The following is an 85,227-nucleotide window of genomic DNA, read 5'->3' on the forward strand; positions in this document are numbered from 1 at the left end:
GAAGAGGGCAAGTATCAGGTGCATGGTTCGCCGGTGCGCGGCTCCGCCGACCGGGTCACCATGACCAACAACAACCAGAACATCACCCTGGAAGGGGCCCAGTACACCACCTGCCCGCCGGGCCAGGAAGTGTGGACCCTCAAAGCGGGCAGCATAGACATAGATCAGACAGAGGTGTTCGGGGAAGCCTGGAACGCCAGCCTCTGGCTCTATGACTATCCGGTCTTCTACTTCCCCTATATCAACTTCCCCATCAAGGATGAGCGCAAGACGGGTCTGCTTTACCCGGGTTATACCCAGAGTTCCCGCAACGGCATGGACATCACCCAGCCGTTTTACTGGAACATAGCCCCCAACTACGACGCCACCATCACCTCCCGCTTCATGGACAAACGGGGCCTGATGGAGCAGGTGCAGTTCCGCTACATGCCGGATCCGGCCCACGTCGGCAGCCTCTATTTCGAGAATCTGGCGGACGACAAGCAGTATGACCCGACCGATCCCAGCTTCACCGGCCTGGATGACGGTCATCGCTACCTGCTCAACGCCCGCCACACCTCAATGTTTGCCGACAACGCCATGCGGGTCTCGGTCGACTACACCAAGGTGCGGGATCGGGATTACAACTACTACAACGACTTCTCCCCCAAGGTGGGCACCCAGGTCGAGAACCAGTTGCAGCAGTCCCTGATGGCCGGCTACTTCCAGCCCAACTGGAACATCAATACCGAGGTGCGGACCTACCAGATCCTGCTGGCCAGTGCCCAGCAGCCCCACGAGCTGATGCCACGCATCAACCACAACTACTACCAGCAAGGCAACTGGTACGATCTGGCCTGGAACACCGAGATCACCAAGTTCGGTTACAACAATGCACAGGCCATAGAGCAGAACCAGGGCAGCGCCTACACGGGTACCCGGGTCTACACGGCCCCGACCCTGACCATGCCGCTGATCGACGAGGCGGGCTACTACCTCGACAGCCAGTACAAGCTGATGTACACCCGTTACGATCAGGAAGTGCCGGACAACATGAGCTCCACCTTCGTCAATCGCTTCACCCCTGCGGGTGCAAGCGGCGTCACCCTGGACGAAGGCATCATCACCCGGACCCTGCCCTCCTTCCGCCTCAAGGGCGGCATGACCTTCGAGCGCAACCAGAACTGGTTTGGTGACGATGCCAACCAGACCCTGGAGCCCGAGTTCCAGTACCTCTATGTGCCCTACAAGGATCAGGACAACATAGGCGTCTATGACTCCACCAATATGCGTCAGGACTACTACAGCCTGTTCAGCGATCGCCGTTATGCAGGTCTGGACCGCATCAGCGACTCAAATCGCGTCTCGCTCGGTGTCACCACCCGGGTCTATGATGCGGCTGGCGATGAACGAATTCGGCTGGCCGTTGCCCAAGCTTTCGATTTTGTTGCGCCCAGGGTCAAGCTCTACCCCAGCGAATCCTTGGTAACCAACACCCGCTCCCCGCTGTCGTTTGAGGGAGACGCCAAGATCAATGAACAGTGGTTTGCCCATGCCGGTGCGCAATATGATATGGATCAGAGCGAGATCAGCTCGGCCAACAGCGCCATCGAGTATCGCCGCGAGAAGCTGATCAGCCAGCTGAACTACCGCTTCGTACGCGATGCCAACTACGACCTGTCCAACACCAACCAGGTCGCTGACCTCAACCAGGTCGGCATGCTGTTGACCACGCCGCTCAATGATCAGTGGCACCTCTACGGTGGCTACTATCAGGACCTCGATCAGGGAGTGAAGGTGGATCGCAAGGTGGGTCTGAAATATGACTCCTGTTGCTGGAGCATCAACTTCAACCTGGAGTGGGTCAACACCCCGGATAACGTGACCATGCGTCCGACCTCGGAGCGCAGCCTGGGCATTCAGTTTGAAATGAAAGGATTGGGTAGCGTGGGTACCGGCTCCAAGGGCACCTCCCTGGATACCGAAGCACTGCCTTACATTCGTCCGTTTAACCTGCGAGACCAGTAACCGGTCTGGCAAACGCCTTGAGAGATGGATATGAAGAAGACGTTGATTTCCCTGCTGACTGCAGGCCTGTTCGGAGCCATGAGTCAGGGTGCCTTCGCCGCCCCCGAGCTGATGGACAAGGTGCTTGCCGTGGTCAACAAGGACGTGGTGCTGGCCAGCCAGCAGGAAGCCCTGGTACAGAAAGTCAAAAGCTCGGCCCAGGAGAGCGGTCAGTCCCTGCCTGACGATGCCACCCTGCGCAAGCAGGCGCTGGATCGCCTGATCCAGGAGAGCCTGCAGCTGCAACTGGCGGATCGTCAGGGCCTCAAGATCAGCGACACCCAGCTGGAGCAGGCCATCCAGAGCATAGCCGCCGACAACAAGATGACGGTGGAGCAGCTGCGTGCCCAGCTGGCCCGCGAAGGGCTGACCTATGCCCAGTACCGGGAAGAGGTGCGCCGCGAGATATTGATGAACGAGGTGCGCCGCAACCAGGTGCGCCGCCGCATCAACATCTCGGAGCAGGAGGTCAAGCAGGTGGTGGACATACTCGCCAAGCAGGGCCAGCAGCAACAGCAGTACCATGTCGGTCATATCCAGATTGCCCTGCCGGACAACCCGAGCGCCGAGCAGCTCAACGCCGCCAAGAGCAAGATTGAACGCATCCTGGCCTCCCTCAAGCAGGGGGCCGACTTCCGCAAGCTGGCCATTGCCGAGAGCAACGGTCCCAAGGCCCTGGAAGGGGGCGACTGGGGCTGGATGAGCCCGCAAGAGATGCCGACCCTGATGGCCGAAGCGGTACAGGGCGCCAAGAAGGGTGACATAGTGGGTCCGCTGCGCTCGGGCGCCGGTCTGCACATCATCAAGGTGTTCGATGCCAAGGGCCAACAGCAGGTCGTACAGACCGAAGTGCGCGCCCGCCACATCCTGATCAAGCCCTCCATCATCCTGAGTGAAGAGAAGGCCAAGGGCATGCTGGACGGCATACTGCACGACATCAAGAGCGGCAAGGCCAGCTTCGCCAGTCTGGCGGAGAAGTATTCCGAAGATCCGGGCTCTGCGGTGCAGGGCGGCGAGCTGGGCTGGTCTGATCCCAACGTCTATGTGCCGGAATTCCGCGACATGGTCAACCGCCTCAAGCCGGGTGAGCTGAGCGCCCCCTTCCGCACGACCCACGGCTGGCACATTGTCCAACTGGAAGAGCGTCGCAGCCAGGATGCCACCAACAAGGCCCAGGAACAGCGCGCCTATCAGCTGATCTTCAACCGTCGCTTCACCGAAGAGTCCCAGGCCTGGCTGGACGAGCTGCGTGACGAGGCCTACATCCAGATCGAAGGCGCCGGCAGCTGATGAGCTGTCGTCGTCTCGCCGTCACGCCGGGTGAACCGGCCGGGATAGGCCCGGATCTGGTGCTGCAGATAGCCCAGCAGGATTGGCCCCACCAGCTGGTGGTGATCGCCGATCCCGCCCTGATGCTCGAACGGGCCGCCCTGCTGGGACTGCCCATCGAGCTGGAACCCTATGACGCCAAGGCCCCTGCCCAACCGCAGCGGGCGGGCACCCTGACCCTCTGTCCGGTCACCCTGGGCGCCCCCGTGGTGCCGGGTGAACTCGATGAAGGCAATGGCGCCTATGTGCTGGCGACCCTGCAGCGCGCCTGCGACGGCAACCTCAGCGGCGAGTTCGCCGCCGTGGTGACCGGCCCGGTGCACAAGGGGATCATCAACCAGGCGGGTGTCTCGTTCAGCGGTCACACCGAGTTCTTCGCCCAGCAGTCGGGCACCGCCGATGTGGTGATGCTGCTGGCGACGGAAGGCTTGCGGGTGGCGCTGGCGACCACTCACATCCCGCTGGCCTACGTGGCGATGGCGATCACCGAAGATCGTCTCGGCAAGGTGATCCGCATCCTGGATGCGGATCTCAAAACCAAGTTTGGCATCGCCAAGCCCCGAATTTACGTCTGCGGCCTCAATCCCCATGCCGGGGAAGGGGGCCATCTCGGCCGTGAAGAGATTGACGTGATCGAACCCGCCCTGGCCGGCTTGCGCCAGGAGGGGATAGATCTGGTCGGCCCGCTGCCGGCCGATACCCTGTTCCAGGACAAATACCTCAAGGATGCGGATGCGGTACTCGCCATGTACCACGACCAGGGACTGCCCGTGCTCAAATACAAGGGCTTCGGCAGCTCGGTCAATATCACCCTTGGACTTCCTTTCATCCGCACTTCGGTGGATCACGGCACTGCGCTGGATCTCGCAGGCAAGGGCCTGGCGGATCCGGGCAGTCTGATCACCGCGATTAACCACGCCATCAAGATGGTAGAGAAAAAAAGATATGAGCAGTAAGGTGCAGAGCAACAAGGTGCACATGGGCCACACGGCCCGTAAGCGTTTCGGTCAGAACTTCTTGCACGACCGCTATGTGATCGATCAGATAGTGGCCGCCATCAATCCGCAACCGGGTCAGAACCTGGTGGAGATAGGTCCCGGTCTGGCCGCGCTGACCGAACCGGTCGCCTCCCAGATGGACAAGATGACGGTGGTCGAGCTTGACCGGGATCTGGCCGCGCGCCTGCGTGAGCATCCGACCCTCAAGGACAAGCTGACCGTGATCGAGGCCGACGCCATGCGCTTCGACTTCGGCACCCTGATGGGGGAAGGCAAGGGGCCGCTGCGCATCTTCGGCAACCTGCCCTATAACATCTCCACCCCGCTCATCTTCCACTTGTGTGATTTCGCCGACCGGGTCGAAGACATGCACTTCATGCTGCAAAAGGAAGTGGTCCTGCGGATGTCCGCCGGTCCGGGCAGCAAGGCCTATGGCCGCCTGAGCGTCATGGTGCAGTACTACTGCCAGGTGATCCCGGTACTGGAAGTGGGCCCCGGCGCCTTCAAACCGGCACCGAAAGTGGATTCTGCCGTGGTCCGTCTGGTGCCGCACAAGAACCCGACAATCGTCGCCAAAGACATCCGCTGCCTGAGCCGCGTCTGTACCGAAGGCTTTGGCCAGCGCCGCAAGACCATCCGCAACAGCTTCGCCAACTTCATCACGGACGCCCAGCTGACCGAGCTTGGCATCGATGGCAACCTGCGCCCGGAGAATCTCTCCCTCGAGCAGTTCGTCATGATCGCCAACTGGCTGGCGGATCAGCAACAGGCCTGATCCCGTGGCACACCCGCACATAGTGATCCGCCCATACCCCAGTTATGTGGCGGATACCCAAGACCCTTACCAGTTCCACTATCTGATCGAGATTGAGAATCTGGGGCCTGGCCCGGCGCAGCTGCTGCACCGGCGCTGGCTCATCACGGATGCCAATGGCAAGATGCTGGAAGTCGAGGGCCCCGGCGTCGTCGGGGAGCAGCCCCTGATTGCGGAAGGGGAGACCTTTCGCTATCAGAGCGGCGTGCCACTCGCCACCCCGCTGGGGGTGATGGAAGGGAGCTACACCCTGCAAGATGCGTCGGGACAGCAGTTCGAGGCGCCCATAGCGCCTTTTACGCTGGCCGTCCCCCACATTATTAACTGAGGTTTCATGGCGAACTGTTTTGTTGGCGATATCCAGGGCTGTTATGACGACTTGCGCCGTCTGCTGGATCTGGCCGAGTTCGATCCCGGCAACGATGTGCTCTGGCTCTGTGGTGACCTGGTCGCCCGCGGCCCGGACTCCCTCAACACACTGCGCTTCGTCAAGTCACTGGGAAGCCGCGCCGTCACAGTGCTCGGCAACCACGACCTGCACCTGCTGGCGGTGGCCGATGGTGTCGCGCCGCTCAAGAAGAAAGACAAGCTGCAAGCCCTGATGGAGGCCCCGGATCGGGACGAACTGCTGGAGTGGCTGCGTCATCGCCCCCTGCTGGCGGAGCACCCTGACCTGCCCATCATGATGGTGCATGCCGGCATCTCACCCGCATGGGACGCACGCACGGCGCGCAACTGCGCCCGCGAAGTGGAGAGTCTGCTGCGCGGCGATCAGTACAGCTGGCTGCTGCACAACATGTATGGCGATCTGCCCGATGGCTGGAGTGAGGATCTGGCCGGTATCGAGCGTTACCGCTACATCATCAACACCTTCACCCGCATGCGCTTCTGCTATTTCGACGGCCGGCTCGAGTTCAAGTGCAAGAAGGGCCCCACGGAGTCCACACCCGGCCTGCGCCCCTGGTTCGAGCAGCGTGAACACCACGTGGATGACCCCATACTGGTGTTCGGCCACTGGGCGGCCCTGATGGGCAACACCGGCAAGCAGGATATCAAGGCGCTGGATACCGGCTGCGTCTGGGGCAACAGTCTCACCCTGTGGCGTTATGAAGACGATGCCCTGATAGCGACACCCTGCCCCACTCACGCTAAATAAGCTTGCTCAGTGAATACTTGTAGTAATAAGCCCGACGCGATGTCGGGCTTTCTACTTCAGATATAAAGAGCTATTCATCCCCCACCAATTTAAACGTATTTAAAACATATAAGTCACGATATATAAATTAATATATGACGTATGTCTGTTGAAAATCACACAATTAACAACATTGTTTTTCTTGTTTAAAAATTAAATATAAATTCAACGTTCTGCCCCAGAGCACACCACTAATCAGCCCACTTAAAAAGCCAAATAAAAGATTGAAAGATAATGACCCCCTCAATTCTGGATCTACATTAAGAAAAGCATTCAACGTGTACTTTGTAATAAAAGCAATCATCACAAATATAATAACCCATGAAGTACCAGGCCAGATAATCAGATCACTTCCCTCTTTACTTTTTAACTGTGGACCACGACTCAAGATACACCAACCACATCCACAACCGAGCACTAACCCCACCACCATGGCTACTAACCCCCAGAACGAGAAGGCCAGGTCATAGCTCACACTGATTCCTCCCCATAAGAGAAAAAACAATGGCATAACGAACAAATGTTGAATCTCCATCTCTCTATCATTTAATGCACTGATCCCATTTACTATCAAGACGGCAAATAAGATCCAGACCCATATCGGAGTGCCAATAATGATGTTTACAAAAAACATGTCCCCTCCTTTGTAACCAATGGAGAAATCTAACTGTACTTGTCATAAACTATTTAATTAACTATTCATAAAATAAATTTAAAACCACGTTTAACTCGCAGTGGAAGATATTACAACTTGCGTCCCAGCCGTTTCTCTATCTGACGCCGTTCCCACTCGGGCCCGAACAACTTGAAGGGCTGGAACAGATTGATGGCATGGGAGATCAACCCCAATCCCCAGCCCAGCGCCGGCCACCAGGCCCAGATATAATCCGGATTGCTGAGGTAGTTGATGACAAACAGCCCGCAAATTACCAGCACATAGCTGGCGATGTGGTAGTAGAAGCCCTTGAGCCCCTCCACATAACGCATGGCCGCACGCTCCTCTGCCGACACCTGTACCGCATCCTGACCCATGGTTTCATTCCCTCTCATCTCGCGCTCCTGTTGTTGCGTCCCGTCTAACTGAGCCACATCAAGTTCAAAGACGGAGGCCAGGGCCTTGAGAGACTCCAGTCCGGGCTGCTGACCCTGTTCGATCCGCTGTATGGTGCGAACACTCAGGCCAGTCAGGGTCGCCAATTGATCCTGGGACCAACCCCGCTGTAATCTCAACTTCCTGACGATCATCATGAGCTCCTTGTGGTGATTGACAGGGCCAGCATAGGGCCTGAGTGGAGGGCGGTGACACGACAGATGCCCGACATCAACCTGACTATCCTTTAAAATCAATACGTTGAAAACATTTTATGAGCACTGTTGTCAATCGGCGGGCCAAGCACCTGGCTCGACCCGCCACAGTGACAAGCCCTGTCTGCCAGCTTACAGGCTATTCATCAGCTCGGCCGCAATCTCGAACGAGCGCAGACGGGCCTGATGATCGACGATGGGGCCATTGAACATCAGCTCATCGGCCCGGGTCTCGGCCAGCAGCGCCTTGAGGCCGTAACGTACCCGCTCCGGATCGCCGACCAGGGAGCGGGCCAGGGTCTGCTCCATCGCCATCAGTTCGCGGGGTGACCACTCTTCCCCCAGCTCGACCACGGGCGCGGGCAGCTTGCCCGCGTCACCGCGGTAGAGGCGCAGGAACTGCTGCTGCACAGTGGTGAACTGGAAGCGTGCCTCCCGCTCGCTGTCGGCAGCGATCATGTTGATGCAGACCACGGCATAAGGCTTGGGCCAGCGCGCCGAAGGGCGGTACTGGGTACGGTAGATCTCCAGCGCCTGCAACAACAGGGCGGGGGCGAAGTGGGAGGCAAAGCCGAATGGCAGCCCCATGGCCGCCGCCAGCTGGGCGCTGTAGAGGCTGGAGCCCAGCAACCAGATGGGCAGGTGCAGTCCCTGACCCGGCACCGCCTGTACCGCTCCCGCCTCGTCCCCAAAGTAGCTCATCAGTTCGCGCACATCCGCCGGGAACTCGTCCACCTCGCCGCTGCGCTGGCGCCGCAGCGCCTGCATGGTGCGCTGATCTGTGCCGGGTGCCCGGCCCAGCCCCAGATCGATGCGATCAGGGTAGAGTGAGGCCAGGGTGCCGAATTGCTCGGCGATCACCAGCGGCGAATGGTTCGGCAGCATGATGCCGCCGGCACCGATCCGCAGTGTGTTGGTGGCACCCGCCAGGTGGCCGATCAGCACAGAGGTGGCGGCGCTGGCGATGCCCGGCATGTTGTGGTGTTCGGCCAGCCAATAACGCAGGTAGCCCCAGCGCTCGGCATGTTGCGCCAACTCGCGCGAACGACGGAACGACTCGGCCGGCTGGGATCCTTCAGGGACGGGCACCAGATCGAGCACGGAATAGGGGATGGCAGACATGGGTCACTCCATTGATTCACAGACCAGTAACAAGGAGGGCAATGTAGCACGAGATACCTGAATGAATCACGCATCGGGCCGGCGAATTGCCCCCGCTCAATCTCTGGCGGGCCGACAACCGAAAGCGTCACACAGGCCGCACGCCTGATTTATCCTGCCCTGGCATCAGGTGGGATGGCGCTATGCCAGCCCTGACGGGGCGTCAACTGACAAGTTGCACAGTTACCCTCTCCGGCCGCAGGCGCTAGCATGCTGTGGCTCGTCGTCTGGTTGTGAGCTACACCCACCCTCTTCTTGCAGGAGAATACAGGCATGAATGCAATCACAGACACCAAGACCGGCCTCTTCCTCGCCTCTTTCGAGATTGGCAAAGCCATGCCGGGAGCACAACTGCTGCACCTGAACCTGGCCGTCTATACCCCGGGGGAGACGGTGAACGGCGTCGCTCACCTGACCCAGGCAACCAATCCACCGCTGGACATGGCCTCCGAACTGAAGGGCCAGTACACCTATATGTGTGTCATGCCCAAGCTGTGCCATATCCTGGTAACCGCCCAGGGTTATCCCATCATCAAGTGGCCGCAGGGTGGCGGGATCGGCCCAGTGATCCAGCCCAACTTCGAGCTGCGCATGGTGCTCAGCGAAGACTGGAAGTCAGGCACAGCCAACTACAAGTACCAGGACAGCCACCAGGTGTGGCACGAGGTGAAAGACGCCCCCGTCAACCTGGTCCCCGCCGCCGTACTGGCGTGATCCCCAAGACGGCCCCGCCAGGGGCCGTCACATCCGACGCCATATCCTGATACCGCTCAATCATTTATTGTGTTTTCTGTCATCCTGTTGGCACACTGGTAGTTGATCGTCTCTGCAATCGCCCGTGTGACAAGGATGCGTCCATGACAAGTGCCAGGCCAGGTCGTAAACCCTTCTATGTGCATATCGCCACCCTCTTCATCCTGCTGTTTACCCTGCTGGGCAGCGCCCTCATAGCGCTGCAATTCCAGCAAGGGGCACGCCAGGGGCTGGAGCATGAGCGACAGAACTTTCTGCAATACCGAGAACAGTTGTCCCTCGCGCTCCAGCTGAACGAGCGACCGGCCCGCATGTCGCTGAGCCTCTTGCGCAGCGGCCAGCTGGCGGCAATGACCAGCCTGGATGCTCGCCTGGGCTACCTGCCGCAACTGGCGGAGGTGCTGGCCAACAGCCCCAGCTATGGGGCCGTCTACGCCGGCTATGAGGATGGCGACTTCTTCCTGGTGCGCAAGCTGACCGGACGGGCCAGAGCCCAGCTGGACAAGGTGCCTGCCGCCAGCACCCTGCTGGTGCAGAGCCTGCATCAGGGCAAGGGGGAGTTTCTCTACTTCGATCAGCGGCTGACCCTGCTCGAGCGCCGGGCCATGCCCCTGTACCAGTTTGATCCCCGCAGCCGCGACTGGTACAAGCAGGCACGCTGGCGCACGGGGATCGCCACGACCAGCCCCTATCTCTTCTTTACCACCAAGGAGCCGGGCATGACGCTGGCGGTGGAGAGCGATGACAGACGGGCGGTGATCGGGCTGGATACCAGCGTAGAAGGGCTGTCGGCCCTGATCGGCAAGCTGCGCTTGCCAGCGCAGAGCCAGGTGATCCTGTTCGACGAATACGCCACCCTGCTGGCCGCCGATCCCAGGCATCTGCCCAGCTTCGAGCAGCTGAGCCAGCTGCCCACGCTGTCGGCGCTGTCCCATCCCGTGCTGACCCGGCTGCAACAGCAGATCAGCCGCCAACCCGCCCTGCTGAGCAGTCCGGTGGAGCTGAACCTGACCGCCGCCGATGACAGCGACTGGCTGGTCAACCTCTCCCCCCTCGGCGAGGGTTCCCCCTTCCATATCGCCCTGCTGGTGTCGGCCGATCTGCTCTATCAGCAGGCCCGCGACGAGGCACTGGTCAATCTCGGCTGGGCGCTGGCGGGCTTGCTGTTGCTGCTGCCGGTGATCTGGCTGGTCTCCCGCCGTACCGCCACCCCACTGCTGGCCCTGACCCAGGAGGCGGAGCGGATCCAGCACTTCGACTTCGGCGAGAGCCGGGTGCCTGAGTCGGCGATCCGCGAGATCGACGATCTGGCCCGTACCATGTCCGGCATGCGGCTGACCCTGGGCAACTTCATGAACATGGGCCGGGCGCTGGCGGCCGAACACCGCTTCGACTCCCTGCTCAGCCGCATACTGCAGGAGACCATAGCCGCGGTGCAGGCCCAAGGGGGCTGCCTCTACCTGGCGCAGGAGCAGAGCATGGTGGCGGTCCAGGCGAGTTGGCGACAGCAAGCCCTGCCCGCCGGGCAAGTCCCCTGGCAGGAGGCGCTGCTCGGCAAGCTGGCCCAGACAGAGCGGCTCACCCTGGCCGTCGACGAGCGCGGCTGGCAGCAGCATCTGGCGAGCTGGGGCCCCTTCCCCGGCCCCTGCCAGCTGGTGGCCGAGCCCCTGCGCAACCATAGACAGGAGCTGATCGGCTGCCTGCTGCTGATCCTGCCCGACTGCTCCGCCCGCGAGCTGGCCTCGCGCATCAGCCTGATCGAGGCGCTGGCGGGCACCTCGGCCTCCGCCATCGAGAACCAGCGCCTGCTGGAGGAGCAGAAACAGCTGCTGGAGTCCTTCATCGAGCTGATGGCCGGCGCGATCGATGCCAAGAGCCCCTACACAGGGGGTCACTGCCAGCGCGTGCCCGAACTGACCCGGATGCTGACCGAGGCGGCCTGTGCCCAGCAACAGGGCCCGTTCGCCGACTTTCGGCTCAATGAGGAGGAGTGGGAGGCCATCCATATCGCGAGCTGGCTGCACGACTGCGGCAAGGTCACCACGCCGGAGTTCGTGGTCGACAAGGCCACCAAGCTGGAGACCCTCTACGACCGGATCCACGAGATCCGCACCCGCTTCGAGGTGCTCAAGCGCGACGGTTACATAGAGGCGCTGGCGGCCCGCCTGCCGGCGTCCGAACGGGAAGCGGCCAGAGCGGAGGTGGCGCCGCTCTGGAGCACCCTGGACCAGGAGTTTGCCTTCGTCGCCGAGTGCAACCTGGGGGGTGAGTGGATGGCGCCGGAGAAGCTGACACGGCTGGATGCCATCGCCAGCCGCACCTGGCTGCGCACCCTGGATGACAGACTCGGCATCAGCCGGGAGGAACTCAAGCTGCGCCAGAGCGAGCCCGCCGCGCCACTGCCCTGCGTCGAGCCGCTGCTGGCCGACAAGGCGGCCCACCTCATTCCCCGCCCCGTTCACGACCGCCTGGATGAGCACAACCCCTGGGGTTTCAAGGTCAAGGTGCCCACCCATCTCTACAACCGGGGGGAGCGCTACAACCTGGCCATAGGCCGCGGCACCCTCACCGAGGAGGAGCGCTACAAGATCAACGAACACATCATCCAGACCATCCGCATGCTGGAGCGGCTCCCCTTCCCGCGCCACCTGCGCAGCGTGCCCGAGATCGCCGGCGGTCACCATGAGCGCATGGACGGCAAGGGTTATCCCCGTCAGTTGCTGGGGCAGCAGATGAGCATTCCGGCCCGCATCATGGCCATCGCCGACATCTTCGAGGCGCTGACCGCCAGCGATCGCCCCTACAAATCGGGCAAGACGGTGGCCCAGTCGCTGGCCATCATGCAGAGCATGGTGCGCGAGCAGCACATAGACCCGGCGCTGTTTGCCCTGTTTGTCGGCAGCGGCATCTGGCGCGACTATGCCGAGCGTTTCCTGGCGCCGGAGCAGCTGGACCAGGTGGATAGCGATGCCCTGCTGGCCGCACTGACGTAGGACGGGATCATATTTTCTTACATTTGTGCGCTGGTCTGAGCGCACCGGCTTGGTTATAACTGTGCCCCTATAGCGAAGGGGGAGCAAAAGACTCCCCCTCACTCTTTGTCACACCACACTGTTCAGGTTATCCATGTCAAAACATATCATCATGCTGGGCGCACTGGCGCTGTCCGGCTGCTCCCTGTTGTCGCCGCCCCCGCCCACAGTCACCCCGGTGCACCTGGCCGATGCCAGCCAGCACGGCTTCTATATCGAGTGCAGCAGCATGGCGGCCTGTTTCAATCAGGCCAACCAGACCTGCCCCCAGGGTTACAAGGAGACGGATCGCCGTCAACAGACGCTCTACTCCACCCAGTACACGACGGGCAGCTATGACGAGGAGAAGAAGCTCTACAAAGCGGGCAAGCCTTATCGCGTGGCCAGTACAGTCCATTCGCTGACCATTCAGTGCCCCACGGACTTGAGCATCACGCCGCGCTAGCAAGCAGCCGGCAACGAAAAAGGGCCCGCGGGCCCTTTTTTATCGCGCAAGAACCGCCTCAGCGCGTCGCCTCGGCATGCTGGCGGGCCAGCTCATCGCTCATTGCCTCCCGCATCTTGAACTTCTGCAGCTTGCCGGTCACCGTCATGGGGTACTCCTCCACGAAGCGGATATGCCTGGGTACCTTGAAGTAGGCGATGCGGGCCGACAGGAAGTGCTTGAGCTCCTCCTCGCTGACCTCCTGCTTGGGCCTGAGCTTGACCCAGGCGCACACCTCCTCGCCATAGCGCTCGCTGTCGACCCCGAACACGGCAGCATCCTGCACCGCTGGATGATCGTAGAGCCGCTCCTCTATCTCGCGCGGATAGATGTTCTCGCCACCACGGATGATCAGTTCCTTGCTGCGCCCGACGATCTGCACATAGCCCTCTTCGTCCATGATGCCTATGTCCCCCGAGTGCAGCCAACCCTCCTCGTCTATGGTCTCCGCCGTCTTGGCAGGATCCTGCCAGTAACCCTGCATCACCCCCTTGCTGCGACAGCAGATCTCCCCCCGCTCGCCGATGACCACCGTCTCGCCGCTCGGATCAACCAGCTTGATCTCGGTGTAATCGAGGGCACGGCCGACCGTGGTGACCCGCTTGTCCAGCGGCGCATCGATGGCGGTCATGTGGTTGATGGGACTGCACTCTGTCTGGCCGTAGGCTATGGTCACCTCGGTCATGTGCATCAGGGTCTGCACCTTGCGCATCAAGGGCTCGGGGCAGATGGCCCCGGCCATGATGCCGGTGCGCAGGGAGGAGAGATCAAACTCAGCAAAGCCGGGCAGCTCCAGCTCGGCGATGAACATGGTCGGCACGCCGTGCAGGGCGGTGCAACGCTCCTCGCTCACCATCTGCAGGGCCGCCACAGGGTCGAACGCCTCCGATGGAAACAGGGCGCAGGCCCCCACGCTGATGCAGACCAGGTTGCCGAGCACCATGCCGAAACAGTGATAGAGCGGCACAGGTATGCAGAGCCTGTCCTGCTCGCTGAACGCCATGCCCCGCGCCACCTGACGGCCGTTGTTGAGTATGTTGCCATGGCTCAAGGTCGCGCCCTTGGGGTTGCCCGTGGTGCCCGAGGTGAACTGGATGTTGATTGCATCATCAGATTTGAGGGTAGCCGCCACCCGGGCAAGCCGGGCCGGATCCTGCTCGTCCCCCAGCGCCAGCACGGCACCGAAGTTGAGCATGCCGGCGCTGGCCTCCTCCCCGAGCCGGATCACCATCGCCAGGCTCGGCAAGCGGGCACTGACCAGCTGCCCGGACGGCGAACTGGCCAGTTCCGGGGCCAGCTCATTGAGCATGGCGAGGTAGTCGCTGCCCTTGAAGGCACTGGCGCAGATGAGGGCACGGCAGCCCACGTTGTTGATGGCAAACTCCAGCTCGTAGCTGCGGTAGGCGGGATTGATGCAGACCATGATGGCGCCGATGCGGGCGGTGGCGAACTGCACCAGACACCACTCTATGTTGTTTGGTGACCAGATGCCGACCCTGTCCCCCGGCTGGATGCCGAGCGCCAGCAAGCCCAGCGCCAGCCTGTCTATCTGGGTCAGGTATTCGCGGTAGTTCCAGCGGATCTGCTGGTGGCGCACCACAACGGCGGGCCGTTCGGGAAAGCGTTCGGCTATCTCTTGCAGGTATTCGCCTATGGTCTGATGAAGCAGGGGCTGATCGCAGGGACCGGCCCTGTAGCTGAGCAGTGAGGTCATGGGGTGACTCCTGGCCACGTTCAATTTGAATTGCCTACTGCTCGGCTGGCACGCTTTTTCCAGCTTGTTACATTAATGTAAAACCCCACTATTAAAAAGACTCACTTTGGTCTAATGCCGACCACAAAAAACGGCCAACCCAGGTTGACCGTTTTGCATCCAGCACAACTGCCCTAGAACAACAGATGCGCCACACCGGCGATGACCGGCAGCGTGACCAGGGTGCGCAGCAGGAAGATGACAAACAGCTCCCACAGCTTGACCGGGATCTTGCTGCCCAGCAGCAGGGCACCCACTTCCGACATGTAGATGAGCTGGGTGACCGACATGGCGGCGATCACGAAGCGGGTGATGTCGCTCTCTATGGTAGAGGCCAGCACGGCCGGGATGAACATGTCGGCGAAGCCCACCATGATGGTCTTGGAGGCGGCTTCCGCATCCGGCAGTTGCAGCAGCTCCAGCAAGGGCACAAAGGGCGCCCCCAACCAGTTGAAGATGGAGGTGTGCTCGGCCAGCATCAGGGCACAAGTCCCTATGGCCATCACCACAGGCAACACGCCGAATACCATGTCGAGTGCGTTCTTCACACCTTCTCGCGCCACCGCGCCCATGTCCGTCATGCTTTCGGCCTTGGTCAGCGCCCGCTCATAGCCGTAGCTCAGCACGCTGTGCTCATGAGGCACTGACTCCTGCTGGCGGCACAGGGGGGTGCCATCGGCATAGACGTCCTTCTTCCAGGAGAGCGGCGGCAGGCGCGGCACCACTATGGCAGCCACCACGCCGGCCAGGCAGACGGTCAGGTAGAAGGGCACGAACATGTGTTCCAGCCGGACCTGGGAGATCACCACCAGACAGAAAGTAATGGAAACCGCCGAGAAGGTGGTGCCTATGACGGCAGCCTCACGCTGGGTGTAGAACTTGCCTTCGTACTGCTTGCTGGTCAGCAGAATGCCGACGCTGCCATCCCCCAGCCAGGAAGCGAAGCAATCCACGGCGGAACGGCCCGGCAGGCGGAACACGGGGCGCATGATGCGGGTCATCATGGTGCCGACGAACTCCAGCAGACCGAAGTCCAGCAGCAAGGGCAACAGCAGACCGGCGAAAATGAACACCGAGAACAGCACAGGCAGCAGATCGTGCAGCACCAGACCACCGGTGGCACCGGAGCGCAGCGCCTCGGGCCCGATTTCGAAGAAGGTCAACAGCACGAACACGCCGCCCAGCACCCGCACGCAGGCCCAGAAGGGGGAGACGTTGAACAGGCTGTTGAGGAAGGGGCGCCTGACCAGGATGGCCGGCTTGAACAACCAGGCTACCAGCGTCATCAGCATGGTGGTGGTGATGATGGCACTGACCATGGCCACCAGATAATCGGCGAACACCGTCTGTACCAGCTTCGCCAGCACGGCGACGGGTATGGTGACGTTTCCGTCATAGATGACGGGGGTCATGAACAGCAGGATCCCGATGAGTGACGGGACCAGGAACATCAGCACATTGCGGCGGGTATTGAGCGCAGGTGCTTGCAGAGTCTTTTCCAGCATGGTTTACAGCCTTAATGTTACTTTTCCTTAGCCAGGCAAACCTGCATATTCATGCTCTCACCCGGCAAAACGGGCGCAAGAATACCCCAATAAAATGCACAAACAAGCTTTTAACGGATAATTCCAAGCATAAATATTTTCACAGGCAAACCTTCCATAAGAATGACCTCAAACAGATATGCATATCAATTCATTGCAGATGGTTAGCATATTGTTTCAATTAGGTTGCATTCAGGTGCGCAGTATAATCAGTTGCGGTTGGCAGGCAATAAGTGACATAAGAAATATATCTATATAGTGATCGGGCCAGCCGGATGGGCCCCATAAAAAAACCGGAGTCTGTTGCCAGACTCCGGTTTTTCTCATCGATGGGCCAGGATGCCACACCGATCAGGCAGGACAGGGTGATCAGTCACGAACATAGATGACTTCAACGCCATCATCTTCGTCATCATCCCAGTCGTCGTCATCGTCGAGGGTCGCATCGAAGGCCAGGGAAGCCGCTGCGGCCTCAGCTTCGGCCTGGGCCAGCTGGTTCTTGTGGTAATCGTCCCACTTGAACTCCACCTTCTCGATGGCGTCCTTGGCATCTTCGACCAGCGTGCGTGGCATGGTATCCAGCAGATCCAGGATGTCGTAGCACACCTTCTTGGTGCCTTCCTTGCTGATGGCCGTGATCTGGTAGACAGGGCCTTCGTATGCCAGCGCAGCCTTGACGCGCTCCATTACCTCGACCGCTTCCTCTTCCAGGATCAGATCCATCTTGTTGAACACCAGCCAGCGCGGCTTGCCCGCCAGCTCGGGGCTGTATTTTTCCAGCTCCTTGACGATAGTCACGGCATTCACGGCGGGATCCGAGCCATCTACCGGGCAGATATCCACCAGGTGAAGCAGCACGCGGCAACGCTCCAGGTGCTTGAGGAAGCGGATCCCCAGACCTGCGCCTTCGGCGGCACCCTCGATCAGACCCGGAATGTCGGCGATCACGAAGGAGCGGGAGTTCTCGCCACGCACCACACCCAGATTGGGTACCAGGGTGGTGAAGGGGTAGTCAGCCACTTTCGGACGGGCTGCAGACACTGCGCGGATAAAGGTGGACTTGCCCGCGTTGGGCAGACCCAGCATGCCGACGTCGGCCAGCAGCAGCAGTTCCAGCTTCAGGGTACGTACTTCACCCGGCGTACCGCTGCTCTTCTGGCGCGGCGCCCGGTTGACGGAGCTCTTGAAGCGGGTGTTGCCCAGACCGTGGAAACCACCCTTGGCAACCATCAACTTTTGACCATGAGTGGTCAGGTCGCCCAGTCGCTCACCGGTATCTTCATCACTGGCGCGGGTTCCGACAGGAACGCGCAGTACCTTGTCTTTGCCACGATGACCGGTACAGTTGGCACTGCGGCCGTTCTCACCGCGCTCGGCCGCATGGAAGCGTTCGAAACGGTAATCGATCAGGGTGTTCAGGTTTTCATCGGCAATCAGATAGACATCGCCGCCATCGCCACCGTCTCCGCCATCCGGACCACCGTTGGGAATATACAACTCCCGGCGAAAACTGACACAACCGTTACCACCGTCACCGGCATCGACTCGAATCTGGACTTCATCAACAAACTTCATAGGTAACCGTCACCTTAATTCGAAAAACCGATACGCAATTATAGTGGTACAGGCCCCTGCGGGCGATACGCATCTTAGCGATGAATGCCTCGCGCAACACCAGGCACATCTGCGTTCCGTTTTTTCGTAAACTGCGTCAGAAAAACAAAAGCCCCGCCTGTTGGCGGGGCTTCGGATCCTTGCGGTCCGTAATTACTCAGCAACTATGCTAACGTACTTACGATTCAGCGGACCTTTAACTTCGAACAGGATCTTGCCAGTCGCTTTCGCGTACAGGGTGTGATCGGTGCCCAGACCAACGTTGGTGCCAGCGTGGAACTTGGTACCACGTTGACGAACGATGATGCTGCCTGCCAGAACTGTTTCGCCGCCGAAACGCTTAACGCCAAGGCGTTTAGCTTCAGAATCGCGACCGTTGCGGGATGAACCGCCAGCTTTTTTGTGTGCCATCTATCGGACTCCTCTAATTAAGCGCTGATGCCAGTGATTTTGACTTCAGTGAACCACTGACGGTGGCCCGCTTGCTTACGATGGTGCTTACGACGACGGAACTTGACGATAGTCACTTTCTCGCCACGGCCGTGAGCCACAACTTCAGCTACAACCTTGCCACCTTCAACGAAAGGAGCACCTACTTTAAAAGTGTCGCCTGCAGCAACCATCAGAACTTCGTTGAAGTCGATGGTAGCGCCAGTCTCAACGTTCAGCTTTTCCAGACGAACGATTTGACCTTCGGCCACACGGTGTTGTTTTCCGCCGCTTTGGAATACCGCGTACATTTGATTAACTCCGTAAAGGCGTGTCTTTTGCTCAAGGCCAGACACGCGCAAAAACCTATAACAATGGGCCGGCATTCTACGCAAATCGATTTGCTCAGGCAAGGCCAATTTAGCAAAAAGTTTATTTTGTGCGCATATCTGCCGCCGTGAATAAACGCTTAACTGTAACCCATTGTGAAATCGTGTAGAATCCCCGCCATTACTAAAACCGCAGTTATTGCTGCCGTCACGTTACGAGACTTATGGACCAACAGACTATCCGTGCGCTCTGTGCCGCCGACATGACGGCGGTGAATGAACTGATCCTGGCGAGACTCCAGTCCGATGTCAGCCTGATCAACCAGCTGGGTTTCTATATTGTCAGTGCAGGCGGGAAACGGATGCGCCCCATGCTGACGGTGATGGCCGCCCGCGCACTGGGATACGAAGGTCAGGATCATCTCAAGCTCGCCGCCATCATAGAATTCATTCACACCTCTACTCTGCTGCACGACGACGTGGTCGACGAATCCGACCTGCGCCGCGGCCGGGAGACGGCCAACGCCCTGTTTGGCAATGCTGCCAGCGTGCTGGTGGGTGACTACCTCTACAGCCGCTCCTTCCAGATGATGAGCGAACTCTCCAACCTCAAGGTGATGGAGATACTGTCGGATGCCACCAACACCATAGCCGAGGGCGAAGTGTTGCAGCTGATGAACTGCAACGATCCGGACACCACGGAACAGAGCTACATGACGGTCATCTACTGCAAGACCGCCAAGCTGTTCGAGGCCGCCACCCGCCTCGCTGCCGTGCTGACCCATCAGCCCGAGCCCGTCGAGCAGGCCATGACCGACTACGGCAAGTATCTGGGTACCGCCTTCCAGATCATCGACGACGTGATGGACTACTGCTCCCAGAGCGATGAGATGGGCAAGAACGTCGGCGACGATCTGGCCGAAGGCAAGCCAACCCTACCGCTGCTGCGAGCCATGGAAGTGGGCTCGCCCGAGGAGCGTCAGCTGGTGCGCGATGCCATCGAGCATCGCAACGGCATGGAGCATCTCGACCGGATTCTGGCCATTCTGGATCGCACAGGTGCGCTGGAGTACTCCCGCATGCGGGCCCGGCAAGAGGCTGACAAGGCCATCGCAGCGCTCGCCGTCCTGCCGGACTCCCAGCACAAGCAAGCGCTGGAAACCCTGGCCCAGATGGCGGTACAGCGCAGCGCCTGAGTCAACGACTCCTGCTGGATGAAAAAAGAGGCCTCAGAGCCTCTTTTTTATTGCCTGCACTTTGCTGATAGCCGATGGCTCAATGGCTCAATGGCTCAATGGCTCAGCATCCAGAGGATCACTGCGCCCGCCACCACCAGCGAACCACCGATGCGGCGCAACTGCTCGGGTGGCTGGTCGCTCATCAGCCGCAGCATCTGCTGCCAGGCCCTCGGCATCAACAGGGGGCCAAGCCCTTCAAACAGCAATAGCAGCCCCAATCCCATCAAGATGGATGTCAGCATTCCCGCTCCTTGCACAAAAAAGCCGCCCGTATCGGCGGGGTCTGGCGCCATAAAGCAAAAGGGCCTGAATCATCAGGCCCTTTGGTCTTATTGCTTGTCTCTTACTGCTTGGTGCCGTGAGGAGACTTGAGGTAGCGGAAGAACTCGCTGTCTGGTTTGAGCACCATCAGGTCGTTGCCACCGGCAAAACTCTTGCGATAGGCCTCCATGCTACGCACGAAGCTGAAAAACTCGGGGTCTTTCTTGTAGCTGTCGGCATAGATCTTGGCGGCTTCGGCATCCCCTTCACCACGCAGCTGACGCGCATTACTCTCGGCATCGGCGATCATGACGGTCACCTTGCGGTCGATGTCAGCGCGCAGGATTTCGGCCTGCTCGCGGCCCTGGGAGCGATGCTCACGGGCTACTGCAGTCCGCTCGGCACGCATCCGCTGATAGATGGAGCTGGAGACTTCCACCGGCAGGTTGATCTGCTTGATCCGCACATCGACCACCTTGATGCCGAGCTCGGAGGAGCGCGCCATCTTCATCAGGGCATCTTCCATCACGGTACTGCGCTCACCAGAGACTATGTCCTTGATGGTGCGGTTACCGATCTCGGAACGTAGACCGTTGTTGATCTTGCGCTTGAGCAGGTCTTCGGCCTGGATCTTGTTGCCACCACCGGTTGCCAGGTAGTACTTGGAGAAGTCCTCGATCTTCCACTTCACGTAGGAGTCGATGATGAGGTCTTTCTTCTCCGAGGTGACGAAGCGATCCGCCTGGCCTTCCAGGGTCTGGATGCGGGCATCCATCTTGCGAACCTGATCGATGAGCGGCACCTTGAAGTGCAAACCAGGCTCATAGAGCCGCGGCTCGCCGGATTCAACCCGCTTCACCTTGCCAAACTGCACCACTATGCCCTTCTGGCCTTCATCAATGATGAAGATGGAAGAGAAGCAGACCATGGCGGCCACAGCGATGACACCAATAGCTATTTTTTTCATCTATTAGTTTCTCCCTGAGCTGAAACGGTCACCGCTGCGCAGCGGGGTCGGTGTGGAGTTGGCCCCTTCGTTGGACGGCGTGGTTGATTCAACTACCGGCGTGTCAGCCGGACGAGCCGGTTGTACCGCATTCGCCTTGCCAGACAATTTGTCGAGCGGCAGATAGATCATGCTGTTGTTACCCGCCGGCATGTCCACCAGCACCTTGTTGGCCTGTTGATAAAGCTCTTCCATGGTTTCCAGGTAGATACGCTCGCGAGTCAACTCGGGCGCGGCCTGATACTGGGGCAGCAACTCGTTGAAGCGAGCCACTTCACCCTTGGCCTTCAGCACTATCTGGGACTTGTAACCTTCGGCTTCCTGTTCCAGACGCTTGACCGAACCGCGGGCCTTTGGCTCCACTTCACGGGCATAGGCTTCCGCTTCACGAATGAAGCGCTGCTCATCTTCCTGGGCGGAGATGGCGTCATCGAAGGCGTCTTTCACCTCTTCCGGCGGACGCGCCGGCAGGAAGTTGACGTCGACGATCTGCAGACCCATGTGATATGGCTCCACGATACTGTCGATCACCTGCCAGGTTTCCTGACGGACCTTTTCCCGACCCGTGGTCAGCACATCGTCCATCCGGGTGTGACCCACCACATAGCGCAGGGCGCTGTCAGTGGCCTGACCCAGACTCTCGTCAGCATTGGTGACGCTGAACAGGTACTGCTCGGGATCGACCACGCGATACTGCACGTCCATCTCGACCCGCACCACGTTCTCGTCCTGGGTCAACATGAAGCCGGAGGCCGGCAGAGAGCGTACAGACTCGACGTCCACCGGGATCACCCGGTCGATGAAGGTCGGTTTCCAGCGCAGGCCCGGATCCACGTTATGGGAATACTCCCCAAAACGCAGCACCACGCCCCGCTCGGCTTCGCGAATGGTATAGAAGCCGCTGACGACCCACACCACCACGGCCACGACCAGAGCGATAGAGAGACCAAAACGGCCCATCTCGCCACCTGACTTGCCACCACCCAGCAAACCACCAAAACGGCGGCTTACCTTGCGCAACATCTCGTCCAGATCAGGGGGTCCCTGATTCTTGCCGTTGTTCCCCCAAGGGTCACGGTCTTTGCCGTTGTTTCCAGGCTCATTCCAAGCCATCAGCATCTCCATTAATACAAGCGGATGGATATCAACTCTATCGGGCCATCAATCGTTGATGAAGCCTGTAAGCATTCATCTTCATCGACGAATCAATGCCTGATAAAGCGTTGTAAATTCTCGCCTTCCTGTTTCACGAGGCGGTTCCAGTCGGCAAGCTGCAAGCGTACCTCCAGGACAAAATCCCCCTCCTCGCTGAAACCTTCCTGTTCAATGCCCTTCAGACGATAGAGCGCACTGCGCAATCTGGCGGCCGAAGGGGGCAACTGCAGGGTGTGATGCACCATGGAGCCGGCCAGCAACTCGGTCAGGGCCGTAAACAGGTATTCACAGCCTTCACCCGTCTGGGCAGACAACCAGAGCCGCACCGGGCGCCCCTCATCATCCCGCTCCAGACCCGCCGGACGATCGGCCAGCTTGTCGATCTTGTTGCAGATCATCAGCTGGGGCCGGTCGTCGGCCTCAATCTCGGCCAATACCTGCTGCACCGAATCGATATTTTCCTGCATCTGCTCATCGGCGCAGTCCACCAGGTGCAGCAGCAAGTCAGCTTCACGGGTCTCCTGCAGCGTCGCCTTGAAGGCCGCGACCAGATCATGGGGCAAGTGTCGAATAAATCCAACTGTATCCGCCAAGATCACATCACCCACATCCCGGATCACCAATTTACGCAGGGTGGGATCCAGTGTTGCGAACAATTGGTCGGCAGCATACACGCTGGCAGCTGTAAGTTGGTTGAACAAAGTGGACTTTCCGGCGTTGGTGTAACCCACCAGTGAAACGGTCGGCACCTCATTGCGGTTGCGGGCCCGACGGCCCTGCTCCCGCTGTTTGGCCACTTTGTCGAGCCGACGCAAAATCGCCTTGATGCGTTCACGCAACAGGCGGCGGTCGGTTTCCAGCTGGGTTTCGCCCGGGCCGCGCAGACCAATCCCGCCCTTCTGACGCTCAAGGTGGGTCCAGCCTCGCACCAGGCGAGTAGAAAGATGGCGTAACTGGGCCAGTTCGACCTGCAACTTGCCTTCGTGGGTACGGGCGCGCTGGGCGAAGATATCCAGGATCAGGCCGGTTCTGTCCACGACCCGACACTGGAACAGGCGTTCCAGGTTGCGCTCCTGGGCAGGGGTCAGGGCATGGTTGAAGATCACCACGTCTGCGCCCAGCATCTGCACCTGGGACGCGATCTCTTCAGCCTTGCCGCTGCCGACAAAAAATTTGGCGCTGGGTGCACTGCGGTTGGTGGTGACCACCCCCAACGCATTGACCCCGGCCGAGCTCACCAACATCTTGAGCTCTTCCAGATCCTCCCGCTCACCCTCATCGCTGAAGTTGACATGTACCAGAACGGCCTGTTCGCCGGCTTCATAACGGTCAAACAAGCGCTTGCTCCTTGACAGGAATCATGATGAATCTGGGTTGGCGAGTCGTCTCGCCTCGGGATATCACGCCTCGGCTTCACCCTGTTCTTCGCCAGCTGCGCCAGGGACGTGCTGGTGATGGTTGACGGCACGGGCCGGCACCACGGTGGAAATGGCGTGCTTGTAGACCATCTGGCTCACGGTGTTCTTCAGCAAAATGACAAACTGGTCAAACGATTCGATCTGACCCTGCAGTTTGATGCCGTTCACCAAATAGATAGAAACAGGAATCCGCTCACGGCGCAGCGCATTCAAAAACGGGTCTTGGAGAGATTGCCCCTTAGCCATCTTCTTTTCCTTATAGTTTGTTGTTTTTAAACACCGGATATCAATATAACAACCTGATTATACAGGAGTGTCAAGCCACTCCGGCACGGGCAACGACCCTTGCCAGATTGCCAGACTCACCAGATTCCAACCAGGTGACTTCAGGCCAACCGCGCAACCAGGTCATTTGACGCTTGGCCAACTGGCGGGTGGCAACAATTCCGCGATAGCGCATCTCATCATACTCCACTTCCCCTGCCAGGTAGTCCCACATTTGGCGGTAGCCAACGCAGCGAATAGCGGGCAGGTCGGGGGTGAGATCGCCCCGCTCATAGAGCGCCCTGACCTCTTGTTCGAACCCGATTTGCAACATCTTGTCAAAGCGCTGTTCGATGCGCTGGTGCAACAGGGCGCGATCGCTCGGGGCGATGGCAAATTGATGCACGCAATAGGGTAATCCTTCCCCCTGTACCTGGGTCAGCTCGGTGAGCGTCTTGCCACTGATGCGATAGACCTCGAGTGCCCGACTCAGACGCTGCGGGTCATTGGGATGGATGCGCGCCCCGGCAACCGGGTCTATGCGCACCAGCTCCTCGTGCAGCGCCTGCCAGCCGAGGCGAGCCGCCTCTTCCTCAATCCCGGCACGAATGACAGGGTCGGCGGATGGCAGCGGCGAGAGTCCCTCCAGCAGCGCCTTGAAATAGAGCATTGTGCCCCCCACCAGCAGCGGAATGCGGCCACGGGCGACTATGTCGTCCATCTCCCGCAAGGCATCGCGGCAAAAATCCGCCGCCGAATAGCTCAAGGCAGGATCGAGCATGTCGATCAGCTTGTGGGGTGCCATGGCCAGCTCGTCGGCCGTCGGCTTGGCGGTGCCTATGTCCATGCCGCGATAGATGAGCGCAGAATCCACGCTGATGATGTCGCAGGGCAGGGCCTGACACAGATTGATGGCGAGATCCGTCTTGCCGGAGGCCGTCGGCCCCATCAGAAAAATTGCAGTCGGCAAGTCAGCCACGTGAAAAACTCCCCTTGCATGGTCGCCACCGGAGCGGGCGCACCTGCAAAAACTTATCTATTGGTCGAAGAGGCGGTCATCCAGCCCCTCAGTTGCCATCGGCAAACTCGGCCAGCACGCTCGCCAACGACACGGGGCGCACCATGCGCGTGTCTGCCAGTTGGTCACTGAAATCGGTCACAAGTTCCGTCAGCAAACGACTGGCAGTTGAAAAATCATATACTTTTTCGCGGCTTATCCCCTGCTCCACCAGCCATTGGCATAATACTTCAGCCAGCTGGCTCGCATCACTGTCAGATCCGCTCTCGATAATTTGCAATAATTCGGGTAATAACCGCACCAGATCTGTCTGACGCAGCAAGGCTGGCACCCGAGTCAGGATCATGGTGTCGCGCCCCCCGTTTTTCAACTCCAGCCCCATGCGTTTGAGCAAACGTTCCTGCTCTTCAACCAGCGCTATCAGGTTCTTTGGCAACTTGAAGGAAACCGGCAGCAGCAGCGGTTGCGCCGCCAATCCCTGCCCCCAGGCCTCCAGCAGCCAGTTGCGCAGCAGCAGGCGCTCGGCCCGCACCAGCGAGAGCAGTGCCAGCTGGCCGTCTCGCGCCAGCAGCAGATAGGCCTGCTCCACCAGGGTGAGCGCCCGCCAGACGCCTGGCGCGCCCTGAACGGCTGCGTTGGCGGTCACCGCCGAGGTGACGGGTACGACAGACGCGGGACCCGCACCGGGCAAGGTGGTGAGCAGCGCGCCCATGCCACGCATCGCCTCCCGGCTGGGGGGCTCGGGCGGCTGATAATTGCCGGCGCGAGCCGCGCCCCCTTCTCGCACTTCCTGGGCCGGCGCCCGATAGTTGTGCTCGGCGCCGTACCACTCGGGACGGGGCGCCTGGCCCGGGTATTCAATCTGCCCGCTGACCGGCAGCTCGACCAGGGTCTCGGCCAGCGGCTCGCCCTGCTCGGCTCTGGCGGCCGCCTCCCGGTGCAGTGCGGTGAACAGCGCCTGAAAGATGAAGTCGTGGATGAGGCGCGCCTGATGGAAGCGCACCTCGTGCTTGGCCGGATGGACGTTCACATCCACCTGATGGGGATCCAGCTCGATATAGAGCACATAGGCGGCGAAGCGGTCGGCGGGCAGCAGCTCGTCATAGGCCTGGCGGATGGCGTGATTGATGAGCTTGTCGCGCATCATGCGGCCGTTCACATAGGTGTATTGCAGATCGTTCTGCGGTCTTGCCCCCTGCGGGGTCGCCAGCCAGCCCCACAGCCGCACATCGCTATGCTCGCTTTCCACCGCCAGCGCGTGGTGCATGAAGGGGGTGCCACAGACGGCGGCCAGGCGACGCTCCTGCTCGGGCACCGTATTGGCGGCCTTGTACTGGCGCATCACCTTGCCGTTGTGGCGCAGGATCAGGGTGACATCGAAACGGGAGAGCGCGATGCGGCGCACCAGCTCGTCGATATGGGCAAACTCGGTCTTTTCGCTGCGCATGAACTTGCGCCGCGCGGGGGTATTGAAGAAGAGATCCACCACCTCCACAGTGGTGCCCACCGGGTGGGCCGCCGGCTTGACGGTGACCTGCATCTCGCGCCCTTCCGCCTGGGCTTGCCAGGCCTCGGACTGATCCTGGGTGCGGGAGGTGAAGGTGAGACGGGAGACAGAGCTGATGGAGGCGAGCGCCTCGCCGCGAAACCCCAGGCTGCAGATCCCTTCCAGATCATCCAGGGTCGCCACCTTGGAGGTGGCGTGGCGCGACAACGCCAGCACCAGCTCGTCTTTGGCGACGCCGCAGCCGTTGTCACGGATGCGGATCAGCTTGGCGCCGCCCTTGTCGATGTCGATCTCGACCCGGTCGGCCCCCGCGTCCAGGCTGTTTTCCACCAGCTCCTTCACGACGGAGGAGGGCCGCTCCACCACTTCGCCTGCGGCAATCTGGTTGGCCAGAATGGGCGGTAAAATACGGATCGGCATGGCTTGCTCCTGACCTTTGGTCTTGCGGGATCCAGACACAGTCACCACTGAGCAGGGCCGCTCCCCCCCTCTCCTGCGGCAATCTGGTTGGCCAGGAAAGGCGATAAAACAGGGAGCGGCATGGCTGCCCACTGTCTCTATTCTTGGGGGATATAGAGCACCTGCCCTATCTGGATATCCCGTGATTTGAGTTTGTTGATCTCCACCAGGCGCGCCTGGCTCACCCCAAACTTCTCGGCGAGGCGAGAGAGGCTCTGGCCGCGGGTGACCACATGGCGGATCATCCTGGCCTTGTCGTTGCTCTGCACGCTGCTGACAGGCACGCTCGGCTCCTTGGCGGCCACCACATAGGGCTTGATCACACCGGCGCCGGACGAGCTGCTGACGCTGCTGACCGGGGCGCCGCCATCGCTGCTGCGGTTTGGCTCGGTGGCCGGCATCCGGTTGGTCACCACGGGCTGCGACTGCACCTGCGCCGGTTTGCTCACGGCGGCAGGCTTGCTCACCACCACGGGTCTGCTGACCGCGGCTGGCTTGCTGGCCTGCCCCTTGCCGGTCAACATGGCGCCCTTGGTCGGGTGGGCACGGTAGTAGTTGCGGATGCCTTCGAAGATGGCGCGAGCCAGCTGATCCTGATAGGCAGGGGTCGCTAGCAGCTTCTCTTCGGCGTGGTTGGAGATGAAGCCCGTCTCCACCAACACAGAGGGGATGTCCGGCGCTTTCAGCACCGCCAGACTGGCGTGCTCCGGCGCCTTCTTGTGCAACCTGGCCACCTTGCCCATGGAGCGCAGGATCTGGCGACTGACGTCGTAGCCCTCGGCGCGGGACTTGTCCATGGAGAGATCGAGGAAGGTCTGCGCCAGATAGGGGTTGGGATCGGATTCGGCCAATACCTTGCCCACCCCGCCCAGCAGTTCGCCCTGTTTCTCCTGCTTCTCCAGCCAGCTGCCCATCTCGCGATTGGCACGGTTGGTCGACAACACCCAGACAGAGGCACCGCGCGGGGTGGAATTGTGGAAGCTGTCCGCGTGCACCGACACCAGCAGGTCGGCCTTGGCCTTGCGGGCTATCTCGGAGCGCTTGTTCAGATCGACGAAGTAGTCGCCACGACGGGTCAGCACGGCGCGCATGCCGGGTTCCCTGTCGATGAGTGCCGCCAGCTTCTGGGAGACAGCCAGGGTGACCCGCTTCTCATAGGTACGGCGCGGACCTATGGAGCCCGGATCTTCCCCGCCATGGCCCGGGTCTATGGCGATCACCACCCCCCGGCCCTTGCCGCCCACAGGCGCAGCCTGCACGGCGGCGGAGGCTTTCTCTTCATAGGGCAGGTCGATCACCAGCCGGTGACCATAGGGGCCAGCCGGCGCCAGCGGGAAGACCACCGGCTTGATGGTGGAGCTCAAGTCCAGCACCAGTCGCAGGCCGCCCTTCTCCAGCGGAGAACTCTCGCGGATCTTGCGCACCAGCTCGCTGTTGTTCTCGATGCGGGCCAGATTGGTGACGTTGTTCGCCCCTTTGAGGTCGATCACCAGCCGATCCGGGCCTGTCAGGGTGAAGTAGTTGTAATTGGGGGCGCTGCTCATGTCGAGCACCACCCGGGTGTTATCCGGCGATGGCCACACCCGCACACTCTTGAGCTGATTCGCCCAGGAGGGTAAGGCCATCAGAGAGAGGGCAATAACAAGGATCAAGCGCACGTAGATGACAACCGTTCCAGAATGGCTTCGCCAATCGCAGTGCGAGCCTCTATCAGAGCCTCACGCTGCTCGTTTACATAAGTCAGGGTAATGTCCAGATCGGGCGCCGGCAGCCAGCCGTCACCCTTTTCTGGCCACTCCACCAGGCAGAGGGTATTGGCGGCAAAATAGTCCCGAATGCCCATGAACTCCAGCTCTTCCGGATCGGCCAGGCGGTAGAGATCGAAGTGGTAAACCTGCCACTCGGCCAGTTCATAGGGCTCGACCAGGGTGTAGGTCGGGCTCTTGACCTTGCCCTGATGGCCCAGCCCCTGCACCCAGCCACGGGTCAGGGTGGTTTTTCCGGCCCCGAGGGAGCCGTGCAAGAACACCGTGGTCGCCTGCTGGCAGGCGTGTGCCAAACGGCCACCCAGTGCCACTGTTGCTGCCTCGTCCGGCAGCGTCATCATCAACTGTTTTGCCATGTTCTTCTTTAACTTGTTATGGTGTCGGGATTAACCAGTCGACGGATAAAAGGCAGCAGGTCCGATGCCAGCATGCCCCGCTCTCCGTCTGCGGCGGCCAGATCGGCCGCTTCCCCGTGGATCACTGCGCCCAGCCGGGTTGCCTCGACGGCAGACCAGCCCTGGGCCAAAAGGGCGGCGATTATACCAGATAACAGATCGCCCATGCCGCCACTGGCCATGCCGGGATTGCCCTCGTCACAGAGCGCTATCCCCTTGCCGTCACAGATGAGCGTTCCCGCCCCCTTGAGCAGCACGACACCGCCAAAAACTTGCTGCAAGCGCCGCACGGCGGCAAAACGATCTGCTGCAATCTCGGCAATGGAGCAGCCCAGCAGGCGGGCCGCCTCACCCGGGTGAGGCGTAAGCACCCAATTATCCTGATGACGGGGACATAGCGCCAGCCAATTCAATCCATCGGCGTCCAATACCAGCCGTGTCCCCTCATTGACCAAGGACTCAAAATGGCGGCGACCCCATTCGTCCTGACCGAGTCCCGGCCCCACCAGCCGCACCGAGGCCCAGTGCTCATCCGCATCGGCCTGCGTATTCATCAACTCGGCTTGATAAAGGCTGACGGAACCATGACTCGGGTGCTGACATACCCGCACCAGACCGGCTCCTGCCCGCAGGCAGGCAAGACCCGCCAGCACTATGGCGCCCTGCATGCCCACATTGCCCCCCACCAGCAGCACCTTGCCGTGGGAACCCTTGTGGGCCGAGCGCTGGCGCGGTGTCAGCCACGGCTTGATGCCGGGGTAATCGATCCGTTCGGCAGCCGCTTGCAGGCCAGCCTCCGGCGTGACGCCGAGGGGATCGCAATCGAGCCGGCCGACACCATCCACCCCCTCGCCAGTGAGCATGCCCTGCTTGATGCCGATGAAGGTGAGGGTGCGGCTGGCACGGACCAGGGCCCCCATGGCACGACCCGTGTCGGCATCGAGGCCGGAGGGCAGATCCACCGCCAACACCGGCGCTCCCAAGCTATTGATTGTTGCGACGATCTTTGTCAGAAGCGGCGAGAGGGGGGTATGGACACCTGTGCCGAGCAGTGCATCTATCACCAGATCCGGCGGCGGCAGTGAATCAAGCTCGCTCGCGCCGGCCATCAGCACAGTCCCGCCCTGCGCCAGCCACTCATCGGCGGCCCGTCTGGCATCCCCCTTCAGCCCGGCGGGCTCCCTCGCGGCGATCACCTGGGGCTCGAGACCGATCTGCCTGGCGAGGCGGGCCAGCACATAGCCGTCACCGCCGTTGTTGCCGGGACCGACGAAGATCCACCAGTTGCGGCTCTGCGGCCAATGGTGGGTGGCATAGGTGCGCAGCGCCGCACCGGCCCGTTCCATCAGGGCGTAGAGCTCCTGCCCTTCGCGCTCGGCCCAGCGCTGCTCCAGCGCGCGGATCTGTTCAGTCCGCCACAGTGATTGTGGTAAACTGCGCACCTCTTTCCCGCTGATAGCATCCCCGATGACCTGTACCATGATGGCTCCTGACTTTCATCCATTGGCCCTGGCTGACACGCGCCGGGCACCCGATGCGACATGACCACTGCTGATTTTCACTGCCGGTTGACCCAGGACATCCCGCCTTTGGGACCGGATGCAGCATGAGCACGCCTGAGTTTCACCGCAGGTTGACTCAGGACATCCAGCCCTTGGGGCCGGATGCAGCATGAGCACGCCTGATTTGCAGCAGTTGGCCCACGATATCAAGCTATGGGCGAGCGAGCTAGGATTTGACCAGATCGGCATCACGGACACGGATCTCAGCCTCGAAGAGCCCAGGTTGCAGGCCTGGCTGGATGCCGGCCATCACGGCAGCATGGACTACATGGCCCGCCACGGCATGATGCGCGCACGTCCCCACGAGCTGCTGCCCGGCACCCAGCGGGTGCTGTCGGTGCGGATGAACTACCTCCCCTTCGAGGCCGGTTTCGCCGCCACCCTGCGCGACCCGACCCTCGGCTACATCAGCCGCTATGCCCTCGGTCGCGACTACCACAAGGTGCTGCGCAACCGCCTCAAACAGTTGGGCGATCGCATAGAACAACGCTGCCGGGAACTCTGTCAGGCCACGGGAGAGTGGCGCCCCTTCGTCGACTCGGCCCCCATACTGGAGCGGCCGCTGGCCGCCAAGGCGGGGCTGGGCTGGATCGGCAAGCATTCGCTGCTGCTCAACGAGTCGGCGGGTTCCTTCTTCTTTCTGGGAGAGCTGCTGATCAGCCTGCCACTGCCGCTGGATGCCCCGGTGGAAAAAGAGCAGTGCGGCAAGTGCGTGGCCTGCATCAATATCTGCCCGACCGGCGCCATAGTCGCGCCCTATGTGGTGGATGGGCGCCGCTGCATCTCCTACCTCACCATAGAGAACGACGGCCCCATTCCGGAAGAGTTCAGGCCGCTGATGGGCAATCGCATCTATGGTTGTGACGACTGCCAGCTCATCTGCCCCTGGAATCGCTATGCGGATGTGAGCCCCGAGCCCGACTTCAGCCCGCGCCCCAACCTGCACCGCCCGCCGCTGCTCGAATTGTGGCGCTGGAGCGAGAGCGAGTTTCTCAAGCACACTGAGGGGAGCCCGATCCGGCGTATCGGCTATCAGCGCTGGCGCCGCAACCTGGCGGTGGCACTCGGCAACGGCCCGGCCACCCCGGACGTCATAGCCGCATTGCAGCTGGCACAGGACGAGGCAGAGCCCATGGTGGCCGAACACATAGCGTGGGCGCTGGCGACCCTGGCCCGGCGCCAGCAGGATGACAGCAAAAAAAACCGCTTGTTGATCCGTTGCATCGAAAAAGGTCTGCCGGATCACGCATAAGCGATCTGCCCCTTGCTGGATACACGTCATTTTTTCATGCTCTGCCGACGGTTAACCGTCGGCACTATAAAAGGAACAATCTGATGCAGATGTTGGGAGTGGATATCGGTGGCTCAGGGATCAAGGGATGCCTGGTCGATACCGAAACGGGCGAGCTGATTGGCGAGCGCCATCGTCTGGTGACGCCGCAACCGGCCACCCCGGCCGCCGTTGCACATACCCTCAAGGCACTGGTGGAACATTTCCAATGGAAGGGCCCGGTGGGCTGCGGCTTTCCCGCCACCATCCACAACGGCATCGCCAAGAGCGCGGCCAACATCGACAAGAGCTGGATTGAGACCGATGCCGCCCACCTGTTTGCCGATGTGACCGGCCTGCCCTGCCACGTGATCAACGATGCCGATGCGGCTGGCCTGGCCGAGATGCGCTTCGGGACCGGCAAGGATCGCAGCAAGGGTGTCATCATCCTCATCACGGTCGGCACCGGCATAGGCACAGCCGTGTTCGTCAATGGCCAGCTGCTGCCCAACACCGAGCTGGGTCATCTGATGCTGGAAGGCATGGTTGCCGAGCACTACTGCTCGGATGCGGTACGCAAGCGCGAGGATCTCTCCTGGAGCCGCTGGGGAAAACGCTTCAACAAATACCTGGCTCGCCTCGAGTTTCTGTTCTCTCCCGACCTCTTCATTCTGGGGGGCGGCAGCTCCTCCAAGCTCGACAAGTTCATCGACAAGATTGAGACCCGGGCCCCCCTGGTGGCGGCCGCCAACCTCAATCAGGCCGGCATCATAGGCGCCGCCCTCCATGCCGCCGAGCTCAGCCGGGAACAGGCCCCCCGCTGAGCCGGACGCCTGGCAGAGAATGAGAGAGGCCCGGCAGATGCCGGGCCTCTCTCATTGCCCCCCTGTGCTAGATATCGTCGAGTCTATGCACCCCGTGCACCAGCCGGGTCAGGCGGGTCTGCTCCAGCGATGACAGCGCACTCAGCAGGGCGGCCGTCTCTTCCGTCGGGCATTCGCGGGCCAGGTGGCCCAGCTCGCCGATGAGTTTCTCCTCCTGACGGTACACCTGCTGCACTATGTCCTGAGTCTGGGCCGTGGCAGGCAGTGACAGCCGCTGGATGTCAGGCAGCAGATCCTCGCTGAACCCGCGCTCAAGCCAGGTCTCCCTGATCCCGCCCCCCAGCTGACCCAGGTAGTCGTGCAGATGGGCCTTGGCCGCTTCCTCCCGCTCTTGCAGATAGGCCAGCAGCATGCGGCTGCGCTCGCCATCCACCTCGGCCATCAGCCGCCCGTAACAGAGCCCGAGCTGGTGATGAACCAGTTCCAGATACAGCAGCAAGTCCTTGATCTGTTGAAATCGCATTGCTCTGCCCTCCCGCATACCATGCCCTTTAAGTATAAAAAACAGGCAATTGCAATCCAAGTCCAAGCGTGGTGCTTGTTGCGCTGCATCAAGACGCAGGCCAAGAAAGCAGCGATCAGAACAAAGTGGAATGATTTGTGCCGATCCGGTCGCGATAGCAGCATGACCAGGCAAACTCGACTCGCGACTAATAAAGAAGGAGATAAGACCACATTTACCATGTGATATTCGGCGATATGGCTACACTGCCAAATACAATATTGATGTGAGCCAGATCACCGTCCGCGTTAGTCGGCAAACGGGAATCCTTAGCACTTTTTTAGACGTCTAGAAGTATAAACACGCGTTGACACAGCCATCCAGACATCTTAGCATCATCCTCCATGATGACAGAGCAACCCAGTGGAACCTCTGCCCAATTCACCCGCCTGTAGCGCCCTGTGCTTTAAGGCTGTTAGCACGGAAGAATCCATGATTAAGTTGAACGGTCTCAACAAAGTCTACGGTAAAGGCAGTGATGCCGTGCACGCCCTGCGTGACGTGAGCCTGCATGTGCCACAAGGCAAGATTTTCGGGGTGATCGGCGCCTCGGGGGCCGGCAAGAGTACCCTCATTCGTTGTGTCAACCTGCTGGAGCGCCCGACAGAGGGCCAGGTCATCGTCGATGGCCAGGATCTGGTCGCCCTGCCGGAGCGGGAGCTGACCCAGGCCCGCCGCCAGATCGGCATGATTTTTCAGCACTTCAACCTGCTCTCCTCCCGTACCGTGTTCGCCAATATAGCGTTCCCGCTGGAGCTGGCAGGCTGGAGCAAGGCCCAGATCCAGGCCCGGGTCGACGAATTGCTGGCCCTGGTCGGGCTGGAAGCGCGCGCCCACGCCTATCCGTCCGAGCTGTCAGGCGGTCAGAAGCAGCGCGTCGCCATCGCCCGCGCCCTGGCGCCGGCCCCCAAGGTACTGCTGTGTGACGAGGCCACTTCGGCCCTGGATCCGCAGACTACCCGTTCGATCCTGAGCCTGCTCAAGGAGATCAACGTCAAACTGGGGCTCACCATCTTGCTCATCACCCACGAGATGGACGTGGTGAAGGGAATTTGTGATGACGTCGCCATCATCAGCGACGGCAGCCTGATCGAGCAGGGCGAGGTCGCCTGGTTCTTCAGCAACGCCAAGACCCAGCTGGCACGGGACTTCATCCACTCCACCATACATCTGGAGGTGCCGCAGGAGTATCAGGACAGGATGAGTACCGAGCGGGTGGCCAACAGCTATCCGCTGGTGAAGCTCGGCTTTACCGGCAGCACGGTCGATACGCCCCTGATTTCCGAGGCGAGCCGCCGCTTCAACATCGACATCAGCATTCTGAGCGCCGATATCGAGTACGCCGGGGGCGTCAAGTTCGGCTTCCTGCTGGCGGAGCTGTTCGGGGATGAGGCCCAGTGCGAGGCGACCCAGCAGTTCCTGATAGACAATCATATTCAGCTGGAGGTCATGGGTTATGTCCGCAGCAATGACTGATCTGCTCATCACTGCCCTCAAGGGCTGCCAGACGCAGTCCCTGATCACAATCGCATTCAGCTGGAGGTAATGGATCATGTCCGAAGCAATGATTAATCTGCTGGTCACAGCGCTCGGCGATACCCTGCTGATGGTGTTTGCCTCCGCCCTGTTTGGCTGCCTGCTCGGCCTGCCGCTGGGAGTGGCACTGCACGTGACCAAGGCGGGCCAGATCCTGGCCAACCCGGCCCTGAACAAGTTGCTCGGCATCCTGGTCAACATTGGCCGCTCAGTGCCCTTCATCATTCTGCTGGTCGCCATCATTCCGCTGACCCGGCTGATCGTCGGCACCAGCATAGGCACCATAGCCGCCATAGTGCCGCTGACCATAGGTGCCGTGCCCTTCATCGCCCGTCTGGTGGAAGGAGCCCTGATGGAGGTGCCGGACGGCTTGCTGGAAGCGGCCAAGGCCATGGGTGCCAAACCCCTGCAAATCATTACCAAGGTGCTGCTGCCCGAGGCCCTGCCCGGCATAGTCAACAGCGTCACCATTACCCTGGTCACGCTGGTGAACTACTCCGCCATGGCCGGTGCCATCGGAGGCGGTGGTCTGGGTGATGTGGGTATTCGCTACGGCTACCAGCGCTTTGATCCCACCGTCATGCTGGCAACCGTCGTCATTCTGGTTTTACTGGTTCAACTCATCCAGAGCGCAGGTGAGCGCCTGGTCAACACATGTGATCATCGTTAATCGTCGATTTCTGACAGGAGGTTTTTATGAAATTTGGCATTAAATCCGTTGCGGCTGCCCTGCTGGCTGGCCTGGTTCTGGCCGGTTGTGGTCAGAAAGAAGAGAACAAGACCCTGAAAGTCGGCGCCATCGCCGGGGCGGAATCCCAGCTGGTGGAAGCCGCGGCCAAGGTCGCCAAGGACAAGTACGGTCTGACCGTCGAAGTCGTTACCTTCTCCGACTTCGCTACCCCGAACGTGGCCCTGAACGATGGCAGCATCGATCTGAACGCCTTCCAGCACAAACCGTATCTGGATAGCCAGGTCAAGGATCGCGGCTTCGATCTGGTGCCGGTCGGCAACACCTTCGTCTACCCCATCGCCGGCTACTCCAAGAAGATCAAGGCCCTGGCCGATCTGAAAGAGGGTGCGCAGATCGCCGTGCCGAACGATCCGACCAACTTGGGCCGTTCCCTGATCCTGTTGCAAAAGCAGGGCCTGCTGACCCTGAAAGAGGGTACCGGCCTGGAAGCGACCGTGCTCGACATCGCCAGCAACCCGAAGAAGCTGAAGATTGTTGAACTGGAAGCGGCCCAGTTGCCCCGTTCCCTGGAAGACGTGGATCTGGCCATCATCAACACAGTCTACGCCTCCCAGATCGACCTGCTGCCAAGCCGTGACGGTCTGTTCGTGGAAGACAAGGACTCCCCCTATGTCAACCTGATCGTCTCCCGTGGCAACAACAAGGATGACGCCAAGGTGAAGGAGTTCGTCCAGGCCTTCCAGAGCGACGAAGTCTACAAAACTGCTGACGAACTGTTCAAAGGTGGCATAGTCAAAGGTTGGTAATCACTCACTCTGCAAAAAAGGCCACGCCAAGCGTGGCCTTTTTTATTGCCGCGGTTATCATAACCGGGAGCACGGCAACACGAACGTAACAGAACATGAAAAAATGGTATCTGGCCTACTGCAAGCCAAAGGAAGAGGCCCGCGCCCGCGCCCATCTCGAAGCCCAGGGGATTGAATCCTATTACCCCATGGTCGAAATCGAGAAGCTGCGGCGGGGCAAGCGTGTCCCGGTGCGGGAACCCATGTTTCCCAACTATCTGTTCATCTATGTGGATCTGGAAGAGGTCACCCCCGTCACCCTGAAGTCGACCCGTGGCATCAGCCGCATCATCCACTTCGGCAAGGAGTGGACCTCCATCAGCAGCCAGCTGGTCTATCAGTTGATGAGCCGCGACGACAGCGACGAGGCGAGAGCCAGCTACGCCAACCTGCCGACCCAGGGCGACAAGGTGTTGATCGAATCTGGCCCTTTGGCCGGATTCGAGGCCATCTATCTGGAACCGGATGGGGAGAAACGTGCCATCCTGCTGGTCAGTCTGCTCAATCAGGAGACCTCCAGCAGCTTCGACAACCAGTCTTTCCGCCGGCTGGACTAAGCTGGCGAGCAAGACCTCACGCCTGCTGGTCAGCCTGCTGAACCAGGAGACATCCAGCAATTTCGACAATCAGGCCTTCCGCCACCTGGATTGAAAAAACGGGGCAGGCCCATCGGCCTGCCCCGTTTTTTTGCCGTCTTGCTCCGCCTCAGGCATCCAGCTCGAAGCGACTGATGACGGACGTCAACCGCCCCGTATCCTGCGCCAGTCTGGCCACTATCTCCTCCCCCTGCCGGCTGCGCTGACTCGACTGACGGCTGAGCCCGGCGATCTCCTCCACAGTGCCCGCCACCTCCTGGGCAACCCGGGACTGCTGCTCGGTGGCGGTGGCGATCGCCCCCAGCTGACCGGACAGATCCTGCACCAGCTGCAGCATGGCACTGAGGGTCTCCGTCACAGACGCAACCGCATCTCGGCCCTGTTCCACCAGCTGGGTCCCGCTGCCGACCGTGCTCACCGTCTGGCGAGTCTGTTGCTGAATGCTGGCGATGGTCTGGCTGATCTCGGCCGTCGACTGGCTGGTACGGCTGGCGAGCAGACGCACCTCATCGGCCACCACGGCAAAACCGCGCCCCTGCTCCCCCGCTCGCGCCGCCTCGATGGCGGCGTTGAGCGCCAGCAGATTGGTCTGCTCGGCTATGGTGGCGATCACCTCGGTGACGCGTCCCACCTGCTCGCTCTGGGTGCTGAGCAGCCCCATGGCCTGATTGGCCTGGGCAATCATGGTCGCTATCTCCTGCATGGTAGCGGTCATGCGGCCGAGGGCATTGCCCCCTTGCCGTGTCTGCACCTCGGCCTGCTGGGCGGCCCGGGCCGCGTCGGCTATGTTGCCCGCCACATCCCGGGTACTGACCGACATCTGTTCGATCGCCGCCGCCACCGTATCGACCCGCTGATTCTGGCTCGCCAGATCGGTGACTATGGCCCGGGTGGTGTCACCGACCTCGAAGCACGCCCCCTCCACCTGCCCCACGGCCCCCTGGATCTCGCCGACCAGCTGGCGCAGTTGCAGGGACATCTGGTTGATGGAGCCCGTCAGCCCGCCCAGTTCATCCTGGCTCTGCACCGGCAGAGGACGGGACGGCAGACGGCCGTTGGCCACCAGATCGGCCCGCACCACCAGGCTGGCTATGTCCCGGGTCAAGCGGCGGCTGAACAGCAGGGCCACCAGGGTGCCCAGCACTATGACGGTCAGGGTGGCCAGCAGCAGGGTACGGTTGATGGTTTGTCCAGCGCTGGCCATCTTGTGGCCCATGCTGTCCACCTCGGCGCGGGTCTGGGTGACCTGGGCCGCCAGCTGGCCGGCCAGCTGGGTCAGTGCAGGCTCGATATCGGTCGCCATCAGATGGTTGGCCTGATCCCAGTCCGGCGCCTGACGCTTGCTGATCACCTGACCCACCAGCTCGGCGAAGGGGGCGGACATCTCTTCAAACAGCGACCAGAGGCCCTTCTCGGCCTCGGTAAAGTTGGCCTGCTGCTGTTTCACCTCGGCGACGCGCTGCTGGTGGAACTGGTAGTAGTCCTGATATTTGGTGCGATATTCGGGATCACCCGAGATGAGGAAGTCGCGCAGGGCGGAGAGCGCATTGGAGAGGCCGTTGTAGGCATCCCCCACCTGCTTGAGCAGCAGCCGGCGATCCCCCGGCAGCTGATCCTGCGGGGTGGCCACCTCTTCATTGGCAAAGGATTGCAGCTGATCGAGGGCCGATTCCGCCAGCGGGCCCGCCTCCAGCAGCATGAGCGTATGGGCGGGCAGGTTTTCCTCGGTATGGGCGATGGCCCACACCTTCTCCTGATTGCCCTTGAACGCCTTGAGAGACTGGGCGAGGGCCGGTGTGAACGGCTGCCGTTCGATGGCCTGCCAGGCCCCTTCCCACTCCTGCTTGAGGCGGGCGGCCTGGGCCGGATCCTTGCCGAGGATGAGGTAACCGCGCAAGGAGGAGACGGTCGCCACCAGCGCCTTCTGGCTTGCCTCATCCCGCTGCAGGGCGGGCAACGCCTGCTCCAGCAGATTGGTTTCGGCCTGCCCGATCCGGCCGAGCTGGTGATAGACCAGAGCCGAGGAGAGGAACACCAACAGGTTGATAAAACAGAAACTGAGCAATAACTTGCTTGAAATTTTCATGAACGTCCTTGTTCAACTGCGGGCATGCTGCCCGGCACTCAGTCCCCGATCAGACCCGGTAACCGTTCGCGCCAGGTGTCATGCCATCCCATCAATTCATCGCGCGGCATGGGTCGGGCGGAGAAGAAGCCCTGACACACGTCGCACCCCAATCTGGCCAGCAGTCGCCAGGTCAGTTCATCCTCCACCCCTTCGGCGACCGACTTGAGCCCCAGTTTGCGGGCCAGTTCGATACTTGACTCTATTATGGCCAAACGTGAGGGGTCCTCATAGCAGCGATCGACGAAGGACCTGTCCAGCTTGAGCTCGGTGAAGGGCAGCAGGGCCAGCTGCTGCATGGAGGAGTAGCCGGTCCCGAAGTCGTCGATGGAGAGCCCGAAACCGTGCATGCGCAGCCGGGTCAGCACCTCCAGCGACTTGCCCAGATCCTTCACGAACGAGCTCTCCGTCACCTCCAGGGTGATGAGCTCGGGGTTGATGCTCCAGCGCTGGCACTGGTTGATCAGGGTGTTGCAGAGATCCCCCTCGATGAGGGAGGTGGTGGAGAGGTTCATCGACAGGTTGAGGGAGAGCCCGGTCTGCTCCCACAGGTGGCCATCGCGCAGGGACTTGCTGATGATCACCTCGGTCAGCTGGTCGATGAGACCGTTGTGCTCCGCCAGCGGGATGAATCGAGCCGGCGAGATGAGGCCGTAGTCCGGGTGCTGCCAGCGGGCAAGCGCCTCCATGCCGACCCACAGGCCCGAGCCAAAACTCACCTTGGGCTGATACCAGGGCAGCAGCTGATCCTGCTCCAGCGCCTGACTCAGCTCATCCAGAGTCAGGCTGTGGCCGTCCTCCTCCTGAGCCCGCTCCTGTTGCGGCCGCCAGGCACCGATCAGCTGGCTGATATGCTGCTGGCTGGAGGGCTTCTCGATGCGCCCCAGCACCTGCAGACCATAGGCGGCACTCATCCGCAGCACGGCTTCGACCACGTCATCTTCCAGCGCGCTGGAGAGGATGATGCCGCCACGAAAGCCGCCGAGGGAGAGGCGGCGCAGCAACGCCATGCCGTCCATGCCGGGCATGCGCAGATCGCAAAACAGGATGTCGACCTGATGACGCTGACACATGGCCAGCGCCTCCAGCCCGTCCTGAGCCTCCAGCAGGGAGGGATAACCGAGCCCACGGATCTGGTGCATCAGTGCCTTGCGCTGGAACGCGTGGTCTTCCACCACCATGATCACCAACTCATGCTGTGTCTTGTTCATCGAGCCATAGTCCAATTTCGCGTGTAATAGAGTTCATCAGCGTCTGTACTGTCTGACTCAACTCGGTGAGTTCTTCCAGCTGCTTCAGACGGGCCGCCGCTTCGAGTCGAGCCGCTTCCTCTGCCAATGCCAACTGCCCCACCATGCGGGCAGCGCCCTTGATGCGGTGCGCCGTCTCCACCAGGGCATGGGTATCCTGGCGGGCCACCGCCTGCATCATGTCATCGCCATCCTGGCGGTTGGAATCCAGGTACTCCCGCGCCATGCTGCGGGCCACCTCCTCATCCCCGAACAGCGAGATCCAGCACTCCCCCTCCTCTCTGGCCGGTTCGGGCGGTTGTGGCGCCGCCTCGTCCACCGGCACGACCACCGGCAGCCAGCGAGCCAGCATCTGGCGCAGGGTATCCAGGGTGTAGGGCTTGAACAGCATGTCGTTCATGCCGGCCTGCTGCATCTGCAGGCCGGCCCCTTCCGACGTATCGGCCGTGACCCCTATGATGGGAGCCTGCTCCCCCTGCGCCCGCAGGGTCCGGGTCAAGCTGTAGCCATCCATCACCGGCATGTGACAGTCGGTCAGCAGCAGGGAAAAGTCCTGCCCCTGCCAGGTGCGCAGCGCCTTCTCGCCATCGTCCACCACCTCGGCATCCACCCCGAGAATGGCAAGCTGGCGCGCCAGCAGGGCGCGATTGATGGGATGATCGTCGGCCACCAGCACGCGTCCCTGCAACTGAGCGGCATGGGCCTGCACCGGATGGATCGCTTTTTCCCCCAGCAACTGGTGGCAAGTCTCCAGCAACAGATCGGGGTAAAGCGGAGATTGACCCAGGCGCCACCAGGCATCCGAACCCATGCGGCCACGCAGCGCTTCCAGCGGGGAGAGCACTATGCCCTTGAGGGCGGATTGCTGCAAACGCGTCGACCACTCGCTGCCCAGCGCCTGTTCGAGCCAGCCCTCTTCCGCTAATAACAAACCACTCACCGGCTGCTGCCACTGCTGCGGGTCCAGACGATTCAAGCTGGCCCCCAGCCGTTGCATGGCTGACTGCAGGGCCGCATCCTCGCCAAACAGCCACCAATGCTGGCCTGCCAGCGGCGGCGCATCCCATTGGCACTCCGTCAGCGGGAAACCGAACGTCAGCCGGGTTCCCTGACCCGGTTTGCTCTCAAGAGCCAGGCTGCCCCCCATTTTCTGGGCCAGCTGATGACAGATGGCCAGCCCCAGCCCGGTGCCACCGAAGCGTCGGGTTATGTCGGACTCCACCTGCTCGAACGGGGTAAACAGGCGATCCTGCTTCTCTTCGGCAATGCCGATGCCGGTATCGCTGACGGCGATGAACAGTTGCTCGGCGCGATAGCTGACCTGGATGCGGATCTCGCCCCGCTCGGTGAACTTGACCGCATTGTTGAGCAGATTGGAGAGCACCTGCCCCACTCGCACGACGTCGATGCGGGCCTGATCCGGCACCTCGGGCGCCCACTCCAGCGTCACCTTCAGCCCCTTGCCATGGGCCAGGGTGGCATGACCGCGGATCTCGTCGCAGATCACGGAGGCGAGGCGACCATCCTGATAATGCAGCTGCAGCTGGCCCGCCTCTATCTTGGAGAAGTCGAGCACGTCGTTGACCAGATAGAGCAGGTTGTTGGTGGAGGTGATGACGTTGCGCAGCATGTAGCGCTGATCTTCGTTCAGCTCGCTCATCTGCAGCAATTCCAACATGCCGTGCATGCCGGAGATGGGGGTTCTGAGCTCGTGGCTCATGGTGGCGAGGAAGCGGCTGCGCACCTGCATCGCCTGTTCCGCATAGGCGCGCGCCTCTCGCAGCTCGTTCTCCTGACGCTTGAGTGCCGTGATGTCCTGGATCACCCCGTTGAGGATCAGATCCCCCTCTTCCTGCGGCACGAAACTGCCGCGTACCTGCAAATAGCGATCCCCTTCGGGGCGCACGACCCTGACCTCCAGATCGAGCGGCGCCAGCGTCTCGGCATGATTGGCCACCTTGCTGACAAAGTCCTGCAGCGCCTCTTCGGTAAAGCCGAACACCTCGCCCCCCGACTCGGCCGACATAATATCTTGCTGACTGGCGCCCAGGATCTCGCTCGCCCCCTGGGAGGCATACAAGAAGCGGCCCTTGCCAGGCCCCTGCCACAGGTATTGATAGACTATGCCCGGCATGCTGTCGGTGATCTGGGTGAGCCGGGTCTCCGCTTTGCGGGCCCGCTCCTCGGCCTCCTTGATGCGGGTCACGTCGGTGAGCACGGTCAGTACGCCCAGCATGTCACCGTTCGGAGAACGATAGGGGCGCTTGGCATAGATGACGTGGAACATGGCACCATCCTGGCGGCGGCTGTACCCCGCCCCTTCCAGCTGCTCACCGCGCTGCCACACAGCCAGCTCCTCCCTGAGCACCCGCTCCCGCTCCTGGGGCGGCATGCCGTCGAGATCGTCGCAATCATCGCCGACCTTGGCCCCGATGAAGGCATCCCGATAGGCCTGATTGCAGAGGGTGATACGCTGCTCGCGATCCCGCAGCGCCACCATGTTGGGCAGGGAGTTGAGCAGGGTCTGCACGAAGGTCAGCTGCTCGTTCAACTTGTGCTCGGCCAGCTGGCGCTGGACTATCTGGCGGCGCAGCGTGCGGTTCCAGCCGATGAACAGCAAGACGCTGAGCAGGAAGGCGCCGATCCCGAAGGAGGACCAGAGCAGTACGGTCGCCGGATTGATGCCGGTCTGTATGCTCAAGGAGAGCCATTTGTGCTCCAGTTTGGCCAGTTCCTCCGGCCGGATGGAGATCAGCACCTTGGTCAGGATCTGCTGCAGCATGGGATCTTGCTGGTGCACCGCCATGGCGACAGGCACCCGCAGCTCGTTGCCGGAGAAGACCACCTGATAGCGATTGTTGAACCCCTTCTGCAGCGCCAGCTCCAGGGTCGTCATGCTCATCAGCACATAGTCGACCTCATGCTGATCGAGCAGGGGCAACAGCCTGGTGTCGCTGCTGACCGTCACCGGATAGGCCCCCACCTCCTGAAGTATCAGCTCCTCGACCGAACCACCGACTATGCCCACCTTGTGGCCCTTGAGTGCGTTGAGGTTTTCCAGCTCCTTGCCCCCCTGCCTGGCGGCGATCACCCTGTGAATGAAGGCGTAATCCGGGGTAAACAGTGTGTACTGGCGCCGCTCGGCTGTGGGGGTAATGGCCGGAATGAGATCCAGCTTGCGCGCCTTGAACAGCGCTTGAGTCTCGGCCCAGCTGCTGGTCGGCACCAGGGTGAATTTGAGGCCGGAGCGCATGCTGAGCAGCTTGAGCAGATCGGCGAGGAATCCCTTGAGCTGACCATTGCCGTCGATCTCGCTCACCGCCGGCCAGTCGGGGGCGACGCCGAATCTCAGGGTCGGGTGCTGCGCCAGCCACTCCAGCTCGCTCTGGTTGAACACTATCTGACGGGGGCCGTTGGCCAGTTCGTAGTCGACTATGCCGCCAGTCTCCAGAATGCGGCGTCGTTCATCGAGAGGGATATCGTTGAGAGCCAGCTCCAGCAGGCCCAGCAGACCCTGATTGTTGGGGCCTACCGCCATGGCCAGCGAGGTATCGGTCACCCACTCCGGGGTGATCACCTTGAGCCCGGCCTGCTGTTGCAGGCGCTGCAAGCGAACCAGGGCGGGCAGATCCGCCAGATAGGCATCCGCCAGACCTTTCTTCACCATGAAGACAGCCTCGTCGCTGCTGTCGGCCTCCACCAGGTGCGCCATGCCAAGCTGCTCCAGTTCCTCACAGGAGCTGAAACCGTGTTCACACACCCAGCGCAGTTGACGGGCCGCCGGCAGGCTCAGCTGATCATCCCCCTTCGCCAGCAGGATGCCACGGGGCAGCCCCATGAGATCCGAGGTAAAACGCATCTGTTGCTGCCGGGAGTGGCTGGGGGTCACGCCGATCAGCATGTCGACCTCGCCATCGAGCAGGGCCTGCTGGGCTCCGGCATAGTAGGGATAGGTCTTGTAGCGCAGGGTCAGCCCCAGCCGGCTTGCGACCAGGGAGGCAAAATCGTCGAGCGGGCCGCTGAAACCACCCCGGCTATTGGCATAGACATAGGGGGGCCAGGCTACCGAGGGCATGCCGACCACCAGGTCGCTGCGCGAGGCGAGCCACAGCCGCTCGGACAGCCCCAGTCGATCCTTGTCCAGGCCGGTTTCTGCCACGGCAGCAAGGCTCCAGCAGGCAAGCCAGCACAACAGGAAGGCGCGATAGCAAAGACGCAACATGGACAACTCCTGAACAGATCGGAGAGCGATGATAGAGATTTTGGCAAAATGTGCGAATGAAAATTCGTAACCAAACTCAACCGGATACGAAAAATGGCAGGCCTGAGCCTGCCATTTTCCTGCAAGAAGGGGGCCAAGCCCCACATCATCAGGTTATTCGATTCCCAAGCCGGAAGCCGGTTTGATATTCCTGCTCACGGACGTGGGCGATCTGCACATTTTGCCCTTCCAGACCTATGTCTTTCAGCAAGGCAGGCGAGAGGTGCAGGTAACTGGTGCGGCGTTCCAGCCGGGTGATCCGTTTTTGAACCAAGGATTCGACGGTGCGCAGCAGGGTCAGTTCGATAGACATAATATTCTCCAGTTGAACGTGCGGTTCTCCCGGAGAGGGGGCATCACCCTGCGGGACAACCGCGGGTGATGAAAAAGCAGGTGTTACCTGTTTCCTCCACGCGGCAGAAAAAGAGCACGAGTCTTCGCGCTGCTGATGCAGCGGTCGAACGCAACGTTTAGCATTGAATGTTGCATATCCGTCTCCTTACCGAGTGAAAGTTGAACAAGTTGCCACAGTCTAAAAAAAGACCGAATTTTATACAAGAACCTCACCCCCCATATGGGGAGTGAGCCATCTATCAATATCCAGACGAGACACAGGTCTCTCGCCCGTCAGCCGCACACATCCGCTCCCGGACGGCACGCACAGGATTTGCCTGGCGCGAGTCAGATCCCGGACAAGAGGCGGAACTCTTCCAGCGCATAGGTATCCGTCATGCCGCTCACATAGTCGAGCAGCAGCCGCACCCGGTAGTACCACTCCTGTTCGGCACCCTTGTCAAAACGGGGATCCCGGTTGGCCACCGCCAGCCGGTATGCCTTGAGATGACGGGCCGACAGGCGGTGAAACAGGCGGCGGGCGAAGAACAGCTCGCTGCCCCCCTGCCCGGCCAGCAGTCGCTCGAACTGGCTGGCGGGCAGCGCCAGCAGGCAGGCATAGGTGGAGAGCACGCCACGCAGGGCGGCATAGCCTTCCAGCTCCAGTGCCTCGACCTCGGGCCGCATGAACACCTGCTCGCGGGCCACCTGCTTGAGGGTGTCGAGCACCTGCGCCGCCGGCGCCTGACCGTGCAGCAACGCCTGGGGATAGGCGCCACTCAGTATGATGTCGTGCTCGCTCACATAGGTGTGGGCGGCCAGCGCGATCAGATCACGGGTAAGATGCTGGCGAAAATGGGGGAAGAAGCCTCTGTCAGAGGCGGTGGCATCCGCCAGCAAGCCCGCCATGTAGGCGCCCTCATCGGCCAGACGCAGCGCCTGTTGCAGCTCGCTCAGGCTGAGAATGCGCCTGTCCACCGCATCTTCGAGATCGGCGATGCAGTAGGAGATGTCGTCGGCCGCCTCCATGATGTAGACCAGCGGGTGGCGGCAACCGGGCGCCAGTCCCAGGCTCTGGCTCAGGGAACGGTAGAGGGGTTGTTCACTGAAGAAGATGCCGCGCTTGCTGGCCCAGCCATGATGCTGACCGTCGTGCAGGGGCTGCTGTGGGTATTTGCACAGGGCGGCCAGCTGCCCCAGGGTCAGATTCAACTCGTGCAGGCTGTGCACCAGCCGCAGGCTCTGGGCGTTGCCGTCAAACACCAGCAGATCCTGGCGCAGTTCGGCCCACTGGGGGCTGGGCGCCTGGCCAAGGGCTGCAGCGAACAGGGAATCCAGCTCCTGTGTCAGCCACTGGCTCATCACCTGTTCGCCAAAATGGCCGAACGGCGGGTTGCCGACATCGTGCAGCAGGCAGGACATCTCCACCAGATTGATAAAGGCCCCTTCGCAGACCATACCGGCTGGCAAGGCGGCCAGAATGCGGCGGCTGATCTGGCGGCCTGTCTCCTGCACCTCCAGCGAGTGGGTCAGACGGCTGCGCACCGAGGCTTTCACGTCGAGTGGAAAGACCTGGGTTTTCTGCTGCAAGCGGCGCACCGGCGCGGCCTGCACTATGCGGGCGCGATCCTGTTCGGTCGCCTCCAGCAGCGCTTCGTCGCCCCAGCGATGGATGCGCTCGGGGGTAATCAAACGGCTATACATGTTGCGGCTCCTTGCCTGCGGCTCGCGTCTATGAGAGCAGCCAGCGCTTCAACCTGGCGATATCACCCGGACACTCGCGGCGCAGCGACTCTATCCAGTCCTCCACGTTCTCCCACCAGGCGGGGTGATCCGGGCTCTGGATCAGCTGGGCCAGCTGCTGCAGCCGGCGCAGACCGATGGAGCCGGCCGCCCCCTTGATCTTGTGTGCCTCCTCCACCACGCCAGCCTGATCCCTGGCGATCATGTTGGAGTCGAGCACCGCCATGTAGTCCGGCATCATCTTCTCGAACAGATCGACGCTGGAGAGCAGCACCGGCTTGCCCACCGTATCGGCGTAGTCGGTGAGGAAGGGCAAGTCCAGCAGCTCATCCTGGCTGCCCGCATCGGCCTGCTCATCCGCCTCATCGTCGGCGAGATCCGCAAACAGGTGGCCAATCACCTCCCGCACAGCCCTGGAGCCCAGCGGCTTGTTGATCACATCCTGCATGCCGTGATCCCGATAGTACTGGCGATCGCCGGTGGCGTTGGCGGTGAGCGCCACCATGGGCGGCAAACTGTCGCCGTAGCGCTCAAGCAGCTGGGCCGCCACGTCGAAGCCGGTCATGTCCGGCAGCTGGATATCCAGCAGGATCAGGTCAAAGTCATCGGGATTGGCCATGGCCAGCGCCTGGGCACCGTCCCGCGCCACCTGCACCTGATGACCCAGCTTGTTGAGCAGGGCGCAGGCCACGGTCACGTTCAACTCCACGTCCTCCACCAGCAGGATATCCAGGGAGGGCATCTCGGGCTCGGCATCGGCGGCCTGAGGCTCGACACAGTCCACCTCCAGCTCGGCAGTGAAGCAGGAGCCCTCACCCGGGTCGCTGTCCACGTAGAGCTGGCCGCCCATGGCCTGTACCAGCTGACGGGAGACCGCCAGCCCTATGCCGGTGCCGGTGGCGTGTTTCTTGCCCTGCACCTGATAGTACATGGCGAAGATCTTCTCCTGCTGGGCGCGAGGAATGCCGACGCCGGTATCCTCCACCTCGAAGTGCAGGGCCAGCTTGCCCGGCTCATCGGCCGCGTGGGAGAGGCAACGTACCGTCACCCCGCCCTCATCGGTAAACTTGACCGCATTGCCCACCAGGTTCCACAACACCTGGCGCAGCCGGGTGCCATCGGCCATCACGAATTGCGGCATGTCGCCGTCCCGGTCGAAATGCAGATAGAGCCCCTTCTGCTCCGCCTGGATGCGCGACAGCGTCTCCAGCTCGTCGAGGAAGGCGGGCAGGTCGATGGGGGTCGGTGCAATTTCCAGCCGGCGCCGGTCGAGTTTGTCCAGATCTATGATGTCGTTGAAGATGTTGCCGAGCGTCACCGCGCTCAGGTGGATGGTCTTGAGCTGCTGATGCTGCTTGGGATCGAGCGGCGTATCCATCAGCATCCGGCTCAGCCCCACTATGCCGTTGAGCGGGGTGCGCAGCTCATGGCTGATGGTGGAGATGAAGGTGGTCTTGTCGCGGCTCGCCTTCTCCAGCTTGTCCTGATACTGCTTGCGCTCCGTGATATCCCGGCCGAAACCGAGCAGGCCGAGGCGCTTGCCGAAGCGATCGAAGAAGGGCACCTTGCGCAGCTCGAAGTAGGCCTTGCGACCGTCGGGGTACTCCAGCCACTGCTCATAGGTGAGCGGCTCGTTGCTGGCGAAGACCTGCTTGTCGGTCTCCACCACCTTGTTCGCTATCTCCTGCTTGTAGACGTCGAACGGGGTCAGCCCGATGAGTTCGGCCTCCACCTTGCCGGTGAGCTCCTCCATGGCGCGGTTGCAGCCGGAGAACTGCTCGTCTTCGTTGCGGTAGTAAACCAGATCAGGGGAGCAGTCGATGAAGGAGCGCAGCAAGGCGGTGCGCTCACCCAGATGCAGCTGGGCCTTCTCGCGCTGGAACACCTCGTTCTCCAGATCCTCGATCGCCTGCTGGCGCAGGGTCTCGGCCCGGTTTGTCTCGGCGATCTGGGCGTTGAGGCGGCTGATGTTCTCCTGCAACTGGCTGTTGAGCTCCAGATCCCGCTCGCGCATGTCTTGCAGCTTGCGCACCATGCGGGTCAGCCGCTGGCGGGAATCCTCCAGCTGATCCACTACGATGGAGAGAAAATAGACGGCCCAGGGGGTGACCAGCAGGCCGAAGAAGACAGAGCGCACCAGATCGACAACGTCCACTGTGCCGCGCAGAAACAGGGTGACTCCCATCTGGATGGAGACGGCCAGCACTATGATGGCGGTGGCCAGGAACATGCTGAAGCGCACCAGCCCCAGCTTGGTCATCAGGTCGACGTAATATTGCGCCCAGGATTTGATTTGTTTCATCTTGTTGTTTTCTCCCCCATATTCGCCGAACAGAATACCAGCACGGCGCGCCGAACTCTTGTGCCGTCGCACGATAAATTATCGATTAACCTCCTCCTTGCACTGGGGTAGCATGCCGGAGTCCATTCGGTCAGCCCGAGTTAAGCCTGGGTGGCTATAATGTCCGGCTGTTCAATTCAACCATCTGATATTTCAGGAGTCTCATCGATGCGCAATCTCACCCTGCTGAGTCTTGGTCTGCTGGCAGCCAATGCCGCCCACGCCGATCTGGGCGAGATCCCCAAGCAGTCCGGCTGGTCCGGCTTTCTGCTGGGCGGGGTCAACGCCGTCAGCTACAAGTCCAACTTCTATGCCGGCGATGACAACCACAGTCGCATCGATGACCTCGGCGCCCCCGACAGCGAGAGCGGCCTGACGCCGCTGCTCAATGCCGACATCCGCTACACCTTCGCCGATACCCGTACCCAGATCTTCCTCGGCAACCTGATCCAGGATGCGGTGCGCTTCGACTTCACCCAGCAGCTCGGCCTGCGTCAGGAGATGGGTGACAAGGGCATAGTCGCCACCTCGCTGGTGTTCAACGTCATGCCGGTCGAACTGTGGAGCGATCCCTTCGCCACCGGGGTGGATCGCAGCTCGACCGATGTGAAGTCAAAAGGGGTGCGTTTTGCCTGGGACAAGATCTGGGGCAGCAACTTCTACGGCACCCTGACCACCCGGGAAGTGGACATGGATGAGGAGCGCAGCGGCCAGCAGTATGACCAGAGTCACGGCACCCACTACGCCGATATGCTGGATCGCAACGGCAAGATGCACGACATGGAGCTCTCCTACCAGTGGCACTTTGGCGGCAACCAGTTGCTGGAGCCCGCCATCGTCTACAAGGAAGCCCGCCTCGACGGCAGTGCCGAGAGCTTCAAGAACACGGGTCTGAAACTGACCTACGCCCAACGCGGTCCCCAGTGGTCCATCGTCAGCAACCTCTATGCCGGCAAGCGCAAGTATGACGAGGCAAACCCTCTCTTCGGCCAAAGTGCCGATGCGGACGAGTTTGCCATCAATGGCACCTTCTTCTGGCACAAGCTGTTCGGCGTCGATGCCCTCGCCGCCACCTTCACTGCGGCCTATTCCAGGGCCAACTCCGACATCGGCTTCTACGACAGCCAGTCCAGCCGCGTCAGTACCGGCCTGCTCTACAACTTCTAAGCCCTTCCCCGGCAACAAACAACAAGGCCACCCCATGGGTGGCCTTGGCATCTTCAGCGTGGGCTGACGTCAGATACCGAGCGAGTCGAGCAAGTCGTCATGCTCATTGGCGACCGGCGCGGCCACCGGGGCCGGCTTGGCGGCCGCCAGCTTGGTCTGGGCGATCAGGGCATCCGGATCCAGCTCCTCCTCATCCATGCCATCGTTGTGAATGCGGATGAACTCTGTCCTGTCCATCGCCAGCTCCAGATAGAAGATGTTGTTGCGGGCGGTGAAGAAGGTGACCCGGCGCGCTTCCGGGTTGTCGAGGTTGGTATCGACGCTCAGCATCACCTGCTTGTTCAGCGCCAGCATCTTCGGCTGGTTCTGGGTGATGTGAGTCTGCAGATCCCGGCCAACCTTGACGGTGAAGCTGCCGACTATCTGGTTCATCAGCTCGCCCATGACGTTGCTCACCTCGTCCGAGGTGTGGGAGATGGCGAGATCTTCCTTGGAGAGGCCCATGCTGAGCATGTAGCTCTCATAGAGCTCCATGGCCGCAGAGGCGGAGAAGTTGATCACCACCAGGCCGGAGAAGCCGCCATCAAACAGCACGAAACAGCCGATATCCGGCTTGAGGCAGGTCTTGCTGATCCGCTGCACCATGCCGGAGAAACGCACCTGACTCTGGGTCGCCGCACTCAATACGTCCGTAACCGAATGACACAGACTCAGCAGCACATCCTCTGTGGTCAATACGGCATCGTTGTCGGCTCTTGTCACTATCATGGGACCTTCCTGAACATCGAAAATGGGCTTATCTATACCATAACTCTAACAGATAGCGCGGCTTGGGCTTCGAAATAGCGAGCCGCCTCTCACTTGACTCAATTATCAGCGGCAAGCGGAATGAAACCGGCCAGATGGCCGAGCTTGAGACGCCAGCTGGCGGCCTCCTGCTGCAAGCTGGCCTCGTCATGAGGCAAGGAGGGATGAGCTCCCCAGATGGGACCTGGCCATGCCCGATCCGTGGTAAAACGGGCGACATGATGCAGATGCAGTTGCGGCACCAGATTGCCGAGCGCCGCCACGTTGATCTTGTCCGGCTGCAGCGCCTGCTCCATCAGGGTGGCCAGGGCGCAGGACTCCTGCATCAGCTGTTGCTGCTGCGCGGGCGCCAGATGGTGAATCTCCCGCAAGTTGGCGACCCGTGGCACCAGGATGAGCCAGGGATACTGGCTGTCTTTGGCAAGCAGGACACGACAAAGCGGCAGATCCCCGAGCAACTGGGTATCCGCCTGCAGGCGAGTGTGCAATTCAAACATGAAGACCTCGTTGGATAAGGTGGGCGCAATGCACGAAGAGAGCCCCCACGTTACTGCAACGGGCCGCAAACTTAAAGTCGCGGCACGGCCCAGCCGATGAAGCGCTTGCGAAGCTCGGGATCCGCTTTGAGGAACAGCTGCTGCAACTGCCCTTCCAGCTCGCGGGTAGCCAAGGCGGGAGCCGTGGCGCCTGCGGTTGCAGTGGTGGCCACGGCGGCTGTCGTCAGCGCCGCCTTACCGGCGCCGCGATTGTACTCATCGAGCCGGGCACGCCAGTCCATGCCGAGCAGCATGCCGCTGGTCACCAGCGCATCCTGCTGGATGGAGAGCGCCCGGCCATCCGCCTGCAACGCCACCACGGGGGCCCTGGCATAAAGCTGCATCCCCTTTTCGGTAGCCGGTACGCTGGCCACCAGTTGCAGGCGCTGTTGGCTGGCCTGATAGCGCAGCACCTGCGGCTCGGATCGCACCTGCCGATCGTTTTCGCTGCTATTGCGGCTCGGGATCACCCCCTCATAGCGCACCAGCAGTTGCTGCTCTCCGTCCGCCAGGGTGGCGTGCTGCTCATCCTGCAACTTGCCACTGCTCACCGCCAGGATCTGGAAATCCGTTGGCACCGCCACCTCGACCTCGGCCTGCGCCGTACTCATGCCCGTCGCCGCGCACAGCAGCGTCAATCCAACCCAACCCTGATAACCCTTCATGCTCGCTCATCTTCCTGATCGCTGTGATGGGCGCAGGGTAACAGCCGAAGATGACAGAAAAATAACGGCGCAGAGCCCTCACAACAGGTAGTGGGGCCGCTCGGCAAACCACTGGGCCAGCACCTGCTTGAACAGCCGGATCTTGCGCGGAACCCGCCGCTGCTGGGCATGCAGCACGTGCAGCGGGTGCAGACCTGTCTGCCACTGATCCAGCACAGCCACCAGCTCGCCGCTCGCCAGCCAGGGCTCCACCAGCATCAGCGGGCATTTGGCGTACCCCATGCCCGCGCGGGCCAGTTGCAGTACGGTACTGTAGTGATTGGCCCGCACCTTGCCCTGCACCAGAATGTGAGCCTCCTCCTCTCCCTTGCGAAAGTGCCACTGCTCCCAGGCCGGGTTGTGGCCCTGCAACAGGCAGGGGCGGCCGCTCAGTTCATAGGGCGTGGCGGGGAGGCCTTCCCGCGCCAGCAGGACGGGACTGGCCACCACCACATCCTTGAGCTGACCGAGCGGCAGCGCCACCAGGTTGTCGGGTATGCTGCTCATGGCGCGCAGGGCTATGTCGTGCTCCCCCTGGCTCATGTCGACCATGGCGTTGGTAAAGTTGAGCTCGACCTGCACCCCGGGACAGAGCTCGGCAAAGCGGCCAAGCAGCTCGCTCACCATGCGATCCCCCGTGCTGACCGGGCAGGTGAAGCGCAGCCGGCCACTGTCCTCCTCGGTCAGCGCTTGTATGTCCTGCTCCGCCTGGCGGGCCAGTGCGAAGATCTGCCCCGCCTGCAAGTAGAGGGTCTTGCCCGCCTCGGTCAGGCTGAGGCGGCGGGTGGTGCGCTGCAACAGCTGGGCATTGAGGGCAGCTTCCAGAGCGCTGACATGGCGGCTCAGCATCCCCTTGCTCACCCCCAGGGCATCGGCGGCGGCGGAAAAACTGCCCCGCTGCACCACCTCGTAAAAACTGGTCAGATGGGAGATATCCATCATTAGCTCCAATATGGAAACAATGCGTTTATTTTACGCGCTTTTTCTCTCTTTTTATCGCGCTAGAATCAACACATCCCAACCAGGAGTGAAACAGATGAAGATTGTGATTGTGGGTGCCTCCGGCACCGTCGGCTCGGCCGTCAGTGAGTTGCTTGCCAAAGACCACCAGGTGATCCGGGTCGGTCACAGTCGCGGCGATGCCACTGTCGACATGCGTGACCCCGCCTCCATCAAGGCGCTGTTTGCCAAACTGGGGACGTTCGATGCACTGGTGGTGGCCAGCGGCAGCGTGGCCTTCAATGGCCTGACCGAAATGACGGACGAGCAGTGGCAAGTGGGGATCGAGAGCAAGCTGATGGGCCAGATCAATCTGACCCGTGCCGCCATCCCCCACCTGAATGACAAGGGTTCCATCACCCTGATCAGCGGCATTCTGAGCGAGGAGCCCATCAACTGGGGGGCCAGTGCGACCACCATCAACGGCGCCATAGAGCACTTCGTCAAGGCGGCAGCCTGCGAACTGCCCAAGGGGCTGCGCATCAACGTGGTGAGCCCGACCGTGCTGACCGAATCGATGGACAAATACGCCGCCTTCTTCCCGGGCTTCGTACCAGTGCCAGCCGCCCGGGTGGCCCAAGCCTACCAGAAATCCGTGCTCGGCGTGCAGACCGGCCAGGTGTTCAAAGTCAATGGCTGACGCCTTGCCAACACCGTTGAAAAACCAATAAAAACGGGCCCCGCACTGGGGCCCGTCTGTTTGTCGGCTGTTCCTTTCGCCACCGGCAAACGTTTGTTTCCCGGCGACAAAAAAAGCGGCGATCCTTAGTCGATCAGACCGTACTGTTCCCGCAGCACCTCAATGATCTCCTGCTTGGGATTGGCACTGCGCACCAGCGGCTGACCGATGATCTTCTCGGCGATCCCCACATAGGTGTTGGAGATATCCATCATCACCTCGGTCGGCAACTTGTTGTCACGGGCCAGGGCGAAGCGTTCCGGCATGCGGTGCTTGTTGAGCAGGATATCCGGATCCGGGAAGTGGTTCAGCAGCCACTGGCGGAAACCCTCTTTGGACTTCTCGACGATCTGGCCGTCGCGCAGGGCGGCGCCATCCCAGATGCGGGAGCTGTCGGGGGTACCCACTTCATCCATATAGATGAGCTTCTCATTGCCGGCCGCGTCCTGGACATAGCCAAACTCGAACTTGGTATCGACGAAGATCTGATCCAGCTCGGCCAGGGCGTCACTGATGACGTTGAAGCCTTCCTTGAGCAGCACTTCGTAGCGGTCGATATCGGCCAGCTTGCTGAAGTTAAAGCCCTGGTAGTGGCGCTCTATATCGGCGCGGGAGACGTTGACGTCATCGGCCTCAGGCACGCCATCCAGCCCTGTCAGCACACCCTTGGTGGAGGGAGTGATGAGGATTTCCGGCAGCTTCTGATCCTTTTTCAGGCCTTCCGGCAGGGTGATGCCGCAGAACTCGCGTTCGCCATCCTTGTAGGCACGCCACATGGAGCCTGTGATGTACTGGCGGGCGATCGCCTCGATCATCACGGGGCGGGCTTTTTGCACGATCCAGACGAAGGGGTGCGGGATATCCAGGATGTGGCTGTCGGCCAGTCCCTTCTCCTTGAACAGCTTGAACCAGTGGCTGGAGATGGCGTTGAGTGCCGCCCCCTTGCCAGGTACACCGTTCAGCCCGTCCACACCTTGCCAGATGCAGTCGAAGGCAGAGATGCGGTCGCTGATCACCATGAGGGCAAGCGGCGCATCGGCTGGCACATCATAGCCTTTCTCCTTGATGAGCCGGGCACTGTCTGCGGGGGTCAACCAGTAGACGCTGCGCACTTTGCCGGAATGGACAGGTTTATCGGTACGGATCGGCAAATCGTCATTCACCGCCAATACTTGATCTGCAAGACTCATGGCTAATAACATTTCCTGTTTGTGGGAGGAATAAAACAGGAGCACAGGGCCCCTGTTTCTGGGGGTTAACATATCAAGCGCATCAGACCCTGTATTTACAGGGGGATTAACCTAACAAAACAGGGGCACTAGGCCCCTGTTTCTATTCTGTTTTTGCTGCCTGGTCAGCCAGGCCCTTGGCGAATGCCTCGGACAGGCTGATGTACATCTGGGAGATGACACCGGACGACACTGGCTTCTTATCCTTGTCGAACAGTGTGATGGAGGTCTTGCCCCCAGCCATCTCGCCAAGCTGGAAGCGATACTTGTCCTCTTCCAGTTTGAACGGCTCGCTGCCCTTGGCCTTCCAGAAGTCGCTGCCCGGCTCGTCGTACTCGACGTCGATCCAGCCCAGAGACTGCTGGGTATCCTTGATGGTGAAGCCATAGCCAGGCAGCACCTGGTTGAGGCGACGCCACACCTGATCAAAGGAACCGTCGGCAATCCAGGCACTCAGCTCGTTGTTGTCCAGCCCCAGCTCCAGCCCCATGCCATCGTTGGCCTTGTGCTGTTCGCGGGACTTGAGCTGCTTGTCGTAATAGAGGGAGAACTGGTTCAGGGCGCGGGTGGCGTAGCGCTGGGCATCGGCCGGCGTCAGCACAGTGCTGGTCTCGCCGTCTATGGTCTCTTCGTGATCCAGCACCCGCACCGACATGTTGACCGCGTGACGCTGGACATCGTTGCGCAGGGTGAACTGGTAACGCTGACGGATGTTGAAGTCGTCATCCTCTTCGCTCCAGCCATCGAGGGCCTTGGTGTTGTCAAACCAGCCGGTCTGCAACACGCCGGCCTGCTGATCCAGCTTCTCTGTGGTCACCTTGTACTGGGCCAGGAAGTTCATCAGGAAGGCCCAGGTATCGCGCTCCACGCTCTGGGAGGTGCTCAGGGCATAGAAGGCCACTGTTGGCTCGCTGGCATTGGGCACCACCTGGCTGCCCGGTACCACGGTCAGCAGCTGAGCGGGCGGGCGCACGTCAATCTTGGCGCCGAGGGCACCTTCGCGGCTGCTCTCGGGCAGCGCCGGGATGTCGAAGCTGCTGTTAAAGGCGGGGGTACTCAACCCGGCCGGCACCAGGAACGCGCGGCCTTCAAGGCGGGCATCCTCGTACTCGAAACCACGGTTGGCCATCTTGCGCTCTTGGGGTGAGCTACAGGCTGCCAGCACGGCAACGGTCGCCACACTCAGCACCAGGCGCACTGCATTTCCCTTTCCATTTGCTTTAAACACTCGCCATCAACTCCGCAGTGGTCAGTGCTCGCGTCATCGCTTGTTCGCCCTCGGGGGTGAGGTCGGTGAGCGGCAGACGCAAGGTCGCCGTCGCCATCAATCCCAGTCGGGCACAGGCCCACTTCACCGGGATGGGACTCGGTTCGCAGAACAGAGTCTGATGCAACGGCATCAATCGATTGTTGATGTCATGGGCCAGACCGGCATCACCGGCCAGCGCTGCACGACACATGTCGGCCATCTGGGCCGCTGCAATATTGGTGGTGACCGAAATGACTCCATCGCCACCTTGCAGCATAAAATCACATCCACTGGCATCATCGCCACTATAAAGCGCGAATTCCGCTCCGCACAGCTCACGCAGCAGCGGAGTACGGCTCAGATCCCCGGTGGCCTCTTTCAGACCTATGATGCCGGGCACCTTGGCCAGTCGGGCTACCGTCTCCGGTTTGAGATCGCAACAGGTGCGACCGGGCACATTATAAAGAATTTGGGGCAGACCACTAGCCTCGGCGATCGCACAATAGTGACGATAGAGACCTTCTTGGGTGGGTTTGTTGTAATAAGGGGTAACCGAGAGACCCGCCACCACGCCCGTTTCGGCGAATCGTTTGGCCAGGGCGATGGCATGGGCGGTATTGTTGGAGCCGCAACCGGCGATGACGGGAATGCGTCCGGCGGCCAGTTCCACGGTTTTTTCCACGACGGCAATGTGCTCCTGCTCGCTCAGGGTCACCGATTCCCCCGTGGTGCCAACCGCAACTATGGCGGTGGTGCCTGCGCTGACATGATAATCGACCAAGGCGGCCAGACTGGTCCAATCGACTTCGCCTGAAGCCAGCATGGGGGTAACGAGGGCAACGATACTACCGCGTAACATGGATATTTCTCCCGATTTTCAGGGGCGTTATGGTAAAGCTGCCCCCTTGGAAAAACAAGGGAGGCAGGGGGCAAGCCGTGATACCATTCTGCACAAAAAGCGGTGCGCGAGCGCGACGGCCTGCGCCAATCCCGGGTCTTCTCGACCCGAGACAAGGCTCGCGGCCACGGCATTCTTACAAGGTTGCCATGTAACAGCGCAGGGAATGGCCCAAGGCCGGCCACCCGGTCAGGGCGGCGCCCACTGCGCTCACATTCGCAACAAGCTAATGGACGAGAGAAGATTTATGACTCACTACCTGGTCGTAACGGCCATAGGCACGGACAGGCCTGGCATAGTCAATGAGGTCACCCGCCACGTCAGTGGCTGTGGTTGCAACATTGTCGACAGCCGTCTTGGTATCTTCGGTAATGAATTCACCTTCATCATGCTGCTGTCCGGGGACTGGAACAGCCTGATGCAACTCGAGATAAGCCTGCCCCTGCGCAGTCAGGAGTGGGATCTCATCACCATGATGAAACGCACCGAGCGCCACCACTCACTGCAGTACGACATCAGCGCCAACGCCGAGATCCTGATCCGCGACCAGCCCGGCATCGTAAGCCAGTGCACCCAGTTCTTCAGCGACCACGGCTGGGACATCCAGGCCATGCAGACCATGACCCTGGAACAGCAACCCTTCAACCTGCTCAAGGCGAGCTTTCAGCTCAATCTGGCCAAGCAGGGAGAGACCGCCGGCTCGGAAACGGCCTTCGCCGGATTCTGTCGCGAACTGGGCGCAGAATCGTTCGAATTCATCGTCAACAACAAACACGCCTGACGGCGTTCGGAGACCCCATGCAACCACTACAGGCTGGTACCCAGGCCCCCGACTTTTCCCTGCCCGATCAGGACGGCAACCCGGTTCGTCTTGCCGATCTGCGCGGCAAGAAGGTGCTCATCTATTTCTACCCCAAGGCGATGACCCCGGGCTGTACCACGCAGGCCTGCGGTCTGCGTGACGTCAATGGCGAGCTGGCAGCCCTCAACGTGGTGGTGCTTGGCATCAGCCCGGATCCGGCCAAGCGCCTGAAGAAGTTCGAGGAGCGCGACAGCCTCAACTTCCGCCTGCTGGCCGATGAAGATCACGCGGTGGCCGATGCCTTTGGCGTCTGGGGCCCGAAGAAGTTCATGGGCAAGGAGTATGACGGCATTCACCGGCTGAGCTTCCTCATCGATGAAGAGGGCAAGGTCGCCCACCGCTTCGACAAGTTCAAGACCAGCGACCACCATCAGGTGGTGCTCGACCTCATCAAGGGTTGAACCCGCCCGGCCTGAAAAACACCCAATACAAAAAGGGCCTGCAACTGCAGGCCCTTCGCTTATCTCGTTCGCCAGTCTCGCTGCGTGATGATGGCATCAGCCAGCGCATCCCGGCGGGGAGTCATCTCGGCCGGCCTTTCCCTTGCCCCATCGGCCAGAGCCTGTGGTCACGGTGACTGAGTCATGGTTGTAATAGTCGTGCATGCTCCTGTACTCGGGGACTTTGGCATGTCAGTTGGTGCAACCCAGATGACACCCACACTGTTGCCAGCTCAGGCCGAAACACAAGTACGCAGCCGCTACCATTAATTCACCCGTCGCAGAGCCATTTTGAGTTCCCGACCCGGCTTTCTCGCCAACCTCCCCTGCCAGATCAAAAAATTCATCTGAGATATGGGTTAACGTGACCCCAGTTTCATTTTCCAGTGAGAAAAGCCCATGAACATGAGCCACACCGAACGCCTGATCCTGAGCAACCAGTACGAGATCCTGGCCAAACTCAATCCGGAGAAAGCGGCGTCTTACCAGCGGGCCAGCACCATCATAGCGCGCGGCTACTGCCTGCAGATCCTCGAACTGGAGAAGAGCTTCGGTCATCTGGATCTGGCCACCTGCCAGGAGGTGATTGACACTCTGGAGCTGCACCATGCACTGGCCATCTCCTGGGGCAACCTGGATGGCGCCGATCAGGGTGAAATCAACGCCAGCCGGCTGGAGTTCAACGGCTACAGCCGCAGCCAGGAGCGGGAGCTGGCCGACTACGTCTGCTTCCTGCTGGAAGTGGACAAACGCTTCCCCGAACTCAAGTGCCCGTGTGACGAGCTCTCCAGCGATATCGCCATGCGTGACAAGTACCAGCGCATGCTGACCGTATGGCGCCAGTGCCCCCGTCAGTACAAGCTCTCCATCCAGGAGATCCGCAAGGTATTGGCGGCCTGATCGCCATGGATGGAAAAGGCGCCTCTGGGCGCCTTTGTTTGATTGGAAAACCTTGTTCGTCTATTCGTAGAGAAAGGATTTGTCCAGCTGCTTGAAGGCGGCATTGAGGGTATCGGCCAGCTCTTCGTAACGGGGCTGGGCCACCAGTTGGCGATGTCCGCCCTGCTCGTTCATCTTGCCGTTGATCTCGCGATACCAGCTGGCAAGGGAAGGAGGCAGGCGGGTATCGGCGCGCTGACCGAGCCAGTAGTAACCTTGCAGCGGCAAGCTGAGCAGAAACAGCACAGAGGCCATGACCGAAGGCCAGTAGTGCAGCTCACCAAGCTGGAACTGCAGCATGACGCTGAGCACCGCCAGCGCCGGGATGATCTTGAGGGCGAATTCGGTGGCCTTGATCACCCGGTTCTCGGGAAACATGGAATTAAGCTCGGGACGGCGGGGCCAAAGGGTCATATAATGACGGCCTTGCTGTAATTTAGTTCCAAAAATGTTCATGCTCATGCTACCTCCGAGCTTTTTTTGAACGTATTAACGGCAAAACCTCGACTATATTTGATGTGCAATAACAAAGGTTGAGGATGACTTTGTTATTTTTCAACAATCGGGTTATCCTTTGTACGCCCAATTTTTGCGCCAACGGCCTGCCGTTGCGCTGTCAGGGACGTCTGGATTTCGGGTCTTGTATCACTATACAAGGGGCAAGCAACAGATTGCCAACCCTCATAAGGATAAGTTGAAAGTTTTTGGACGCAACGCGTCCAACGCATCCTCCTACACAACCCAATCTGCGATAGGATTTATTCATGAGTAAGCTGGTTCTTGTACTTAACTGTGGCAGCTCGTCCCTGAAGTTTGCTGTCATTGACGCAACCACCGGTGATGACCTGTTGTCCGGCCTGGCCGAGTGTTTCAACCTCGACGACGCCCGCATCAAGTGGAAACTGAATGGCGAGAAAGGCAGTGCCGATCTGGGCGCAGGTGCCGCTCACCAGGAAGCGCTGGACTACATCGTCAACAAGATCCTGCCGCTCAATCCGGAACTGTCCAAGAATCTGATCGCCATCGGTCACCGTGTTGTGCACGGTGGTGAGCGCTTCACCTCCTCCGTCGTGATCTGTGATGACGTGATCGCCGGCATCGAAGCCGCCGTACCGTACGCACCGCTGCACAACCCGGCTCACCTGATCGGTATCCGTGAAGCCCGTCGTATCTTCCCGGCCCTGGCCGACAAGAACGTGGCCGTGTTCGACACCGCCTTCCACCAGACCATGCCGGAAGAAGCCTTCCTGTACGCCCTGCCGTACAAGCTCTACAAAGAGAACGGCATCCGTCGCTACGGCGCGCACGGCACCAGCCATTACTACATCAGCCTGGAAGCAGCCAAGCAGCTGGACAAGCCGGTGGAAGAGCTGAACATAATCAACTGCCACCTAGGCAACGGCGGTTCCGTCTGTGCCATCAAGAACGGCAAATCCGTTGATACCTCCATGGGTCTGACCCCGCTGGAAGGCCTGGTCATGGGTACCCGCTCCGGCGATCTGGACCCGGCCATCATCTTCTTCCTGCACGACAAACTGGGCATGAGCGTGGCGGATATCAACACCATGCTGACCAAAGAGTCCGGTCTGCAGGGTCTGACCGAAGTCACTTCCGACTGCCGTTTCGTTGAAGACAACTACGACAGCAAAGAAGAAGCCAAGCGTGCCATGGACGTTTACTGCTATCGCCTGGCCAAGTATATCGGCGCCTACGCCGCCGCCATGGACGGTCGTCTGGATGCCGTGGTCTTCACCGGTGGTATCGGTGAAAACTCCGCCCCGATCCGTGAAATCACCCTGAACAAGCTGGGTCTGCTGGGCTTTGACGTCGATCACGACGCCAACCTGAAGGCTCGTTTTGGCAAGGGTGGCGAGATCACCAAGGCTGGTTCCACCAAGGCCCTGGTTATCCCGACCAACGAGGAGTGGGTCATTGCCCACGATGCGCTGGAACTGGTCGGCGCATAATTTCGCTGTAGAGCAAGGCCGCCCCAGGGCGGCCTTTTCCTGATCCCAAAAAATGAGCAAGGGGTATTAAGTGGCACGCACTATTATGCTTATCCCGGTCGGCACTGGTGTCGGCGTAACTTCCGTGAGTCTTGGCGTTGTCCGCGCCATGGAACGTCACGGTGTCAATGTCAGCTTCTTCAAACCGGTCGCCCAGCCGCGTCCGGGTGAAACCGGTACCGAGCGCTCCACCGCCGTGATCCGCGCCGCTGCCAACATCAACCCGCCCGAGCCGTTCGCCCTCTCCTACGCCGAGAACATGATCACCTCCAGCAACACAGATATCCTGCTGGAAGAGATAGTGGCCCGCTTCGAAGAGCACGTGAAGGCGAGCGGTGCCGAGGTGCTGGTCATCGAAGGCATGGTCCCGACCGACAAGCAGCCGTTTGCCAACAAGCTGAACTACGACGTCGCCAAGGCGCTGGATGCCGACATGGTGTTCGTGACCCACCCAGGCAACGACTCCAGCCAGAAGCTGAAAGAGCGCATCGAACTGGCCTGCTCCAACTTCGGTGGCGTCAGCAACCCCCGTATCGTGGGTTGTGTCATCAACAAGGTTGGCGCTCCGGTTGACGAGCACGGCGTGACCCGCCCCGACCTGACCGAGATGTTCGAGGCGCACCACCACACCTCTGAAGCGGCTCACAATCTGGAAGTGCTGCAGGTGTTCGGCAAGAGCCCGCTGCGCATCCTGGGTTGCATCCCCTGGAATACCCAGCTGATCGCCCCGCGCGCCAAGGATCTCGCCAAGCATCTGGCCGCCAAGATCCTGCACAAGGGTGAGCTGGACAGCCGTCGCCTGCAGACCGTGACCTTCTGTGCCCGTTCCATCCACAACATGGTTGAGCACTTCCGTCCGGGCAGCCTGCTGGTCACCTCCGGCGACCGTTCCGACGTCATCGTCTCCGCCTGCCTGTCCGCCATGAACGGCGTCAAGCTGGGCGCCCTGCTGCTGACCGGCAACTACCATCCGGAACCGCAAGTGCTGGCCCTGTGCCAACAGGCCATGGCCACCGGCCTGCCGATCATGATCACAGGCACCAACACCTGGCAGACCGCCGTCAGCCTGCAGAACTTCAACGTCGACATTCCGGAAGATGACCGCGAGCGTATCGAACTGGTGCAGGACTATGTGGCTGGCCACATCGACAAGCACTGGATCGAGTCTCTCTCAGCCAAGTCCACCCGTTCCCGTCGTCTGAGCCCGCCGGCATTCCGTTATCAGCTGACCGAGCTGGCCCGTCAGGCCAACAAGCGCGTCGTGCTGCCGGAAGGCGAAGAGCCGCGGACCATCAAGGCTGCCGCCATCTGTGCCGAGCGTGGCATCGCCCGTCCGGTACTGCTGGGCAACCCGGAAGAGATCCGTCGCGTCGCCGAGCAGCAGGGCGTGGTGTTGACCGACCGTGTCGAGATCATAGATCCGCTGGAAGTGCGTGAGCGCTATGTGCCGCGTCTGGTCGAGCTGCGCAAGAACAAGGGCATGACCGAAGTGGTTGCCCGCGAACAGCTGGAAGACAACGTGGTGCTGGGCACCATGATGCTGGAGCGTGGCGAAGTGGACGGTCTGGTCTCTGGCGCGGTACACACCACCGCCAACACCATACGTCCGCCGATGCAGATCATCAAGACAGCCCCGGGCTCCTCGTTGATCTCCTCCATCTTCTTTATGCTGCTGCCTGATCAGGTGCTGGTGTACGGCGACTGCGCGATCAACCCGGATCCCACTGCCGAACAGCTGGCCGAGATCGCCATCCAGTCCGCCGACTCCGCTGCCGCTTTCGGCATAGAGCCGCGCGTCGCCATGATCTCCTACTCCACCGGTACCTCTGGCGCCGGTGCCGATGTAGAGAAAGTACGTGAAGCGACCGAGCTGGCCAAGGCCAAGCGCCCCGACCTCATCATCGACGGCCCGCTGCAGTACGATGCGGCCATCATGGAGAACGTGGCCAAGTCCAAGGCACCGAACTCACCGGTTGCCGGCAAGGCCACAGTGTTCGTGTTCCCGGACCTGAACACCGGCAACACCACCTACAAGGCGGTACAGCGCTCCGCTGACCTGGTCTCCATCGGCCCCATGCTGCAAGGCATGCGCAAGCCGGTCAACGACCTGTCTCGTGGCGCCCTGGTTGACGACATCGTCTACACCATAGCCCTGACCGGTATCCAGGCAGCTCAGGCCGAGTAATCGACCTTCAGCCGACCCTGTGAAAAACCCGCCGAGAGGCGGGTTTTTTTATGGCGGACGGGCGACATGTTGATCCGCAAGATCAAATCAGGATCCTGACCGGATCCCAACCCTCATCGCCAGCGCCTGCCTGGCAAGGGAGAGAGGATAAGCAAACACTCACACCCGCCAGAGTGGATTGCACAATTGCACCCCAGCAGAGATCAGATCCAAATACCCCTTTAAGATCAGCTAACTAACGCTAGACACACCGCTAATCTACAGAGTTTTCCACAGCTTTTGTGGATAGTTTACTGATCATTTGAAAGAAAATGACAGACTCGCACTTCCCCCTTGCTCACCTTGCGCCCATGAAAAAGGGCTCCGCAGAGCCCTTTTGGAATAACAGCCTCATCGGCGAAACAATCAGGGGCGCAGTGCCTTGTCGGCCCGGGAGATGCCACAAACCCCCGAGCGCACCACCTCGATGATCTCGTTGGTCTGGGCCGCAGTCTTGATGAAGGCATCCAGCTTCTCGCTGGTGCCCACCAGCTGTACCGTGTACTGCTCCGGAGTCACGTCGACGATCTGGCCACGGAAGATGTCCGCCAGCCGTTTCAGCTCGTCGCGAGCGCCACCGGCGGCACGCGCCTTGATCAGCGCTATCTCCCGCTCGATATGCTCACCCTCGCTGAGATCGCACACCTTGAGCACGTCCACCAGCTTGTGCAACTGCTTCTGGATCTGCTCCAGCACTCGCTCGTCGCCCATGGTGACGATTGTCATGCGGGACAGAGTGGGATCCTCGGTCGGTGCCACCGTCAGGGTCTCGATGTTGTAGCCGCGCTGGGAGAAGAGACCTACCACGCGACTCAGGGCGCCGGACTCGTTTTCCAGCAGTACTGAAATGATATGTCTCATCAGATTTCCCCCACCTTGCTCAGCCACATCTCATCGACGGCGTGATCCACCAGTACGACCGAAATAATATGTTCCATCGTCAGGTCCTCTCCGTCTTGCTCAGCCACATCTCGTCCATGGCGCCAAACTTGATCTGCATCGGGTAGACATGCTCATCCGGATCGACCGAGATATCCATGAACACCAGCCGATCCTTCATGGCGAAGGCCCTCTCCATGGCGCTCTCGAGCTCGGCCGGATCGCTCACCGCTATGCCGACGTGGCCATAGGCCTCCGCCAGCTTGACGAAGTCCGGCAGGGATTCCATGTAGGAGTGGCTGTGACGGCCGCCGTAGAACATCTTCTGCCACTGCTTGACCATGCCAAGGGCGCGGTTGTTGATGGAGATGATCTTGATGGGCACACCGTACTGCAAACAGGTGGAGAGTTCCTGGATGTTCATCTGCACTGAGCCGTCACCGGTGACGCAGCAGACCACGGCATCCGGGTTGGCAAACTGGGCGCCCATGGCGGCCGGAATGCCGAAGCCCATGGTGCCGAGGCCACCGGAGTTGATCCACTGGCGCGGCTTGGCGAACGGATAGTAGAGCGCGGCAAACATCTGGTGCTGACCCACGTCGGAGGCGACGAAGGCCTCCCCCTTGGTCACCTTGTAAAGCGCCTCAATGACCTGCTGCGGCTTGATCAGGGTGGGATGGGTTTCATACGCCAGACAGTTGCGGGAGCGCCACTGGGCGATCTGGCTCCACCAGTCCGCCAGCGCCTGCTTGTCGTTGTCGAAGCCGCACTCGCGGATCACTTCCAGCATCTGCTCCAGCACGGTTTCCACCGAGCCGACGATGGGCACATGGGCCTGCACCGTCTTGGAGATGGAGGTGGGGTCTATGTCGATGTGAACTATGGTGGCGTTGGGACAGAACTTGGCCACGTTGTTGGTCACGCGGTCATCGAAGCGGGCACCCACGGCGAAGATGAGATCCGCGTTGTGCATTGTCTTGTTCGCTTCGAAGGTGCCGTGCATCCCCAGCATGCCGATGAATTGCGGATGAGTGCCGGAGAAGGCCCCCAGCCCCATCAAGGTAGTGGTCACCGGCAGGTTCAAGAGCTCCGCCAGCTTGGTCACCAGATGATCCGCATTGGCATTGATGGCGCCGCCGCCCACGTACATGACGGGGCGCTGTGCCTCCACCAGCAACTTGGCGGCCCGCTTGATCTGGCCCTTGTGTCCGGCCTTGGTCGGATTGTAGGAGCGCAGTGAGACGGTCTCGGGATACTGGTAGGGAAATTTCTCTTTCGGGTTCTGCACGTCTTTGGGCAGATCCACCACCACGGGCCCCGGGCGGCCACTGGCGGCTATGTAGTAGGCCTTCTTGATGGCCTCGGGGATCTCGCTCGCCTTCTTGCACAGGAAGCTGTGCTTCACCACAGGACGGGAGATGCCGATCATGTCGGTCTCCTGGAACGCATCTTCCCCGATCATGCTGGTCGGCACCTGGCCGGACAGGATCACCAGGGGGATGGAGTCCATGTAGGCGGTCGCGATCCCCGTGATGCAGTTGGTGGCGCCGGGACCCGAGGTCACCAGCACTGTGCCCACCTTGCCGGTGGAGCGGGCGTAACCGTCCGCCATGTGCACCGCGGCTTGCTCGTGCCGCACCAGGACATGCTCCATCTTGCCGTTTTCAAAGAGAGCGTCATAGATGTCGAGCACTGAGCCACCAGGGTAGCCGAAAACGTGCTCAACTCCCTGATCTTCCAGCGCTCTAACCACCATCTGGGCGCCTGATAACATCTCCATGATAAAGCCCTCCAGGCTTTGCTCCGTTAAGCGAAAGCTATCGACAGTCCGCAGCTTCCCGGCAGCGCCGGTCCGTGTTTTGTTGTTGTCTGAATACGGGCCAGGCGAGTTCGGTGCCGTCGATAGTAGAAAAATAGGTTTTTTCCATCATTCACCCGCAAAGCGGGTGAAAAACCAACTTAACCCGCTTGTGAACGCTTGTCCACGGCTTTGTCTGACCATAACAGTCATAAATTTCAAACAGCTATTAACATTCAGTGACTTGGTGAAACGGGTGGGAACAATGCTGGGAAGATGGGGGACTGGCTAGCGGATCATGCTGTCACAACGAAGCAATCTGGAAAAAAATAGCCCACCCCTTGGGATGGGCCGTCGAGCAGAGCACAGACTTACTGTTCGTCTTCCGGCTCTGCCAGCCAGATCTGTTGATCCGGGTCCGTCTCTTCGCAGACAGAGATGCTGACCCCCATGTCCAGCAATTCATGCAGGGTGAGATTGTCTGCCAGGGTCATGGTGTCGCCGTTTTCATTGGTAAAGCGCATGGTGTCCGTCCTCTCCTTGGTGGGATCGCTTTCAGTCTAGTCAAAGGCGCTCACTTGCGATAACCAACTGCTGCTCAACGGGCATCCTCCTTCCAGCTCGCTCAAGCGATCACACACCTCTTCCGGAAACAGGGTGCGAGCCCACAGCCGGCGCGAGAGATCCGCCACGCTCTCCTTTGCCCCGTCCGCCAGCCAGCCCGCCAGTTCACCCGCCACATCGGGATAGAGGATCTGGCCCGGGGCCGAGGCATCCAGCCAGGCCCGCACCGCATTGGCATCGAGCGCATCCATCAGCCGGGCCAGCCCCATCAACTCCAGCGTCTTGGCGTTTGTCAGCTGCTCGAACTGTCCCCCCAGCGGCTTGACCAGCAGCTTCTTGCCGAGCGTCAGCGCCTCCGAGGCCAGTTCGAAACCACCGTTGGTGATGACGCCGCGACAGCCGGCCAGCACCTGCTTGAAGCTTTCCCGCGCCTGCGGCTCGAACGCTATGTTGCGCCACTGGCTGGCACTGCGAATGGCCGGGTGAAAGCAGACGAAGCGCTGCTGATTGAAGCGCGACAACAGGGCTGCGATGGCTTCGGTCTGCTCAAACGGCAGATAGACCAGGATCTGCTGATTGTCGGGGGCCTGGGCTATGGGATCTATGATGGGCGGCAGCAGCGGCTGGCCGAAGTGAAACCAGTGCAGTCCGAGGGACTGGCGGACCGGGGCGAAGTGGCGCATCAGCTGGCGATTGAAGCCACTCTCGCCCCAGCGCGGGATCGGCCAGTCGAAGCTGGCCTGATGGCTGATGGTGAGGCTGGGCTTGCCCCAGCGACGGGCGGCATGGGCACTGAGTGGCTCAAAATCGCTGATCACCAGATCGTAATCGCGACAATCCAAGGCCCGCATGTCCCGCCAGAAGCGCAGGGGCGAGAGCCCCTTGAGGGTACGCCAGCCCGAGATGGCACCCTCGTGGCTGACGAAGGTGATGCCGGCAAAGGTGCGATAATCGCCGAACTCGGCCATCTCGAAATAGCCGTCGGCGGGGCGACCGCTGAACAGGTAATCGACCTCAAGCCCACGGGCGCGCAGCGCCCGCGCCAGGGTGCGACTGCGGCTGATGTGACCGTTGCCTGTGCCTTGTACCCCGAACAGTATCCTCATCCCTGACTCCAGCTGAGCGCCAGCAGGGCACAGCCACCGCCGAGCAGGGCCCCGGCCACCAGATCGCTCAGGTAGTGCACCCCGAGCAGCAGGCGTGACGCCCCCACCAGTGCGGCCCAGGCAAACAGCAGGGGCGCCCAGAGCGGGAAGCTGGCGGCCAGCACGGTTGCCATCAGGAAGGCGGCTGCGGTATGGCCGGAGGGCAAGCTATAACGATCGGAAGGGGTGATGAAGACCGGCAGGCCTGCCGGACGCTGGCGTTTCAGCGCGTTCTTGAGCAGCAGATAGAGCGGCAGTTCGATGGCAAAGGCAAGCAGGGCCACCCCCACCAGCTCACGCTCCGCCTCCCCCTGCCACCAGAGCAGGGCAGCCAGCACGGCGTAGAGCGGGCCGTCACCGGTACGGGAGATGAGTCGGCTGATCCTGGCCTGCGGCCGGTTGTAGGCGTGGAGCAGGCAGATGCGGCACACCTGCAGGTCCCATTGCTGGATCTTGTTCATAACCCCTCCTTCCCTGAAGTCTCAGTGCAGACTAGGGCGGCGAGGTGACACTTGGTTGACGGTCAGATAACAGATTGATGAAAAAAAGGGCCGAATGGCCCTTTTTTTACGACAAGCGCGGCAAATGATCAGTTCAGGGTGCCGCGCAGGCCACTCTCCATCAGCCGGCAGTTGTGATCCGCCAGACGGGCCATGAAGTGCTCATCCACTGTCAGGCCAAACACCTGCTCGTAGAGATCCTTCATCACGAATGGTTGCCACATCATGCTGAGGAAGGAGATCTTCAGCATCTCGGGATCCAGGTTGTCACCCAGTTCACCGTTGTTCTTCATGGACTCCAGCAAGGCATCGAACTGGGGCAGTTGGCGCTCCAGCAGACGATTCAGCACAAAATCCCGACCCGGGCTCTTCTCGGTCGATAATGCGCTGGAGATGGCGGAGGTCAGTTCGCTGTTGGGAGCCATCACCTGATAGTAGGTGTTGAGCAGATCATTGAGGCTGCGATTGCCGGTCTCATCATGCCAGGCCTGGTCCAGCGGCTCGGCGACATCGCCCAGCACCGCCTTGTAGAGGCCCTCTTTACTGCCGAAGTAGTAATGGATCATCGCCAGATTGGAGCCAGCCAGCTCGGCGATCTCGCGGGTAGTGACCTTGCTGTAGGGCGTATTGAGAAAACGCTCACGAGCAGCGGAAAGCAACTTGTCACGAATGTCAGAACGCCCGACCGGACGACCAGGTCTACGTTTTTCCATTGAATACCTCAGATAATTCAGCAAAAACTGATAAGTCGATCTGATTGCGCAGGTGATCGAGTACAGCAGGAATGACCAGATAATCGGGCAAGGGCCGAATATGGGACAAGTAAATTTGCACTCCTTTACAATCCGATTAAATAAACCAGCGGATTGAACCTGTGAGTTCGGGTTGACACAGCATAAAAATCTCGATATTGGTAAAAGCGTTATCGACTGGAAGGATTGAGTCATCATGCCTATTGCCGCTCCGCTACTACTACTCTCCCTAATCGCGACCAGTCGCGCGGGATCCTTGTAGCCGGGCTCAGGCATAGCCGGAATTTACAAAAACCCGTGCACCCTGCACGGGTTTTTTTATGCCGCCGCAGGATGCACGTCACCGAACTTAGGAAGAGGGAAGTCACATGTCAGATAGGGTCATCATATTCGACACCACCTTGCGTGATGGTGAGCAGGCCCTGGCGGCCAGTTTGACAGTCAAGGAGAAGCTGCAGATAGCCCAGGCGCTGGAGCGGCTCGGTGTCGACATCATGGAGGTGGGATTCCCGGTCTCCTCCCCCGGTGATTTTCAATCGGTGCAGACCATAGCCCGCCACATCAAGAACAGCCGGGTCTGCGCCCTGGCCCGCGCCCTGCCCAAGGATATCGACGCCGCCGGCGAAGCCCTGCGGGTCGCAGAGGCCTTTCGCATCCACACCTTCATCTCCACCTCCTCCATCCACGTCGAGAGCAAGCTCAAGAAGAGCTTCGAGGATGTGCTGGAGATGGGCATCAGCGCCATCAAGCATGCCCGCCGCTACACAGACGATGTGGAGTTCTCCTGCGAGGATGCGGGGCGCACCCCGATAGACAACCTGTGCCGCATGGTTGAGGCCGCCATCAAGGCGGGCGCCCGCACCATCAATATCCCGGATACCGTGGGCTACACGGTGCCGACCGAGTTCTCCGGCATCATCCAGACCCTGTTCAACCGGGTGCCGAACATAGATCAGGCCATCATCTCGGTGCATTGTCACGACGATCTCGGCCTCTCGGTAGCCAACTCCATCGGCGCCGTGCAGATGGGGGCCCGCCAGATCGAGTGCACCATCAACGGCATCGGCGAGCGGGCCGGCAACTGCTCGCTGGAAGAGGTGGCGATGATCCTGAAAACCCGCGCCGACCTGCTCGGGGTGCACACCAACATTCGCCACAGCGAAATTCATCGCACCAGCGCCCTGGTCAGCCAGCTCTGCAACATGCCGGTGCAACCCAACAAGGCCATCGTCGGGGCCAACGCCTTCTCCCACAGCTCCGGCATCCATCAGGATGGCGTGCTCAAGGCGAAAAACACCTATGAAATCATCACCCCGGAGAGCATCGGCCTCACCCAGAACAACCTCAACATGACTTCCCGCTCCGGCCGCCATGTCATCAAGCACCGGATGGAGTCCATGGGCTACGCCGAGAGCAGTTACGACCTCGACGATCTCTACGGCAAGTTCCTCACCCTGGCCGACAAGAAGGGGCAGGTGTTCGATTACGATCTGGAGGCGCTCGCCTTCTTCAGCCAGATCCACGAAGAGCCGGAGCACTTCAAGCTGGAGTACCTCGGCGTGCAGAGCGGCAGCTCGGTGATGGCCACCGCCTCGGTGAAATTGAAGGTGGGCCAGGAGATCGTCAGCGAAGCCGCCACCGGCAACGGCCCTGTGGATGCGGTCTACCAGTGCATCAACCGCATCACCGGCTACGAAATCAGCATCGACAAGTATGAACTCAAGGGCAAGGGGGAAGGCAAGAACGCCCTCGGCCAGGTCGACATAGTCGCACAGTACAAGGGCCGCAAATTCCATGGCATGGGCCTGGCCACCGACATCATAGAGTCTTCCGCCCAGGCGTTGATCCACGTGATCAACAGCATCTGGCGCGCCGATCAGGTGGCCGAACAGATGGAACGCAACGTCGCAAAAACAGACAAGATCAATACGGAGAGCGTGTGAGTATGAGCAGTTATCGGATCGCAGTATTGCCGGGTGACGGCATTGGCCCGGAAGTGATGGCCGAGGCCGTCAAGGTGCTGGAAAAGGTGCAGGCCAAATTCGGCTTCGCCCTCGACTACGAGCACCATGACGTGGGCGGCATCGCCATCGACAACCACGGCACCCCGCTACCCCAGAGCACCATTGCAGGTTGTGAGGCGGCCGATGCCGTGCTGTTCGGCTCGGTGGGCGGCCCCAAGTGGGAGCACCTGCCACCGAACGATCAGCCGGAACGCGGCGCCCTGCTGCCCCTGCGTGCCCACTTCAAGCTGTTCTGCAACCTGCGTCCGGCCCGCATCTACACAGGTCTGGAGCAATTCTCCCCGCTGCGCGCCGACATCTCGGATCGCGGCTTTGACATCGCCTGCGTGCGCGAGCTGACCGGTGGCATCTACTTCGGCCAGCCCAAGGGGCGTGAGGGCGAGGGCGCCAACGAGAAGGCGTTCGATACCGAGGTCTATCACCGCTTCGAGATAGAGCGCATCGCCAAGATTGCATTCGAATCGGCCCGGGTGCGCCGTAGCAAAGTCACCTCCATCGACAAGGCCAACGTGCTCGCCTCCTCCATCCTGTGGCGCGAGGTGGTGACGCAAGTCGCCAAGTCCTACCCGGACGTGGCCCTCAACCACATGTACATAGACAACGCCACCATGCAGCTCATCAAGGATCCGTCCCAGTTCGACGTGCTGCTCTGCTCCAACCTGTTCGGCGACATCCTCTCCGACGAGTGCGCCATGATCACCGGCTCCATGGGGCTGCTCCCCTCCGCCAGCCTGAACGAAGCGGGCTTCGGCCTGTTCGAGCCGGCCGGTGGCTCGGCGCCGGACATCGCAGGCAAGGGCATTGCCAACCCCATAGCCCAGATCCTCTCCGCCGCCCTGATGCTGCGCTACAGCCTGGGACAGGAAGCCGCCGCCCAGGCCATAGAGCAGGCCGTGGCCCAGACCCTGGCAGAGGGTTACTTCACCGCCGACCTGCATCAGGCGAGTGCACAGCATCCGGTGCAGAGCACGTCCGAGATGGGCAGCCAGATCGCCGCCCGGATCTGAGCCGCACAACAGATAACAAGGAAGAGAGAAGCAATGGCCAAGACCCTCTATCAGAAAGTATTCGACGCCCATGTGGTGCGTGAAGTGGCAGGCGAAACGCCGCTCATCTACATCGATCGTCACCTGGTGCACGAAGTGACCAGCCCGCAGGCATTCGACGGCCTGCGCGCCATGAAGCGCCCGCTGCGTCGCCCGGATCTGACCTGGGCCACCATGGATCACAACGTCTCCACCACCACCAAGGACATAGCCGCCTCCGGCGAGATGGCCCGCATCCAGATGGAGACGCTCGCCGACAACTGCAAAGAATTCGGCGTCCGGCTCTACGATCTGAACCACAAATACCAAGGCATAGTCCACGTGATGGGCCCCGAGCTCGGCATCACACTGCCCGGCACCACCATAGTCTGCGGCGACTCCCACACCGCCACCCACGGCGCCTTCGGCTCGCTGGCCTTCGGAATCGGCACCTCCGAAGTGGAACACGTGATGGCGACCCAGACCCTGAAACAGGGCCGCGCCAAGACAATGCGCATCAGCGTCAACGGAAAGCTGGCGGAGGGCATCAGCGCCAAGGACGTGGTGCTGGCCATCATAGGCAAGGTCGGCCACGCCGGTGGTACCGGTTACGTGGTGGAGTTCGCTGGCGAGGCCATTGCGGGCCTCTCCATGGAAGGGCGCATGACGGTGTGCAACATGGCCATAGAGCTGGGTGCCAAGGCGGGCATGATAGCCCCCGACCAGATCACCATCGACTATATCCGTGGCAAGGAGTTCGCCCCCAAGGGCGAGTCACTGGAACAGGCCATCGCCTACTGGCAGAGCCTCAAGAGCGACGAAGGCGCCCGCTTCGATGCCGAAGTGGTGCTCGACGCCGCCGACATAGCGCCGCAGGTGACCTGGGGCACCAACCCTGGGCAGGTGATCGCCGTCAATGAACCCATACCTGCACCGGAATCCTTCGCCGATCCGATGGAGCAGCAGTCCGCCCGCAAGGCGCTGGCCTACATGGACTTGCAGCCGGGCCAGAAGCTCACCGATGTCGCCATCGACAAGGTGTTCATCGGTTCCTGCACCAACAGCCGCATCGAGGACTTGCGCGCCGCCGCCGCCATCGCCCGTGGTCGGAAAGTGGCCACCGGGGTACAGGCGCTGGTAGTGCCGGGCTCAGAGCAGGTCAAGGCCCAGGCCGAGGCCGAGGGACTGGACAAGATCTTCCTCGAGGCGGGCTTCGAGTGGCGTCTGCCGGGTTGCTCCATGTGTCTGGCCATGAACAACGACCGGCTGCAACCGGGGGAGCGCTGCGCCTCCACCAGCAACCGCAACTTCGAAGGGCGCCAGGGCCGTGCCGGCCGCACCCATCTGGTGAGCCCGGCCATGGCCGCCGCCGCCGCCATCACCGGCCGCTTCGCCGACATTCGCGCACTGTAAGAGGAGATAGCGATGACAGGATTCAAACAGCATAAAGGGATCGTCGTCCCCCTCGACAGCGCCAACGTCGACACCGATGCCATCATTCCCAAGCAGTTTTTGCAGAAGGTGAACCGCATCGGCTTTGGCAAGCACCTGTTCCACGATTGGCGCTTCCTGGACGATGCCGGCCAGCAGCCCAACCCCGAGTTTGTGCTGAACCAGCCGCGCTATGCCGGTGCCAGCATCCTGCTGGCCCGGGAAAACTTCGGCTGCGGCTCGAGCCGCGAGCACGCCCCCTGGGCGCTGGCGGATTACGGCTTCAAGACCATTCTCGCCCCGAGCTTCGCCGACATCTTCTATGGCAACGCCATCAACAACGGTCTGGTGCCGGTGCGCCTGAAAGAGGAAGAGGTGGAGGCGCTGTTCCAGCTGGTTGCCGCCCACCCAGGCCTGCAGATCGAGGTGGATCTGGAGGCGAACCAGGTGCGTGCCGGTGAGCTCAGCTTCGGGTTCGAGATCGACGAGTTTCGCCGCTACTGCCTGCTCAACGGGCTGGACGCCATCGGCCTGACCCTGCAGCACGAAGCGGCCATCAGCGCCTTCGAAGCCAAGCAACCGAGCTGGATCTGAGCGGGCTCCTCCCAAGCTCAAGGCCGCCCTTGGCACCTTCGAGACTGTGCAAGAGAACCGAGCTGGATTTGACACGCCAGCGGCAATAAAACGAGTAGAATCAACAGGGAGCCTTGGCTCCCTGTTTTATTGTCCGGCCACGCCACCCACCATGCATGGCTGGCCATCACGGCGCCACAGAGAGAAAACCTTGATGAAGAGAACGAGCGGCATCCTCCTGCTCTGCTGCCTGTGGTTCACGCTTCCGGCCAGCGCCGGGCAGACCTATTTCAACAGCCACGGCGGTCAGCTCAACGTCGGCTGGCAGGACAAGGATGGCAAGGCGCAGCAGCTCACCTACCGGCTGGAGCCGGGCAAGTTGCCGCCGCTTATCGCCTATAGACCCGCGCGAATGCAGGAGGAGGTGTTGCAGAGCCTGTTGCAACAGGCCGCCACCGAATTCCCCGCCGTGCAGATCGCCCTCTCCCGTCCCGACATGGAGCTCAAGATCAAGGGACGCCAGCCCGACCAGGTCAACAAGGCCATGGGCTGGCTCACCCAGCAACGGGACAAACTGGAATCCGAGTGGCTCAAGCAGCACTACTTCCAGCCCTTCACCCCGCCCGATGGCGTGCCTGCCATCAAGCAGGATCATGTGCGCATTGCGCTGGAGAGCCGGACCGAGCTGGCCCCGCTGGCCGATCAACTCAAACAGACGGGCACCACAGAGACGGAGGCCCGTCAGAAGACGGCGGCCCATATGCTCGGCTTCATCCAAGCCATCCCCTATCAGCTGCTCGACAGCCAGTCGGGGCGCTCAGGCAAGGGCTTCCTCAGCCCGCGTCAGGTGCTGGAGCAGAACCGGGGGGATTGCGACAGCAAGGTGACCCTGATGGCGGCCATGCTGGCCCAGCTCTTTCCCGAGCTGAAACAGGCCATGGTGTTCGTGCCGGGGCATGCCCTGCTGGGGGTGGCACTGCCGGCCAAGCCGGGTGAGGCGACTCTGAGCTGGGAGGGCGAAACCTACCTGCTGATGGAGCCGACCGGCCCGGGTCAGTTTGCCATGGGCAGGATCGCATCGACCAGCCAGACGCTGGTTGATAGCAAGCAGTTGAGCGTTCAGCCGGTTCGCGCGGACAAATAATACCGCCCGTTGGGGCCGTCATGAAAACAAGGGGAAATACGCCAGAATGAAATCGACCAGCACGGGGCTGGTCGATGCATGACGAAGAGCATGACGGGCCGGTCAGGCCTGGGATTGAAACTCGATGGCCAGCAGCAGGCCCTCTTCCTCTTCCAGCACCCGAATGATGCGGGCCTGGGCCTCGAACGGCGGCAGCAGGTTGTTGTTGGTGGCCAGGCTCACCCGGATGGGCTGACTCACATCGAGCCGATGCTCGGCGACGGCGATCCCCATGCCATTGGCGCTGAGATCCCGACAGATCCCCTCCAGCACCTGCTGTTGCTGGACGACGGTGACGGGGGCGTTGATTATCATGCGCTGGAAGGCGCGTCTTTCCTTGGTACTGGTGATCACGCGAACATCCTCTGTTGTGCTGACGCCATCTCGGTGGCCCGCAGGAACAATTGTGCTGGCCTCCCCCCAAGAACGTTAATACAATGCGGTTCGTTTCTCAAACGGGGTGCGGTTTACCGCTGAGATTATACCCGTGTACCTGATCCAGATAATGCTGGCGGAGGAATTTGAGGCATGGCGCTCATTTTTTGCGCCCTCATCCGCTGGCACCTCATCATTAACAGGGAGTGCCACTTGATGAAAACCCTGCTGCTGGTTGCCACCAGCCTGCTCAGTACCCAGGCCTTCGCGGCCGACACCCTCACCGTCTATACCTACAGCTCCTTCACCGCCGAGTGGGGACCCGGTCCCAAGATCAAGCAGGCGTTCGAGAAAGAGTGCGGTTGCAACCTCAACCTTGTGGCGCTGGAAGATGGCGTCGCCATCCTCAACCGGCTGCGGCTGGAAGGCAAGCACAGCAAGGCCGATCTGGTGCTGGGGCTGGATGATGCGCTGATCAGCGAAGCCAAGCAGAGCGGCCTGTTCGCCCCGCACACCACCAGACTGGATGGCATCAAGGTGCCGGGCGGCTGGCAGGATGACACCTTCGTCCCCTATGACTACGGCTACTTCGCCTTCGTCTACAACAAGGACAAACTCAAAGCGCCCCCCAAGAGCCTGAAAGAGCTGGTAGAACGCCCGGATCTCAAGGTGATCTATCAGGATCCGCGCACCTCTACGCCGGGTCAGGGGCTGATGCTGTGGATGAAGTCGGTCTACGGGGATGAGGCGCCGGCAGCCTGGGCAGAGCTTGCCAAGAAGACGGTCACTGTCACCAAGGGCTGGTCCGAAGCCTATGGCATGTTCCTCGATGGGGAAGCGGACATGGTGCTCTCCTACACCAGCTCCCCCGCCTATCACCTGATCGCCGAGAACAAGCCCCAGTATCAGGCCGCCGCCTTCGAGGAAGGTCACTACCGTCAGGTGGAAGTGGCTGCCAAGCTGAAAAGCGCCAAACAGGGCAAGCTGGCCGACCAGTTTCTGCAGTTCATGATAAGCCCCGCCTTCCAGCAGGAGATCCCTGCCGGCAACTGGATGTATCCGGTAACAGATGCGCTGCTGCCCAAGGGCTTCGAGCAGATGATCACAGTCAGCAAGCCGCTGAGTTTCACCAGCGATGAGGTGGCCGCCAATCGCAAGAACTGGATCCGCGAGTGGCTGCAAGCCGTCACCCAGTGAGCACCAAGATTCGTCCCCTCTGGTGGCTGCCGGGTAGCGCAGCCACCCTGTTGATCCTGCTGTTATCCCTGGGGCCGCTCGTCGCCCTGCTGTGGCAGGCCGGTTCGCTGGCCCCCCGCACCCTGCTGGCGGACCCTTACCTGCGCCATGTGCTGGGCTTCAGCCTGGGGCAGGCGCTGCTCTCCACCCTGCTGAGCCTGGGGCTCGCCATTCCGGTGGCAAGAGCGCTGGCGCGGCGCCGCTTCATCGGTCGACGCCTGCTGCTCAAGCTGTTTGGCCTCTCGCTGGTGCTGCCGGTCATCATCGCCATCTTCGGCATAGTGGCGGTGCACGGCAAACAGGGCTGGCTGTCGCAGTTGCTGCGCGGCTTGGGGCTGGATCCCGGCAACTACCTGTACGGCCTGTTCGGCATACTGCTGGCCCACGTTTTCTTCAACATGCCGCTGGCGGCGCGCCTCATGCTGCAGAGCATAGAGAGCATACCGGAATCGAGCTGGCGTCTCGCCAGTCAGCTGGGCATGCGCTCTTCCCACATCTTCCGGCTGCTGGAGTGGCCGCTCATTCGCGGTATCTTGCCGGGGCTTGCCAGCCTCATCTTCATGCTCTGCTTCACCAGCTTCACCACTGTTCTGGCGCTGGGAGGTGGCCCCAGGTCCACCACGCTGGAGGTGGCCGTCTACCAGGCGCTACGCTTTGACTTCGACCTCGCCACCGCCGGCGGCCTGGCGCTGGTACAGCTGATCCTGACCGCCACCCTGCTCCTGTTGCAACACAAGCTGCAGACCACGCCGGCCAGCCGGATCAGCAGCCATCGCCCCTGTCTGCGACCGGATCGCCATCAGCCGGGGACAGGCCTGGTAGATACAGTGGCGCTCTGCACCGGGCTCGCCGTCTTCCTGCCCCCGCAGCTGGCGATCTTGGTGGCCGGTTTCAATCCCGGCCTGCTGACGGCGCTGGCCTCGCCGCAGCTGTGGCAGGCCAGCGGCCAGTCGCTGCTGATCGCGCTGGCGGCGGGTACCCTTGCCACCCTGCTCGGCAGCGGTCTGCTGCTCACCAGCCGTCATCTCAAGGTGCGCACCCGCCAGCGGCGGGCCGCCGCCATGTGGGAGGCCAGCGGCTCCATGATCCTGATGATACCGGCGGTCGTGCTCAGCACAGGCCTCTTCATCATGTTCATGCCCTTTACCGATGTGTTCGCACTGGGGCCCTGGCTGGTGGTACTGGTCAACGCCCTGATGGCATTGCCCTATGTACTGCGCACCCTCTCAGCTCCCATGCAACTGGTGGTGCGCCAATACGATAGGCTGGCCGACAGCCTGGGGGTGCGCGGGCTGCATCGCCTGCGGCTGGTGGAGTGGCCCCTGCTGCGCCGCCCGCTGGCACTGGCGATGGCGCTCTCCATGATCCTCTCGCTCGGGGATCTCGGTGCCATCGCCATGTTTGGCAGCCAGGAGCTCACCACCCTGCCCTGGCTGCTCTATCAGCAGCTCGGCAGCTACCGGCTGACCGAGGCAGCGGCCACCGCCCTGCTGCTGCTCATTCTCTGTTTTTCCCTGTTCTGGCTGGTAGAACGCGGGCTTGGAGGAAAAAATGCTGAACATTGATGGGCTGGTCACCAGCTACCCCGATTGGCGAGTCAGCTTCAGCGCGACCCTGCCCAAGGGAGAGATCACAGCGCTGATAGGGCCAAGCGGAGCTGGCAAGTCCACCCTGCTCGGCATGATCGCCGGTTTCGTGCCGGTAGAGTCCGGCACCCTCAGCTTCGATGGGGAAGATCTGCTGCCGCTGGGGCCTGCCGAGCGGCCGGTCACCACCCTGTTTCAGGATCACAACCTGTTCCTGCACCTGTCGGTGTTCGACAACATCGCCATCGGTCTGCATCCGGGCCTGCGTCTGAGCCCGGCTCAGCGGGCACAGGTGAAACAGGCCGCAGAGCGGGTCGGCCTTGGCGACATGCTGGCGCGACTGCCTGAGCAGCTCTCCGGCGGCCAGCAACAACGGGTCGGGCTGGCGCGTGCCCTGGTGCGTGGCAAGCCATTGCTGCTGCTGGATGAGCCTTTCTCGGCGCTCGATCCCGCCCTGCGTCGGGAGATGCTGGCAGAGGTGGCCCGCCTCGCCTGCGAGCAGGCCATCACAGTGCTGATGGTCTCTCACAACCCGGAGGATGCCCAGCTCATCGCCGACCAGGTGTTGTTCGTCGATGAGGGGCGCATTGCCCTGCAGGGCAAACCCGACATACTGCAAAACAGCGATCACCCCGGCCTGCTGCGCTACCTTGGGCACACGCAAGGGTCATGACCAGCGACGGGATCAAAAAAGGGGAAGCCACTTGGCTTCCCCTTTTTCATATGAAGACAGTCAGTTAAATCAGAGATTTTCCTCGGCGAAGGAGGCGAGCTTGCTGCGCACCACCCCGTTCAGGAAGATGTTGGCACTGCCGTCGAAATCCTTGAAACGCTCGACTATGTAGGTCAGACCCGAGGTCACAGGGCTCAGGTAGTTGGAGTCGATCTGGGCCAGGTTGCCGGAGCAGACTATCTTGGTGCCCTCACCGCAACGGGTGATGATGGTCTTGATCTGGGACGCGGTCAGGTTCTGGCACTCGTCCAGCAGCACGAAGGTGTTCTGGATGCTGCGCCCGCGCATGAAGTTGACCGATTTGAACTGGATGTTGGCCTTCTCCATGATGTAACTCAGCGAGCCGCTCATGTTCTCGTCCTGCTTGTGCAGCACCTCCAGGGTATCTGTCACCGCCGCCAGCCAGGGCATCATCTTCTCTTCTTCGGTGCCGGGCAGGAAGCCTATGCTCTCGGCGATTTCCGGGGTATTGCGGGTGACGATCACCTTCTCGTAAATCCCCTTCTCAATCACCAACTCCAGTGCCGCGGCCATGGCCAGCAAGGTCTTGCCGCAGCCGGCCGGGCCGGTCAGGATCACCAGATCGATGTGCGGATCGAGCAGGGCATCCAGCGCCATGCCCTGATAGACGTTCTTGGGATGGACACCCCAGGCCTTGCGCGACATCAACCGCTCGCGGCCCAGATCCTTGATGCGGATCTTGTGGCCATCGTTGCTCAATACCCTGGCGGCGAAGAAGTTCTCCTCGTCGAGCAGGTACTGGTTGACGTGCACCCCCTCCAGCAAGTTCGAGTCGATCACATGGACGGTATCGCGGCCATGGGTTTCGCTGTCACACTCGCCGACCCGCTCCCAGAAGCTGCCGGGCACCACCTGGAAGCCTTTGGCCAGCAGACGGATATCGTCGATCAGCTGGTCGCTGCGATAATCTTCGACGTGCGCCAACCCGGCCCCTTTGGCCTTGAGGCGCATGTTGATGTCCTTGGTGACCAGCACCACCTGGCGTTTCATCTCATGCTTTTGCAGATAGAGGGCCGCGTTGATGATGCGGTTGTCCGCCTCCTTGTCGGTGAACACCTCGGCATCCTGGGGCAGATGGTGGTCACTGAAGATACAGATATTGCCGCTCGCCTCACCCGCCAGCGGTACGCCCTGGGTGATCTGCTCCGGCGTTGCATCGCGGAACACGTCTTCCAGCGCACGAATGGCCACCCGCGCGTCGCGGCTGACATCCTTGTGGCGATCCTTGATGTTGTCGAGCTCTTCCAGCACCGTCATGGGGATGAGCACGTCGTGCTCTTTGAAGGAGTAGATGGCGAGGGGTTCGTGAAGCAGAACGTTGGTATCCAGGATAAACAGCTTTCGGTCCGTATTGTCCATAAGCATCCTCCTTGGCACTGAAGGTGCCACGTGTGTGAATCTCAGATGTCATTGAAACCACACGAGCGTGACAGTTTTATTACCCCCAACGCTACGCTCGATTTTACCATCACGCAACAAATCGCTTGAGCCGCAGGCTCGTTCGAACAGAAAAGCAGCAATAAAAAAGACCGGCTCTGTGGCCAGTCTTGTTCAAATGCTCGGTGGCTTGTCAGCCACACTTGGAGTCACCGCAGTTGAGGCAGGTCATGCAGCCATCCTTTTGCACCAGCGCCTTGGTATTGCACTTGTAGCAGAGTGCCGCACTGGCCGGGAAACTACGGCCGGCCTGCTGTTCTTCCGCCTGCTGCCGGACCTGCAGTTCGGCCTGTTTCTCCGCCAGAAACGCCTGCTGATGCTCATCCAGCCCCGGCAGCTTGATCATGCCGATCTCGGTGAGATGGGTCTCGATCACGTTGCCAATTTCGGCGATAAGGGAGGGAACATACTTGCCCTTGTTCCAATAGCCGCCCTTGGGATCGAACACGGATCTCAGCTCCTCCACCAGGAAGGTGACATCCCCCCCCTTGCGGAACACGGCTGAGATGATGCGGGTCAGTGCCACTATCCACTGGTAGTGTTCCAGACTCTTGGAGTTGATGAAGATCTCGAACGGGCGGCGGGTCTCGTGAACCGTGCCCTCGTTGAGAATGATGTCGTTGATGGTGATGAACAGCGAGTGCTCGGAGACATGCTCCGGCGTCTTCAGCTTGTAGGTGGTGCCCATCAGCCGCTCCGGGCGCAGCACGGTTTCGTGCATGTGCACCACGTCATCCTGCGGGGCCAGATCTTCCTGCGGCTCATCCCGGGTTTTCACCTTGTAGGCGACGATTTTCTTGTCGATCTTCTTGACCATAATCTGTTCTCAGAATTTACCGTAATAGCCTTCTTTCAAGGCGTCATAAAGGTTGGCGGCGGTATGCAGCTCGCCATCGTATTCGATCTCTTCGTTACCCTTGACGGAGATGACGGAGCCATCCTCCAGGGTGAACTCGTACTGAGTGTTCTCCAGATCCTTCTCCTTCACCAGCACGCCCTGGAAGGCCTCAGGGTTGAAGCGGAAGGTGGTGCAGCCCTTGAGCCCCGAGTCCGAGGCATACATGTAGATGTCCTTGAACTGCTCGAACGGGAAATCGGTCGGCACGTTGGCCGTCTTGGAGATGGAGGAATCAATCCAGCGCTGGGCCGCGGCCTGAATGTCCACGTGCTGGGCCGGACTGATGTCGTCGGCCGTGATGAAGTAGTCAGGCAGGCGGCTTGCTTCGTCCTCCGAGTAAGGCATAGCGCCGGCGTTCACCAGCTCACGGTAGGCGAGCAGCTCGAACGAGTAGACATCCACGCTCTCCTTGCTCTTCTTGCCCGGCTTGATGACGTTGCGGCTGTAGTGATGGGCAAAGCTCGGCTCGATACCGTTGCTGGCGTTGTTGGCCAACGACAGGGAGATGGTGCCGGTCGGCGCTATGCTGCTGTGGTGGGTGAAGCGACCACCCACCTCGGCCAGTTCGGCCACCAGGGCGGGATCCACCTCGGCCACCTGCTGCATGTAGCGGCTGTAGCGCGCATGCAGCACCTTGCCCTTCACCTTGTCACCCAGCTTGATGCCATCGGCCGCCATCTCGGGGCGCAGTCGCAGCATCTTGCCGGTCACCTCGAACTCCTGCTCCATGATGGGAGCCGAGCCCTTCTCCCTGGCCAGACGCAGGGACTCCTGCCAGCCGGTCATGGCCAGCTCCTGAGATACCTGCTCGGTGAAGGCGACGGAAGCAGCAGAGCCGTATTTTATCTGCAGCATGGTGAGGGTCGAGCCGAGGCCGAGGAAGCCCATGCCGTGACGACGCTTGGCTGTGATCTCCTCGCGCTGCCTGGGTAAAGGCAGCTGGTTGATCTCCACCACGTTGTCCAGCATGCGGGTGAAGATGGCCACCACCTTGCGAAACGCCTGCCAGTCGAAGGCAGCCCGCTCGGTAAAGGGGTCGCGCACAAACCGGGTCAGATTGACCGAGCCCAGCAGACAGGCACCGTAGGGGGGCAGGGGCTGTTCACCACAGGGATTGGTGGCGCGGATCTCTTCGCAGAACCAGTTGTTGTTCATCTGGTTGACCTTGTCGATCAGGATGAAACCGGGCTCCGCATAGTCGTAGGTGGAGGTCATGATGACGTTCCACAGCTTGCGGGCAGGCAGGGTCTTGTAGACCTTGCAGGCGACCTGCCCCAGCGCGTTGATGACCACACCTTCCTTGTTGGGCCAGTCGGCCCAGAACACCACTTCGGGATCGTCCAGCGCAATACCGTCCTGCTCCACCTCTTTGGCCGTGTAGGGGAAGATAAGCTGCCAGAGAGCATCCGCCTTCACCGCCTTGACGAAATCCTCGGTGATGAGCAGGGAGAGGTTGAACTGACGCAAGCGGCCATCTTCGCGCTTGGCCTGGATGAATTCGATCACATCGGGATGACGGATATCCATGGTGCCCATCTGGGCACCACGGCGACCACCGGCTGACGAGACGGTGAAACACATCTTGTCATAGATATCCATGAAGGAGAGCGGGCCCGAGGTGTAGGCACCGGCACCCGAGACGAAGGCGCCGCGCGGGCGCAGGGTCGAGAAATCGTAACCGATGCCGCAGCCCGCCTTCAGGGTCAGGCCGGCCTCGTGCACCTTGCCGAGAATGTCATCCATCGAATCCTCGATGGTGCCGGAGACGGTGCAGTTGATGGTCGAGGTCGCCGGCTTGTGCTCGAAGGCTCCCGCATTGGAGGTGATGCGACCCGCCGGGATGGCACCGTTGCGCAGCGCCCACAGGAAGGGCTCATACCAGGCATCAGGCTCCAACTCCTGCTCGGCCAGGGCGCGGGCAACCCGCTGGTAGGTCTCGTCGATGGAGCCATCTATAGGAGCCCCATCCTTGCTCTTGAGACGATACTTGCTGTCCCAGATCTCGAGGGACGTTTCCTGCAGGGGGATGAGGCGGGAGCCGAGTTCACTCTCCTGCACCGGGTTGGATCTAGCCATTTTCAATCAACCTTATGTGAATGCATCAACGTCATGACAGCGACAAAAAACACAACCAATAGTGACACTTATAAAAAATAACACAATATATAGTACAACTACTGCCATGAGGGCGCCGATTCTATCCTAAAAAAATGCCCCGGCCAGCAGGTTTCTGGGCCGAGGCATTTAACTGATTCATTTCCTGAAAGATTTAGCGATCAGGAGGCACTCAGGGTTTCTTGACGTACACGGTCGGCGTCTCGCCAGCCATATTCAGATAGAACTCGTAGACCCCATCCGCATCCGGTGAGAACTTCATGTCCTCATACTTGGAGCAGGGGTTGACCGGCACGGCTTCCCCACCCAGCACGGCGACACCGTCACTCGGGCTCTTGTAACCGAAGTTGGTGCCACAGCTCCAGCCGGAGTCGGCAAACTTGAACTTGTAGGGGGCCCACTCTTTCTTGAGCGTGCCTTTGGCCATGTAAAGCTTGTCGGCGACCTTGACCACCTTGCTCGCATCGGTTGCCATCCAGTCGTTCATCTCCCCACGCAGGTAGATGGACTTGCCACCGAAATCGCTGTTGTCTGCCGCCTGTTCTGCACCACCATGGGATGCGCAACCGCCTAATACCAGGGTTCCCGCCGCCAGCATCATCGTTACTGTTCTTTTGAACATGTGTCCATTCCTCAAATTATTGTGATTCCTTGGCCCATCGAACGTGAGCAGACGAATTAAAGCAGAGCGGGCATCACAAGAAAGGTAGAGGCATCACATTCTGTGCTTTTTATATTCAGACAAGCGAAATGGACGGGGATACATAATGCTGGGTGGCGCAGCCATCCGGAATAGAGCGGGGGAAAAATAAACGAATGAGGGGGTAGAAGGAAAGCATCACCTGGCCATTGCAACCCGGCGCTTGAATATCAGGCAATAAAAAAGCCCGCTCAGATGAGCGGGCTTTCAATGTTGGGTGCCTGGCAGTGTCCTACTCTCGCATGGCGAATGCCACACTACCATCGGCGCTACCGCGTTTCACTTCTGAGTTCGGCATGGG

The 85,227-nt window shown here is 60.8% G+C and carries 75 protein-coding genes, 1 rRNA gene and 1 riboswitch (1 of these 77 only partly in view); of the genes, 31 read left to right on the forward strand and 45 right to left on the reverse strand.

The window, feature by feature from the left end; all coding sequences use genetic code 11:
- The 6 genes in view from lptD to AACQ95_RS22235 are tightly spaced (at most 30 nt apart) and all read left to right on the forward strand, a layout consistent with a single transcriptional unit that may run on beyond the window.
- Positions 1-2,007: the 3' portion of an LPS assembly protein LptD gene (gene lptD, locus AACQ95_RS22210; RefSeq protein ID WP_241280015.1), read on the forward strand. The gene continues 426 nt to the left of window position 1, outside the view; only the last 2,007 of its 2,433 coding nucleotides appear in the window; the start codon falls outside the window, past its left edge; the stop codon is at positions 2,005-2,007.
- Positions 2,008-2,037: 30 nt separating this feature from the next.
- The gene (surA, locus tag AACQ95_RS22215; protein WP_241280016.1) at positions 2,038-3,336 is read left to right on the forward strand and encodes a peptidylprolyl isomerase SurA; all 1,299 of its coding nucleotides are present in this window, start codon (positions 2,038-2,040) and stop codon (positions 3,334-3,336) included.
- Positions 3,336-4,331, forward strand: coding sequence for a 4-hydroxythreonine-4-phosphate dehydrogenase PdxA (gene pdxA, locus AACQ95_RS22220; protein WP_043135141.1), 996 nt, complete (start codon positions 3,336-3,338; stop codon positions 4,329-4,331). The genes surA and pdxA overlap by 1 nt, the downstream gene beginning before the upstream one ends.
- The gene (gene rsmA, locus AACQ95_RS22225) at positions 4,321-5,148 is read left to right on the forward strand and encodes a 16S rRNA (adenine(1518)-N(6)/adenine(1519)-N(6))-dimethyltransferase RsmA (RefSeq protein ID WP_011899041.1); all 828 of its coding nucleotides are present in this window, start codon (positions 4,321-4,323) and stop codon (positions 5,146-5,148) included. The genes pdxA and rsmA overlap by 11 nt, the downstream gene beginning before the upstream one ends.
- A gap of 4 nt (positions 5,149-5,152) precedes the next feature.
- Positions 5,153-5,515: a Co2+/Mg2+ efflux protein ApaG gene (apaG, locus tag AACQ95_RS22230; protein ID WP_043135142.1), complete on the forward strand. Its 363-nt coding sequence runs from the start codon at positions 5,153-5,155 to the stop codon at positions 5,513-5,515.
- Positions 5,516-5,521: 6 nt separating this feature from the next.
- Positions 5,522-6,343, forward strand: coding sequence for a symmetrical bis(5'-nucleosyl)-tetraphosphatase (locus AACQ95_RS22235; RefSeq protein WP_043135143.1), 822 nt, complete (start codon positions 5,522-5,524; stop codon positions 6,341-6,343).
- Between the two features lie 163 nt (positions 6,344-6,506).
- On the opposite strand, the gene AACQ95_RS22240 is transcribed toward AACQ95_RS22235, so the two are convergent.
- The 3 genes from AACQ95_RS22240 to AACQ95_RS22250 all read right to left on the reverse strand — a co-directional run bounded on the left by AACQ95_RS22240 (position 6,507) and on the right by AACQ95_RS22250 (position 8,809).
- Positions 6,507-7,016, reverse strand: a complete 510-nt coding sequence (locus tag AACQ95_RS22240) for a DUF6622 family protein (protein ID WP_241280018.1) — start codon at positions 7,014-7,016, stop codon at positions 6,507-6,509.
- Between the two features lie 110 nt (positions 7,017-7,126).
- Complete coding sequence (locus tag AACQ95_RS22245) at positions 7,127-7,627, reverse strand: 2TM domain-containing protein (protein ID WP_043135144.1); 501 nt, start codon at positions 7,625-7,627, stop codon at positions 7,127-7,129.
- A gap of 192 nt (positions 7,628-7,819) precedes the next feature.
- Positions 7,820-8,809, reverse strand: coding sequence for a luciferase-like monooxygenase (locus tag AACQ95_RS22250; protein WP_241280019.1), 990 nt, complete (start codon positions 8,807-8,809; stop codon positions 7,820-7,822).
- Between the two features lie 312 nt (positions 8,810-9,121).
- On the opposite strand from AACQ95_RS22250, the gene AACQ95_RS22255 reads away from it, so the two are divergent.
- From AACQ95_RS22255 to AACQ95_RS22265, 3 genes are all read left to right on the forward strand, one after another.
- Positions 9,122-9,562 carry a DUF1842 domain-containing protein gene (locus AACQ95_RS22255; protein ID WP_043135146.1) on the forward strand — a complete coding sequence of 147 codons (441 nt, stop codon included), beginning with the start codon at positions 9,122-9,124 and terminating at the stop codon, positions 9,560-9,562.
- Between the two features lie 59 nt (positions 9,563-9,621).
- Entirely contained in the window at positions 9,622-12,594 is a 2,973-nt protein-coding gene (locus tag AACQ95_RS22260) for an HD domain-containing phosphohydrolase (protein WP_241280069.1), read from the forward strand.
- A 133-nt stretch (positions 12,595-12,727) separates the two neighbouring features.
- Positions 12,728-13,078, forward strand: coding sequence for a hypothetical protein (locus tag AACQ95_RS22265; protein ID WP_241280021.1), 351 nt, complete (start codon positions 12,728-12,730; stop codon positions 13,076-13,078).
- A 58-nt stretch (positions 13,079-13,136) separates the two neighbouring features.
- Here the strand turns inward: AACQ95_RS22265 and AACQ95_RS22270 are convergent, their stop codons facing one another.
- The 5 genes from AACQ95_RS22270 to rplU form a co-directional block, all read right to left on the reverse strand.
- Positions 13,137-14,831 (reverse strand): AMP-binding protein, encoded by a 1,695-nt coding sequence (locus AACQ95_RS22270; RefSeq protein ID WP_241280023.1) that lies wholly within the window; start codon positions 14,829-14,831, stop codon positions 13,137-13,139.
- 173 nt (positions 14,832-15,004) lie between these two features.
- Entirely contained in the window at positions 15,005-16,375 is a 1,371-nt protein-coding gene (locus AACQ95_RS22275) for a YjiH family protein (protein WP_241280025.1), read from the reverse strand.
- Between the two features lie 408 nt (positions 16,376-16,783).
- The gene (cgtA, locus tag AACQ95_RS22280; RefSeq protein WP_098980649.1) at positions 16,784-17,989 is read right to left on the reverse strand and encodes an Obg family GTPase CgtA; all 1,206 of its coding nucleotides are present in this window, start codon (positions 17,987-17,989) and stop codon (positions 16,784-16,786) included.
- Positions 17,990-18,181: 192 nt separating this feature from the next.
- The gene (gene rpmA / locus AACQ95_RS22285) at positions 18,182-18,439 is read right to left on the reverse strand and encodes a 50S ribosomal protein L27 (RefSeq protein ID WP_005311678.1); all 258 of its coding nucleotides are present in this window, start codon (positions 18,437-18,439) and stop codon (positions 18,182-18,184) included.
- A 17-nt stretch (positions 18,440-18,456) separates the two neighbouring features.
- On the reverse strand, positions 18,457-18,768 hold the full coding sequence (gene rplU / locus AACQ95_RS22290) for a 50S ribosomal protein L21 (protein ID WP_005304210.1): 312 nt from the start codon (positions 18,766-18,768) through the stop codon (positions 18,457-18,459).
- A gap of 242 nt (positions 18,769-19,010) precedes the next feature.
- On the opposite strand from rplU, the gene ispB reads away from it, so the two are divergent.
- A complete protein-coding gene (gene ispB / locus AACQ95_RS22295; RefSeq protein WP_103471532.1) occupies positions 19,011-19,982 on the forward strand; it encodes an octaprenyl diphosphate synthase in 972 nt (323 codons plus the stop codon).
- A 95-nt stretch (positions 19,983-20,077) separates the two neighbouring features.
- Here the strand turns inward: ispB and AACQ95_RS22300 are convergent, their stop codons facing one another.
- From AACQ95_RS22300 to AACQ95_RS22345, 10 genes are all read right to left on the reverse strand, one after another.
- A complete protein-coding gene (locus AACQ95_RS22300) occupies positions 20,078-20,266 on the reverse strand; it encodes a DUF2065 domain-containing protein (RefSeq protein WP_241280027.1) in 189 nt (62 codons plus the stop codon).
- Positions 20,267-20,367: 101 nt separating this feature from the next.
- Complete coding sequence (gene hflC / locus AACQ95_RS22305; protein ID WP_005311670.1) at positions 20,368-21,252, reverse strand: protease modulator HflC; 885 nt, start codon at positions 21,250-21,252, stop codon at positions 20,368-20,370.
- A 3-nt stretch (positions 21,253-21,255) separates the two neighbouring features.
- Complete coding sequence (hflK, locus tag AACQ95_RS22310) at positions 21,256-22,404, reverse strand: FtsH protease activity modulator HflK (RefSeq protein WP_241280029.1); 1,149 nt, start codon at positions 22,402-22,404, stop codon at positions 21,256-21,258.
- A gap of 92 nt (positions 22,405-22,496) precedes the next feature.
- Entirely contained in the window at positions 22,497-23,783 is a 1,287-nt protein-coding gene (gene hflX / locus AACQ95_RS22315; protein ID WP_043135158.1) for a ribosome rescue GTPase HflX, read from the reverse strand.
- 63 nt (positions 23,784-23,846) lie between these two features.
- Positions 23,847-24,110, reverse strand: coding sequence for an RNA chaperone Hfq (gene hfq, locus AACQ95_RS22320; protein WP_005311664.1), 264 nt, complete (start codon positions 24,108-24,110; stop codon positions 23,847-23,849).
- Between the two features lie 70 nt (positions 24,111-24,180).
- Positions 24,181-25,098 (reverse strand): tRNA (adenosine(37)-N6)-dimethylallyltransferase MiaA, encoded by a 918-nt coding sequence (gene miaA / locus AACQ95_RS22325; protein WP_241280070.1) that lies wholly within the window; start codon positions 25,096-25,098, stop codon positions 24,181-24,183.
- 97 nt (positions 25,099-25,195) lie between these two features.
- Entirely contained in the window at positions 25,196-27,073 is a 1,878-nt protein-coding gene (mutL, locus tag AACQ95_RS22330) for a DNA mismatch repair endonuclease MutL (protein ID WP_241280031.1), read from the reverse strand.
- Between the two features lie 137 nt (positions 27,074-27,210).
- Positions 27,211-28,770: an N-acetylmuramoyl-L-alanine amidase gene (locus tag AACQ95_RS22335; protein WP_043554638.1), complete on the reverse strand. Its 1,560-nt coding sequence runs from the start codon at positions 28,768-28,770 to the stop codon at positions 27,211-27,213.
- Positions 28,761-29,234 (reverse strand): tRNA (adenosine(37)-N6)-threonylcarbamoyltransferase complex ATPase subunit type 1 TsaE, encoded by a 474-nt coding sequence (gene tsaE, locus AACQ95_RS22340; protein WP_241280033.1) that lies wholly within the window; start codon positions 29,232-29,234, stop codon positions 28,761-28,763. The genes AACQ95_RS22335 and tsaE overlap by 10 nt, the downstream gene beginning before the upstream one ends.
- Positions 29,235-29,242: 8 nt before the next feature.
- Entirely contained in the window at positions 29,243-30,754 is a 1,512-nt protein-coding gene (locus AACQ95_RS22345; protein ID WP_241280035.1) for an NAD(P)H-hydrate dehydratase, read from the reverse strand.
- Between the two features lie 190 nt (positions 30,755-30,944).
- On the opposite strand from AACQ95_RS22345, the gene queG reads away from it, so the two are divergent.
- Together queG and ppgK are read left to right on the forward strand one after the other, a co-directional pair.
- Entirely contained in the window at positions 30,945-32,087 is a 1,143-nt protein-coding gene (queG, locus tag AACQ95_RS22350; protein WP_241280037.1) for a tRNA epoxyqueuosine(34) reductase QueG, read from the forward strand.
- Between the two features lie 83 nt (positions 32,088-32,170).
- Positions 32,171-32,929, forward strand: coding sequence for a polyphosphate--glucose phosphotransferase (ppgK, locus tag AACQ95_RS22355; protein ID WP_043141820.1), 759 nt, complete (start codon positions 32,171-32,173; stop codon positions 32,927-32,929).
- Between the two features lie 67 nt (positions 32,930-32,996).
- Here ppgK and AACQ95_RS22360 read toward each other — a convergent pair whose 3' ends face one another.
- The gene (locus AACQ95_RS22360) at positions 32,997-33,452 is read right to left on the reverse strand and encodes a hypothetical protein (protein ID WP_241280038.1); all 456 of its coding nucleotides are present in this window, start codon (positions 33,450-33,452) and stop codon (positions 32,997-32,999) included.
- 471 nt (positions 33,453-33,923) lie between these two features.
- On the opposite strand from AACQ95_RS22360, the gene metN reads away from it, so the two are divergent.
- The 4 genes from metN to rfaH all read left to right on the forward strand — a co-directional run bounded on the left by metN (position 33,924) and on the right by rfaH (position 37,120).
- Complete coding sequence (gene metN, locus AACQ95_RS22365; RefSeq protein WP_043554634.1) at positions 33,924-34,967, forward strand: methionine ABC transporter ATP-binding protein MetN; 1,044 nt, start codon at positions 33,924-33,926, stop codon at positions 34,965-34,967.
- Positions 34,968-35,043: 76 nt separating this feature from the next.
- A complete protein-coding gene (locus AACQ95_RS22370) occupies positions 35,044-35,697 on the forward strand; it encodes a methionine ABC transporter permease (protein ID WP_042865698.1) in 654 nt (217 codons plus the stop codon).
- A 26-nt stretch (positions 35,698-35,723) separates the two neighbouring features.
- Positions 35,724-36,524: a methionine ABC transporter substrate-binding lipoprotein MetQ gene (gene metQ / locus AACQ95_RS22375; protein ID WP_043141813.1), complete on the forward strand. Its 801-nt coding sequence runs from the start codon at positions 35,724-35,726 to the stop codon at positions 36,522-36,524.
- Between the two features lie 95 nt (positions 36,525-36,619).
- Complete coding sequence (rfaH, locus tag AACQ95_RS22380; RefSeq protein ID WP_043141811.1) at positions 36,620-37,120, forward strand: transcription/translation regulatory transformer protein RfaH; 501 nt, start codon at positions 36,620-36,622, stop codon at positions 37,118-37,120.
- A gap of 148 nt (positions 37,121-37,268) precedes the next feature.
- On the opposite strand, the gene AACQ95_RS22390 is transcribed toward rfaH, so the two are convergent.
- The 6 genes from AACQ95_RS22390 to arcB form a co-directional block, all read right to left on the reverse strand.
- On the reverse strand, positions 37,269-39,245 hold the full coding sequence (locus AACQ95_RS22390; RefSeq protein ID WP_241280040.1) for a methyl-accepting chemotaxis protein: 1,977 nt from the start codon (positions 39,243-39,245) through the stop codon (positions 37,269-37,271).
- A gap of 38 nt (positions 39,246-39,283) precedes the next feature.
- Positions 39,284-40,495 (reverse strand): EAL domain-containing response regulator, encoded by a 1,212-nt coding sequence (locus AACQ95_RS22395; RefSeq protein ID WP_241280042.1) that lies wholly within the window; start codon positions 40,493-40,495, stop codon positions 39,284-39,286.
- On the reverse strand, positions 40,476-44,756 hold the full coding sequence (locus AACQ95_RS22400; RefSeq protein ID WP_241280044.1) for an ATP-binding protein: 4,281 nt from the start codon (positions 44,754-44,756) through the stop codon (positions 40,476-40,478). The genes AACQ95_RS22395 and AACQ95_RS22400 overlap by 20 nt, the downstream gene beginning before the upstream one ends.
- A 148-nt stretch (positions 44,757-44,904) precedes the next feature.
- Positions 44,905-45,108, reverse strand: a complete 204-nt coding sequence (locus AACQ95_RS22405; RefSeq protein ID WP_042039391.1) for a hypothetical protein — start codon at positions 45,106-45,108, stop codon at positions 44,905-44,907.
- 368 nt (positions 45,109-45,476) lie between these two features.
- Positions 45,477-46,832 (reverse strand): dGTPase, encoded by a 1,356-nt coding sequence (dgt, locus tag AACQ95_RS22410; protein WP_241280045.1) that lies wholly within the window; start codon positions 46,830-46,832, stop codon positions 45,477-45,479.
- A gap of 28 nt (positions 46,833-46,860) precedes the next feature.
- Complete coding sequence (gene arcB / locus AACQ95_RS22415; protein ID WP_043554868.1) at positions 46,861-49,173, reverse strand: aerobic respiration two-component sensor histidine kinase ArcB; 2,313 nt, start codon at positions 49,171-49,173, stop codon at positions 46,861-46,863.
- Positions 49,174-49,380: 207 nt separating this feature from the next.
- On the opposite strand from arcB, the gene AACQ95_RS22420 reads away from it, so the two are divergent.
- Entirely contained in the window at positions 49,381-50,379 is a 999-nt protein-coding gene (locus AACQ95_RS22420; RefSeq protein ID WP_043141798.1) for a DUF2860 family protein, read from the forward strand.
- Positions 50,380-50,448: 69 nt separating this feature from the next.
- Here AACQ95_RS22420 and AACQ95_RS22425 read toward each other — a convergent pair whose 3' ends face one another.
- The 4 genes from AACQ95_RS22425 to AACQ95_RS22440 form a co-directional block, all read right to left on the reverse strand.
- Positions 50,449-51,147, reverse strand: a complete 699-nt coding sequence (locus AACQ95_RS22425) for a DUF3334 family protein (RefSeq protein ID WP_042865686.1) — start codon at positions 51,145-51,147, stop codon at positions 50,449-50,451.
- Between the two features lie 98 nt (positions 51,148-51,245).
- Positions 51,246-51,683 (reverse strand): HIT domain-containing protein, encoded by a 438-nt coding sequence (locus tag AACQ95_RS22430; protein WP_241280046.1) that lies wholly within the window; start codon positions 51,681-51,683, stop codon positions 51,246-51,248.
- A 71-nt stretch (positions 51,684-51,754) separates the two neighbouring features.
- Positions 51,755-52,387, reverse strand: coding sequence for a DUF2057 domain-containing protein (locus AACQ95_RS22435; protein ID WP_043141793.1), 633 nt, complete (start codon positions 52,385-52,387; stop codon positions 51,755-51,757).
- Positions 52,388-52,465: 78 nt separating this feature from the next.
- Positions 52,466-53,365, reverse strand: a complete 900-nt coding sequence (locus AACQ95_RS22440) for a LysR family transcriptional regulator (RefSeq protein WP_241280047.1) — start codon at positions 53,363-53,365, stop codon at positions 52,466-52,468.
- Between the two features lie 97 nt (positions 53,366-53,462).
- Here AACQ95_RS22440 and AACQ95_RS22445 point away from each other — a divergent pair, with 97 nt between their 5' ends.
- The gene (locus tag AACQ95_RS22445; RefSeq protein ID WP_043141788.1) at positions 53,463-54,065 is read left to right on the forward strand and encodes a short chain dehydrogenase; all 603 of its coding nucleotides are present in this window, start codon (positions 53,463-53,465) and stop codon (positions 54,063-54,065) included.
- A gap of 125 nt (positions 54,066-54,190) precedes the next feature.
- Here the strand turns inward: AACQ95_RS22445 and AACQ95_RS22450 are convergent, their stop codons facing one another.
- From AACQ95_RS22450 to dapA, 3 genes are all read right to left on the reverse strand, one after another.
- Positions 54,191-55,294 carry a phosphoribosylaminoimidazolesuccinocarboxamide synthase gene (locus AACQ95_RS22450; protein ID WP_043554624.1) on the reverse strand — a complete coding sequence of 368 codons (1,104 nt, stop codon included), beginning with the start codon at positions 55,292-55,294 and terminating at the stop codon, positions 54,191-54,193.
- Between the two features lie 142 nt (positions 55,295-55,436).
- Positions 55,437-56,561, reverse strand: coding sequence for an outer membrane protein assembly factor BamC (gene bamC, locus AACQ95_RS22455; RefSeq protein ID WP_103473022.1), 1,125 nt, complete (start codon positions 56,559-56,561; stop codon positions 55,437-55,439).
- On the reverse strand, positions 56,554-57,441 hold the full coding sequence (gene dapA, locus AACQ95_RS22460) for a 4-hydroxy-tetrahydrodipicolinate synthase (protein WP_241280048.1): 888 nt from the start codon (positions 57,439-57,441) through the stop codon (positions 56,554-56,556). Before dapA ends, bamC begins: the two co-directional genes overlap by 8 nt.
- 286 nt (positions 57,442-57,727) lie before the next feature.
- On the opposite strand from dapA, the gene AACQ95_RS22465 reads away from it, so the two are divergent.
- From AACQ95_RS22465 to AACQ95_RS22475, 3 genes are all read left to right on the forward strand, one after another.
- Complete coding sequence (locus tag AACQ95_RS22465) at positions 57,728-58,261, forward strand: glycine cleavage system protein R (protein WP_241280049.1); 534 nt, start codon at positions 57,728-57,730, stop codon at positions 58,259-58,261.
- Positions 58,262-58,278: 17 nt separating this feature from the next.
- Entirely contained in the window at positions 58,279-58,743 is a 465-nt protein-coding gene (bcp, locus tag AACQ95_RS22470) for a thioredoxin-dependent thiol peroxidase (RefSeq protein WP_241280050.1), read from the forward strand.
- 438 nt (positions 58,744-59,181) lie between these two features.
- Complete coding sequence (locus tag AACQ95_RS22475) at positions 59,182-59,682, forward strand: YfbU family protein (RefSeq protein WP_043556017.1); 501 nt, start codon at positions 59,182-59,184, stop codon at positions 59,680-59,682.
- Between the two features lie 60 nt (positions 59,683-59,742).
- Here the strand turns inward: AACQ95_RS22475 and yfbV are convergent, their stop codons facing one another.
- Positions 59,743-60,183: a terminus macrodomain insulation protein YfbV gene (yfbV, locus tag AACQ95_RS22480; RefSeq protein ID WP_042865674.1), complete on the reverse strand. Its 441-nt coding sequence runs from the start codon at positions 60,181-60,183 to the stop codon at positions 59,743-59,745.
- A 302-nt stretch (positions 60,184-60,485) separates the two neighbouring features.
- Between yfbV and AACQ95_RS22485 the strand changes: the two genes are divergently transcribed.
- Positions 60,486-61,688 carry an acetate kinase gene (locus tag AACQ95_RS22485; protein WP_043556015.1) on the forward strand — a complete coding sequence of 401 codons (1,203 nt, stop codon included), beginning with the start codon at positions 60,486-60,488 and terminating at the stop codon, positions 61,686-61,688.
- A gap of 70 nt (positions 61,689-61,758) precedes the next feature.
- Entirely contained in the window at positions 61,759-63,912 is a 2,154-nt protein-coding gene (gene pta, locus AACQ95_RS22490) for a phosphate acetyltransferase (RefSeq protein ID WP_043141774.1), read from the forward strand.
- Positions 63,913-64,317: 405 nt separating this feature from the next.
- Here pta and ilvN read toward each other — a convergent pair whose 3' ends face one another.
- From ilvN to AACQ95_RS22520, 6 genes are all read right to left on the reverse strand, one after another.
- The gene (gene ilvN, locus AACQ95_RS22495; RefSeq protein ID WP_040097800.1) at positions 64,318-64,812 is read right to left on the reverse strand and encodes an acetolactate synthase small subunit; all 495 of its coding nucleotides are present in this window, start codon (positions 64,810-64,812) and stop codon (positions 64,318-64,320) included.
- Between the two features lie 79 nt (positions 64,813-64,891).
- On the reverse strand, positions 64,892-66,610 hold the full coding sequence (locus tag AACQ95_RS22500) for an acetolactate synthase 3 large subunit (RefSeq protein ID WP_043141768.1): 1,719 nt from the start codon (positions 66,608-66,610) through the stop codon (positions 64,892-64,894).
- Between the two features lie 389 nt (positions 66,611-66,999).
- Complete coding sequence (locus AACQ95_RS22505; protein WP_010673158.1) at positions 67,000-67,152, reverse strand: hypothetical protein; 153 nt, start codon at positions 67,150-67,152, stop codon at positions 67,000-67,002.
- Between the two features lie 36 nt (positions 67,153-67,188).
- Positions 67,189-68,298 (reverse strand): MJ1255/VC2487 family glycosyltransferase, encoded by a 1,110-nt coding sequence (locus AACQ95_RS22510; protein ID WP_241280051.1) that lies wholly within the window; start codon positions 68,296-68,298, stop codon positions 67,189-67,191.
- Complete coding sequence (locus AACQ95_RS22515; RefSeq protein ID WP_043125038.1) at positions 68,295-68,798, reverse strand: phosphatase PAP2 family protein; 504 nt, start codon at positions 68,796-68,798, stop codon at positions 68,295-68,297. Before AACQ95_RS22515 ends, AACQ95_RS22510 begins: the two co-directional genes overlap by 4 nt.
- Positions 68,799-68,926: 128 nt before the next feature.
- Entirely contained in the window at positions 68,927-69,550 is a 624-nt protein-coding gene (locus AACQ95_RS22520) for a TetR/AcrR family transcriptional regulator (protein WP_042865668.1), read from the reverse strand.
- A 407-nt stretch (positions 69,551-69,957) separates the two neighbouring features.
- Between AACQ95_RS22520 and leuA the strand changes: the two genes are divergently transcribed.
- The 5 genes from leuA (at position 69,958) to AACQ95_RS22545 (ending at position 75,786) form a co-directional block, all read left to right on the forward strand.
- Positions 69,958-71,532, forward strand: a complete 1,575-nt coding sequence (gene leuA, locus AACQ95_RS22525) for a 2-isopropylmalate synthase (RefSeq protein WP_241280053.1) — start codon at positions 69,958-69,960, stop codon at positions 71,530-71,532.
- A 2-nt stretch (positions 71,533-71,534) separates the two neighbouring features.
- On the forward strand, positions 71,535-72,620 hold the full coding sequence (leuB, locus tag AACQ95_RS22530) for a 3-isopropylmalate dehydrogenase (protein ID WP_241280072.1): 1,086 nt from the start codon (positions 71,535-71,537) through the stop codon (positions 72,618-72,620).
- Positions 72,621-72,653: 33 nt separating this feature from the next.
- A complete protein-coding gene (gene leuC, locus AACQ95_RS22535; protein WP_241280055.1) occupies positions 72,654-74,051 on the forward strand; it encodes a 3-isopropylmalate dehydratase large subunit in 1,398 nt (465 codons plus the stop codon).
- Positions 74,052-74,063: 12 nt separating this feature from the next.
- Complete coding sequence (gene leuD / locus AACQ95_RS22540) at positions 74,064-74,663, forward strand: 3-isopropylmalate dehydratase small subunit (RefSeq protein ID WP_241280057.1); 600 nt, start codon at positions 74,064-74,066, stop codon at positions 74,661-74,663.
- A gap of 193 nt (positions 74,664-74,856) precedes the next feature.
- The gene (locus AACQ95_RS22545) at positions 74,857-75,786 is read left to right on the forward strand and encodes a transglutaminase-like domain-containing protein (protein WP_241280059.1); all 930 of its coding nucleotides are present in this window, start codon (positions 74,857-74,859) and stop codon (positions 75,784-75,786) included.
- Between the two features lie 102 nt (positions 75,787-75,888).
- On the opposite strand, the gene AACQ95_RS22550 is transcribed toward AACQ95_RS22545, so the two are convergent.
- On the reverse strand, positions 75,889-76,179 hold the full coding sequence (locus AACQ95_RS22550) for a PilZ domain-containing protein (RefSeq protein ID WP_043141746.1): 291 nt from the start codon (positions 76,177-76,179) through the stop codon (positions 75,889-75,891).
- 92 nt (positions 76,180-76,271) lie between these two features.
- Positions 76,272-76,362: riboswitch (TPP riboswitch) on the forward strand.
- Positions 76,363-76,416: 54 nt separating this feature from the next.
- On the opposite strand from AACQ95_RS22550, the gene thiB reads away from it, so the two are divergent.
- Genes thiB through thiQ form a run of 3 tightly spaced genes read left to right on the forward strand, consistent with a single transcriptional unit; the run spans position 76,417 to position 79,695 of the window.
- Positions 76,417-77,397 (forward strand): thiamine ABC transporter substrate binding subunit, encoded by a 981-nt coding sequence (gene thiB / locus AACQ95_RS22555; protein WP_241280060.1) that lies wholly within the window; start codon positions 76,417-76,419, stop codon positions 77,395-77,397.
- Positions 77,394-79,001 carry a thiamine/thiamine pyrophosphate ABC transporter permease gene (thiP, locus tag AACQ95_RS22560; protein ID WP_241280062.1) on the forward strand — a complete coding sequence of 536 codons (1,608 nt, stop codon included), beginning with the start codon at positions 77,394-77,396 and terminating at the stop codon, positions 78,999-79,001. The genes thiB and thiP overlap by 4 nt, the downstream gene beginning before the upstream one ends.
- On the forward strand, positions 78,988-79,695 hold the full coding sequence (gene thiQ / locus AACQ95_RS22565; protein ID WP_043141739.1) for a thiamine ABC transporter ATP-binding protein: 708 nt from the start codon (positions 78,988-78,990) through the stop codon (positions 79,693-79,695). The genes thiP and thiQ overlap by 14 nt, the downstream gene beginning before the upstream one ends.
- A gap of 69 nt (positions 79,696-79,764) precedes the next feature.
- Here thiQ and AACQ95_RS22570 read toward each other — a convergent pair whose 3' ends face one another.
- From AACQ95_RS22570 to rrf, 5 genes are all read right to left on the reverse strand, one after another.
- Complete coding sequence (locus AACQ95_RS22570) at positions 79,765-81,135, reverse strand: PhoH family protein (protein ID WP_043556002.1); 1,371 nt, start codon at positions 81,133-81,135, stop codon at positions 79,765-79,767.
- A 211-nt stretch (positions 81,136-81,346) separates the two neighbouring features.
- Entirely contained in the window at positions 81,347-82,030 is a 684-nt protein-coding gene (locus AACQ95_RS22575; RefSeq protein WP_241280064.1) for a TSCPD domain-containing protein, read from the reverse strand.
- A 9-nt stretch (positions 82,031-82,039) separates the two neighbouring features.
- Positions 82,040-84,187 carry an adenosylcobalamin-dependent ribonucleoside-diphosphate reductase gene (locus AACQ95_RS22580; protein ID WP_241280066.1) on the reverse strand — a complete coding sequence of 716 codons (2,148 nt, stop codon included), beginning with the start codon at positions 84,185-84,187 and terminating at the stop codon, positions 82,040-82,042.
- A gap of 211 nt (positions 84,188-84,398) precedes the next feature.
- A complete protein-coding gene (locus AACQ95_RS22585) occupies positions 84,399-84,848 on the reverse strand; it encodes a pullulanase (RefSeq protein WP_043141731.1) in 450 nt (149 codons plus the stop codon).
- Positions 84,849-85,145: 297 nt separating this feature from the next.
- Positions 85,146-85,227 (reverse strand): 5S ribosomal RNA (gene rrf, locus AACQ95_RS22650); the annotation flags it as partial.

The organism is Aeromonas sp. MR19 (assembly GCF_963899305.1).
In the GTDB taxonomy this organism is placed as follows: Bacteria; Pseudomonadota; Gammaproteobacteria; order Enterobacterales; family Aeromonadaceae; genus Aeromonas; species Aeromonas bestiarum.

Bases quoted from the DNA above. Each gene is read 5' to 3' on its own strand.
- AACQ95_RS22575 (WP_241280064.1), bottom strand. From the start codon at position 82,030: ATGGTCAAGAAGATCGACAAGAAAATCGTCGCCTACAAGGTGAAAACC.
- pdxA (WP_043135141.1), top strand. From the start codon at position 3,336: ATGAGCTGTCGTCGTCTCGCCGTCACGCCGGGTGAACCGGCCGGGATA.
- AACQ95_RS22520 (WP_042865668.1), bottom strand. From the start codon at position 69,550: ATGGAAAAACGTAGACCTGGTCGTCCGGTCGGGCGTTCTGACATTCGT.
- AACQ95_RS22475 (WP_043556017.1), top strand. From the start codon at position 59,182: ATGAACATGAGCCACACCGAACGCCTGATCCTGAGCAACCAGTACGAG.
- AACQ95_RS22370 (WP_042865698.1), top strand. From the start codon at position 35,044: ATGTCCGAAGCAATGATTAATCTGCTGGTCACAGCGCTCGGCGATACC.
- leuD (WP_241280057.1), top strand. From the start codon at position 74,064: ATGACAGGATTCAAACAGCATAAAGGGATCGTCGTCCCCCTCGACAGC.
- hflK (WP_241280029.1), bottom strand. From the start codon at position 22,404: ATGGCTTGGAATGAGCCTGGAAACAACGGCAAAGACCGTGACCCTTGG.
- queG (WP_241280037.1), top strand. From the start codon at position 30,945: ATGAGCACGCCTGATTTGCAGCAGTTGGCCCACGATATCAAGCTATGG.
- AACQ95_RS22345 (WP_241280035.1), bottom strand. From the start codon at position 30,754: ATGGTACAGGTCATCGGGGATGCTATCAGCGGGAAAGAGGTGCGCAGT.
- AACQ95_RS22545 (WP_241280059.1), top strand. From the start codon at position 74,857: ATGAAGAGAACGAGCGGCATCCTCCTGCTCTGCTGCCTGTGGTTCACG.
- hfq (WP_005311664.1), bottom strand. From the start codon at position 24,110: ATGGCTAAGGGGCAATCTCTCCAAGACCCGTTTTTGAATGCGCTGCGC.
- leuA (WP_241280053.1), top strand. From the start codon at position 69,958: ATGTCAGATAGGGTCATCATATTCGACACCACCTTGCGTGATGGTGAG.
- AACQ95_RS22515 (WP_043125038.1), bottom strand. From the start codon at position 68,798: ATGAACAAGATCCAGCAATGGGACCTGCAGGTGTGCCGCATCTGCCTG.
- AACQ95_RS22450 (WP_043554624.1), bottom strand. From the start codon at position 55,294: ATGAGTCTTGCAGATCAAGTATTGGCGGTGAATGACGATTTGCCGATC.
- metQ (WP_043141813.1), top strand. From the start codon at position 35,724: ATGAAATTTGGCATTAAATCCGTTGCGGCTGCCCTGCTGGCTGGCCTG.
- surA (WP_241280016.1), top strand. From the start codon at position 2,038: ATGAAGAAGACGTTGATTTCCCTGCTGACTGCAGGCCTGTTCGGAGCC.
- rsmA (WP_011899041.1), top strand. From the start codon at position 4,321: ATGAGCAGTAAGGTGCAGAGCAACAAGGTGCACATGGGCCACACGGCC.
- AACQ95_RS22240 (WP_241280018.1), bottom strand. From the start codon at position 7,016: ATGTTTTTTGTAAACATCATTATTGGCACTCCGATATGGGTCTGGATC.
- tsaE (WP_241280033.1), bottom strand. From the start codon at position 29,234: ATGGCAAAACAGTTGATGATGACGCTGCCGGACGAGGCAGCAACAGTG.
- AACQ95_RS22235 (WP_043135143.1), top strand. From the start codon at position 5,522: ATGGCGAACTGTTTTGTTGGCGATATCCAGGGCTGTTATGACGACTTG.
- thiQ (WP_043141739.1), top strand. From the start codon at position 78,988: ATGCTGAACATTGATGGGCTGGTCACCAGCTACCCCGATTGGCGAGTC.
- AACQ95_RS22395 (WP_241280042.1), bottom strand. From the start codon at position 40,495: ATGAACAAGACACAGCATGAGTTGGTGATCATGGTGGTGGAAGACCAC.
- AACQ95_RS22425 (WP_042865686.1), bottom strand. From the start codon at position 51,147: ATGATAGTGACAAGAGCCGACAACGATGCCGTATTGACCACAGAGGAT.
- rpmA (WP_005311678.1), bottom strand. From the start codon at position 18,439: ATGGCACACAAAAAAGCTGGCGGTTCATCCCGCAACGGTCGCGATTCT.
- AACQ95_RS22445 (WP_043141788.1), top strand. From the start codon at position 53,463: ATGAAGATTGTGATTGTGGGTGCCTCCGGCACCGTCGGCTCGGCCGTC.
- dapA (WP_241280048.1), bottom strand. From the start codon at position 57,441: ATGTTACGCGGTAGTATCGTTGCCCTCGTTACCCCCATGCTGGCTTCA.
- AACQ95_RS22465 (WP_241280049.1), top strand. From the start codon at position 57,728: ATGACTCACTACCTGGTCGTAACGGCCATAGGCACGGACAGGCCTGGC.
- AACQ95_RS22245 (WP_043135144.1), bottom strand. From the start codon at position 7,627: ATGATCGTCAGGAAGTTGAGATTACAGCGGGGTTGGTCCCAGGATCAA.
- AACQ95_RS22400 (WP_241280044.1), bottom strand. From the start codon at position 44,756: ATGTTGCGTCTTTGCTATCGCGCCTTCCTGTTGTGCTGGCTTGCCTGC.
- AACQ95_RS22570 (WP_043556002.1), bottom strand. From the start codon at position 81,135: ATGGACAATACGGACCGAAAGCTGTTTATCCTGGATACCAACGTTCTG.
- AACQ95_RS22300 (WP_241280027.1), bottom strand. From the start codon at position 20,266: ATGCTGACATCCATCTTGATGGGATTGGGGCTGCTATTGCTGTTTGAA.
- metN (WP_043554634.1), top strand. From the start codon at position 33,924: ATGATTAAGTTGAACGGTCTCAACAAAGTCTACGGTAAAGGCAGTGAT.
- rfaH (WP_043141811.1), top strand. From the start codon at position 36,620: ATGAAAAAATGGTATCTGGCCTACTGCAAGCCAAAGGAAGAGGCCCGC.
- leuB (WP_241280072.1), top strand. From the start codon at position 71,535: ATGAGCAGTTATCGGATCGCAGTATTGCCGGGTGACGGCATTGGCCCG.
- AACQ95_RS22435 (WP_043141793.1), bottom strand. From the start codon at position 52,387: ATGAAGGGTTATCAGGGTTGGGTTGGATTGACGCTGCTGTGCGCGGCG.
- AACQ95_RS22440 (WP_241280047.1), bottom strand. From the start codon at position 53,365: ATGGATATCTCCCATCTGACCAGTTTTTACGAGGTGGTGCAGCGGGGC.
- AACQ95_RS22430 (WP_241280046.1), bottom strand. From the start codon at position 51,683: ATGTTTGAATTGCACACTCGCCTGCAGGCGGATACCCAGTTGCTCGGG.
- AACQ95_RS22510 (WP_241280051.1), bottom strand. From the start codon at position 68,298: ATGAGGATACTGTTCGGGGTACAAGGCACAGGCAACGGTCACATCAGC.
- leuC (WP_241280055.1), top strand. From the start codon at position 72,654: ATGGCCAAGACCCTCTATCAGAAAGTATTCGACGCCCATGTGGTGCGT.
- AACQ95_RS22405 (WP_042039391.1), bottom strand. From the start codon at position 45,108: ATGTCTATCGAACTGACCCTGCTGCGCACCGTCGAATCCTTGGTTCAA.
- yfbV (WP_042865674.1), bottom strand. From the start codon at position 60,183: ATGAGCATGAACATTTTTGGAACTAAATTACAGCAAGGCCGTCATTAT.
- AACQ95_RS22275 (WP_241280025.1), bottom strand. From the start codon at position 16,375: ATGCTGGAAAAGACTCTGCAAGCACCTGCGCTCAATACCCGCCGCAAT.
- AACQ95_RS22485 (WP_043556015.1), top strand. From the start codon at position 60,486: ATGAGTAAGCTGGTTCTTGTACTTAACTGTGGCAGCTCGTCCCTGAAG.
- AACQ95_RS22390 (WP_241280040.1), bottom strand. From the start codon at position 39,245: ATGAAAATTTCAAGCAAGTTATTGCTCAGTTTCTGTTTTATCAACCTG.
- AACQ95_RS22505 (WP_010673158.1), bottom strand. From the start codon at position 67,152: ATGCGCTTTACCAATGAAAACGGCGACACCATGACCCTGGCAGACAAT.
- ispB (WP_103471532.1), top strand. From the start codon at position 19,011: ATGGACCAACAGACTATCCGTGCGCTCTGTGCCGCCGACATGACGGCG.
- AACQ95_RS22420 (WP_043141798.1), top strand. From the start codon at position 49,381: ATGCGCAATCTCACCCTGCTGAGTCTTGGTCTGCTGGCAGCCAATGCC.
- AACQ95_RS22270 (WP_241280023.1), bottom strand. From the start codon at position 14,831: ATGACCTCACTGCTCAGCTACAGGGCCGGTCCCTGCGATCAGCCCCTG.
- AACQ95_RS22585 (WP_043141731.1), bottom strand. From the start codon at position 84,848: ATGTTCAAAAGAACAGTAACGATGATGCTGGCGGCGGGAACCCTGGTA.
- hflC (WP_005311670.1), bottom strand. From the start codon at position 21,252: ATGAAAAAAATAGCTATTGGTGTCATCGCTGTGGCCGCCATGGTCTGC.
- ilvN (WP_040097800.1), bottom strand. From the start codon at position 64,812: ATGAGACATATCATTTCAGTACTGCTGGAAAACGAGTCCGGCGCCCTG.
- arcB (WP_043554868.1), bottom strand. From the start codon at position 49,173: ATGAAACAAATCAAATCCTGGGCGCAATATTACGTCGACCTGATGACC.
- AACQ95_RS22360 (WP_241280038.1), bottom strand. From the start codon at position 33,452: ATGCGATTTCAACAGATCAAGGACTTGCTGCTGTATCTGGAACTGGTT.
- mutL (WP_241280031.1), bottom strand. From the start codon at position 27,073: ATGCCGATCCGTATTTTACCGCCCATTCTGGCCAACCAGATTGCCGCA.
- AACQ95_RS22250 (WP_241280019.1), bottom strand. From the start codon at position 8,809: ATGTCTGCCATCCCCTATTCCGTGCTCGATCTGGTGCCCGTCCCTGAA.
- AACQ95_RS22255 (WP_043135146.1), top strand. From the start codon at position 9,122: ATGAATGCAATCACAGACACCAAGACCGGCCTCTTCCTCGCCTCTTTC.
- dgt (WP_241280045.1), bottom strand. From the start codon at position 46,832: ATGTATAGCCGTTTGATTACCCCCGAGCGCATCCATCGCTGGGGCGAC.
- thiB (WP_241280060.1), top strand. From the start codon at position 76,417: ATGAAAACCCTGCTGCTGGTTGCCACCAGCCTGCTCAGTACCCAGGCC.
- AACQ95_RS22265 (WP_241280021.1), top strand. From the start codon at position 12,728: ATGTCAAAACATATCATCATGCTGGGCGCACTGGCGCTGTCCGGCTGC.
- rplU (WP_005304210.1), bottom strand. From the start codon at position 18,768: ATGTACGCGGTATTCCAAAGCGGCGGAAAACAACACCGTGTGGCCGAA.
- AACQ95_RS22500 (WP_043141768.1), bottom strand. From the start codon at position 66,610: ATGGAGATGTTATCAGGCGCCCAGATGGTGGTTAGAGCGCTGGAAGAT.
- ppgK (WP_043141820.1), top strand. From the start codon at position 32,171: ATGCAGATGTTGGGAGTGGATATCGGTGGCTCAGGGATCAAGGGATGC.
- AACQ95_RS22580 (WP_241280066.1), bottom strand. From the start codon at position 84,187: ATGGCTAGATCCAACCCGGTGCAGGAGAGTGAACTCGGCTCCCGCCTC.
- cgtA (WP_098980649.1), bottom strand. From the start codon at position 17,989: ATGAAGTTTGTTGATGAAGTCCAGATTCGAGTCGATGCCGGTGACGGT.
- bcp (WP_241280050.1), top strand. From the start codon at position 58,279: ATGCAACCACTACAGGCTGGTACCCAGGCCCCCGACTTTTCCCTGCCC.